The organism is Acinetobacter calcoaceticus (assembly GCF_051947995.1).
GTDB lineage: Bacteria > Pseudomonadota > Gammaproteobacteria > Pseudomonadales > Moraxellaceae > Acinetobacter.
The window spans coordinates 345,231-460,573 of record NZ_JBLVVH010000003.1 but is presented as its reverse complement, the minus strand read 5'-3'; the positions used below and the strand labels follow the sequence as shown (position 1 = coordinate 460,573).

The following is a 115,343-nucleotide window of genomic DNA, read 5'->3' as shown; positions in this document are numbered from 1 at the left end:
AATGACAGGTAGGTCAGGGTGAGTATTTTTAACCTTCGATAAGAAGGTTAGACCATCAATCCCTGGCATACGAATATCGGTCAAAATCACATCTGGTGCATCGTCATGCAAGCGTTCAAGTGCAGTTTGGGCTTCTTCAAAGTTGGTGACATCGAAACCTTCTTCTTTAAAGGTTTTCTCCAGTACCCAACGCATGGCACGATCGTCATCTATTACCCAAATTTTATTTCGTGACATGGTTTAACTCCCAAGGTAGATATAAGCTGAAAACTGTTTTTCCAGGGACTGATTGACATTCAATCATTCCGTTGTGTTGATGCATAATATTTTGAGCAATACTGAGTCCGAGTCCTGTCCCTTTAGCACGCCCTGTTACTAATGGATAGAAAACTGATTCCAGAATGCTTTCTGGAACGCCAGGGCCATTGTCCTCAATATCAATACGTACGGTTGAGCGATTGAGTACACCATTAATGGTGACAAGGCGCTGGATGCGGGTTCTCAGCACCAGTTCCGGTTCTGAGTCGATAAAAAAGTCTTTATTTTCAGTCATGGCTTGTACGGCATTGACACTGATGTTGAGCATGACCTGAATCAGTTGATCACGATCTGCCATCACATCGGGCAAAGACAGGTCATAATCCCGGGTAATCTTGATTTTCTTTTTAGTCTGGTTGGCAATCAGCGAGCGAACCCGTTCCAGTGGTTCATGTACATTGACATGTTCATAGCTCGGTAATTGACGTGAGCCGAGCATGGTATCCGCCAGATTGGTCAAACGATCGACTTCACTAATAATAATGTCAGTAAATTCGCCGTAACGGTCATCATTTAAACTGCGTGCCAGTAACTGGGTTGCACCACGGATGCCCGCTAACGGATTTTTGATTTCGTGCGCCACGCCACGGACCAGTTGACGAGCGACTTGATGCTGTTGCACCAGATTTTCTTCTTTGGAAATCTTTAACATGCGGTCAATCGGGTTTAGCTCAATCAATAAAAGCGGGTGGTAGCTTTTGCCTGCATTCAGCTGAGAAGCCGTATAATCCACATGAATCGCTTTAAAGTTAACATTGATGACGGCTTCACGTCGGGTGTAGTGTTGGCCGCTTTCTAAAGTGTTTAATAAGGCTTCATGTGTGTTGAATGTATCGTCGTGTGCATGTAATAAGTTAAGAACAGGTTGACCTGATGCGCGCAGCAGACTGATATCAAATAATGCTTCACAAGCAGAATTTAAATAAAAAATATTAAGCTGACTATCGACCAGTAAAATGGCAGTGCTTAAATTATCTACTAAGAGCCGATAGTCGATAATGTTCTGTTGATCCATTTGTGAATCATCCTGTTTTAAAATGGCGCAATAAATATAAATTTTAATGAATAGCCATTAACTTCTAAAATGTACTTTATGCAAAATACAAGCCAACTTTGTATTAATGAGATTTCAATAACTTAATGCCGGAAAAATGCTTTTATGCGGTATTTTTCACATACATGCAGTGATTTCAATAAATTATTATGTTCCAAAATGGTGCGCTTGTGGATTTTATTTAAAATTTCGGTCGTATTTTGGTGCATTACACAAAGAGATGGCTTTGCAGCTATGCGTAAGCCAAGAAAAGTCATACAATACGCCGATTCAAGTGGAGCGCAGATTCATGAAGACCCCCAAAGTCGGTTTTGTATCTTTAGGTTGTCCTAAGGCATTGGTAGATTCTGAACGAATTTTAACTCAGTTAAAGACTGAAGGTTATCAAGTTGCATCAGATTATGATGGTGCGGATCTGGTAGTTGTAAATACCTGTGGTTTTATTGAATCTGCAGTACAAGAGTCTTTAGATGCGATTGGCGAAGCCATGAGCGAAAATGGCCGAGTTATCGTTACAGGCTGTTTAGGTAAAGACGAAGACAAAATTCGCCAGATGCACCCAAATGTTCTTAAAGTGACAGGTGCAGCAGCCTATCAGGATGTAATGGAAGCAGTACATGAATATGTACCAGCACCGCCAAAACACAACCCATTTATTGATTTAGTCCCTGAGCAAGGTGTTCGTTTAACACCGAAGCATTATGCTTATTTGAAAATCTCGGAAGGCTGTAATCACCGTTGTACATTCTGCATTATCCCGAGTATGCGTGGCGATCTTGTGTCTCGTCCCGTCGGGAAAGTGCTGGATGAAGCTGCTGCACTGAAGCGTGCAGGTGTAAAAGAAATTCTGGTGATTTCTCAAGATACCTCAGCTTATGGTGTGGACACCAAATATAAGCTGGATTTCTGGAATGGCCAGCCGGTTAAGACCAAATTCTATGACATGTGTGAAGCGCTGGGCCAGTTAGGCATCTGGGTACGTTTGCATTATGTTTATCCATATCCACACGTGGATGCTGCCATTGACTTGATGGCGCAAGGTAAAATCCTGCCTTATTTGGATATTCCTTTCCAGCATGCCAGTCCACGCATCTTAAAATTGATGAAACGACCGGCGCATAGTGAAAATACGTTGGAGCGCCTTAAATTGTGGCGTGAAAAATGCCCTGAATTGGTGATTCGTTCAACATTCGTGGTGGGTTTCCCTGGGGAAACTGAAGAAGATTTCCAAATCTTGCTGGAATGGTTAAAAGAAGCGCAGTTGGATCGTGTCGGCTGCTTTACCTATTCACCAGTTGAAGGTGCAACCGCAAACGATCTTCCTGATCATGTGCCAGAAGAGATCAAGCAAGAGCGTTATGAACGCTTCATGGAAGTGCAGCAAGCAATTTCAGCAGCAAAACTGCAAAAACGTATTGGTCAGAAAATGACAGTGCTGGTGGATAGTCTGGAAGATGAGTTTCCAGTTGCAGTTGCCCGTTCTTATGCAGATGCGCCAGAAATTGATGGCAACGTTTTTGTTGAAGATATTGATAAGAGTGTGATTAAAGCAGGAGATCTGCTTGAAGTCGAAATTACCGATGCAGATGAATACGATTTATTTGCAAAGTTAATCCAGATTAAATCTGCTTGATGTTGAATTAATTTTAGAAAATTTTGAGATTGGTCGGTTTGGAGTAAAAGTATGTCAGCTTCTAAAAATCCACGTTATGCACGAATCTTGCTCAAGCTTTCTGGTGAAGCTTTGGCAGGCAATAAAGATATGGGTATTGATGCCCAAGTATTAGATCAAATGTCACTTTCAATTGCACACTTGGTTGGTTTGGGTGTGCAGGTTGGTATCGTTGTCGGTGGCGGTAACTTATACCGTGGTAGCCAGCTTCAAAAAGATGGTCTGGTTGGCCGTGTAACTGGTGACCAGATGGGTATGTTGGCGACTGTGATGAACGGTTTGGCAATGCGTGATGCATTGGTGCGTCGCAATATCAAAACCCGTTTAATGTCAGCGTTATCGATTGGTACAGTGGTTGAGCCATACTCAAGCCGTGACGCAATTCGTCATTTAAGCCAGGGTGAAGTGTGTGTGTTTGTTGCTGGTACAGGCAACCCATTCTTTACCACAGATACTGCAGCATGTTTACGTGGTATCGAGATTGAAGCGAACCTGATCTTGAAAGCGACTAAAGTTGATGGCGTTTATAACAAAGATCCAAGCAAATACGATGATGCAGTTAAATATGACAATTTAACTTTCGACCAGGTGCTTGATGAAAAGCTTGGTGTGATGGATCTTACGGCAATTTGTTTGTGCCGTGACCACAATGTGCCATTACAAGTTTTTGATATGAACAAATCTGGCGCATTACTTTCTGTCGTCATGGGCGAAAAAGAGGGTACTCACGTAACGAATTAATGTACGTGAGCCAGAAAGCTCTTTATACTATTGTTTAAATATTTTGTAATACCTAATGAATAAGTAAGGAAGATCATATGATTAACGATCTCAAAAAAGATAGCGAACAGCGCATGCAGAAAACACTTGACTCTTTAGAGTTAGGTTTTGCCAAAGTTCGTACTGGACGTGCTCATCCATCAATTTTAAATGGTGTGGTAGTTCCTTACTATGGCTCAGATGTTCCATTAAACCAAGTGGCGAACGTTGGTGTTGAAGACTCTCGCACACTTATCGTACAACCGTTTGAACGTACCATGGTTTCTGCAATTGATAAGGCCATTCGTGAAAGCGACCTTGGCTTAAACCCGATTACATCTGATTCAATTCGTGTGCCACTTCCTGCGTTGACAGAAGAAACACGTCGTGACATGCAGAAGGTTGCACGTTCAGAAGCTGAAAATGCAAAAGTTGCAATCCGTAATATTCGTCGTGATGTTTTGGGTGATATCAAGGCATTATTGAAAGAAAAAGAAATTTCTGAAGATGATGATCGCCGTGCTGGTGAAGAGATCCAGAAAATCACCGATAAATATGTTGCAGAAGTTGATAAGCGTCTTGCAGCAAAAGAAGCAGAATTGATGAAGGTCTGATTTTTATGACCTCGCAAGAAGAACAGCTTCTTCCTCAACATGTTGCCATCATCATGGATGGCAACAATCGTTTTGCCAAAAAAAATCAAATGCAAAAAGGCGATGGGCATCGTGAAGGCAAGAATGTCTTGGATCCGATTGTCGAGCATTGCAAGAAAGTTGGCATTCGTGCTTTAACCGTTTTTGCATTTTCAAGCGAAAACTGGAACCGCCCTCAGTACGAAGTGGACTTGTTAATGAAATTGTTGGAAGAAACAATTCATGAACAACTGCCGCGTATGGAAAAGTTCAATATTGCACTGCGCTTTATTGGTGACCGTTCTCGGTTGTCCGGCCAACTGCGCGATCTGATGCAATACGCCGAACAAAAAACAGCAGCTTATAGCTCTATGACCCTGACCATTGCGATTAGTTATGGTGGAATGTGGGATATGGCGCAAGCTGCAAAAATGATTGCGCGCGATACGCTGGCAGGAAAGCTTCAAGCAGATCAGATAAATGTTGATTTATTTGATAAATATGTCAGTCTAAATGATCTTCCAGCTGTTGATTTATTGATCCGTACAGGTGGGGATTATCGTTTGTCTAACTTCTTACTCTGGCAAGCTGCCTATGCAGAACTGTATTTTACCGATACTTTATGGCCAGAATTTACCATAGAAGAGCTAGATCATGCCTTTCGTGTTTTTTCAGGACGTGAACGACGCTTTGGCAAGACATCAGAACAGATTCAACAAGCGAAAATAGAGAATTAATAATGTTAGAGCGGATTATTACCGCATTGGTGTTAGTTGCTGTTGTTTTAAGTTGCATGTTTGCAACGCAATCACATTATCCAATGTTTATGCTTATGATTTTAGCTGCAGGGGTTGCTGGCTACGAATGGTTTAAGCTTATGCCTCGTAGTGTAACCGCTGTTTCAAAGCCGAAGGCTTGGGTATATGGTGGCTGTGTCGCGGCAGTATCTACACTGGCATTATTTTTTGATGATGTTGCGCTTTTACTTTGGGCAGCATCGATTCTCACATGGCTGGGAAGCATTTATTGGGTCAAAAACTATCCGGAATCTGATAACTGGTACAACCCATCACTTTATCTGATCGGCTTTATCCTGATTTCTGCTGCAGTCACTGCGCTTTATGCGGTCTGGCATAGTTCGCCTTGGTGGCTCATGTATCTGTTCCTGCTGGTCTGGGGCGCGGACAGTGGCGCTTATTTTGTCGGACGTAAGTTTGGCAAGAAAAAACTTGCACCCTCTGTGAGTCCGAATAAATCGGTTGAGGGTTTATATGGCGGTATTGCGACAACGGTCATTATTATGCTGGTTGTGCAATATTTCTATTTAAACTTAACCACAATACAGCTAATCTTATTCTTAATTCTTTCGATCATTACTGTGTTTGCATCTGTGCTGGGCGATTTGTTTGAATCCATGATTAAGCGCCGCGCTGGAATTAAAGATTCTGGTCGCGTACTTCCAGGACACGGTGGTGTGCTTGATCGTATTGATTCTTTACTTGCTGCTGCACCGATCTTTGCAACAGGTATGTATATATTAAAACTTATTGGTGTAGATCTTTAAATGACTCAAGCTGTTTGTATATTGGGTGTTACTGGTTCAATTGGTCAAAGTACTTTAAAAGTACTGGAACAGCACCCAGACCAATACACCGTATTTGCAGTCTCTGCATATAGTCGTTTAGATGAACTTTTAGAAATTTGTAAAAAATATCATCCAAAAATTGTTGTTGTCCCCAATGAAAAAGCACTGGAGTTACAACAACGTTTAATCCAAGAAAATTTAAAAAATATTGATATCCTGACAGACGAAGCCGGCTTGATTACCATTGCTGAACATGCTGATGTCGATGTGGTGATGGCAGCCATTGTTGGAGCCGCTGGCTTGTTGCCTACACTGGCGGCAGTAAAAGCAGGTAAGCGTGTTCTGTTAGCCAACAAAGAATCACTGGTGATGTCGGGTGATATCATGATGCAGGCGGCACGTGAGCATAATGCTCTATTGCTACCGGTTGATTCTGAACATAATGCGATTTTCCAGTCTCTACCACATGATTACCTTGATGCAGAAAGAACAGGTCAACCCCAATTAGGGGTCTCCCGTATTTTATTGACGGCATCAGGTGGGCCTTTTCTCAATCATTCTTTGGCACAATTGCATGAGGTTACACCCCAACAGGCATGCAAGCACCCAAACTGGTCAATGGGACAAAAAATCTCGGTTGATTCGGCGACGTTGATGAACAAAGGTCTGGAACTGATCGAAGCATGTCATTTGTTTTCAATATCAGAACATTTTGTTACAGTTGTTGTTCACCCACAAAGTATTATTCATTCCATGGTGCAATATGTGGATGGATCAACTTTGGCACAAATGGGTAACCCAGATATGTGTACGCCAATTGCACATGCATTAGCTTGGCCTAAACGGCTGGCAACAGATGTGCCTGCGCTCAATTTATTTGAGACGGCTCAACTGAATTTTCAGCAACCGGATATTATCAGGTTCCCGGCATTGGACTTGGCACGTCAGGCCATGCGGGCAGGCGGTTTGGCGCCTACAGTATTAAATGCAGCCAATGAAATTGCAGTTGCTGCATTCTTGCAACAACAGATCCGATTTACCGAGATTCCTCAAGTGGTGGATCATACTTTGCAAGCTGTACAAAATGCTAAAGCAGAAAACATAGACATCATTTTACAGACTGATATGATCGCTAGACAGATTGCAGAAAAGTATATTGTGAATAAGAGAGGCTAAATCGTATGAATGCACTATTTATGATTGTTGCAGCGATTCTATTGCTTGGTCCTTTAATCGCAATTCACGAATTTGGTCATTATTGGGTGGCACGTAAACTTGGTGTCAAGGTTCTGGTCTATTCAATTGGTTTTGGTCCAACTTTATTAAAATGGCAGTCTAAAAAATCAGGGATTCAATACCAGCTTTCTGCTTTGCCACTTGGTGGCTATGTCAAGATGCTGGATGAGCGTGAAGGTAATGTTGCTGAGCAAGATTTACCGTATGCCTTTAACCGGCAGTCTCCATGGAAACGTATCGCTATTGTTGCTGCGGGCCCATTGATTAATCTGTTTTTTGCAGTATTTCTATTCTGGATTTTGTTCCTGCCGGCACAAGAGCAGTTGAATACACGTATCGGTAAAATTATCCCGAACACACCTGCCGCTCAAGTTGATCTGAAGGTGGGTGACAAGATTGTCAATGTTGATGGGCAGACAACGCCAACATGGGAAAAACTGAATTATGCACTTGTAAACCGTGTCGGTGAAACCGGGCGAGTTTCGATCATCGTTGACCGTGCGGGTACTGAAAAGCAGGTGAGTCTACCGATTAAAGATTTCCTGAAAGACCAAAGTCAGTCTCCTTTGGATGTGCTAGGTTTCTTGCCTTACCGTCCGGTTATCCCAGCTAAAGTGAAAGAACTGAGTGCAGATGGTGCAGCCGTTCGTCAAGGGATGAAGGTGGGTGATCAGATTGTTGCAATCGATAATGTTGCCATGAAAGATTGGTTTGATGTAGTTGATATCGTTCAAAGTTCACCGGAAAAATTGCTGAATATTGATGTGTTGCGCCAAGGGCAGATTGTGCATTTGCAGGTCATGCCGCAAGGTCAGCGTGACAATATGGGCAATACCACGGGTGTACTGGGTGTGAAAAGTGATGCAGGCAAGATCACGATTCCAGCTGAATATAAACAAACCATTCAATACTCACCGGTTGAAGCTTTAGGTGTTGCCGTCGATAAGACCACTCAGCTCTCGGGCATGATTTTTAATTCAATTATCAAGATGGTACGTGGCTTAATTGGTCTGGATAATCTGTCTGGCCCAATCACCATTGCCAAAGTGGCTGGTCAAAGTGCGGAAATGGGGTGGCAAACCTTTATTTCGTTTATGGCTTTGATGAGCGTCAGCTTGGGGATCTTGAATTTATTACCGATCCCCATGCTCGATGGCGGTCATTTGGTGTATTACTTTATCGAAGCAATTCGTGGTAAACCTGTTTCTGAACAAATACAGATGTTTGGTCTAAAAGTTGGTATGGTACTGCTCGGTAGCATGATGCTTTTGGCTTTATTTAACGACTTCATGCGTTTATAACAACGCAAATGGAATTTAACTTACTGGAAAATATATGGGCATGCGTCACACACATTTATTAATGCCTTTGGCACTGGTTAGTGCGATGGCAGTGGTACAACAAGCATACGCTGCAGATGAATTTCTTGCACAAGATATACGAATTGATGGCTTAGTGCGTTTAACACCTGCAAGTATCTATTCTATGTTACCAATAAATAGTGGCGATAGAGTAAGTGATCCTATGATTGCTGAGGCAATTCGCACTTTGTATGCTTCTGGTTTATTTGATGACATTAAAACTTATAAAGAAAATAATGTTTTAGTCTTTAAAGTTGTTGAACGTCCAGTGATTTCAAAACTGGAGTTCAAAGGCAATAAACTGATTCCAAAAGAAGCCTTAGAGCAAGGTTTGAAGAAAATGGGAATCGCTGAAGGTGAAGTTTTCAAAAAATCGGCCTTGCAGATCATTGAAACTGAGCTAGAGCAGCAATATACCCAGCAAGGTCGTTATGATGCTGACGTCACCGTTGAAACCGTTGCACGTCCAAATAACCGTGTTGAGTTGAAGTTAAACTTTAACGAAGGTACTGCGGCAAAAGTTTTTGATATTAACATCATCGGTAATACTGTCTTTAGTGATAGCGATATCAAACAGGCTTTCGCGGTGAAAGAAAGCGGCTGGGCTTCTGTGGTAACCCGTAATGACCGTTATGCACGTGAGAAAATGGCGGCCAGTCTGGAAGCTTTACGTGCTTTATACCTAAACAAAGGTTATATCAACTTTAATATTATCAATTCGCAACTCAACATTAGTGAAGATAAAAAACATATCTTTATTGAAGTGTCTGTTGATGAAGGTAGTCAGTTCAAGTTTGGTGAAACCAAATTCTTAGGTGATGCACTTTATAAACCAGAAGAGCTCACGGCACTTAAACTTTATAAAGATGGCGAAACCTATTCACAAGAAAAAGTAAATGCGGTTAAGCAACTTCTACTTCGCAAATATGGTAATGCGGGTTATTACTATGCAGAAGTCAATGTTGTACCTGAAATCAATAATGAAACAGGTATTGTTAACCTGAATTATTATATCAACCCAGGTCAGCAAGTGACGGTACGTCGTATCAACTTCACAGGTAACAGTAAAACTGCAGATGAAGTGTTGCGTCGTGAAATGCGACAAATGGAAGGTGCGTTGGCGAGCAATGAGAAAATTGATCTTTCTAAAGTCCGTTTAGAACGTACCGGTTTCTTTAAAACAGTTGATGTCAAACCTGTTCGTGTACCAAACTCTCCTGATGAAGTTGACTTAAACGTCAATGTTGAGGAGCAGCATTCAGGTACCACTACACTGGCTGTTGGTTACTCACAGAATGGTGGTGTAACCTTCCAGGCGGGTTTAAGCCAAACCAACTTTATGGGTACCGGTAACCGGGTTTCAGTCGATTTGTCTCGTTCAGAGACTCAGGATTACTATAACTTAAGTGTGACTGATCCGTATTTCACCATTGATGGCGTAAGTCGTGGTTATAACGTCTACTATCGTAAAACCAAGTTAAATGAAGACTATAACGTTAATAACTATGTGACTGATAGTATTGGTGGTAGTTTAAGTTTCGGTTACCCGATTGATGAAAATCAAAGCCTAAGCGCATCTTTAGGGGTTGACCAGACTAAGGTGCGTACAGGTCCAAGTGTTTCGACTTATATTCGTGATTATTTGCTGGCTAATGGCGGTAAAGCAACGGGCTCTGGTACATGGTGTCCATCAGGGGTAAATGAAAAAGATCCAGATCAGAAAGACATACCGGGTACGTGTCAGGATGGATTTAAGCCATACGACAATGCATTTGAAGGCACATTCTTAACGTATATGTTAAACCTTGGATGGTCTTATAATACCCTCAATCGACCAATTTTCCCGACATCAGGTATGTCGCATCGTGTAGGGTTGGAAGTTGGTCTGCCAGGTAGTGATGTTGACTATCAAAAAATAACTTATGATGCGCAAGCATTCAAATCATTAGGCGCAGGCTTCGTACTTCGTGGTTATGGTAAACTTGGCTATGGTAATGACCTGCCGTTCTATAAAAACTTCTATGCGGGTGGCTATGGCTCGGTCCGTGGTTATGACAATAGTACGTTAGGTCCAAAATATCCAAGCGTTATTTTCCAGGAAACTGATAAAAACGATCCTGATCCAGAAGAAGTCGGTGGTAATGCACTGGTTCAATTCGGTACTGAACTTGCTCTACCTTTACCATTTAAAGGAGATTGGGCACGTCAGGTCCGTCCGGTATTGTTTGCTGAAGGTGCACAGGTGTTTGATACTAAATGTGACATCGCAACTGGAACAATGAAGATGAATGGAAGCAATATTGATATCAAACAATATTGTAAAGATAACTATAATTTTGATTTCAGCAATATGCGATACAGTGTCGGTGTCGGTTTTACCTGGATTACCATGATTGGCCCATTATCACTTAGCTACGCATATCCGTTAAATGATAAACCTGGCGATGATACTAAATCGATCCAATTTGAAATCGGTCGTACTTTCTAAGTACGGCCTCGCTTAGCGCTGTAAAAGAGATAAAGGAAGCAATAATGAAAACATTAACAAAGCTGATCTTAGGTTTAGGATTAACAGTTTCTGCAACGGTCAATGCTGCGGGACTGGCTGTGGTTGATTTGGCTAAGGTTGTAGAAAGTAGTACTTATCTTAAGCAACAAAATGCAAGTTTGAGCCAGTCGGTAAAACCGACTTCAACCCGTCTTGAGCAATTGGGTAAAGAACTGGAGTCTTTACAACAAAAAGCACAGACTGAAGGCCAAAAAATGAATCAGGCTGATATTCAAAAACTAACCGCTCAATATCAGTCAAAATTAAGTGAATTCAACTCAACTCAGCAAGGTTTACAAACCAAAGTTCAGTCGAGTTTGCAGGCAATGAATACAACTTTTGAAACACGTGTGAAGCAAGCTGCTGAACAATTGCGTAAAGAGAACAACTTAGACTTTATTTTGAATAAAAATTCTACGATTGCCTCTGACGCTCAGTATGATTTAACTGATAAAATGATTCAAAAGGTTAATTCAATTAAATAATCAATGAATAGACGTAGTTATCGTTTAGAAGAAATTGCTCACCTTGTCAAAGGTGAGTATTTCGGTGCACAAGATTTTCAGATCTCGGGCTTGGCAAGTTTAGAACAGGCACAAGAAAATCAGATCAGTTTTGTGAATGGTGAAAAATATCTCGCACAGGCAGAAGCAAGTCATGCAGGTGCCTATATCGTCACAGCTCCGCTTAAATCACTACTAACAAGTAAACAAAACTTTATTGTTGTTGATAATCCTTATTTAGCGTTTGCAACTTTAACGCATAGATTTGAAAAAAAGATTAGCCAACGCGGTATTGAAAGCACCGCCAAAATTCATCCTTCTGCGATGATTGCCGATGATGTATATATTGGACACTATGTTGTAATCGGTGAAAACTGTGTGGTTGGTAACAATACAATTATTCAGGCACATGCTTTTGTTGATGATGAAGTCGAGATTGGTAAGGACTGTTTCATTGATGCACATGTGACGATTACAGGTGGCGCAAAACTGAAAGATCGTGTGCGTATCCATGCCAATACTGTTATCGGTACAGAAGGTTTTGGATTTGCACCGTATCAAGGGAAGTGGCATCGTATTGCTCAACTGGGTTCGGTTCGGATTGGAAATGATGTACGAATCGGTTCAAATTGCAGTATTGATCGTGGTGCACTGGACGATACAGTTCTGGAAGATGGTGTCATTATTGATAACCTTGTGCAAGTTGCTCACAATGTGCATATTGGTGAAAATACAGCGATCGCAGCCAACTGTGGAATCGCAGGCAGTGCACGCATTGGCAAAAACTGTATCATGGGCGGCGCCTCAGGGGTGGTTGGACACCTTACAATTGCAGATAATGTGACACTTACGGCAATGTCAATGGTCACAAGAAATATTTCTGAGGCTGGAACATATTCTTCTGGCATGGGACTTTTTGAAAATAGTCACTGGAAAAAGACGATTGTGCGTCTCAGACAATTAGCAGATGTGCCATTGACCCAAATCACTAAAAGGCTTGATCATATGCAAGCTCAATTAGAGTCCCTTGAATCAACCTTTAAGTTACGTAAATAATTTATTATGACTGAGTCTACATCTCCAGCATTTACGATGCCTGAATTACCCATGGATATTCTTACCATTCGTGAATATTTACCCCATCGTTATCCATTTTTATTAGTTGATCGCGTTACGGAAATAACTGAGAACAGTATTGTCGGTTATAAGAACGTCTCGATTAATGAAGAGTTTTTCCAAGGGCATTTCCCGACTTACCCAATTATGCCTGGCGTACTGATGATTGAAGCATTAGCACAGGTGTCTGGAATTCTGGGTTTTGTCTTAACTAATCAAAAGCCGAAAGCAGGTTCGCTGTTTTTATTTGCAGGTGCAGAGAAAATCAGATTTAAAAAACAGGTTGTTGCAGGTGACCAGCTTGTCTTAAAATCTGAACTTGTGATGCAAAAACGTGGCATTTACAAGTACAATTGTACTGCTAGCGTTGATGGCATTGTTGCTGCAACGGCAGAGATTATTATTTCACACCAGAAAATTGAGCAGACATGAGTAGTCAAAATTTAATACATCCCACAGCAATTATTGACCCGTCTGCAGAAATCGCATCTGATGTACAAATTGGTCCGTATTGTATTGTGGGTCCAAATGTAAGTATTGACTCTGGTACAAAATTACATTCACACGTTGTTATTGGCGGTTTTACGAAAATTGGTAAAAATAACGATATTTTCCAGTTTTCGAGTATTGGGGAAATTTGTCAGGATTTAAAATATCAGGGCGAAGAAACCTGGTTAGAAATCGGTGACCACAACTCGATTCGCGAACATTGTACTTTGCATCGTGGTACGGTTCAGGATCACAGCCTGACCAAAATTGGTAGCCATAACCTGTTGATGGTGAATACGCATATTGCCCATGACTGTGTGATTGGGAACCATAATATTTTTGCCAATAATGTCGGTGTTGCCGGGCATGTTCATGTCGGTGATCACGTGATTGTTGGCGGGAATGCGGGCATTCACCAATTCTGCAGAATCGATTCATATAGTATGATCGGTGGTGCAGCGCTTATCCTTAAGGATGTACCTGCTTATATCATGGCCTCTGGTAATCCTGCACGCGCTTTCGGTATGAATATTGAGGGAATGCGTCGTAAAGGATGGTCTCGTGACACCATTCAGGGTTTACGAGAAGCTTATAAGCTGATTTATAAATCTGGTTTAACCACTGAACAGGCGATTGAACAGATTCGTAATGAAATTCTGGTGAAAACACCCGAAGCCCAACTGTTCATTGACTCATTAGAGCAATCCACACGTGGTATCGTGCGTTAATCCATGATGAAAAGCAAAAAAGACACGTGAGTGTCTTTTTTTATGCCTAATTTTCTTCTTCGACAAATAGCTGCCGATACTGTTTTGGTGAATGTTCAAATGTGCGTTTAAAGGCCTGGCTAAAAGCAGTTTCTGAGGAATATCCGACTTTATTGGCAATTTGTTGTACTGAGTAATTACTTTTACGTAGATACTGGCTGGCTAGGCGCATGCGATGTTGTTGCAAATAGGCGAGAGGAGACTCACCGATTACTTCGTGGAATAGACTGGCAAACTTTGAGCGTGACATACAGCATTGTTCTGCTAGTGATTCAACCGTCCAGGCATCTTCAGGGTGGTTATGGATTGCCGCCAGGCTATTACTGAGTTCTGGGTGGTTTAATGCGCTAAGCCAGCCATGCTGGCTTGAGATTTGCTGGATATGATCACGGATACATTTAATGAGCAGGATATTCACTAGGTGATCAATGATAATATCGCGACCGGCCTGAATATTTTGAGTTTCTAAAGCCAGGAAATGTAAGCCGATTTGCAACCATTCGGGCGCATTGGTATCGCCATGCTGTAGATGGATCATCGGCGGCAAGGCCTGAATAAAAGGACGTGCCATAATGGTATCAATTTGGCAGCGTACGGTCAGAATCAGATTCTTTTCGGATGAATGTGTACCGAACTCGATGGCTTCTTCTTGATGCCCATCAAACAATCTTGAAATATCTACTGCATCGACCAGTTTGGTAATCGCATTGTCTGCACCGGTATGGGCTTTTCCGGATGGAATAACCACAATTTCGCCTGCATGTGCAGTTAAACTATTTTGTGCGTCAATTTGAATAAAAACAGAACCCACTAACACAATATGAACAATCAAGGCGGTTTGATCTTGGCAGATAAAACTCCATTCTCCTTGAGTTTTCAAGTAGATATATTCAGTGTGGTTTAAATGAATATCCGCGAATATTTTACTTAAAGCATCCATATGATTTTTTAACGATGTATTCATTTAAATTATAGAGAGCTGCGCTAATAACTCAATATGTGTTTATAGGACAAAAACAGGGTGGATGATGCCAAAGACTTTGACATAGCTTTTTTGGACGCTTGCAACTGTCATGAATTCCATAATTCATCAAAATATACTTATATATACAAAGACATGGATAAGATGATGAATGCGCCAGTAAATGTTGAGCAAGAACTTACGCCAGTAAGCATTCCAAAGTCAAAAACTCAGTTGGATCGTAAACGTTATTTATGGGCAATTAGCCCAGCCTTACCTGCCATTGGAATCGGTATTTTAGCAGGTTATCAATTTGCGCCCCGTCCATTGAAAAAAATCTTTGCTTTAGGTGGTCCAATTGTTCTACACATTGTAATTCCAACGATTGATACGATTATTGGGAAAGATGCCAATAATCCGACAGATGAAGACATTAAACTGCTGGAAAAAGACCCTTATTATTCACGTTTGGTAAAAAGTTTTATCCCCTTGCAATATGCTGCCAATGTCTATGCATGTTATTTAACCAGTCGTAAAGAAACTTCCTTCTTGGACAAAATCTTATTGGGTATCTCAATGGGTGCAGTCAACGGGATTGCGATTAATACTGCACATGAATTGAGCCACAAACATGATCGTATTGATCATATCTTGTCACATCTTGCCTTGGTGCCAACGGGTTACAACCATTTCCGTATTGAACATCCTTATGGTCACCATAAGCGTGCGGCTACACCTGAAGATCCAGCATCTTCACAAATGGGCGAAACATTTTATGAGTTTTGGCCGCGTACAGTGATTGGATCATTCAAATCGGCAATCGAGATTGAAACCACACGTTTAAAACGTAAAGGCAAAGAGTTCTGGTCAACTGAAAATGAATTGCTCCAAGGCTGGGGCATGAGTGCTGCATTTCATGCTTCAATGATTGGTTTGTTTGGTAAGGGGGTAATTCCTTATTTGGCCACTCAAGCGTTCTATGGCATTAGTTTATTTGAAATTATTAACTATATTGAACACTACGGCCTAAAACGTCAAAAAGACAAGAATGGTAAATATGAACGTACCATGCCTGAGCATAGCTGGAACAATAATAATATTGTGACCAACCTGTTCCTGTATCAATTGCAGCGTCATTCAGATCATCATGCTTATCCAACCCGTCCATTCCAAGCGTTACGTCATTTTGATGAAGCCCCAGAGTTGCCAAGTGGATATGCGAGTATGCTACTGCCTGCCTTGATTCCACCGCTATGGTCAAAAATGATGGATAAGCGGGTATTTGATCATTATAAAGGTGATTTGAATAAAGCGAATATTTATCCAAAGCGTCGTGCCAAACTGTTTAAAAAATTTGGTGTAGTGGATCAATCTTTACAACAAACTCCGGTTGTGACCGAAACGACTGAATAATTCATAAAAGCGTGTTCAAAGCAGGGCACTGATGAGTCATCATCAGTGCCTTTTTACTTTCTTGTATTAAAACTTTAACCAAGTACGGATTTTGCATATTCTTGCTGTATATCTATGTATAACTTAAAAATAATCTTATCAGCGATGTATGAGGCAAAGATGACAAAACATTATGATTATATTGCGATTGGTGCTGGAAGTGGCGGAATTGCCTCGGTAAATCGTGCCGCCATGTACGGAAAAAAATGTGCCTTAATTGAAAAAGCCGAGCTTGGTGGAACCTGTGTCAATGTGGGCTGTGTGCCTAAAAAAGTGATGTGGTATGCAGCTCACATTGCTGAGGCTATTCATAAATATGGGCCGGATTATGGCTTTAATAGCAAGGTTGAATCTTTCGACTGGCACACCTTAATTAAAAATAGACAGGCATATATCGATCGTATTCATCAATCCTATCAAAATAGCCTAAGTAAGAATAAGGTTGATCTTATTCATGGCGCGGCTCATTTTATTGATAAAAATACCATTGAAGTCAACGGTGAGCGATTTACTGCAGATCATATCCTGATTGCAACAGGAACACAGCCATCATTACCCAATATTGAAGGGTTTGAGTATGGTATTGATTCAAATGGATTCTTTGAACTGACCGCTTTACCAAAGACTACTGCAGTGATTGGTTCGGGCTATATTGCGGTTGAGCTGGCAGGTGTACTCAATGCTTTGGGCTCACAAGTCGGATTATTTATTCGTAAGGATTTACCGGTAAGACGCTTCGATGCATTTGTGAGTGAAACCCTGATAGAAGTTATGCAAACAGATGGCATTGCAGTCCATACTCAAGCTGTGCCAAAGAAAATCATAAAAAATGACGATGAATCCGTTACTTTACATTTAGAAAATGGTGAAAGTTATACAGTGGATTGCTTGATCTGGGCAACTGGACGGGAACCGAATACCACAAGTTTGAATCTGGAGAATGCCAATGTGCTGCTGGATGATCGCGGCTATATTCAAGTCGACAAATATCAGAATACCTCACAGCAAGGAATTTATGCAGTGGGCGATATTACCGGGAAAATGGAGCTGACTCCGGTTGCTGTGGCTGCGGGGCGTAGACTGTCTGAACGTTTATTTAACCATAAACCGGATGAGCATCTGGACTACGACAATATTCCGACCGTGGTGTTTAGCCATCCTCCGATTGGAACAGTGGGGATTACGGAAAAAGAGGCGATTGAACAATACGGCCAACAAGCGGTTAAAGTGTATAACTCATCCTTTACTGCGATGTATAGTGCTATTACCCAGCATCGTCAGCCAACCAAAATGAAACTGGTTTGTGTCGGTGAAAATGAAAAAATTGTCGGTATTCATGGGATCGGCTTTGGCATGGATGAGATTTTGCAAGGGTTTGCTGTTGCCTTGAAAATGGGAGCCACCAAGCAAGACTTTGATAATACGGTTGCGATTCATCCTACCTCTGCCGAAGAGTTTGTGACGATGCGATAAATGGCCGTAATCAAATATCATGCTTGAGATCGGAATCTGGTTTAGCTCATGCTTAAACTGGATTTCGAATTTAGGATTTATTTGGTTAATGTCATTTCTATAAATAACAGTTTTTCTTGGCTATTAAGTCTGATATCCACCTCATTAAAATGAATATTATGGGGTTGATTAAACGATTCCAGCGTCCTGAGTAATTGTTGCTGGTCTTGATAGATATATAAGCTTTGGGGCTTTGCACATATTGTTTCTATTTGCCTGATATATTTATTTGTCCCATACACGATAAAGGAATCATGCACTTTGTAATCATAGTGGTGCTTAAACATCTCAGGTGGGTGAACATAGTGAAAAGTCAGATAAGGAAAACGCCATCTGGTTTTAATCGTCGGGTTTATACAGTTAAACATTTTATTTTCAAAAAATAGGCTGGGTTTTGTTAGAAATTGAGCCTTAATTTGGCTGGTTGTCGATGTATCGAGTCGATAGATGGTAATAAATTTTCGAATACTGACATCTTCTTGCGTATATTGGATAACCGGATCATTCAATTTGATAGGCAGAAAAATATATTGATTGATTGAGGTCATTTGCCTAAATGCTGCCTTAATATAGTCAGCTTGCTGATAGCGATAAGACATATATAGGCTTAAACAGGCAAAAAAAATCAAAGAACAAATAACCAAGATAATAATCAATATATTTTTTATGATTGGAATTAAGGGGTGTTCAAATCTTTGCAGTTTCGGCATAGGAAGATATTTTTATTATACAAGTTAAAAGCTGGAAAAGACTTTAACGCCTTTTCCAGCTCAAGCAAAGTTATTTCAATTCACTTGATGATTTACCTAATTCACGGCGGGCAATGATCAATTGCTGGATTTGTTGCGTGCCTTCAAAAATATCCAGAATTTTTGAGTCACGCGCCCATTTTTCCAGTAATTCATCTTCGCCATAACCGACACTGGCAGCCAACTCGACACATTTCAGCGTAATTTCATTGCCTATACGACCTGCTTTGGCTTTGGCAATGGATGCTTCTTTGGAATTTGGCTTTTTATTATCTGCCATCCAGGTTGCCTTGATCATCAATAAGCGCGCAGCTTCCCATTCGGCTTCCATACGATAGATTTGTGCAGCTAGGTTTGAGGTCTGTAAGTAGGGTGTTGCATAGTCAGGATCAAGCTGATCTTTAAAAATTTCCTTGATACGCTCTAAAGAGGCTTTGGCACATCCTATTGCCATTGCAGCGACCAGTGGACGGGTGTTATCAAAGGTTTCCATGACGCCTGCAAAACCTTTTGCCACGTCAATTTCAGGATTCCCTAATAAATTGGCAGCAGGAACACGGCAGTCAATAAAGCTGATTACCGCAGTATCAGAGGCTTTAATGCCCAGTTTATGTTCCAGACGCTCGACCTTCATGCCTGGTGTGCCTTTAGCAACGACAAAAGACTTGATCGCAGCACGACCTAATTTTTTATCCAGCGTGGCCCAGACCACCACCGAGTCGGCACGTTCACCTGAGGTGACAAAGATTTTTTCACCATTCAGGATATAGTCATCGCCATCTTTGGTCGCCGTGGTGCGGATCGCAGCAGAGTCAGAACCACAACCCGGTTCTGTGATCGCCATCGCTGCCCAGGTTCCTTTGAAGCGTTCAAGTTGCTCATCATTGGCGACTGCTGCGATAGCAGAGTTTCCCAAGCCTTGACGCGGCATACTCAGTAACAGGCCCGTATCGCCATAGCACATTTCAATAATGCCGAGCGCTGCTGACATATTGCCACCATTCACCACCGTATCCGGGTTGACCGTACCACGTTTGCTGGCATTGGCTGCACCGACACCTTCACCACTTTCATTCATACCATCCAGTAAAGCAGCCAGCATATCCAGTTCTTTAGGGTAGGCATGTTCAGCTTTGTCATATTTACGTGAAATAGGACGTAAAACATTCAGCGCAGTTTCGTGTGCCTGATCCACCAGCATTTTGAATTTTTTCGGATTTTGTAAATTCATTATTGTTCTCCAAAATTAAGCATGTAGGCCAGAATGCAGGATTGCAGTCGCACGCAGGTCACGGTACCAACGCTCAACAGGATGTTCTTTGGTAAAGCCATGACCACCTAGAATCTGAACGCCATCCGTTCCGATTTTCATCGATTTTTCAGCACAGAGCAGACGTGCTAGATAGGCTTCACGATGGAAGGGCTGTCCGGCTTCTGCCAAGCTTGCAGCATTGAGCACCAGCATGCGCATGGCATCAATTTCAATCGCCATGTCCGCAATCATAAAGGCCACACTTTGACGATGAGAAATAGGTTCGCCAAAAGCTGTACGCTCATTGGCATATTTAATACAGTACGCTTTAATCGCTTCGCATGTGCCAATCGCCATGGCACACCACATCAGGTTACCCAAATCGACAAAAGCAGTGTAATCAAAATCAGCATCGCCTAAGCGTAATGCCGGGGTTTGATTAAATTGCAGCGTCGCCGTTTCAGCAGCTTTTAGGCCCATCGCAGGATTGGCTTTGATTGCGATTGTTTCATTGGATTGCACTACAAAAATATCAGGCTGGCCGTTGAACTCCGCACTGACCAAGAACACATCAGCAATGTCACCTAAAATGACCAAGCTTTTTTCACCGGTGATATAGAACTGCCCATTGTCTTCAGTGGCCGTGGTTTTTAACTGGTAGGGATTAAAAGCAGGAGTTGCCTCCTGAAATGCGAAAGTCGCCGTAACATCAGTATCTTCTGCAAAGACCGGTAAATACATCGATTGCACTTGGGTTGAGCCCCAGCGTGTGATCGCATTGATGACACTAAAGGTACTGAGCAAACCTGCGGTTAAACTGAAATCACCTTTAGCCAGATTTTCTGCAATCAGGATATTGCTGACAATGTTTTGTTCTGCTGCCACACCGCCCAATGCCTCTGGCAAAGCGTAATAGTTAAGTCCCAAATCAACCAGATGTTGCCACAACTGCTCAGGGAACTGGGCATGATGATCTGCCTCATGCGCCAAGCTGTATAGGACTTCTTCAGCAAATTGTGACATCGCGTCAACCGTCATTTGCTGTTCTTCAGTCAGGCTCAGATCAAACAGATTCTTGTTGGTCTGATTTGGGAGACGCTGTTTGTCGAGTGGTTGCGGCTTAAATGCTTTTTGTGTTTTATTCAGTACTTTAAAGCCTGTTTTTGAACCCTGATATAATGATTTTTCTACAAATTTTCTTAATTTGAGTTGATCAAGCATTTCGCTTCCTGCGAGTTTGGTGATCAAAGATAGCCCAAGCCCTTGAGCCTTATTCATCATGTTTGACATGGTTATATCCTGGAGGATGGTTGTAAATTAATGCTGACATGCTCAAGCTTAAAAGACTATGTCTTGTGTGACGGGGGAAGTGGAGAAAGATAAAGGGTAAAATGAGACTTTAATGTTTTTTATGTAGTTGTTTTTTATTATTTTAAAAAAACAGGAAGAAAATATTTTTTTATAAAATTGACTTAAATGACAGGGGATTGAGTCAGTCTGAATCGCTTTATTGTTCAGTCGATTCAATCCGTTATTGCTTGGTTAGGGTTTAATCCAGACCTTCGGTTAATATGACGATATATTCGCCTGCCAAATCTCGGTGTTTTTTGGCCTGTTGATAGGCATCGCTGTGATACCAGTCCTGTGCTTCCTGCATCGTGCTAAATTTAATGATGGCAACGCCATCACTTTCAATATTTTCCAGCGCAATCGATTGTCCATAAAAAACAATCGGTTCAGCTGAAAAACCTTGACTCGCCTGGCGTGCCAAAGTGGTGTAGGTTTTCATTTCATCTTTATTTTTTAATTCTTTACGAATCAGAATGATATAAGCGCTCATGGATTTTCCTGAATTAAACTGTGGGTAAACACAGCCTATTTTGAATGGGCTTGATGGATCGTTAAGGGGATCCACCAAGCACTAATTTTAAGCTGCGCGGGCAACCAAAGTTAAAATATCATAGGTTGCCACCAATTCATCCCGCTGGTTTTTCACCTTGATATCCCAGACCACGACGCCGTGTTCAGGTTGAGATGGATCTTTTTGCGGTTTAGGTGTTTTCTGCTTACAGGTCAGTTCAACCCGAATCGAATCACCAATTTTAACCGGCTCCACAAAACGCAAGTTGTCCATACCATAATTGGCAATCACAGGGCCTTGGGCTGCATCGACAAATAATCCCGCCGCTGCCGAGACAATGAAATAACCATGGGCGACACGCTCACCAAAGAACGAATCAGCCGCAGCAATTTTATCGGTATGCGCATAAAAATAGTCACCACTAAGGCAGGCGAAATTGACAATATCTGCTTCGGTCACGGTACGGCGTGCAGTCAGTAAACGCTCGCCAATCACCAGCTCATCAAATGATTTTTTGAATGGATGGACTCGGTCTTCATTGATATTTGCACCTGCAGTCCATGAATGGGTGACCTGAGTCAGGCTATTCGGCGAACCTTGAATTGCGGTACGTTGCATATAGTGTTTGACTGCACGGATGCCGCCCAGTTCTTCACCACCACCGGCACGACCAGGCCCGCCGTGAACGAGATGCGGCAGTGGAGAACCATGTCCGGTACTTTCTTTGGCTGATTCTTCATCCAGAATATGGACACGCCCGTGCCATGGCGCAATTTTCTGGATGATCTGTTCAATATTTTCATCCACATTTTTCACCACGGAGGCCACCAGACTGCCTTCACCACGTGCCACCAGATCAGCCAGTTCATCGATGGATTGATAAGGCATCAAGGTGCATACCGGGCCGAATGCTTCCGTGGTATGCACTGAGACGGCTTTTAATGGTTTTTCGCATCGTAAAAGTGTTGGTGGAAAGAAGGCCCCTTTTTCTGGATGGTCCGCATTAAATTTGAATGCGCTATCTCCACCAAATACAATTTGGGCTTCTTTTGCCAGTTCAGCTACTTTGGCGGCCACATCCAGCTTTTGTTTTGGGCTGGCCAATGCGCCCATCGTCGTATCCGGTTTTTGTGGATCACCCACCACGACTTTTGCCAGTTTAGTGCTCAGTTTTTGCTGGACCTGTTCAATCAACGCTTGAGGTACAAAGGCACGGCGAATGGCAGTACATTTTTGTCCTGCTTTGGTGGTCATTTCACGAAACACTTCGCGTACAAACAGATCCAGCGTCGCTTCATTTGCTTCTGGACTGAGAATTGCGCTATTGACTGAATCCGCTTCCATACTGAATGGAATTGAATATTTGTTTAAATGCGGATGATTACGCAGCTTTTGCCCGGTATAGGCCGAGCCGGTAAAGGTCACACAGTCCTGCGGGCCTAAATAATCAAACAGGTCAGCAATTTGACCACAGATCAGTTGTAGTGAACCTTTCGGTAAGATGCCTGTTGCAATAATCGCCTCAACAACCGCTTGGGTCAGTTGGGCACCTTCAGTCGCGGGTTTGACAATACATGGCACGCCCGCCAATAAGGTTGGTGCAATTTTTTCCAGCATGCCCCAAATCGGGAAGTTAAATGCATTGATATGAACAGCAACACCGGCTTTAGGGCTCAAAATATGCTTGGCACCAAAAGTGCCGTTTTTAGAGAGCTGAATCCAGCTATCTTCAGTAATCATTTTTTCATCATTGAGTTCACGGCGCACCAGACTTGAATAGGCGAACAATGTTTGAATCCCGCCTTCGATATCAATCCAGGCATCTTTACGGGTTGCACCAGTGGCATGCGCCAAGCTGTAAAACTGTTCTTTTTGTTCAAGTAAATGCTGGGCAATTTGTTTTAAGGCATGGGCACGTTGATGAAAAGTCCAGTTGGCCAGTTCAGTACCATTTTGCTTGGCATACTTGACCACTTGCTGCATATCGATGCCATGACTACTGACGGTATAGATTGGCGCACCCGTAATCGCATGGACAACAGTACGCGTGTCTTCATGGCTAGAATGCCAGGTTCCATAGACATAAGACGCCAGTTTGGTTAATGGCTGGCTTGAGCTTTGTTCATCAATATCCTTGGCTGTTTCTTCTTGGTGTGCTTGTTCAAGCATGATCAAACTCCATTTTTATGTGATACATCAATTTTAGAAATATTAAAAATATGATTCATAATTTCATATTGAACGCGTTAAAAGTCAACCTTATTTTGTTTTAAAGTCGAAATAAAATTTTTAATAATTTAATTAAAATGAAATAAATCAATTATTTATATCTTTTTTTGTGGTTGGTTTTAATTTGATACAAAAATATTGATTGACTTTGTTTTATGTGTATCGAAAAATAGAATCATGGATGAAATCCTCAAGGAATTGACACATGGAAAATAACTATCAGAAATTTGAGCACAATATTGCCAATGACATCACCATCGAAGCCAAGGATGAAATGCCTGAGGCCTATCGTAAAACCTTGATTCGCCAGATTGGACAACACGGTCATTCGGAAATTGTCGGCATGCTGCCAGAAGGTAACTGGATTACCCGTGCACCAACCTTAAAACGTAAAGCGGTATTACTGGCGAAAGTTCAGGATGAGGCAGGACATGGTCTCTATCTTTACAGTGCGGCTGAAACCCTAGGGGCAGACCGTGATGAGATGATGGAAAAACTGATTGATGGGAAAATGAAATATTCATCGATCTTTAATTATCCAACGGTGAGTTGGGCTGATGTCGCGGCGATTGGCTGGTTGGTCGATGGTGCTGCAATTGTCAATCAGGTGGCCTTGTGTCGTACTTCTTACGGGCCGTATGCGCGTGCCATGGTCAGGATATGTAAAGAAGAAAGTTTCCATCAACGTCAGGGTTTTGAAGCCATGATGGCATTGGCCGCTGGTTCACCAGAACAGAAACAAATGGCGCAAGATGCGGTGAACCGTTTCTGGTGGCCGGCTTTAATGATGTTTGGTCCAAGTGACGAGCATTCCCCAAACAGTGCGCAAAGCATGGCATGGGGAATCAAGCGTTTTAGTAATGATGAATTGCGCCAGAAGTTTGTCGATAACACCGTGCCACAAGTATTACAGCTTGGCCTAACGGTGCCTGATCCTGACTTGAAATGGAATGAAGCAACGGATCATTACAACTATGGCGAGATTGACTGGCAAGAGTTTAATGAGGTGATTGCAGGTCGTGGACCTTGCAATCATGAACGGATCGAGGCGCGCCGCAAGGCTTGGGAGAATGGCAAGTGGGTGCGTGATGCAGCCGTGGTCTACGCCAAAAAACAGCACAGCCAAGTCGGTAAAGTCGCTTAAAACAGTATTGATGGAAAAATTTAAGGATATCGCAATGGAAAATAAGAACAACTGGTCACTTTATGAAGTGTTCGTGCGCAGTAAACAGGGTTTAAGCCACCGTCATGTTGGTAGTTTAAGAGCGCCTGATGACGAGATTGCACTGCAACATGCACGTGACGTGTATACCCGTCGCAATGAAGGCATCAGTATCTGGGTCGTTCGTTCAGAACTGATCAAATCATCGCAACCGGATGAAAAAGCCGAGTTTTTTGAACCGGCACTGGATAAAGTCTATCGTCATCCGACGTTCTACCATATCCCTGATGGCATTGAGCACATGTAAGGGAGTATGCATATGAATAACCCGATTTTATCGAAGTTTTTATTACATATTGGCGACAGTCAACTGGTGTTGGCACAACGTCTGGCCGAGTGGTGTGGTCATGCGCCAGAGCTGGAGATTGATATTGCATTGGCCAATATCGGTCTGGATTTGCTCGGTCAATCCCGAAATTTCCTGACCTTGGCTGGGCAATATGAAGCCGAAAAGCGTGATGAAGACCAGTTGGCCTATTTTCGTAATGAACGTGAGTTTCTGAACCTACTATTATGCGAACAACCGAATGGTGATTTTGCGCAAACCATCGTGCGTCAATGGTTAATGGATCATTACCATGTGCTGTTATTAACCGCTTTAGCTGAATCGGCAACGCCAGAAGTCGCGGCATTGGCGGTGAAATCCTTAAAAGAAGCCAAGTATCACATTCGTTTCTCTACCAGCTGGATGGAGCGTTTAAGTCTCAGCACAGCAGAAGCACATCAACGTGTACAACAGGCATTAGACAACTTGTGGCGCTTTAGCGCTGAACTGTTCGAACTCACGGCGGAAGAACAGCTACTGGTTGAGCAAGACATCATTGCTGATGTATCCAGTGAAAAAGCGCAATGGGACCAGGTCGTAGCTGCTGAGCTGAAGCGTTTTGAATTGAGCATTCCTATAAATGGTGCCTACCGCCGTGGTGCTAAACAAGGTTTGCATACCGAACATCTGGGTTATCTGCTGGCTGAAATGCAATCCATTCAACGCAGTTATCCTGAAATGACTTGGTAAGGCAAGGAGTGTCGCCATGCATATGATTCGTCATTGTATTGACCAATGTTGGGATGTTTTACACAAGGTCAGCGACCCAGAGATCCCAGTGCTGTCGGTGGTGGATTTGGGCATGATCCGTGGGGTGGAGTTGAATGAACAACAAGAAATTATTGTTCGATTGACACCAACTTATAGCGGTTGTCCAGCTACTGACCTGTTAAAAGCACAGATTGTCGAAGCACTGACAGCAGAAGATTTGATCCCTGCAAAAGTCATCATTGATCTATCAGAAGCATGGACCACGGACTGGATGTCGGACGCAGGTAAACAGAAACTGCAAGCCTATGGCATTGCGCCACCAGAAGGTACGGCACAGCAATGCGGAACGCATGTACATCTGAGCGATGGTGTGGTTTGTCCCCATTGCAAAAGTCGTAAAACCCGACTGTTAACCGAGTTCGGCTCCACCGCTTGCAAAGCCTTGTACAAATGTCAGGACTGCCTTGAACCCTTTGATTATTTTAAATGTATTTAAAGTCTTGGATAAGGAAATCAGCCATGAGCCAATTTATTCCATTAAAAGTAAAAACAATTACACCACAGACCGATCAGGCGATTTGCATTGCCTTTGATCTGGCCGTAGAACAACAGGAACAGTTTCAATTTCAGCCAGGGCAGCATCTCACCATTCGCCATTTAACCGAAGCTGGGGAAATTCGCCGATGCTATTCAATCTGTAGTTATGCGCCAAAAGAAGACATCAGCATTGCGGTGAAAAAGATTGAGCAGGGCCAATTTTCCAACTGGGCCAATGAACATTTAAAAGTAGGTGATGTGCTGGAAGTCATGCCACCGCAAGGGGTGTTTTTTCAGAAAGCGGCGCGAACTGGCGGTCAGGCGTATTTAGGTATTGCTGCGGGCAGTGGTATTACACCGATTCTGTCAATTATCAAACAGGTGCTGTTCGAGCAAGACTCGGCGAATTTTACCTTGTTATATGGCAACCGTTCATGGAAACAGACCATGTTTTCCGAGCAGATCATGGACCTGAAAGACCAGTTTAAAGAACGTTTTCAGCTCATCAATATTTTCTCTCGGGAATTTAATGACAGCGAGTTGCTGAATGGCCGGATTGATGAAGACAAGCTCAAGCAGTTATTTGAACATGATGTGTTAGAACCAGACTTTGATCATGTATTCGCCTGTGGTCCCGATGACATGATGGACACGGTTGAACGCCTGTTACCGGATTACGGGGTGGCTAAAGAGCGCATTCATACCGAACGTTTTAATACCGGGCATGTCCGTAAACGGTCAGCGGAAGCTGATGCCAATCGTAAGGAAGAAAAAGTCAATATCGTACTCGATGGACGAGAGTTGATTGTTGCCGTCGGGCAAGAAGATGAAAGTATTCTGGATGCTGCCTTACGTGCAGGTGCAGATTTGCCTTATGCCTGCAAAGGTGGCGTCTGCGCAACCTGTCGCTGCAAGGTACTGTCAGGTGAAGTAGATATGTTCTTGAATTATAGCCTTGAACAGGATGAGGTGGAAAAAGGCTATGTGCTGAGCTGCCAGACCTTACCCAAAGGCGCGAATGTGCGTTTGAGCTTTGATGAGTAGAGAAACAGCGATGCAAACATTGATTCAGGTTGAAACGCCGCTTGAGGGTGTCATGCTGTTGAGCCTAAACCGTCCAGAAAAACGTAATGCCTTGAATAATGCCACCTTACAGCATCTATGTGATTTGCTGGAACAGGCTGAACACGATGCTCAAGTGAAAGTGGTTGTGTTAACCGGCAATAGCAGTTGCTTTGCGGCTGGAGCAGACCTGAGCGAGTTGGCGGCAATGGATGCGGTGTCTTTACAACTCGATATTCGTCCAAAGCTGTGGCAAAAAATTGACAGTTTTAGCAAACCTATCATTGCGGCAGTGAATGGTTATGCCTTGGGTGCAGGTTTTGAACTGGTTCTACATTCGGACATGGTGATTTGTGGAGATAATGCCAAATTTGCCTTGCCGGAAATTGGTTTAGGCATGTTACCCGGTGCGGGCGGAACACAGCGTTTAGCCCGTCTGGTGGGACAGCAACTGACCATGCGCTGGGCCATGACGGGTGAAATGATCCCAGCTCAGCAGGCACAGCAACATGGCATCTGTAGTGAAGTGGTCCCGGCTGCGCTCACCGTGGAATATGCCATTCAACTGGCAAGCAAGATTGCCAAACAGGCGCCTTTGGCAATTCGGGTGATCAAGCAATCGATCAAAAGTATCCATGAAACCACATTAAGTCAGGGCCTGAAATCCGAACGGCAAAACTTTGTCTGGTTGGCAGCCACCAAAGATCGAAATGAAGGCATTAATGCATTTTTTGAAAAAAGAAAACCAGTGTTTAGAGGTGAGTGATGGACTATAACAATATTATCGTGGAAGAAAAAAATGCGGTGGGTTACTTAACCTTTAACCGTCCACAGGCCTTGAATAGCTTTAATGTAGACATGCATCGAGAAGTCGCAGAAGTTTTGAATCTCTGGGCTAAAAAACCGGAGGTTCGCTGTATTGTGATCAGCGGTGAAGGCCGTGGTTTCTGCGCAGGACAGGATTTGGGTGATCGTGTGGTTGATCCAAATGCTGCGGCACCCGATCTGGGATATTCAATTGAAACTTACTATAACCCGCTGATTCGAACCCTTGTGAATATGCCGAAGCCGGTGATCTGCGCCGTAAATGGTGTAGCGGCGGGTGCCGGTGCAAATATCGCCTTGGCCTGTGACCTGGTGATTGCCGCCAAATCTGCCAACTTTGTGCAAGCCTTTTGCCGTTTAGGACTGGTACCTGATTCGGGTGGAACCTGGTTCCTGCCTCGCGCAGTCGGTCATGCACGTGCCATGGGACTGGCGTTGCTGGGTGATAAATTGCCTGCTGAAACCGCCAAAGAATGGGGCATGATCTGGGATGTCGCTGAAGATAGCGAATTAAAAAGCAAGGTCACAGTGCTGGCGGAACGTCTTGCCAAGCAACCGACTTTTGGTCTGTCACTGATTAAAAAAGCGCTGCATCAATCCAGTAACCATAGTTTTGATGAACAGATGCATTTAGAACGCGATTTTCAGCGTATTGCTGGGCGTTCGGAAGATTATCGTGAAGGGGTTCAAGCCTTTATGAATAAGCGCGAGCCAAATTTTCAGGGGCGTTAAGCATGATGAGTTTCGATTTATCCCATGCCAAAATCGCCGTGATTGGCTCGGGGACCATGGGGATTGGTATTGCCCAGTTGGCGATGATCAATGGTCACGCTACGACTCTTTATGATCTTGATCGTGAAAAGGCTCAGCAGGCGGTTGATGGATTACATCAGACTTTTGCCAAACTGGTTGAAAAAGGCAAGATAACGCATGAGCAGGTTCAGCAAGCATGTTCCCGTCTAAGCATTGCCAACGGTATAGACGATTTAGCAGATGTGGATTTAGTGATTGAGGCCGTGGTTGAAAAACTGGATGTCAAGCAGGCATTGTTTCAACAGCTTGCAAGCATTTGTAGTGAACAGACTGTTTTTGCCACTAATACCTCTTCAATTTCAGTCACTGCGATTGCAGCAGGAATTCCAAAGCCTGAACGTGTGGTGGGTTTACATTTCTTCAATCCTGCACCAGTAATGAAGTTGGTCGAAATTGTCCAAGGTTTAAAAACGCCAGTTGCCTTATGTCAGGCCTTAAAAGCCTTGATGCTGGTTTGGAAAAAAATCCCGGTGCTGACCAAATCGACACCTGGTTTTATTGTGAACCGGATTGCCCGTCCATTTTATGCAGAAGCGTTTCGTGCCTTGCAAGAACAGGTCACCAGCTATGATCAACTGGACTATGCCTTAAAGCAGTGTGGTGGCTTTGCCATGGGGCCATGTGAGCTGACTGATCTGATTGGACAGGATGTAAATTTTTCTGTGACCCAAAGTGTTTATGAAGCATTCTTTTATGAGCCACGTTACCGCCCAAGCTTGATTCAGAAAGAACTGGTCGATGCGGGTGCATGGGGACGCAAGTCAAAACAAGGTTTTTATCACTATGATACAAGAAACCAGTATTCGACATTTCAACCTCAAGCCCTGAGTACCACACCTTTTCAAGCTCAGATACAGGTTAAAGGTACATGGTCTCAGTTACCCGAGCTACTCACACGTCTAGCGTTGAACAGTGGGATTGAGAGCGAAGAAGATGTCATCCAAATTGATGATATTGATCTACGTTTAAGTCAGGGTGAATCTGCCAACCTGAACTATCTAAGCCGTAAAACGGTATTGATGGACTGGCATCATGATTTTGTGCAGGCGCAAGCGGTGGTACTGAGTCATAACCCGTTGTGCCAAGCCGATGATCTGGCAAAAGTTGAGGCATTTTTTGCCCAATATCAGATTCATGTGATCTGGATTACAGACCATCCAGCATTATTAACTTTACGTACCCTTGTCTTGCTGATCAATGAAGCCTGTGAGGCCAGCCTGCACGGGATTGCCAGTATGGAAGATATTGATAATGCGATGCGATATGGTGTCAATTATCCTAAGGGACCGTATCAATGGATGATGCAATTGGGCGCGCAGTATGTGCTACAAACCCTCAATAATTTATATGACATCTATGGCGAAGAAAAATATCGTGCAAGTCTTTATCTCAAGCAATACGTGGCAAAGCAACAAAGCCTGGCGCTCGATGATTCAAAAGATTTAACCGCATGTGCATAAAGAGGAGTGATCATGGAAGACGTGTTAATTTGTGATTTTATTCGCACCCCGATTGGCCGCTATGCTGGTGCGCTCAGCTCGGTACGTACGGATGATCTTGCGGCATTGCCTATCAAACATTTAAAAGAAAAACATGCGCATCTGCCGTGGCAAGATTTAGATGAAGTCTATTTGGGCTGTGCCAATCAGGCGGGTGAAGATAACCGTAATGTGGCACGTATGGCAACCTTGTTGGCGGGATTACCAGAAGCGGTTCCTGCCATGACCGTGAATCGTCTTTGTGCTTCAGGGCTGGATGCCGTAGGTTTGGCGGCACGTTCGATTAAGGCTGGCGAATCACAATTTGTACTGGCGGGTGGGGTCGAGTCGATGAGTCGGGCACCTTTTGTGCAAGCCAAGCCAACCGAGGCTTTTGGTCGTAGCCCTGAAATCTTTGATACCACCATTGGCTGGCGTTTTATCAATAAAAAGATGAAAGCTGACTATGGGACGGACAGCATGCCTGAAACCGCTGAGCATGTGGCTGAAAAATACCAGATTAGTCGTCAGGATCAGGATGCATTTGCGCTTCGGAGTCAACAAAAAGTGGCTGCGGCACAACAAGCCGGCTTTTTTGAGGGTGAAATACTACCTGTTGAACTGGCCGATCGTAAAAAGAATATGACTGTCTTTTCACAGGATGAGCATCCCCGTGCCGATACCAGTCTGGAGAGCTTGGCAAAACTAAAAGCTCCATTCCGTAAAGAAGGTGGTTCGGTGACGGCGGGTAATGCATCGGGTGTCAACGATGGCTCGGCGTGTGTGTTGCTGACCAATCGTCAGTTTGCCGATACACATGGCTTAAAGCCGTTGGCACGTGTGGTGGCGATGAGCAGTGCCGGGGTTGAACCGAAATATATGGGTATTGGACCAGTGCCTGCAGTACAAAAATTGTTGAAACAAACGGGGCTCAGTCTGGACCAAATGGATGTGATTGAGCTGAACGAGGCTTTTGCCGCGCAATCTTTGGCCTGTATGCGTGAGTTAGGTCTTCAGGATGATGATACGCGTGTTAATCCGAATGGTGGGGCGATTGCACTCGGCCATCCGCTTGGGATGAGTGGCACGCGTTTGGTGATGACCGCCACCAGAGAACTGAAAAGACGCCAAGGTAAATACGCGCTTTGTACGATGTGTGTCGGTGTTGGGCAAGGTGTCGCCTTGATTTTAGAAAATATAGCTTAATTCAATTGAAACAAAACGGTTCGAATAATATAACGAAATAGGAGAGACGGCAGTGGATAGCCTCATCACAGAAGACGTAGAAAAAATGACGCTTGCGGAGTTGCGAGCGCTTCAAACCCAACGCTTAAAACAGACATTGACTTATGTTTATGCCAATAGTCCGGTCTATAAGAAAAAGTTTGATGATGCAGGCGTGCATCCAGATGATTTCGTGACACTGGATGATCTGGCCAAGTTTCCATTTACCACCAAACAGGATTTACGTGACAACTATCCCTTTGGCATGTTTGCAGTTCCGCAAGAGCAGATTGTTCGTTTACACGCATCTTCAGGCACGACAGGAAAGCCAACTGTAGTAGGGTATACCCAAAAGGATATCAATACCTGGTCGGATGTTGTGGCGCGTTGTTTGCGTATGGCGGGCTTGAGTGCCAAGGACATGATTCAGGTGGCGTATGGTTATGGCCTGTTTACGGGTGGTTTAGGTGCACATTATGGTGCTGAACGCTTGGGTGCCACCGTGATTCCAATGTCAGGCGGGCAGACCGAGAAACAGGTACAACTGATTCAGGACTTTAAACCCACGGCAATTATGGTCACGCCATCGTATTGCGTCAGCATTATTGAAAAGCTCGAGCAACAGTTAGGCAGTGCACGTAATACCTCGTTGAAGGTGGGCATTTTTGGGGCAGAACCCTGGTCGAAAGAGTTACGCCGAGAGATCGAAGAACGCCTGAATATCAAGGCACTGGATATTTATGGCCTGTCAGAAATTATGGGGCCAGGTGTCGCCATGCAATGCCTGGATGAAGGCGAAGGGCTGACCATATGGGAAGATCATTTTTATCCTGAAATCATCAATCCTGAAACTGGTGAAGTGTGTAAGGATGGCGAACTGGGTGAACTGGTATTTACCACCATTACCAAAGAAGGTTTGCCGATTATCCGTTACCGTACCCGTGATTTGACCCGTTTGCTGGCAGGCCAAAATCTGGCGATGCGCCGTATGGACAAGATCGTAGGACGTAGCGATGACATGCTGATTATTCGTGGTGTAAATGTATTCCCGACCCAGATTGAAGAACAGATTCTACAGGTTCCAAGTCTGGTACCAAACTACGAAATCCTGGTGGCAAAGAAAGGTCATATGGATACCTTGCACATTCGTACCGAGATGTGCCATAACTGCGACATGCAGGCGCAACAACTGGCTCAGCAACTGATGCAGCGGATTAAAACCATGATTGGTATTTCCGTGACAGTCGAAGTGGTGAATGAACTGACTTTGCCGCGCTCGGAAGGGAAGGCAAAACGGGTCATTGATATGCGTCAGATTGCTTAACATTATGATCATTCAGGGTATAGTATCGTCTATATCCTGAATCTAAACGCCAAGATAAACCTATGAGTGTAAAGTTACAGCAAATTATTGATTCGATCATCCAGAATGAAACCTTAAGTGGCACGTCTCTGATTACAACCATTTTTGGGGATTCAATCCTCCATCGTGGCGGTAATATCAGTCTTGCCAGCTTGATCCAGTTGATGGAGCTGTTCAACTTTAATGATCGTGCTGTCCGGACTTCGGTTTTTCGTCTGGTCAAAAATGAATGGTTGGGTTCGGATAAAATTGGTAGAACCAGTTTTTACCGGATTACAGATGCCAGCCGTTTCAAATACTTACAGGCTGAGCAACGGATTTATAATGACCAGATGAAAGAATGGGATCATGCTTGGGATCTGATCCTGATGTCGAGTCTGGATACCGACAATAAGGCTTTTCTCAAGAAAGAACTGGAATGGCTGGGCTTTGCCAATATTTCGACCAACCTGATGGCATACCCGGGTTCGAATCGACTGCAATTGCAAAAACTGCTGGTTGATCTCAACATGAGCGAGCAGGTGGTGGTGTTTAAGGCTGAGACCTTACAGTTGTTTAATAACTCGACTGACACCATCAGCCGGATGTTAGAGACCAACTGGCCGATTGATGAGCTGCGTCAACGTTATTTACAATTTCTGGATATGTTTCGGGAGATTGGCGCAATTTTGATGCAAGAGGATGAACGCATTGAACCAATTCAAGCCTTCCAGATACGGACCTTGCTGATTCATTATTATCGCCGGATTTTACTCAAAGATCCTGCTTTGCCGTTAGAGCTGTTATCGACAGACTGGCCTGCGGTCAAGGCACGAACTTTATCCATGAATATTTATAAAAAAGTCTTTGAAGCCGCAGATGAGTATTTCCTGTCGGTTGCGGCAACCTCGGAAGGGCCTATGCCCAATGCGACTGCACATTTTTGGCGGCGTTTTGGTGGCTTGAGCCAAAATAATGAGAGAGTGGCTGATGCCTTGTTACAGTATTGATGGAGTGATTCCTGTCGTTCATCCTGATGCATTTGTACATCCAACCGCTGTTTTAATTGGTGATGTCATCATTGAAGCCGGTGTCTATATTGGTCCTTTTGCTTCATTACGCGCTGATTTTGGCCGCATCCATATCAAGCAGAATGCCAATATCCAGGACAATTGTATCATTCATGGTTTTCCGCAAAGCGTCACCCTGATTGAAGAAATGGGACATATTGGTCATGCTACGACCTTGCATGGCTGCCGTATCGGCAAGAATGCCTTGATCGGCATGAACAGTGTGATACTGGATTATGCCGAGATTGGTGAAAACAGCATTATCGGTGCAAATAGTCTGGTAAAAACCAAGGATCACATTCCAGCCAATGTACTGGCCATGGGAAGTCCTGCCAAGGTTGTGCGTGATTTATCAGAACAGGAATGCGCATGGAAAATCAAAGGTACGCAAGAATATATCCAGCTGACACAGCGCTGTTTAGACAGCATGACCGAGGTTAAGCCTTTAACAGCCGATTCATCTGAACGTAAAACCTATCAGGATTTTCAGTCGGAGCATCAGATTAAACCCGGTACCTAATTGGCTTGAGTTTAAGGTATTCAGACATGGTTATTATCGGTGTCAGGGGATAGACTATGGGGTCGCATTCTAATTCAAATTATCTAAGCAGCTAGATGGAAATAGCCAGCCGAACATTTCTTTTAAATCACATTGCGTAACTCATTGGCAGTATTGCGCAGTAAAGGCAGAATTTGCTGAACCAGATACTCCTCTTGCACCCGATTGGTCTGCGACATGCAGTTAAGTGCCGCAATAGCTTGACCTTGAGCATTCAGTACTGGTACTGCAATTGCAATCACACCCAGCTCATGCTCTTCTTTCGATAAACAATAGTCCGAAAATGAGATGCTTTTCAGCACGTCTATAAACTTTGCTTCATCGATAATGGTGAAAGGTGTTAAACGCTTTAAGCTATAGCTTTTGACCCAATCGCGCTGAGCCTGCTCAGATAATGCTGCCAATAACACCTTTCCTGTCGAGGTTGCATGTGCAGGTAGGCGGTTGCCTAGATGCATGCCATAAGGACTGACCCGCAGGTTGTCATGTTGGGGAAGATAGCTACGGGCGATGGGCACCACTTCATTATCATCCAAAACGACCAAAGAAAAAGTCAAAGAAGTCTGGGCACATAAAAGATTGAGAAAAGACTGGGCAATTTTGGGTAGATGGGCAGAACTCAGATAAGAGCTGGAAAAACGTAATACCCGATGGGTCAACCAGAAATAATGCTCGTCGGTATCTAAATAGCCTAAGTATTTTAAGGTCTTTAAATGTCTACGTGCGGCTGTGCGGCTAATACCTGTCCGTTCTGCGACCTGTGTAACATTCAAACGTTGGCGATCAATACCAAAGGCTTCAAGCAAAGCCAGACCTTTGGCCAAACCCGCAATATAGTCTTCCTGACGAATACGTTCATGAGAACTCGGGTGCTCTAAAAAATCATCGGTAGAGGACATCCTTTCTTCCTTGTTATTTTGTATGTTTTGTCCGCTAATCGGACAAGTTGAATGATATACGGCTCTTTTCAATTTGCATACATCGTATCCCTCATTGAAAAGCAGTAGTTTAAAAGTCAGGAGATAACAAGGAAGATGTAATGGATATTTTAAAGACGCAAGTTGCAATTATCGGTTCTGGCCCAGCGGGTTTGTTACTGGGACAACTGTTATATAAGGCTGGGATTGAACATATCATTGTTGAGCAACGTAGTGCTGAATATGTCGCTTCACGCATACGTGCTGGCATTTTAGAGCAGGTATCGGTTGACTTACTGAAACAGGCAGGTGTCGATCAACATTTAAAAGAGAAAGGATTACCGCATTCAGGGATTGAGATCCTCACCAATGGGCAGAAACATCGTGTTGATTTGTCTGCACTGACAGGCGGTAAACAAGTCACGGTTTATGGACAGACCGAAGTTACCAAAGACCTGATGGCTGCGCGTGAAGCTGCACAGCTGACCTCATTTTATGAAGCGCAAAATGTGCAGGTGCACGGTTTTTATGATGCGCCAGACGTTCATTTTGACTATCAGGGCAAAGCTTTTCAAATTCAGTGTGATTTTATAGCCGGTTGCGATGGCTATCACGGTATTTGTCGAGCCAGTGTGCCTGAGGACAAGATCAAAACTTTTGAAAAAGTTTACCCATTTGGCTGGTTAGGTGTATTGGCCGATGTACCGCCAGTAGCAGATGAATTGATCTATGTACAGTCTGAACGTGGTTTCGCGTTATGTAGTATGCGTTCAGAAACCCGTAGCCGTTATTATTTACAGGTACCATTGACGGATCATGTCGAAGACTGGTCAGATGAGCGATTCTGGGAAGAATTGAAATGTCGTTTAGATCCTGAAAGCCGTCAACATTTAGTCACTGGTGCATCGATCGAAAAGAGTATTGCACCGTTGCGTAGTTTTGTGACCGAGCCGATGCGGTTTGGTAAAATGTTCTTAGCAGGAGATGCGGCGCATATTGTTCCGCCAACCGGGGCCAAGGGGCTTAATCTGGCGGCTTCGGATATTGCTTATCTATCGAGCGCGTTGATCGAGTATTACACGGAGGATTCGAGTCAGGGCATTGATGAATATTCGGAAAAATGTTTACAACGGGTCTGGAAGGCTGAGCGTTTTTCCTGGTGGATGACGCATTTGCTGCATCGTTTTGAAACCGAAAGCGAGTTTGACCATAAAATCAAGCAGGCTGAACTTAGTTATATTTTAGGCTCGACAGCGGGCAGAACCACTTTGGCAGAGAACTATGTAGGACTGCCATATGAAATTCAAAAAATGCCAGAAACCTGTGCTTAACAGCATAACTTTCTGATCAATAGAGATTAAAAAAGCCTGTGCATAAGAATGGACAGGCTTTCTATCATGTCACTGGAAATGATCGATCACGTAAATTGACGAATCATTTTACGGACATTGGTTTTTGCATCAATCACAGTCATAAAGGTGTAGGCACCAATGAATTTACGGCTAATGAACATAAACTCTTTCGGTGGAACCGAGAAATAGCGGGAGGCCATCGATTGCCCAGCCTGTTGCATCACACGACTATGCAACTGACTTTTTTTCCAGTCATAACGGTCCTGATCATCCATTATCCCCGCAGGCATATCTGGATTATTTTCTGGACAGCTAAAGGCTTCCGTGGCAATCAGGAACACATCTGCCATACCCGGTTTGACGCTTTCTGGCATACCATCAAAGAATTCATAACCCTTCATGGCTTTGACCATCGCGGTCTTGTCATGATCATAGCCAGCTTGAATCAGGTTGCGCGCCACAGTCAATAAATTATTGTCAAACTGACGAATTGCACCGAAGTCGAGTAAAACGATTTTATCGTTAACTTCATTGCCATCACCCAAACGAACCAGATAATTACCAAAGTTCGGATCGGTTTGCATTTCACCCCATTCAAATAATTCACGCACTGCAATTTCAAGAGAGGCTTCACCCAACTGGTTGCGGCGTTCTTGTGGAAGAGAAAGCATGACAGGACTATTTACCGGAACACCACGTTCAAAGGTCATGCAAAGTACTTTTTCAGCGCAGAATTCGTCCACAATTTGTGGAACGATATAACGCGGATCATCTTTCAAACGTTCAGCGAAACGACGTGTGGTTGCAGCTTCAATCGCATAATCCACTTCACGATGCATCATGTCACGGACTTCATCAAACCATTGATCAAACTCACGGGTTTGCGGGACCATCCGAGTCAGTTTCAGCATATTCTTAAACAGATTCATATCTGAGTCGATTGCTTCAGCCACACCCGGATACTGGATTTTAAGCACCAGTTCCTGCCCATCTGACTTTCGGGTCGCGCGATGAACCTGAGCCAGTGAAGCTGTGCCAATCGGTTCATGATCGATAGTTAAGTCGTCAAGTTTTGAACCTAACTGATCTTGCAAGTGTGCCTTGATTGCAGGCCAGGCAAGGGCTACGGTCTGATTATTCAGGGTATTTAATGCCTGGGTAATTTCTTCAGGCAAGAAATGCTCGCCATATAAGGCCATCATCTGGCCAATCTTGACGATTGAACCTTTAAGTTTGCCAATTTCAGAAACCAAATAATGCGCCTGTTCAGCCATGGCTTTTTTACGTTTCTTCTCTTTTTCTTCTTCACTGGAGAAAAGAGAAGTTGCACTTGCAGTTGCCCAACGTGTTCCAGCAAGTAAAGACGCTTTTGCGATAGATAAGCGACGATCCACCGAGGAGGTTTTTAGATTCTTAAGCTTATCGTTCTGATCTGACATGAAAGAAAAATCCTATGCTGAAATCGGAGGGTTGAAAGCCGAGTGATAAATTGTAGCGGATATTACCGCTTTTGAACGTATTAAAATAGTTCAATCTCTTGAATTATCAGTCTAAATTTGTGCAATAGGGTAATTGTCCATAAATAGCCTAAGTAGAATCTAGATTCATCTTTTGGCTTTCGTATACATATGTCCTAAATTTTAAACTGAATTTTTAAAGTTGCCCGTTTCATCAGTGCGGCTCGATGGGTATGAATATGTTTAACCAGCATCCGTTTAACCTGACTATGATGAAAACCGAGTGCGTAGGCTTTTACGATAATAATACTGGGTAGGGTAAAGAAAAAATACTTGGTGTCGTCTAAAGTTGCTTCTTTAAAAACATCTTCTTCAACGAGAAGATCTTTTAAAAACTGCTTTTCTGCTTGGACAGTAGAAGAGCTTTCATCGTCCCAATAATTCTGGCGCATTGCCATCAAATTATTATGCTTATAACTCATGAATTGTTTAAGCCTGTTCATTTCATCTTTAGCCAATATATGAGGTTGTTTCAAGATTTATCAAGAAGAGATTTATATCCAAAATAGCCTAAGCAAATTTAAACTTTTATTTTTAAAGTGCTACACTTATCCTACTTTTATTCCGAAAGCAAAAATACTGAATAGATATGACACCCGCTTGTAAATTACTGGAAAAAAATAAAATACCATTCTCAATTCATGAATATGAACATGATGTCAATGCAAAAAGTTTTGGACTGGAAGCCGCAGAAAAATTGAATCTCAAGGTTGAAGAAGTATTCAAAACCTTAATGGTGACAGATGAAAAAAATTATTTCATCGCCATTTTACCGGTCCATCATCAACTTAATCTGAAAAAAGTAGCAGCAGCAGTCGGTTGTAAGAAACTGCAAATGGCAAATCCAAAAGATGCTGAACGTTTAACCGGCTATCTGGTCGGCGGAATTAGTCCTCTCGGACAAAAGAAACGTCTTAAAACCGTGATCGATGCCACGGCGCAAAGTTTGGCGAAAATTTATGTCAGTGGGGGCAAAAGAGGACTGGATATTGGATTAAATCCTCAGGATCTAGCTCAATTACTGGGTGCTAAATTTGCTGATGTGCTTGATTTATAAAATATTAATATTTGGTGTCAAGGTTCTTTTTAATTTAAAAGCGATAGTTAAAAGCTAAAGATTGAAACAACGATAGATATCAGCAGATATCTATCGTATTTGATGTTGGAAATTACCATTTATGCGTATAAGAGACTTTCGCGGTTAGGCCACTCGCTAATAGGTGACTGGTGTTGTTGCTATTGCGCATCAGCTGGCTATAAAGCGGATAGTATTCACGATTGAACATATTCTCGATACCAATCGTCATCGTATCCTGTTTATTGATCGCAAAACTGCTGATTAAATCCGCTGTGGTATAGGATTTGATATCATAGCGTCCAAAGCCATTGTTACCATTGAGACGGTAGTCTTCTGCACCGAAATACGTCGCCTGAATACGGTTGGTCCAGGTATCGGTCGGGCTATAGGAAATATAGGCGGTCACTTTTAACGGCGGAATACGGAAACCTGTCATATCCTGTTCAGTATGACTATTTTGCGGTGTCTCACGTCCTTTCATCCAGGTCACACTCCCGCCAGCACCCCAGACTTTGGCATCTTCAAGATAATCCAGCGTCGCTTCTACACCAGTCACTTTTTCCTTGGTTCGGGTCAGAATTAACCCGTTGCCAAAGGATTGCACGCCACCCAGATCAGACGTGGAGTGGAATACGGCTAAGCTTGAGCTAAAATTATTGAAATTGCCATTCCAGCCGAGTTCATAATTATCCACTTTGATTGGTTTTAAAAATGACGAGCTTAAGTCAAAATTTTTTCCTGCGTTACGAATAACCACACCCACATCAGGTAACTGGAAACCTTGGTTAAATGAGGCATAAATTGAATGTTCGTCATTTGGTGAGAAAGTAAGATTGGCATTGTACAACCATGCATCCGCCTTTACTTTACCACCTTGGACGGTATAGGGAACGGATTCTTTGAGCTGGGATAACGGCACAAAGCTGTTAATTTTGGCAAAACTGTTCTCATAGCGTGTGCCAACTTCAGCCGACCATTGATCGTTAAAACGATGCTTCAACTGCACAAATCCACCTAGGCTCTGGGTAGTAAGTTCAGGTAAATAAATCAGCTTTCCAGTTTTGACGAATTCCAGCCCACCAGATTGATCATAGATATCTTGATCGAAAGTATCTAGCGGCATTTCACTCTTTTCACGGCTAAAATCACCACCCCAGACCAGTGAACTGTCACCCAGAAACTCAAGCGGCGTCGTGACGGTTAAGCGACTCCCGAGCACATTATTGTTTTGGTAGACCTGATCGACCTGTCCTCCGCGTGTGGGTACTTTACGCGCATCAAAGGGGGCAAAGCGGGTGAAAAAGTCGCGGTAATAAATCTGGGCATCGAGTTTATTGCCAAATAAATCTTTATGGCTATAGGTCAGATTATAAATCTGGTTTTCATTTTTATTCTGTTCTTTTAATTTCAATCCTTTGATTGCCTTGGCAGGAACACTGCCTGGGGGGAGTTGGGCAACGCTTGGATCAGAAGCATAGTCGGAATCCTGTTCGGCATTATAATAGTTTGCAGCCAGTTGTAGATACTGATTATCGTCCAAGTGATAGCCGAGTTTAGTACCGATACTATAGGCATCGGCATCAAACAGATCGCCCTGACTCGGTTCGGGTGCAATCCGTTTTCCTCTTGCATCATAGGGACTGCCAATTCTTTGATAGCCAAAATCCAGTGCATAATCGAAGTCATTCAGACTGCCTGAAAAATATTGATGAATATCGCCACTGAAGGCATCGGAACGGATATTGGTGAGCGGACTCTGTAAGCCGATCACGGTTTTAGCAGCAGGTTCACCGCCAGCCGCTTTAGTGGTAATTGAAATGGTACCACCCGCTGCGCCGCTGCCATAAATTGCATTACTGCCACGTATGACTTCAATGCTACTGATACTTTGCGGATCAATCGCAGAAAGTCCTCTGGATGTGTCCCGCGTTAAATTCATCGGCACGCCATCGACCAGAATCAGTGCATTACGTCCACGTAAGGTTTGCCCGAAATCGGTAATGGTGCGGCTTGAATCGGATAAGCCGGGGACTGCTTTAGCCAGCACAGTCGCGAGATTGCCTGATGAAGCATTTTTTAAAAGTTCAATTTGCTGTTCATCGAGTCGCGTGACTTGCTTGGCAGAAGAGGAGAGCTCATCGGAACGTGAGGCTTGCACGGTAATGGTCGGTAGTTGCTCTGGTTTTTCGCCAGAGAGAGTTGCTTCAGTGGAAGCCGCTGCAAAAGATGTATTGGAAAATAAAATGAATCCCCCGATCGACAAAAAGGGAATAATACGTTTCACATCTGCGTTTTTATCTAAGCTTTTATGGCGCTTCATCATCGTTCCTATGATCTCAGCCTGAGATTGTTTTTAAATTTTCGGCATTATAGGGGAGAGAATAGTGAACAGTGCAATAGGCGAAATCATCATTTTATTCTTTATCTTCATCAGGAAAAGCAAAGGGATCTGTGGAAGAGGTTTTTTGATAATACAGGCACATAAATGCATCATTTTGGGATGTATTTATCTAATTTGCTGTAATTTAAGGAATTTTAAAATCATAAAAAGCTATCAATATTGAGTGAATCATCATTTTATTAAATAAAAACGATTATTATCTTTTTGTATCTGATTTCGCATAAAGCAAATAAAAAGCAAATCATTTCAATGCATTGAATTGTTTTATAGCAGCAAAATGTAGAATTGAAAATATAAATGATAATAATTATCATTAGCTACATCTTAAATGGACCTAAGTTCCGTTCAGGATATGTTTATGGCCTAAAACATTTCGAAAAATAAATCAGATCTCTGGATAGAGGAAACAATCGGATGCAATCACTTGCCAATCGGTTGGCGATACAACATTTCGTCAACGCCTACACGCAAGAAACAGGCAAAGGTCACTTGCTTAATAAGAATCAGCAGAGTCCACATCAGCAAGCGTTTAGCCAAGGTTTGACGCTGTTAACCATTCCGATCCACTCCATTCAAGCACAATGCTATTTCCCGTTGGCCTATGTCAGTCGAGTCGGGCGACATCGCTTGGCCGATTTTCCGCAAATTATTGTTCATGGACAAAGTAGAACCTTCAGTCCCGTTGCCATTGTTGGCCTGTTACTGGAAGAACTGGTTTTTGAGTCCGAGCTTGCATTAGATGCCGCTTCTCTAATGGAAAAATGGATTCAGAGCCGTGATGCTTTACAGCAGTTTTTAGTCCAGCGTGAACATGACTTTGATGATCTGATCAAAGCAGGACAGAATTTCATTGAATCTGAACAGGCTTTAGTCCTTGGGCATAGCATGCATCCTGCACCAAAGAGCCGGACGGGTTTTGTACATGAGGACTGGTACAAGTTTTCTCCGGAAAATAAGGGACAAACTCAACTGCATTACTGGTTTGTGCATCAGGATTATATTGCTGAGGGTAGCGCGACTGATGAGGCTATTTCAGCCCAGCTTAAAAGCGCGTTGCAATGGTATTTATCTGAACAGGATCTTAAGCTGCTCAACACTCATACCGAGTATAAGTTACTGCCTTTACATCCTTGGCAGGCACGTTATCTGCAAAGCAAGCCGTGGTTTGAGCGTTTGAAACAAACCGGACAGCTGATTGATCTGGGTTTACGTGGCTGGCAATTTGCACCGACCACTTCCATTCGAACACTGGCAAGTTTTAATGCGCCGTGGATGGTGAAACCGTCACTGTCGGTGATGATTACCAATTCAATCCGTGTCAATCTGGCAAAAGAATGTCACCGTGGTGAACTGACCCATCGTTTATGGCACAGTGAGTTTGGGCAGAATATCTTAAAAAACTGCCCAACTCTGAAAGCGGTCAATGATCCTGCATGGATGGCTTTGCAAATTGATGGTGAAGTGGTCAATGAAAGTATCTGTATTTTCCGTGATCAGCCTTTTAGTCCACAACAGCAAGTCACCTGTATTGCCTCATTGTGTCAGGACCATCCGGGCAAGGCTTTAAATCGTTTTAATGCGCTTTTCGCAAATATTGCCAAAGCACATCCTGAAATGGATCTTTCAGAGATTGCTCTGGACTGGTTTAACCGCTTCCTTGAGGTAAGTTTGCAGCCGTTGATGTATCTCTATCATCGTTACGGAATGGCATTCGAATCGCATCAGCAAAATGTGCTGCTGGAAATGGAGAATTATTTTCCCAAAACCTTATGGTTACGTGACAATCAGGGCTTCTACTATATTGAAGAGTTTGCCACTGAAATTTTAAAGGCCTTACCTGAGCTAAAAGAAAAGGCATTTGCAGTGGGGCCGAAAGATTTCGTTGATGAGCGTTTCAGCTATTATTTCTTTGGCAATACCTTATTCGGCATTATTAATGCGATTGGTGCAACGGGTCATATAAGCGAAGATGTGCTGCTTGAGCATTTAAAAGTGTTCTTGCAGGATTTATTGCAGCAGTATCCTGACAGCACCTTGTTACAAGGCTTGTTGTTTAATGAAACCTTGCCATATAAAGGTAATTTGCTGACACGCTTGCATGAGCTGGATGAATTGATTGCGCCTGTTGAGCATCAATCTGTGTATGTGCAATTGCAAAATCCGCTGTTTATTGAGCAGAAGGATGTGAGCTATGCTTGATTTTATCGGCATTGGCTTGGGGCCTTTTAATTTAAGTCTGGCCAGTTTGCTGCAAAACAAAAGTGACCTTCAATATCGCTTTTTTGAGCAGAAAGATGGCTTTGACTGGCATGCGGGCATGCAGCTACCCCATGCTTTACTACAAGTTCCGTTTATGGCGGATCTGGTCAGTCTGGTTGAGCCGACCAGTCCTTATAGTTTTCTTAACTATTTAAAACATCAGCAACGTTTATATAAGTTTTACTTCCGTGAAAACTTATATATTCCACGTCAGGAATATAACCATTATTGTCAGTGGGTGGTGCAGCAGCTCGAGCATATCCGCTTCAACAGCCGTGTTCTGGATGTGCAACCGATCAAGGGCGGTTTTGAGGTCGAAGTTCTGGCGAATGGTGAACAGCAGCGCTACCAGACACGTCAATTGGTACTGGGAATCGGTACAGTTCCGCATTTACCTGAAAGTTTGCAGCAGGCCTATCCAAAAACAAAGCAATGCTTACATTCGGCTGAATATTTAAAGCAATGTCCTGCGCAGTTAAAAGGCAATGTGGTGTTGATTGGTTCAGGCCAGTCCGCGGCAGAAATTTTTATTGACCTGTTTGATCGTCAATATGCGCAAGGCAAAGCCACGCCTGATTTCCATTTGCATTGGCTGACACGCTCTGCGGGTTTTTTCCCGATGGAGAATACGCCATTAGGACTAGAGCATTTTAGTCCTGACTATATGCAGTATTTCTATCATTTACCTGCAGGATTAAAGGCTACATTACCTGCGCAGCAAGCCAATCTGTATAAAGGCATCAGCAGTAAAACGATTCGTGATATTTACGAACGGCTGTATCACCGGAGTATCGGTGGTCAGCAGACTGATGTGACCTTGGCTGGACATCACCAGTTGCAACATGCGGAAGTGCTGGAAAACCAGAAAATTCGTTTGCGTTTCGAGCACCAGCAGCAGGGCGAGCATTATGTACTGGATGCAGATAGTGTCATCGCGGCCACAGGTTATCGTTATCCTAAACCTGCTTTCTTGGAAAACCTGCAAAATTTGATTCGCTTGGATCAAACCGGGCGTTGGCAAGTTAGTGCCGATTTTGAGGTGAACTATCAGGGCGATGGACGGATTTTCCTGCAAAATATGGAAGTTTTCCATCATGGTGTCGGGACACCAGATCTGGGTTTGGGCGCGCATCGGGCTGCTACCATTGCCAATCAGTTATTAGGTGAAGAGCTGTTTAAGCTGGATCAGGCCCAGTCTTATCAGCAATTTGGTGTGGCACCTGCTGCACAGTCAGATCAACCTGTGCGAAATCCTGTACAACTGGCCGATTCAGGCTTAACCCGTGTTATGCATAAATCCGGTCAGCTTCGGCATACTTCTCCCGCTTTTTATGCACAAGTAAAGTTGTCAGAGCACATTGACTAAGGTCAACAGAGGAATCGCACATATGGAACGGTCTTCTGTACCCATCAATCAGGCGGCACACGTGGGCTTGCAGCGTTATGTTTTACTCACAGTCATGCTAGGTACCGGTACCGTCAGTTTAAACAACAGTAGTTTTAATCCCGCCATACCTCAACTGATGCAGTATTTCCAGATTGGTGAAGTCTGGGCAAGTTGGGTGGTGGTCGCATTTTTACTGGCGATGAGTATCAGCTTGCCACTGGCGGGGTATTTCAGCCAGCGTTTTGGCAAAAGAAAAACTTATCTAACGGCGTTGTTATGTTTTGCCTTGGCATCAACACTCGGCGGCTTATTCAACCAGTTTGAGTCAGTCCTGATTGCAAGAGCGCTGCAAGGTTTTTGTAGTGGCCTGATGATCCCATTGTCACTCGGTCTGATTTTTTCAGTCACGCCGAGTGAACAACGGGGTGGGACCACAGGGCTATGGGGCGCCATGATCATGCTGACTTTGGCGATTGGGCCGATGTTAGGCGCACTGATTCTGGTCTGGCTCGACTGGCAGGCTTTATTCTTTATTAACCTGCCTGTTGCCTGTATCGCATTATGGTTGGGATATCTGTACCTGCCTAAAGAACAAGGCGATATCAACCAGTCTTTTGACTGGATCGGTTTTGGTTGCCTCAGTCTGAGCATTATTTTGTTATTAGGTACTTTGAGTCAGATTCATCGACTTGAAGATGTCGCACAGCCAGTCTATGGGTTATTACTTGCATTGAGCGTTTTAACATTCTGGCTATTCGCCAGAAGGCAGAAAAATCAGACCAGTCCATTGATTGAGCCGGCATTGTTTGCGGCAACAGGTTTTCGATTCAGTTTGATGATCTGTGTGGCGCAAACGGTGGGCCTGTTTATTGGCATGTTGCTGGTGCCGTTGTGGATTCAGCAGAGTTTGCAACTTAGCCCACTCTGGACAGGGTTTGCCTTGATGAGTAGTGCCTTGGTGACTGGTTTATGCAGCCAGCCTGCAGGTAAATATCTCGATCGTTACGGCGCCGCAAAAATTATGAGTCTGGGCTTACTCATTACCGCATTGGCTTTTGCCTTGCTGGCATGGGCACCGGTCAAAAATGTCTGGTTCATTATCTTCTGCATGATGTTGCATGGTCTGGGTATGGGACTGTCCTATATGCCATCGACCACGGCAGGGCTCAACAGCTTACGTCAGCAACAACAGCATCTGGTTACTCAGGCGGCGGCCTTAAACAATCTGTTCCGTCGGATCTTTGCCGCAGTTGCCGTGGTACTGGCTGCCTTGTATCTGCAATTACATCAGGATCTTTTGCACACCACTCCTGATACCGCACTGGATTCATTTAAGGGCATTCAGGACATCTTTATTTTTTGTACGGTCCTGATCCTGTGCGCTTTGCCCTATGCATGGCGCTTTCCAGATCAACACAAAATCAATGAATTCAATAATTAGGAAGACAAATATGGGACAATTACATCCAGTTTTATCAAATACACATATGCTTCAAAATACCTTTCAAGCCTGGCAACAACCACAACCGGAGCAGGCCAAACAGGTTGAACAACGGGTGATCAAGCAACTGTTACAAGCTTTGATTTTTGAAGAAATTATTTGCGCTGAGCATGATGGTGAAAATTTTGTGATTCAGGTACAGGATCGCCAACAGCAAGCGGTTCAGTATATTGCCAAAGGGCAACGCCAATACAGCTATAAGCTGGTGCGACTGGCGCGTGATCAGGAGGTACTTCGTCAGGATGCTCAGGGCAATACACAACCAGCACGTCTAAATCAGGTCATTGATGAGATCCTGCGCTCGATTGCTGACGCTGCCAAAGTCGAAGATTTTATTTTTGAATTAAAGCGTACCTATATTCATGACCTGCAATCACAGGTCTGTTTTGAAAACTACAGCTTGCCTGCAATTCAGTATCCATACGATATTCTGGAATCTTATTTGATGGATGGGCATCCCTATCATCCATGTTACAAATCCCGGGTTGGTTTTAGTCTGCAAGACAATGTCCGTTATGGGGTGGAGTTTGCCCAGCCGATGGCATTGGTCTGGTTAGCCGTACACCGGAAGCTGGTTGCGCAAAACCATTCCAGTCACCTTGAAACAGAGGCATTTTTTAAAGAACAATTGAATGAAGCTGACTTTATCCAGTTTCAGCAACAACTGGACAAGCAAACTCAAAACGCCGCTGAATATGTCTGGATTCCCGTCCATCCTTGGCAATGGGAAAATCACTTGATTTCAATTTTTGCACAAGAAATTGCCGATCAGGACATCATTTATTTAGGGCATAGTCATGACCGTTATCTGGCCCAGCAGTCATTGCGAACCGTCACCAATTTACAGCATCCGGAAAAACCGTATATCAAGCTTTCCATGAGCTTGACCAATACTTCAAGTTCACGTGTGCTGGCAAAACATACCGTGATGAACGGGCCCATCATTACCGACTGGCTGCAACGCCTGATTGATCACAGTGAAACGGCGCAACAGCTGGATTTTGCGGTATTGCGTGAGGTTTACGGTCTGAGTGTAGATTTTACCCGTTTACCGGCTTCGCATGCCCAACAGGCCTATGGCACCATTGGTTGTTTATGGCGTGAAAGCGTGCATCAATATTTACGTGAAGGGGAAGATGCGATTCCACTGAATGGGGTGAGCCATATTCAAAAAGATGGACAGGCCCTGATTGCACCGTGGTTAAAACACTACGGAGTTGAGCAATGGACACGTCAATTGTTGAAAGTGGTCATTACGCCATTGATCCATTTGCTATTTGCCGAAGGGATTGCGACGGAATCGCATGGGCAAAATATTATTCTGGTGCATCAACAAGGTTGGCCAACCCGTGTATTGCTCAAGGATTTCCATGATGGCGTACGTTATAGCCCGTCACATCTGGCTCATCCGGAACTGGCACCTGAACTGGATCAGTTGCCGCCTGAACATGCCAAAACCAATAGCATGTCCTTTATCTTGACGGATGATCTGGACGGGATTCGTGACTTTAGTTGCGCCTGCCTGTTCTTTGTGGCCTTGACTGATATTGCGATTTTCCTCAATCAGACTTATTCAGTTGCAGAACAGGATTTCTGGCAGTGGGCTGCCGAAGTCATTCTGGACTATCAACAACAACATCCTGAACATCATCAACGCTATCAAATCTTTGATGTCTTTGCCGAAAAGTTACGGATTGAATCATTAACCAAACGCCGTTTGTTTGGTGATGGTCGTATGCAGATCAAGTTTGTTGATAACCCATTGGCGCCGTTTAAAGCGCAGGCGAAGTGAGGTTATTGATGAATGCACTTCAACCTGTCTATCAATTGACTGACAGAACCATTTTACAAGACTTTGTAAATGCTTTACTGGTGGAAGCCCTGATTCCTGAACAGTATATTGTGGATGATTCAACCGCACAGTCCAAACTGGATGTATTCGATTTTGACTTAAAACAGCAGTTTAATCATAGGCCTGAGCAGCAGTACGTGGTACTGTTGCCTGAGCAAACATCACACTATTGTGTTGTTTTCGCTGTACAGTCAGGCATTACCCAAGCGTGGTCTTTTGCGGCCGAGTCGGAAATTTTACGAATTACAGCAGGCAATCAGCACACGCAAGTTCACCCGATTGAATTCTTTGAGCTGTTTGAATGTCTGCAACAGATCGGACTGTTTCAACATTGTCAGGCCGACAAGCTGCAGGTCTTTTCTGAGCAAATCCAGAAATGTTTAACACAATATCGTTTGTTGCAACAGCATCAAGTCGATGCCCATGATCTGATTCATCAAAGCCCGGCGCAGGTATTTCGTATTTTAGAGCAATATGCGGGCTATCGGGATCGGCCATATCATCCTTTATCTAAGTTAAAGGAAGGGCTGAGCCAACAGGAGTATCTGCAATATTGTCCTGAATTTGCACAGGAACTGAGGATTCATTGGGTAGCAGTGCATAAAGACAAAATGATGTTTGGTGCGGGTGTCGAGGATATTTTTACCCAGCAGCCGAGCCAGATTTTCATTAACCGTGCCGAACGCTATCAACTGAAACAGGAAATGTTCCAGCGTGGTTTAAGTGAAACGCATATCGCCATGCCTGTGCATCCGTGGCAATTCCAGCATTTATTTCAGCAATTCTTTGCTGAGGATATAGCGTCAGGCATCTGTCAGCCTTTGAATTTTGTCTCAACAGGCATGTATGCCAGCGCTTCGATGCGTAGTCTTTTGTCTGAGGATATTCCACAGCAAAGCCTGAAACTTCCGATTGGCATCAAGGCATTGGGATCTCTGCGTTTTCTGCCGATTGTAAAAATGATTAATGGCGAAAAAAACCAGAAATTATTGCAGCAGGCACAGCAAAAAGATCCAGTTCTGCAGCAAAAATTATGGCTGTGTGAGGAGACGCAATGGTGGTCTTATTTGCCGGAACAACAAGATGATCGAAGTGCGGATAATGAATGGCTATTTGTAGAGAAGCCGACTCATCTGGCCGCTCAACGCCGTTATATTCCAGCTGAACTGTTGCAACAGCCTTATCAACTGATTCCGATGGCCAGTCTAGGACATATTATTCCAGGGCAACCTGCGGTTTTTGATTATATTTTACAGCTGCAGCAGCTGGAAAATCATCCGGAACATGTGCTTGAGCAATTTGCCCAATTATGTGCCTGCTTCTTTGAGGTGAATTTACGCCTGTTCCGTCTCGGCTTGATGGGCGAAATTCATGGTCAGAACCTGTGTCTGGTGCTTAAACATGGTCAATTTGAAGGCCTGATGTTCAGAGATCACGATTCATTGCGTATTTATCTGCCGTGGCTGCTGCACAATGGTCTGGATGACCCGGACTACTTAAGCCCGCATGATTTCAGGAATACGCTTTATCACGACTCGGTTGAAGCCTTGCTGTTTTATATCCAGACGCTGGGTATTCAAATCAATTTAGGCTGCATAGTCGAGGCACTGGCAAAATATTATCAGATTGCAGCAGATCAACTCTGGCATGTCTTGGCTGAACAGTTACAGCAGGTACTAAACAGTCTGGATATTGAACCTGAAATTCTAAGTCAGTTACAGGCCTTACTGTTTGAGTCACCAAACTGGCCTTATAAACAGTTGATCCGGCCTTTGCTTGAGCAGGATACCCGTATTGGTAGTATGCCGTCAGGAATCGGAGAGACCCGAAACCCGCTTTGGCATGTTTTAGCTCGATCCGCATAAACTGCAATGAAGATGTGTCGCCATTTTCAAGCAGAGTTGGAAACTTCTTTTTCAGTGCTGCAACAGCATCTGAAGCTGGAAATACACTGTTCCAACCAGCAGGCCATCACACTTGCTGACCTGTTCGACGACTCGATCTGTCAGCAGGTGCTGCAGGATTTTGCGACACGTATTCATGCCACGAACCAGAGATGTGCCACCTCATTATTTATCAAATACTGGGCCACGCTGTGGGTGTTGCCTTTTATGTACTGTCAGGCTGCATCGCTTCCTTTTGTGAAATGGCAACCTTCGATCTTTATCGTAGAGCTACCTGAAAAATGGAACTGGGAGCGACGAATCCAACTGACTGATTCAGCGAGTTACGCCTGCCATAGCATGTCTCTGCCGGAGCTTGATGCCATGTTGCTACAGTTCAATGGCCTGTTACAGCAGTTTGCCCGCGTAGGGCGTGTGTCGTATGCCTTGCTCTGGGAAAATGTTACTGTGCGCATGCTGCAGTTTTATCGTTCCTTAGCGCAGCAAGATTTAGACAATGACATGCGTATCCGGTTGCAACAGCAACAACAGCTGTTAAAAGCAAAATCGGCACAAAGTTTTAACCTGCCGGAAAATCCCTTTCTCAAGTTATGCAATAACTGGCATCCCGAATACAACACCTATATGCGACAAAAGTGCTGCTTCTATTTTCAACTAGAGGAAGCCAGTGGGGAGTTATGCCGAAATTGCCCCTTGCAGCTGAAAAAAACAACAGAGATGAAATCATGAATCAAGTTATCCAGCCCGAATTGCTGGTTCAAGCCTATAAAAACATTGCCACCTCGACCATCGGGCATGTGCTGGATCTGGGACATGTCCCACAGATTTTTCCGATGTCCCCACAACAGCATCTGGTGGGTCTGGTCAGGACCGTGCGCTTGCAATCCAAGAATGCCAGTCAGTTGCGACAGGTATTGCTGAGCTGCCGGCCCAATGAAGTACTGCTCATCGACGCCAGATATGATTTGCAACGGGCATGCTGGGGAGAGCAGAGAAGTGTCGCCGCGATTCATTGCGGTTTGGCTGGTGTGGTGGTGTTGGGCGCGGTCACGGACCGTCAGGCATTACTGCAGCTCAAATTGCCGGTTTTCGCTCAATCCGTGAGTTGTCTCACCACACGAAATGAAGGAGAAAGTCTGGTCGAAATGGATATCGGCATCGAGCTCAATCAGTTTACGGTGCAATCCGGTGATTTGCTGATTGGTGATGCAGATGGAATTTTTATCTTAAAACCAGACATGGCGGAAGCCTATCTGGAACAGTTCCAGCAGCTGGAGCAGGCAGAAAAAGACAGGAAAAACAATTTTTTTAAACAAGAGAGGAAAGAAGATTATTATTTTTAATAAAAATCATTCTCATTAAAAATTAAATTTAGTATGATGGCGTGCCTTTTGGATATTTTTTGAGTGATAGAAGGGCTCTGGAGAAAAGAGAAAATGAAAGTCAATAATGAGTTTAGGGCAAAACAAGTACTGTTTAAAATGACACCATGTTGCCTTGCTGTTCTGGCCATGTTTGCACAGCATGTCCATGCTGAAACTGCTGTATCGGGGGATATTGCAGTAAGCGCAGCGCCCACACAGAAGCCTGTTGCACAATTAGAAAAGATTGTCGTCACGGCAACGCGTACACCAAAAAATATTGCAGAAATTGCCGGTACGGTTCAGACCATTGACCGTCAGCAGATTACACAACAGGCAACCGCGGGACGTAAGGTTGCCGATGTTCTGGCACAGCTGGTACCGTCTTTGGCACCCAGCAGTGGGACCACCAGTAATTATGGTCAAACCATGCGTGGCCGCAATGTACTGGTCATGATTGATGGGGTATCACAAACCGGTTCACGTGATGTCTCCCGTCAGTTGAACAGTATTAGCCCAAGCATGATTGAGCGGATTGAAGTAATCTCTGGTGCAACCAGTATCTATGGTTCTGGCGCAACGGGCGGCATTATCAATATTATTACCAAACGTGCAGATACTTCAAAGCCACTCAGCTTTGAAAGTAAAGTGGGCATTACCTCTTCAGATACTTTCCGTGGGGATGGATTGGCGTATGAAGTTGGACAATCGGTATCGTTTAAACAGGGCAATGTTGATGGTTTCCTCGGGGCAAACTTTACCAGTCGTGGTTCTCAGTTTGATGGCGATGGTGACCGCATTTCTCTGAGTCCTTGGCAAGGCAGTACCATGGACAGCGATACGATTGATGTCAATGGACGTTTGAATGTTAATCTGACAGATCAGCAAAGCCTGAGCTTTGGTGCACAATACTATAAAGATAAGCAAGATACAGATTACGGCCCGGACTATTCATATTTGCCGACCACGGGTACAAGTAATGATATGGGGACACCAAGCTATAAAGCTATTAAAGGTTTGAAGCTGAGTAATCCGCTATTTACTGAACGCTATGCAGTAAATTCACAATATCAGAATCAAGATTTCCTAGGTCAGGTATTGAATGTGGAAGCCTACTATCGAAATGAAAAATCAAGATTTTTCCCGTATGGCTTAACCACTAAATCAGTTAAGACGGTAAACCAGTCGCAATCTGAAATCGAAGTTGCAGGCCTGCGTTCGACCATGCAAACAGACTTTAATATTGCTGATCGAGCGCTGAAATTAACCTATGGTATTGATTATGATTGGGAAAAAGACAAGCAATATATTGATATTCTGGCAACCGAATATCCTTATTTAGTCTATACCCCCACAGGTCAGCGTAAAGGTTATGGGCCAAACACCGAGATCCAGAATATTGGTGCTTTTGCCCAAGGTGACTATGCTATTAATGATCAGTTGAATATTCAGGCCGGTGTTCGCTATCAATATATTCAAGCAGATACTGACGCATATATTCCAAGCCGTGAGTCGAACATGGTGCCAGCAGGTTCGACCCATGATGATAAACCGCTATTTAATTTAGGTGCGGTGTATAAACTGAATGATGCACAGCAAGTCTATGCAAACTTCTCACAAGGTTTTAGCTTCCCGGATGTGCAACGCATGCTGCGTGATGTGTCGACCTTTACGGTTTCAACTTCGAACTTGCAACCCATTACGGTGAACAGTTATGAGTTGGGATGGCGTTTAAATCAGGATGATGGTTTAAATCTGGGTTTAACAGGATTCTATAATAGCTCTGATAAAACTGTTCAGTTTAATAACCGGGCAGCTAAAATTGTCGATACGGACCAGCGTGTTTATGGAGCGGAGGCCACTGTAAGTTATCCATTCATGGATAATTACAAAGTGGGCGGAACACTGGGCTATACCCGTGGTCAATATAAAGATGCTGCAAACCAGTGGCATGAACTTAATTCATTTGCTGTCGCGCCAGTAAAAGGGACTTTATTTGCTGAATGGGACAACGATGAAGGTTATGGATTGCGTGTACAGATGCAGGCCATTAAAGGCAGCAACAAGGCTTATAATGATGATCGTGACTTAGCTGCGCGTGCTAATGCCAGTCAAGACGATGCATTTAAAGCGGCTGTGAAGGCTGATGCCAATACCGCTGCAAAAATTAAGGGCTACGCCACTATGGATGTATTGGGACATGTGCCTGCCGGAAAAGGTCGTGTAGATTTTGGTGTATATAATGTTTGGGGACTTCAATACGAGACAGTATTTGCTCAGCAAGCAGCTGTTTCAAACGGGAATCCATTATTGGCGATCCCAGCGGAAGGCCGGACCTATGGTTTAAGTTATACCATCAGCTATTAATTGGAACATCGGAAGAAATATCTGTGCATATGCAGATATTTCTTCATTTTATTTTGGCTTTTACAGATCAAGGCAATACCGATGCGCCGTACAGAACAACAAGAACCTTTTAACTTAACTTATCGCAGCGTTTTTTTCATCTGCCTGGCTGCCTATTGTTATAGTTCCTGGCTCAGTCTGGTTTTAACGGATTGGCTTCCTTTTGCCAAAGCTGAAAATGTCTATTTTGCAGTTTTTCTCAGTTTCATCTTTTTTATCTTTTACGTGATATTGACCAGTGCAATCGTGTCTAGACGCTGGTTCTGGATCATCAATAGCTCAGGCATCTTATTACTGGCAAGCTACTGGCTCATGCGCAAGTGGGGAATCGGTTAAGATGAATTTTCGTCAAATACAGGCCATTCTGCATCGCTGGTTTGGCATTATGGTGTTATGGGTCATCTTTTTTATTTTCTTAACCGGGTCGATTGCCTATTTTCGTACAGAAATTAATGTCTGGGCACAACCTGAGGCGCTCAGCCAGATTCAGAGCCTACCGACTCCCCAGACTTCGGCACAAACGGCATTTAACTATCTCAAACAGCACGCCGCTGATGCAAAAAGATGGCGTGTGACCGTTGCTAGTGAACGTATGCCGGTCAATTTACTGCAATGGCAGGATCAGACAGGCAAACACCAACAATTACAAAATCCCGTGACAGGAGAATTACTCCATCCCGTACGTCAGACCTTGGCGGGCGATTTCTTTTTTAAATTGCATTACACCCTATATCCATTGCCGAGCAAGATCGGCAGTTTCATCGTGGCAATTGTCGCCCTGATCTTATTAATCAGTTTAATTACCGGGGTGATCACGCATAAAAAGATCGTTAAAGAATTTTTTGCGTTTCGTGCTTTTAAAGGCCAGCGTTCCTTGCTTGATCTGCATCATATAACGGGAGTGATTACCTTTCCTTTTTATCTGGTGATGGCATTTACCGGGCTACTGATTTTATTTTATCTGGTGTTACCGTGGGGACTATCCAAACATTATGCGCAAGACGGTATACCCCAGTTCTATAATGAGATGCAGTTTATAAAGTTGGCAAAACCGCAACCATATTCATCTCAGGGCAACATGCAGCCATTTGAACGCTTTATTCAACAATTGCCCGCGCAGGCACAAACAGGCGCAATACTCGATAAATTTGAAGTACAGAAACCCAATACGCCAGAGGCGATGATCACCTTTGATTATAATTATAAAAATATTATTACCTTAAATACGCCACAATATATTTTTGCAGCCCATACTGCCGAGCCACTGGCTCAACCCAGAAACTTATCTGCCATTGCTCAACTGGCTTCATCTTCTTACGGAATTCATCTGGGTTATTTCGCCTCGTACTGGATGCGTTTGATCCTGTCGGTGATGGGGATTATGGGATGTGTAATGTTGGCCGCAGGTGCCTTGCTGTGGCAGAAAAAACGCATGAAAGAAGCGCATGCTTTTAGCTATAAGCTGGTCCAGCATCTCAACTTTTTTACTTTCCTTGGGCTGCCGCTGGCCTGTGCCAGTTATCTATTGGCAGGACGACTGTTACCTGTCGCATTTGAACCGCGGGGGAGTTATGAAGTTTCTTCCTTTTATCTCACTTGGCTGTTGAGTTTGCTTATCAGTCTGCTGCTGCGTACCCGAATGGCTATGTTACTGGTATTGGCAATGACAGCGGCGGTTCTGTTCTTGATTCCTCTCAGTAGTTTTGTGATGGTACCAGAGGCTGCTTTATGGCAGAGTCTCAAGCATTCGCGTTGGTCACTGGCTGGGGTAGATTTGGTGTTGCTCGTGATGGGTGGCCTTTATCTCGGTGCAATTCATTTTTATCTGTCCAGATTTAAACCTGCAGGAGTCTCAACATGAGTTTTGCAGCACTTTGCTGGGCCTTGGTTGCTTTTATACAAGGTTGCATGCTGAGTCAGTATGGACAGAAGCAACTGCAATATGCCTGGTTGAATGCAACCAGGAGAAAGTTGTTGGGTTTTTCGGCCATTATTTTTCTAGCATGCTCTTTGGGACTGAACTGTTGGTCTGAAGGCAGCTCGGTTGGGCCACTCAGCTGGGTATTTGTGATCTTACCCGCAGCCTTCTTTTTGCAGGTGCTGGGTTTTTATCTGTTTAGAAAATACTTTGTACAGATCTGGTGCTGTGCAATGCTGGCTGCGCTTATTTTTACTTTAACTGGCAATTAAAGGTGTGGCGTATTGAATGGCTGAGGGCTATTTAACGATTTTTTACTGGGTTCAGTTCATTAACAAAAAACAAGAAAAACAATGGTTGTTGTCTTAATAAAATTGATTATCATTATCATCTAATATTAAAGGCAAGGAATATCTGCATGCTTACATTGTCACAAAAACTTCCTGATTATTTTGAGTATTATGAAGACGGGACACAATATTACCTACGCCAGGTTCAATATCCGCAGGATATTCCTTTATTGCACCAATGGATGCATGAACCACATGTGATTCCACAGTGGCAACTGAACAAGACTGAACTTGAGCTGCAGGTCTACTTTGACAAAATGCTGGCCGATGACCATCAACGCTTACTGATTGTCGGCGTCGATGGGAAGGATGTGGGTTATACCGAAATTTATGAAGGGAAGCGTGATCGTTTAGGTCGTTACTATGAAGGTGATGATAATGATCTGGGCTGGCATTTACTGTTCGGAGATAAGTCGGTTTTTGGTAAAGGCTTTTTAAGACCAACTATCCGTCTATTGAGTTTCTATATTTTTGAAAATTCGCCTGCACACAAAATTGTAGGGGAGCCAGACCACACGGTAAAACCTTATGCAGCGGTTGTTGCTGATCTTTGTTATGAAAGTCAGCGCCTCATCCCGATGCCTGAAAAAACAGCCATGCTCTATTACTGTTTTAGAGAAACGTTTTATGATAAGTTTGGCGAGTATTATACCGCCTCAAAACAACAGCATAGCCTGCAGCAGTCTCAAGATTTAAGCCTGACTTAAACTGAATTTAAGCGTTAAATTGAAAATAAGCCTCAACGGATGTTGAGGTTTTTTTATGTGGAAAACATCATTTCAAAAATAAATAATATATTGATATATAAAATTAAAGAGTGTTTTTGATGAATAAAACAACATATTGTTATTTGCTGAATTTACGAATATCATAACTAAATTACGAATAAAGTAATAATGGGTTGAAAAATTATAGTTAAAGCAACATGGAGAAGGAATCACCATGAAAGAAGTTGCATTAAATGATTTGATTGACCAGCAACGTGTCGGACCTTATCAAAAATTTATTCTATTTACCTGCTTATTGTTGCTGATCATGGATGGCTATGACATTCAGGCCATGGCCTATGCCGCGCCGATGATTATCGAGGCGTGGGGTGTCGAAAAAACCATGTTGGGTGTGGTGTTTAGCGCCAGTTTGTTTGGATTGTTTGTGGGTTCATTTGTTTTAAGTTCGCTATCGGACCGGTTTGGCCGCCGTCCGGTCTTGTTGATCTCAACGTTAGTATTCTCTGTACTGATGTTATGGACACCCCATGTTGCCAATATTGAACAACTTGCGGTCATACGGTTTATTACGGGCATTTTCTTAGGCGGCATCATGCCGAATGCCATGGCCTATAGCTCTGAAATTGTGCCCAATAAATATCGTATTTTGACCATGATGGTGATTTCTTGTGGTTATACCGTCGGTGCCATGCTGGGAGGAGGGATTTCCGCTTTACTTACGCCCATAGGCGGATGGCAGGCCATTTTCTATTTTGGCGGTATTATTCCGCTGGTCATCTTCTTTATCATGCTATTTAAGTTACCAGAATCATTGTATTTCTTAGGCGAAAATAAAAAGAATGAGCAAACGATTCTATTCTGGCTTAAGAAGTTTTATCCGGCATTGGAACTCAATACAGCAACTCAAATAATTGGCAATATCGGCCCTAAAATCAAAAAATCACCTTTGGAATTATTTAAAAATAAGCGTGCTTTTTTTACCTACTCGATCTGGGTGATCAGTATCTTGAATATGATCAGTCTGTATTTCCTTGCCAACTGGTTACCGACCTTATCCAAAGAGTCAGGACTCTCCTTGAATCATGCCCTGATGATTGGTTCAACCTTGCAACTGGGCGGGACCATTGGCAGTATTGTGATGGGCTTAAAAATTGACAAGATCGGTTTCTATAAGGTTTTAGTTCCAGCCTTTCTGGTCGCTGCTGTCAGTGTGGCCTTGATTGGTTATTCGGTTACTCATATTGCCTTGCTCTATGTGGTTATTTTCATTGCCGGCTTTGCGATTGTCGGCGGACAACCCGCCATTAATGCCTTGTCTGCCAGCTATTATCCAGTTTCATTGCGCACTACAGGTGTGGGCTGGAGTATTGGTATTGCCCGTTTAGGCTCAGTGATCGGGCCTTTATTCGGTGGATATCTGGCTAAATCACTGATCATTACTCATTTATTTGTCATTGCAGCCGTTCCATCTGTCTGTGTGATTGTGATGTTACTGGTTCAAGCCAAATATCGGGTAGAGGGCTGAATTTTGAGGCCGCCAGGTGCGGCTTTTTATTTCCCCAACTGAATCCAGTTGTCTAGAACAGAGGTAAATCTTTATCATTTATAAGCAATATTCAACGTTCTGTATCTCATGGTTGAGTGGTGATTGTTTTGATGGATGTCATCTTATAAAACAAGGTGAGTAAAAAACGATCATCATTTTGTAGCGGATGCAAGTAATCTTTACAAATTTAGTCAACAATACGCCGAAAAAAATAACTTTAGGTTGATTTTTGATCAAATTTATTTCATTTGTTTACCATCGCCAATTTGTCATGTTTTTTTGGTTAACCTAAGGAACGCAAGAACAAAACAAAGGAGTAAAGATGCTGATTTTTCACGATTATCCTGTTCAGGGAGCACTTTTTGATATGGATGGCACAATGTTTGATACTGAGCGATTACGCTTTCAGACATTGAAACAGGCCTCTCAAGAGCTCATTGGACAGGAATTTTCCGATGAATATTTAATGCAGTGTCTTGGACTCAGTGCACAAACAGCCGAACAACTTGCCCAAAGTTTTTATGGTGAAGATGTTCCGTATAAAGCCATCCGAAAACGAGCAGATGAACTCGAACTGGAATCGGTTCGCCATAATGGTGTACCTATTAAGAAAGGTCTGATTCAGGTACTGGAACGACTACGCAAATCTGGCCTGCGTATGGCTGTAGCGACATCTAGTCGCCGGGCAATTGCCGAAGAATACCTGATCAATGCCAATGTTTATAAATTTTTTGATTTGTTGGTTTGTGGTGATGAAGTCGAAAAAGGCAAACCGCATCCTGAGATTTTTATCAAAGCCGCACAAAAATTAAATTTGCAGCCGCAACAATGTCTGATGTTTGAGGATTCGGAAAACGGGATCTGTTCAGCCTGTGATGCGGGCGGCATCACGATTTTATTTAAAGACATCAAAGAACCGAATGACAGCATGCTGGCCAAGGCAAATTTCTATTATCAGGATATGTATGAATGCCTGAATGCGCTGGACCAGTATATTCCTGAAATGGGCATGCCGCAGTTGCAAGAACCCTTTCCGCAAAGTATCAATCAACTCACTGTCGGGATTCATGGTTTTGGTGCCATTGGTGGCGGTTATATCGCACAGGTGCTGTCACATTGGGATGGGTTTACCCGACCCCAGCGTATTCTCGCTTCGACCAGAAACCGCCTATATCTGGAATCGGTCAACAGTTTCGGCAGTTACAGTATTCGTTATGGACAATCCTCTTATGATGAACGGATTGAAAACCTGACGGTGATTGATGCTGACAATGAACAGCACATGCTGGAGATGTATATGCATTCTAGCCTGATCGCGCTGTGTTTGCCTGAACAGGCCATTGCATCTGAAGCCAGAACAATTGCGAGGGGGTTGTTGGCACGCTTCATGTCGCAAGATACGCAGCAGCATGAGCCGATTACCTTTTTGATTATTCTGAATAAAGTCTGTGCAAAATATCTGGTCCTGAAAAATATCCGTGAAGCTTTGCTTGAAATTACCGATGAGGATATCGCAGAGCACATCCTCAGTGAGCACTATTTTTGCGATACCGTGGTCAACCGAATGGTTGCCAAGCTTTCCGATCAAGCCCTGTATCGTCAGCTGAATATCAAGCATCGTTTATTCAAACAATACCAATCTGACCTGAATGAAGAAGCCATCGAGCTTTCAGATGAAACTGCACTAACCGAGAAACAGGAACAGCAAATGACTGACTGTTTATCGGATATGCGTGGACAGTTTCAGGCGGGGCAGTTTTTGCAGAATATGGATCTGATCCTGTTCCATAGCGAAACCGATATGCCGATTTATGTGGAAAACCGTAGTCCGATCTTGAGTAAAATGCGGCAAATGATTCTGGTAGAGCAAATTTCTGATATCCAGATCATTAAAAACCGCTTATGGAACGGCTGCCATGCCATGACCGCCTGGTATGCCAGCATGCATGGTCATGACATGATCGGGATTGCACTGGCAGATGCCAAGATCAAGAAATATGTAGAACAGCTGGTTGAGGAAGTCAAACTCGGTTTAGCCAATATTGTGCCCAATCAGGCCAAAGAGCTGGACCGGATGGCGGAAAGTTTTCTGCATTCTTGCCGCTCCGCCTATAAAGATACCTGTGAACGGGTGGCACGTGATCCGCTCAGAAAACTAAGCTTTAATGAGCGCGTATTCGGTAGTCTCGAAAATCATATCCAGCAGCAATTGCCTTATCAAAAGATTGTGCAAGGTGCAATCTATGGATATGTCTATGCCTTAAAACAGCTAGAAATTGAGGAGTTGGAGATTGTGCAGCATATTGGTAAAAATATTGAAATGATGGATATTAATACCAGTCAAAAGAAAGCAGTATTAGATATGCTGTATCAAGGTATTCAGGCAGAATTGCATGACTATACCTTTAGCTATGATCTAAATGAAAACCAAGCCAAGTCTGCGCTGGTTTAGCATTGCAATCCATAGACAAGCCAAGATCGTGAGCGCTAACACAGCTTTAAACCTATAAAGTTGTGTTAGCTTTACGGCGCTAGCTTTGTCAAGTTGAACGTTGGGCCAGATCATTTAACTGACCGCGTATGCAGATATGCTTGATTGACGTTATTCCTAATAAAAACTGTGACAATATTGAAAGAGATGCACAAGTATTCCATTTTTTCCTAAGCTTATGTTTTAATCCTAAAATCTATATTCTTGACTGCATATTGTTGTGTTATTGCAATCCGCTACCCAAATGTGTCCGACCATAGTTCGGGATTATCCTGAATGGCATCTGGGACGTTCAGACTATGCACTTTGGTATATTGAAGTTGATCAGCCCGAGCTGATTCAATATTTAGATGAAATTCAAACCCGATTTTCAGACCTGCTTCTGCCAAAACAACAACGTCAATATCATATTACCTTATTCGTCTGCGGTTTCTTGCAGCCTGCTGTTAAACAATACGATGACGATTTTCAGATACAACAATTACAACAGCAGATTAAACTGCTTGAAGGATTACCGCTCACAGCTTTTGAGCTAGAAATCACACGGACCGATAGCTTTAGCAGTGCTTTGTTCTCACAGATCCAAGATCAGCAGGGCGTACTGGGCCAAATTCGTCAACAATTTGCTCAAGTCTCCGCAGAGATCGCAGCACCTGAATATTGTCCGCATATTACTTTAGGTTTGTATCGTGAAGCATGGCCGAGTGATAGGGTATTGCAGCGGATACTACAACTTCCGCTCAAAAGCATCAAGATTCAGGTCAAAAAACTGACTTTCGGCTATTATAAGGCACAGATTTTACAAGGATTACTGTATCCTTATCAGCAAATTGAACTAGGTTAGATATGTTGCAACTGATTTTAGGTGGGGCACGCTCAGGTAAAAGTCGTTTGGCAGAACAAATCGCCAAAGATTCGGGGTTAACCGTCATTTATATGGCGACGGCGCAAGCCTTCGATGAAGAAATGCAGCAGCGGATTGCCCATCATCAACAACAACGTCCTTATCATTGGCAAGTGCTTGAAGAACCGATTTATCTGGCAGATCGACTCTTGCAATGCGATCAAGCCAATCAGCTGATTTTGGTCGATTGCTTGACTTTGTGGCTCAGTAATCTGTTATTGGCTGAAGACCCAGCCTTGCAGCAACAACAGATGCAAAAACTATTCGAGGTCTTACCGCAACTCCACTCGCAAATTATTCTGGTCAGTAATGAAACCGGGCTTGGGGTCGTACCGATGGGAGAAATCAGCCGCCGTTTTGTCGATGAAGCAGGGCGTCTGCATCAGACCTTGGGGCAACTTGCCAATAAAGTCATGTTTTGTGTGGCAGGCTTTCCAATGATTTTAAAAGATGAGAAATAACATGACTGAACAAGCACAATGGTTTTTAGCTGCAGTACAACAACCAGATTTAGATGCCAAACAACGAGCTGAACAACGTCAACTGCAATTGACCAAACCTACCGGGGCGCTAGGGCAACTTGAGCAGCTTGCCATTCAATTGGCAAGCTTACAGGGCACAGTATATCCACAGATTCAACAGCCTTGGATTACGATTTTTGCAGGCGATCATGGGGTTGTTGCTGAAAATATTTCGGCTTATCCGCAAGCGGTAACCCGTCAGATGCTGCAAAATTTTGCTTCCGGCGGTGCAGCCATCAATGTCATTGCCAAGCACCATCATGCACATTTACAAGTGGTGGATTGTGGTACGGTGGGTGAGGTCTATGATTATGTCGGTGTTGAGCGCCATTGTATTCGTGCAGGCACTGCCAATTTTGCCCAGCAGGCTGCAATGACGGAACAAGAATGCTTAGCAGCGTTGCAACTGGGCAAAGATAGCGTTGACCGCGCCAAAGCACAAGCTGCCGATATTTTTATTGCAGGTGAAATGGGGATTGGTAATACCTGTTCAGCTTCAGCACTGGCCTGTTTATTGTTGAATGAAGATGCTGCTCAATTGACGGGTGTGGGTACAGGCATTACGAATCAACAGTTGCAACATAAAATCTCGGTCATTGACCAGGCGGTGAAGCGGCATCAAGTAAATGTTGCCGATGATGCTTTAAAAATCTTGGCTGTAGTTGGTGGTCTGGAAATTGCTGCAATGACGGGGGCTTATATCCGTTGTGCACAACTTGGTTTGCCAATCGTGGTGGATGGTTTCATCAGCTCGGTTGCCGCTTTATGCGCGGTACGCATCCAACCGCAAAGTCACGCATGGATGTTATTTGGACATCAATCGGCTGAATATGGTCATCAGCGTGTGCTAAAAGCCTTAGAGGCTCAGCCTATTTTAAATATGAATTTGCGTCTTGGCGAAGGTAGCGGTGCAGGAGCTGCATTGTCGATGCTGCAACTGGCTTGCGTATTGCATAACCAAATGGCAACTTTTGCTGAAGCTGCTGTAACAGGTGATAAAGTTGCACCTTGATTTACTGCGGCATGGTGAAACCACACTGAGCCATACCTTGCGAGGGCATCTCGATGATGCCTTGACCGAACATGGTTGGTTGCAAATGCAATCCACCATTCAGCAGTATCTCGATGCTCAGATACACTGGGATGTAATTATCAGCTCGCCCTTGCAACGCTGCCAAAACTTTGCGGCAGCATTCGCCCAAAAACTCGAATTGCCCTTATTACTCAATGCTGAAATCAAGGAAATGTATTTTGGTGATTGGGAAGGCAGGTCCACTCAAACCATTTATGAAAATGAGCCTGAGTTATTGGCTAATTTCTGGCAATTTCCAACGCAATATCATGCCCCGAATGGGGAGTCGTTGCATCAATTCCAGCAACGTGTCTTGCATGGTTTTAATAAAATTTATGTTCAAATGCAGCAACACAACTGGAACAAGGCATTGATTGTGACACATGGCGGGGTGATTAAGTTGCTGACTTGTCTGGCCCGTGAGCAAAAGCTGGATGACCTATTAACCATGCCCGCAGAGTTAGGCAAACTGTATGCTTTAAATCTAACTCAGGTTGACGCTCAACTTCATTTTTGTGAACGTACAGCAATTTAGCAGCGATTCCTTCTTATTGCATTTCCAAGATCTGCCTGGATGATGTAATCGAACTGTCATTGCCACTGCCTATGATACAGGACAATTTCTTGAGCAATAAACCGATCATCCATGAAGATATTATTAAAAAGCAGTATGTTATGCGTGAGCATTTTATTGGCAGCCTGCAATAACGATGACCAGCAACACAACCCGACATTCCCTGAAACCAGTATCCCATCAAAATATTATCAAACTAAAACCCCTTATCAGCCTCAGCAAGACCTAAACAAATACGAAGCGATTCCACCAGGCTTTCAGCCGGTATTTACAGAACTGGTGGCTCGTCATGGTTCACGCGGTTTATCCAGCATGAAATATGATTTAGCACTCTATAACCTGTGGAAACAGGCCAAAGCTGAACAGGCACTCACGCCTTTGGGCGAAAAGCTGGGCGCAGATTTGGAAAGCATGATGAAAGCCAATATTTTGCTGGGTTATGGGGTAGAGGGCATTCGTCAGTTTGGCTATGGTAACGAATCCATGACCGGTATTCAGGAGCATCGTGGAATTGCAGATCGTTTATTAAAACGCTTACCCGATCTATTTAAAGCTGCCTCGACCCAACCTGCTTCAATTTTAGTGCAAAGTTCAGGTGTAGACCGTGCGGTGGACAGTGCAAAGTTCTTTACCGCTGAACTGATTCAACAGCAACCACAATTAAAGACCCACATCACCCCAATTTCATACACCAGTTTAGCCAGTAGCAACGTGCCATCGATTGAAGATGGTGGCGTGGACCGTTTTAAACTTTATTTTCATAGTTTGAATAAAGATCAAGATTTAGCACATCCTTTATCAGCACAACAACAGGCCATTTACGATGCCAGTCAGGCGTATCAGCATTTTGAAGAAGAGGATGCAGATCTGGTCAATAAGTTAAATGAACTTGCGAAAAATAGTCGTGCTGAACAAGTGGCAAAGAGCGTATTGAATCCATTGTTCAAAGCAGAATTTATTCAAAAACTGGGAAGCACAGGCTATGTGTTTAGTAATACTGGTTCATATAGCGTCACTTCGCCTAAAGGTGAAATCATCACTGAAAAAGGTAAGGGCAAAAACAGTATTGCCAGTGCCGTGGATGCAGCTGCTTACCTGTATGAGTTATATTCAATATCAGGTGGCATGAAAACCGAATTGAAAGGTGTAGATTTTGATCGGTATATGCCTGTAGATGCAGCAAAATTTTATGCTGAATTTAACGATGCCAATGATTTTTATAGCAAAGGGCCAAGTTTTACCGAATCGAAGAATGTCACCAGTGCAATTGCGCAAGGCCTAAAGCAGGACTTATTTAAACAAGTCGATGCGATTGTGGATCAGCAGAAAGCACATCGTGCGGTATTACGTTTTGCCCATGCCGAAATTATCATTCCATTGGCGACCAGTTTAGAGTTGCACAATATGATGCAACCTTTGCCTTTACGTCAAACCTATAGCTACCACAGCAGTACTTGGCGAGGTGAGGTGGTGTCACCCATGGCAGCGAATCTACAATGGGATATTTATCAAGACAAGCAAGGCACAACCTTGGTGAAAATGTTCTATAACGAGAAAGAAACCTTGTTTAAGTCGAGTTGTAACTATGCACGTTATAGCAACAACAGTTTTTATTATGATTATTTGAAGCTCAAACAATGTTATCAAATTCAATAATCTAAGATATTCGGTCTTTTCATTTGGGAATCGCTTGCTATTCCCAATTTTATTTCTTCATAATTCAGGCATGATAAACCCGTTGTCATTGAGAGGTTGCATGACGCCTTTTTGGATTGCCTTGCAGTTTTTGACTGTTTTACCCATTGAACTCAAAACGATGCCAAGCGCAAAGCAGAATGCTCAGGCCATGCTGTTTTATCCTTTGGTGGGTGTATTACTTGGACTCATTTTGTTTGCATCTGCCATGTTACTGGCAAAGCTTCCCATCATCTTGAGTGCAGCACTGATTCTCGTACTCTGGATTTGGCTGACAGGGGGCTTACATCTGGATGGTTTAGCGGATACGGCAGATGCATGGGTGGGTGGATTTGGTGATCCTAAACGAACCTTGAACATCATGAAAGACCCTGCATGCGGCCCAATCGGGGTGCTGAGTTTAGTTGTGGTCTGCTTGCTAAAATTTGTGGCCTTATACGTTTTGCTTGAACAACAACTGGCTGCTTTTTTAATTGTCTTGCCCATGCTTGGGCGCAGTGTGCCGCTGTTTTTATTCCTCACCACACCTTATGTCCGTGCTCAAGGCTTAGGCCGTTCAATGACAGATTTCATGCCAAAAAAGCGACTTTGGATGGTTTTTGTCATTACAATTGCATTGCTTTGTATGTTTAAATGGCTTGGGTTAATTGCCTTGCTGGTTTTTTTAGTGATGCTCTTTTATATGCGATCATTATTTATTAAACGAATCGGCGGGATTACAGGGGATACTGTAGGCGCTGCAATTGAGCTGGCTGAAACGGGCGTGCTCCTCAGTACTGTGATAGCCTCGTTCTATATCATTTAAAAAATTACTTGCCTGAGATGGCGTGATCCTGCCTAAAAAAGAAGGATCACTTGAGTAATATTAGCTTTTACGCAATTGAACCCGGAAACCCAACACAGCGAGTAAGGCAACCAGTGCCGCGATCGTGCCCAAGATGATATCCCGAAGCGTCTTATCTATCGGCAACCATGTCCATTTATGCAAATAAGCAAAACTAAAGCCTTCCAAAGCATCCTGTTGCGTGACCTGAGCTGCAATCACACCGCTGCTCGGTTCAATATACAGTCTGAGTTGATTCTCTAACCGAGTTTCAACCTTGATCACGGGCAAGCGTTTGTTGATAAACCCATATTCTCCACCAAAACTTGTCACCCATGAGGCCTGTTGAACCTGTTCTGGTTGTAAAGCTAAATAGCTAGCAGCTAATTGTTTAGTTTGTTTAAGAATATCAATTGGTTTGCCATTACCTACATCGACAAACTGAATCGCGGGAGCTGCTGTATGAGATGCGTGATGATCATGCACTTTGCTTGCCGCCGTCATGCTGCCTTGTAAAGGGCTTGGTCCAATGGCTTGAATCATCCATGCAGCACGAGTATGTGTCTGGCTAAAGGTGATTGGAACCAGATCCAGACGTTGAATAGGCTGCTGAGTGACCTGTTGCCATGCTTCGGTACTTAGATCAGCTGTATGAAAAACAGGTTGAATGTTTTTAATATCGGGCTTTTTTTGCCAGATATGATAGAAACCACTGAGCACCCAAAGCAGAATAAAGACACTTAAACTGATACCTAAATAGCGATGTAGGAAGCGGACCGGTTTTTGCCCTAGACGGTGATTGTGCCGATTATGAATCTTAAAGAATAGGCCAATGCCCATAAAAATCATGCACAGTATGCCAATCAAGGCGATCTGCATGAGAATAGCTTGGCCTGTCCAGGCCTGATCACCCCAAGTCCAGGTATGACCTAAGCGGAAGATTTTTGCCATCCACATCTTTTGATCATTAGACAGCGTAGCCAGTCGTGCTTGTGAAGGGTCTACATAGGCACGTAAACCATTTTGAAAATCAACACGCCAAACAGGTAGTAATCGATTCACGCTCGGATAATCATCACTAAATCCAGTGATCAGCTGACTGGATACAATTTCCTGTTGAGAGAGACCTGTATACCAGCGTGCCAAACGCTTGGCATCTTGTTGTTCCGCATCACTCAGCAATTGGCCGGTCTGACTATCATAGTATTCCGCCATCTTTCGATTGGGCTGTAATATGCGATAGGCAATCTGCTGAGCTTCTAATTCAATCACCTGTAAGGCTGAAAATTGCGATATGTGATGTTGCTTCAGAACATCAGTTGCTGCTAGGGCGTGTGTTAAATCCAGTTGTTGAGGTGGCGGCATTCGTTTTACAGGCTGGGGTTGTGTGGCACTCATGATTGGATGCAACACACCTGTTAAAGACCAGAGTAAAACGAGAATGCCCAACACCATCCCAAAACTACGGTGCAATGACAGTAGTTTTTTCAGTTGTTTGGCATTCATTGCTTATTTCCCAAAATGGTAACTAAAACCTAATAAATAGGTGCGTGGTGCAGCCGGGGTATAACTGACCTGGTTATTACTAAATGAGGTACTTTCCGCATAATGCTGATCTGTGGTATTCAGGATTTGCCCATAGATTTCATAAGCATTTTTACGGTAGTTAGCACGTAGATTCAGCAAAGTATGGCCATCATACCTTTCCGTGTTGGCATCATTGATCCAGTAAGCGCCGACATAAACCGCTTCTGCAGAAAGTAATAGCTCAGGTATGGGCTTGATCTGGTATTCAAGCGTACCAAATGTTTTCGGCGCACTTGGCATGGTGTTGCCGCTATAATCTAAAACACTCGACGGTTGAAACTGCTGATACTCATGTTTGGCCACACTGCCTGAGAGCTTTAAGCGCTGATCATATAAATCACTGAGCTTCCAGGTTCCTCCAATTTCAATTCCCTGATGTAAGGTTTTACCTGTGTTGCGTGGCTCGCGTGTGTTATCTGGCTTGGTATAGCTCATCACTTCATCTTTGCCTTCTAAGCGATATAAGGTGATTTCACCGTCTAAGCGATCATCCAGTAATTTAAAGCGCAGACCTGCATCAATATTATTAAATGTGGCTTCTTTCAGGTCCGGTGTGACCAGATTCGCCCCGTATAAACTGCTGACTTCGGGTGGTACAAAACCTTGTGACCAATTGCTATAAAGGTCAATCGCAGGCGTCAGGTTCCAGACAAAACCGAGTTGAGGACTGGCCTTATGAAAATTGCGTTTTTCATTCGGTGCGCCCGTGGTTTTTGACGGAGTTAATTTGTTTTCATAGTCATAACTGATCCAGTCATAGCGTGCACCACCGACGAGATTTAAAGTCGGTAAAACTTGCCAATTGGCTTGTGCATAGACCGCCTGATTATTGACGTCTACATTAAAGTCACGTAAGCGCTGGCGTTGTTGATAACCGGTATAGACCAAGCTATTCGGATCACGAAATACTTGGATATCATTGGTTCTGGCTTGGTTGGGTGAATGGTCAGCCATCACCCCAACAATCTGTTTGACCTGATCAAATGTCGCTGAATGCTGCGCATTTAAACCATAAGACTGAAAGGCGTTATAGGTGGTTTGTCCGCTATAAGTACCCGTCGGTTTGCCATTTTTAACATCGGTACGGATGTTATAACTTGGATTCTGTTCGGTAGTATTGTCTCGATAATACAAGGTGACTTGGCTTTGTTGCTGATCATTCCATTGATGGTTAATTTGAGAAGAAAGCCGCGTAGCATCCACTTCACGATAGGTAAAGGTTTGGTAGCTGTATCCTGGGCGTTTGCGATAATCATCCAGATTTAAGCTACCGGTCATATCCGCTTTTAAATGGTTATAGCTGAAGATATTTTTGATTTGGGTGGCATCTGAGATGCGCCAGTCATGTCTGAGCGTCACACTCTGTTTATTGCTTTCAGCATGGTCTTGCCAGCTATCGCCACGATCACTGGCATAGGCTGAAACTCTTAAACCATGCTCACCCCAGTCGCTATCAAAGGTATTGGATGCACCGACATCGACACGGCGATATCCCTCAGAACTGGCGCTGATACCAAAATCGGCCGTGGGCGTAGCACTTGGAGCTTTGGTGAGAAAATTAAGGGTTCCGCCAATCGCATTGCTGCCATATAAGCTACTGGCCGGGCCGCGTAAAATTTCGATGCTATCAATGCCCGCCAGATTCACTTCATATAAGGCATTGTGGTTAAACACACCCACGGGGCGAATCGAGACACCATCTTCTAGATATTGATAAACGGCTGCTGTGGTTATCGGTTGGCGAATGGACATCATATGCTGTTCATTGCCCAAGTCGTTCATTAACACACCTGGAGTTTGATTCAGCACCTGTCCAATAAAGGTTGCATGTTTATCTTCGATGTTCTTGCTGTTCATTTTACTAATCGCAGCCGGGGTATTATTAATCGATTCACCTTCACGACTTGCGGTCACCACAATGGTGGCTAAGGTTTCGGGTGTATCAGACGGTGCAGTTTCAGCAAAAACCGCGGAACTATAGCCAACAGACAGGCACGCAGCCGCTAATACAGACAAACGGAATTGAGTATTCATGTTGAACTCTATAAAAAGCAATAACTAAGGACGTACACCCGTTTATTGGCGGGGCACGAAGTAAAATTTGCGATTTATAAAGCCAGTGGTGGGGCTTGTTTGATTGGAAAAATATAGAAGATACGGGCAATGTGCAGATCTTCTGTCCAAGAATGGCACAGGCAGCGAACGCGACTGAACCAAGCCAGTAGAAATATAATAATGAATGCAATCAGCGGGACGATCGCAGCGGCATCGAGGCCATGGGAACATAAAGGACAATGCTTCATGATCTGGCTTGCCAGTGCAAAAACTTGCTGTGCATATTCACTCAGTTGGGCATGTTTGGCATGCTGGAGCTGCGGTCCATGATGCATGTCGTGCATGCTCTGTTGATGATGACCGGAATGGGTTTGAGAGATCAACGAGACATTTTGTATTTCTGTGACCTGACAATGGCTTGGCATTGCATAAAGTGCAGGTACGACGCCTGTATGGACCATCGTTGGTAAGAAGATATGCCAGAGTAAACATAGCAAAGTGACCGCGCCAAAATAGGCACGCCACTTAAGCAAATGTTGACGAAAACTGGACTTCATATCAGCGATACGTCGTAGGAGAAATGTGGCTGCAGTATAATGAAAATAAGAGCTTAGTTCAAAACATATCCGTGTAGTTCAAAACAAAAAACAGGCTCATAAGAGCCTGTTTTACATCTATTTAAACATTAACGATTAGGTAAAACATCTTTTAATGCTTCATGCATTTCGAGTAGGGCTTTTTCTGTAGTTTCCCAGTCAATACAGCCATCAGTCACTGATTTACCGTATTCAAGGTCAGATAGGTTTTCAGGAATATCCTGACGCCCACCTTTTAAGTGACTTTCAACCATAATGCCAACAATGGATTTGTTACCATCCAGAATTTGCTCTGTAATGTTTTTCAACACCAACGGCTGTAAGTACGGGTCTTTATTTGAATTGGCATGGCTGGTATCAATCATGATCTTGTTGCTGACTTTGGCTTTTGCCAACGCTGCTTCAGCTTCTGCAACTGAAGTGGCATCATAGTTCGGCTTGCCGTTACCACCACGTAATACCACGTGTGCATAAGGGTTACCTTTGGTATTGATAATCGCAACCTGACCATTTTCATTCAGGCCCAAGAAGCTGTGACCATGTTTAACTGACTGCATCGCATTGGTTGCAACGGTTAAGCCGCCATCAGTACCATTTTTGAAGCCGACAGGAGATGAAAGACCTGAAGACATTTCACGGTGAGTCTGGCTTTCAGTGGTACGTGCGCCAATCGCAGACCATGAAATCAAGTCTTGATAATATTGCGGTGAGTTCGGATCAAGTGCTTCAGTGGCACATGGCAGACCTTTTTCATTCAAATCAATCAATAATCCACGACCAATATGCAAGCCTTTTTCAATATTGAAAGAGTCATTCATGTCAGGGTCATTAATTAAACCCTTCCAGCCCACAGTAGTACGCGGTTTTTCAAAATAAACACGCATCACTAGATATAAAGTGTCTTTTACTTTTTCGCTAAGAACCTTAAGGCGATCAGCATATTCATGTGCAGCTTTAGGATCGTGGATTGAGCATGGGCCAATCACGACAAACAAACGTTTGTCATTGCCATCTAAAATGTTGCGTACAGTTGCACGTCCTTGTAACACAGTTTGAGACGCAGCCTCAGATAATGGAAGATCAGCTTTCAATTCTGCGGGTGTAATCAGCGTTTGAATGCTTTTAATATTTACATCATCGATATCGGGCTGAGAAACTGGATTTGACTGTAGAGTATTCATTGCTGTCACAAATTCAATCGAAAAAAGAGGTTATTTTGTCTGCGAATATAGCATGAAATGCCGACCGGTTAACTAGCAATAACGATAATTTATGCAGAAAGCAGAGGCATTTGTTCGCTTAAACAATTGTTGTTGAATGACTTGTCTGCTGTACAACGACAGCCTGATGCGTCTCAACTGGCTTCGGTTTGGCTTTTACCGGGTTCACAATAAAGTTCACGCCCAAAGCAAATAAGGTAATCCCTAAAATTTTACGAATCAGTCTTTCTGGCATACGTGAGCTGATGAGTGTACCGACAATAATGGCAGGGATAGAACCGACCAATAACCACATCAACAAGCTAAAGTCGACATTACCGGATGACATGTGGCTAAGGCCTGCAACAGCGGTCAGTAATACCGCATGAACCACGTCTGAACCAATGATACGGATCATGGGTAAATTCGGGAACATCAGGACCAATGCCATGATACCAAAGGCGCCTGCGCCCACAGATGACAGGGTAACAAAAATACCCAACACGATTCCCATGATGACAATGTAATGACGTTTGTGTTGCAAAGCATGTTGCTCGCTTTCCATATTTGCTTGCTCACGGTTACGGAAACGGTCAAACAGCTTTTCAATTTGTGCCCGGAAAACAATAGAAATACCTGTCAGGGTCAACATAAAACCCAAGACCATGGTCAGCACAGCTTTATAATGCGTTGATTGGCTTAAGTAATGTTCGAGTACCCAAGACGTCGCAAATGATGCAGGAATACTGCCTAAGGCAAGCCAGAGGACAATAGGCCAGACAATATTCAGTTTTTTGGCATGAACGACTGAACCGCAGAATTTAGAGATTGAGGCATAAAGTAGATCGGTACCAATGGCAATATGAGGTTCGATCTTAAACAGGCTAATCAGGATAGGGGTCATGAGTGAACCACCACCGACACCCGTAATACCGACACAGAAGCCAACCAATACCCCAGCCATAATAAATTCTATAGGACCAAACATCGACAATATGCCTAATTATGCAAAAATCAGCATATCTTATGCTTTTTTGAGATAACTCGTTGTGATGAATAATGATTTGCTTATGCAAAAAAAAGCTAAAGAAACCTAATTTTCTGGTTTTTTAAGCCATCTTTATGCTGATCAGCTTGCAATCTGAACTGCGAGTGGTTTATTTTGAGACTTATACACGGATTGTATATTTGATCATTTCGCTTATGTCTATTTTCATTCGAAGTCTCATTTCATTGCTGCTTGCTATGGGTTTGATCACCAATAGCTATGCAATGGTTGTGTCTATGAATGAAGTAAATCAACCTGTCGTAGAACACGTCATTTCAAATCACGATGCAATGTCAGATTGTGAAATGTCTAGGATGACGAAGCATGACCGTATGGACAGTGGCAAAATGGATACATCACACTGTCAAAAGAGTCTGTGCTGTGTTGCTGCAACATTTGAATACAGTCATCATTCCATTGAACGAAGCATACAATCCATTAAAACAGCAAATTCAGCCTATGTAGATCAATTGACTTTAGGCATTTATCAGTTACCTTATCGTCCTCCAAATCATGTCCTGTTTGTATAAATTCAAATTTCTTATTTTTATTTCAAGGACATGACCATGTTTAATATTAAAACCGTATTGCTTTCAACACTATTATTGGCCACGACTGTACCTGCTTTTGCTGCAAGTGATTGCTGTAAAGAAAAACAGGCCACCACAAAAAAAGAGTGCTGTGAAAAAAAGATGAAATGTTGTGGTGACAAAGACAAAACGGCTGCTCAGGAAGAGCATAGCCATCACGGGCATTAATTTTTAGCCATAACGCTATCCTTGGCAAAAGTTAAGGATAGCTGTTGTATCAAGATTATTTGAATTTTTTAGTCGGTTTAAGCTCATTAACCCACAACACCAGTAAAAAAGTGACGGGGGTCGCGAAGATCCACCAACTGATAAAGCCAATTGAACTGCCATAGGTAAAGCAGAGCAAACTACCTGCAGTCAAGAAGCAGGCATAAGCTAAAGTTTTCAACTGTGTTTTAAAGCGTATGAAAGCTTGTTGTTTGGCTTTAGTGATTTGCTTGGCGCTACATTTATACAGCAACAACATCCCGATGAGGGTCAATACAAGGCTCAACAGAATCATGCGTTGACCTCTTGCTGCTTCGCCAACTTGGTCTTGATTTTCTGGGCAGATTTGGCTTGAATCGGCTGAATATTTCTAAAAATAAACATGGCAAATAGGGCACAGACCAGTAGGAATAAGTCAATCCGTAGAAATAGCCAGTAACTTGGCCAATCCGTAATGAGCTGGTGATTGATTAGATAAATCAGGTTATAGATTGGTAGAAGCAAGGCCACTAATCCAAACATGAAAATCTGTGATTTCCATAAATATTGCTTTTGGGTGAATAAGGCGATGATAAAGCTTAATACCCACACGCTAAAAAACGTATAAATTTCATAATTGGGGGTGGTTTCGCTCACCTGTAAAAAGCGATTGGCAAATAGATAGCCCAGCATTGCAGTTGGAAGACCGACAAAAGCTGCAATATTTAAGCGGTCCACCAGATAGTAGCCAACATGGAATTGATCCGATTTATTTTGAATCTGACGTTTTAAGCTCCATAACAATAGGCCAGACGCAATCATCAAACAGCCCAAAATACCTGAACAGAAGAAAGCAAAGCGTAATAACGGTTGTGCAAACGTCGCCATATGCAGGCCATAAACACCCGCGCTTAAGGTCGCAACTGCACTTTCATTTCGGGTATTGGCCAATATCTTACCCTGTCCATCAAAGGTAATTTGTGCCTGATTCAAGGTAATCGAACGATCTTCCAATTGTTTAAAGGTAATGATGGCCTGGTCTGTATTTGGATTTTTGACCTCGATGGATGCTAAGGCTTGATCTCCCCATTGTTGTTTTACTTGTTTTAATAAAGTGCCAATCGGCAACATCTCCGCCTTTTGCGGTTCAGCTTGATGAGGCGTGCTTTTTTCCGTGGTTCGAATCTCGGTAAAGTATTGAAAAGGATTGTCTGGATAAAGTTTCTGCATGCCCCACGGCAGATACAGATAAAAGAAAATCGCCAATCCGGTAAAGGTAATGGTCAGGAAAAAGGGCAGTGCCAGTACCGAACACACATTGTGAAAGTCCAGCCAGGAACGTTGCGATTTAAAGGTTCTGAGGGTAAAGAAATCGGTAAAGATTTTTTTATGGGTAATGATGCCAGAGACCAAAGCGATCAGCATAATAAAGGCAGCAAGACAGGCAATCAGCCGTCCAGCCATGATAGGAACGCCATACAGTTGAAAATGGAAGTTATAAAAGAAATCGCCGCCTTGGGTAGCCGACAATTTTAACTCTTGCCCGGTATTGGCATCCAGACTACGGCTTTCGTAAGCCCCACTGGCTTGTTGCCAGTACATTTTATTGACCGGTTCTTCGTGATTGGCCACCTTGAGATACCATGATTTGGCATCTCCCGCATGCGTTTGCAGATAATTGGCTGCTGTAGTGATGGCGGTATCCTGATTGACTTGAACCTGCGCCAGTTGCGGTTGCATCCATAAATTAATCTGGTGACGATAGTACGAACTTGTTCCCATTAAAAAAATAGCAAACAAAAGCCAGCCAAAAATCAGACCCGTCCACGCATGTAACCATGCCATTGATTGGCGAACACCTTTATTTTGCATTTTTAATTTAAACCCACAGATAAGCCAAACATGGCGCCGGTCAACACCAGACTGGTCAAGCTGAGTTTCAACAGCGAATGTGCGCAAAAACTCAGAATGATAAAGGCCAGATAAAACAGAATCGAAATAAATGCGGCTAGATAGATTGCTTCTGCCTTGTCTAATATGTGGCTCAATAATGAGCCGAGTCCAAGGCTTAAATACATCATGCACAGATAACCCACTACAAAGCTCAGTACAAAGCGATAAAAAATGCCCAGTCGGTAGACAAGTGAAACAGATGCAGATTTAGCCATAACGGGTCTTGAAGCAAAAGGAGAGAGAAATAAATCACATATGGAAATGATTCTTGTTTATATTAAGTCTTCGTTCAATCTCAATCAATTCTTCATTCATCGTAAATCTAGATTGTGTTTTTAATAATAAATGCCATCTTAGATCAGAATTGATTTTCACCAATCATGAACAATTTGCATGGTTTGGGGTGATTCGATGTAAAATCATTCTGTTAGAATCATTTAAACATTTCTGTGGGGCGTGGGTCTTGTTAAAGCAAAAACTAAAAATTGGTATCGTGGTGGGGGAAGTTTCTGGAGATACTCTAGGCGTGAAACTCATGCGCAGTTTTCGCGAACAAGGCATCGATGTCGAATTTGAAGGAATTGGCGGCCCACAAATGATTGCAGAGGGTTTCCATAGTTATTATCCCATGGAAATCCTGTCAGTCATGGGAATTGTGGAAGTTCTCAAAGACCTGAAAAAATTATTTGCTGTGCGTGATGGTCTGGTCGAACGCTGGAGCGAGCATCCGGTTGATATATTTATTGGTATCGATGCCCCAGATTTTAATTTGCGTTTATCCAAAACCATTAAAGAAAAGAATTTACCGATAAAAACCGTGCAATATGTCAGTCCATCGGTGTGGGCATGGCGTCAAGGCCGTGTACATGGCATTAAACGCAGTGTTGATCTGGTCCTATGTTTATTTCCATTTGAAAAAACCTTTTATGAAAATTATGAGGTTGCCGCTGCGTTCGTCGGGCATCCTTTGGCGAAACAATTACCGTTAAAAAATCCGATTACAGAAGCCAAACATCAACTGGGATTATCGGCCCATAGCACCCATATTGCATTATTACCCGGTAGCCGCCGTGGTGAGATTGAACGATTACTGCCGCTACTGACGGGTGCTGCGGAAATCCTGCACCGAAAGCATCCTGAGCTCGAGTTTTTAATTCCTGCAATTAATGATGCGCGCAAGCATCAGATTGAACAGGGCATTCAAAATCTGGATGCGAGCCTGAAAGCTAAAATTCATGTGCTGGAAAATAGCGACGCAGAATCCAAGATTGGCCGTATGGTCATGAATGCCAGTGATATCGTGGCATTGGCTTCTGGGACGGCAACACTTGAAGCAATGCTATTGCACCGTCCAATGGTGACTTTTTATAAGTTAAATTGGCTGACCTATATCATTGCCAAATTCCTGGTCAAGATTCCCTATTATTCTTTGCCCAACATTATTGCCGGCAAAAAAGTGATTGAGGAGCTAATTCAGGCCGACGCAACACCTCAGCATTTAGCCACTGAAATTGAACGTCTTATGGATCATGAAACGGCGCATATTCAGATGATGCAACATTTAAGCATGCATAAGCAGTTGATCTCGGGTAATACCGAGGATCCGGTACAGGCAATTTTGAACTGTTTAAAAACTGGATAAAGAAAAAAGGTGGCTATTAAGCCACCTTTTTATGATTCGGATTATGCGCGAAGAATCAGCTCATAGCCTGTATACTTACGGATATTGATCACTCCAATATCCATTAATAAATACTGGCCTTTAATGCCTTGCAACACACCACGAATTTTAGGCGTTTTATCCAGATTCAGCGATTTAATCTTTTCAGGATAAGCTTCGACTGGATAAATAAATTCCTGCTGTTTTTCGTTTTCCAAAAATTCCAGATTTTCATTGAATTCAAGATTCTGGTTAAACTCTTCACGAATGCTCTGAATCTTTGGTGCAAACTCTTCCAGAATCTGATCACGTTTTTCAATCAGGTTTAAGGGTTCAGCTTCACCTTTCAGTAGTTTACGCCAGTCGGTTTTATCTGCAATCTGGGTACCAAACAAGGTTTCCAGATGACCAGACAGGCGGCGCGATCCGACTTTTAAAATCGGTAGCGCCTGAGTTGCACCCTGATCCAGCCAGCGAGTCGGCATGTTGACGATACGGGTGATACCGATTTTCAAGGCGCTAGAGTTGGCCAAATAGACAATATGCGGCTGAAAGCAAACGCTATGGGCAAATTCATCTTCACGGCAGGTGCCTAAATGATAATGGCAGGTTTCTGGCTTCATAATGCACAGGTCGCATTCGGCCTTGGTTTTAAAACATTTAAAACAATGTCCTTGTGAATAAGACTTCGGTGTTTTTGAGCCGCACGAGGTACAAAAGATATTTCCGGTCCATTCGATCTCGATTTCCTGTCCTAACACAAATGGCAGGTCAGTTTCTGTACGATCTAATATAAATTTATATTCAACATTTGCCTTGCTTGTTGATTGATCAGTTACACTATGCGTTTTGAGCGCTGCATGCATTTTATGACAAATGCCTTGTAGTTCCATGAATAAACTCTCATCTTTCTCAATCAAGGGTTGCAGTTATGGCTGAACAAAATGTCATCACTTCTATGCTAGACGATTTATCTCAAGAACAGCCCATTCATACTGCACTTTGTATCGGTCAACAGATTGACCAAAATGCTTCAATTCAATGGCATTATTTTAACGTAACTGACTTTTTAAGTCTGCCATTTACGCAACGTTATGATTTAGGTTTTGTATTATTTGATACAGAAGAAATGCAATATCTGACTGAAACGCAAAAAGTACAGCTGTTGGTGAAATTACGTGACCTGATGGCAAAGCGAATCGTGGTGGTGAGCAAGCGTGAAGATGAAAAGCTGTTACGTTCGCTCGGGTTTACCCAGCTGATTGATAAGACGACGCATGATAGTGACTTTGCACTGTGGCAGTTTAATATTTTGACTTATAAACATGTGCCGGACTGGTTCAATTCCAAATTCTGGGCCAATCCGGAAAACTGGGATAAATTCCGCTGGTAAATGACCAAAGCTGAACTTTCAATCCGATTGATATTTCAGACCAAAGATCAGCGGCAAAGCCTTGCAAAATTTAACAATTTATCTTTGTGCTGTATTTTCAAAGCAGCGTATGCTTTTGGGATAAATAATTCCAAAAGGAACGTTTAGGTTATGACAGATTTAACCAATATTGTTGAAATTTTAGCGAAACAAGCTTTAGGCGGTGGTCAGCAACAGTCAGGTCAGGCTGGTGGTTTAGGTGGAATTTTAGGTTCGGTACTCGGTCAACTGGGTGGACAACAGCAGAATACGCAAAATCAGCAAGGGGGCCTAGGCGGTATTTTAGGTTCGGTGCTGGGGCAACTGGGCGGTGCGTCAGGTTCAACCCAAAGCAATGCAAATGCGGGTGGTAATACCGCACAAACTTTATTGATTGCCGTATTACCTCTGGTTTTAGCCTGGATTCAAAAACAAGGTGGCTTACAAGGTGCCCTGGATAAGTTGAAAAATGCCGGTCTAAGCAATCAGGTACAAAGCTGGGTCGATCCACAACAGCAAAATGCCGAAGATGTTCCTGCGCAGAATATTCAAAGCTTATTTGATGATCAGGATGTCGAGCAGGTTGCTCAGCAAACCCAAGCGCCTAAACAGGCAATTTACGGTGCGATCGCTTCGGTTCTACCACAAGTGATTGATTCATTGACGCCTCAAGGCAGCAATACCAACCCTCAAGAAGCCAATCAGGATATTCAGCAAGTGCTGAATCTGGTCAGTGGTTTTTTAAAGAAATAATTTTTCCTTCAAAAAAGCCTGCTTGATCTAAGCAGGCTTTTTTCTGGCTCAATGTTGATGAGTCCAGCTTCTATATCCAGTCAAAAATGGCTTAGTTTGAAATAAATGATGAATGACATTGCTGCTCTGAACTTCCAGTCGCGAATGTGGGGCCATATACTGAGCTTGGTTCAGGGAACAGTTTGAGCAGTAAAGTATAAAGGAGTGCTGCCAGTACAATACTAATGGGTAGACTGAGATCCAGACCATTGAATAAATGCCCCCAGATCCCAATAAACTGATCCGGTAAATGCACAAAGCATAAGCCAATCAGGGCACTTGGAATCCATGCAATGATGCCACGCCAGTTCCAGCCATGATGAAACCAATAGGCACCGCCTTTTATACCAGTTGCAAATACATGTAAATCATCATTTTTATAATAACCTCGACGCGATATAAATCCGATAATCATAATGATGATCCATGGACTGGTACACACCACAATCAGCGTGGCAAAAGTCATGACGCTTTGAGTCAGATTCGCTGCAAAACGGCCTATAAAAATAAACAGGATCGAGAGTAAGCCAACACAGATGGTCGCTTTAACACGGCTCAGTGTTTTTGGAAAAATACTCGACATATCCAAACCTGTACCATAGAGCGCTGTGGTGCCTGTAGATAAGCCGCCAATCAGTGCAATCAGACATAAGGGGATAAAATACCAGGCCGGTGCAATCTGAATCAGCCCGCCAATGTAATTATTCTGCTGCATAAACATCGGTGCATGAGTTGCGACAATGGTGGCTGTCATAAGACCAAATAAAAAGGGAATAAGGGTTGCAAGCTGAGAAGCAAAAACTGCGACCATGATTTTGTGTGACGGAGTCTCTTGAGGGATATAACGTGACCAGCCACCCAAAAAAGTTCCAAAGGAAATGGGATTGCTAAATGCAATCAATGATGCACCAATAAAGGCAGCCCAAAATCCAGCTTGTCCCAATTGGATTTTTCCTGCATAGGCTGAATCGAATTGTTGAGAAAAAGCAAAAATACCTAAAAAGAACAGTAAGCTTGAGGCAATCACCGCAATTCGGTTTACCAGTAGCATGAAGCGAAAACCATAGATACAGATTACCAGGACCAGTAAGGCAAAACCACTATAGACCAGCGCATAAAGCCAGTTACTTTGAGAAGAACGATCCAACAAGCGTTGGGTGGCTCCAATCAGCGCGTCACCAGAGCTCCAGACCGACAGTGAAAAAAATGCAATCGCGGTAAGTAAGGACAGGAATGAACCGACAATTCTACCATGCACACCAAAATGGGCAGCTGAGGCTACGGCATTATTGGTTCCGGTACGCGCACCAAAAATTCCCATGGGTGCTAAGATACATGCGCCCAATACAACGCCACATAAAATTGCGAATAAACCGGCCTGAAATGAAAGACCCAGCATAATCGGGAAACTTCCTAACACACAGGTCGAGAAGGTATTGGCACCGCCAAAACTCAGGCGGAACAGGTCGAATGGTGTCGCCGTACGGGCATATGCGGGTATTTCTTCGATACCAAAGCTTTCAATGTGTGTAACTGATTTAGAATTCTGTTTATGCATATTGTTTTTCCTGCTTTATCTAAGGAACTTCCTTGTTCCTAAAATTTATTATTTAGGCGGCATCTCTTGAAACCTGCTGTTCCTGAGTCGATAAAGAGCTACGCAATTGCTTCTTCCTGAGATGTGTAATGCCACAAATACCTATCAGAGAAAGCAAGGATAAAAAACTGAACAAAAGTGCCAAGGGTAACCATTCACCGGCATAACATTGTGCCAGCAAAGTTCCGATCAGGGGCGTTGTCCCGCTGGTAAGTGCAGCAATCATTTGATAAGAAATGGAAATACCGGAATAGCGTACCTGTGCAGGAAAAGCTTCAGCCATAAAACCTGCTACAACGGAATAGAGCGAAGACAACGTAATCACGGCCAGGGTAATCCCTAAAACGATCAGGTAAATATTTTTGGTACTGACCAGCATGAACATGGGATAAGGAACGGCGATACATAAAATGGCCGCCCAGAACAAAAAACGATGCGAACCAATTTTGCTGGCATACCAGGCAGCGATAGGCATGGCCATAAATTCAAATACAGTTACCCAAAATAAGGCATCCAGAATGGTTGGGCGACTGATACCGATGTATTGAGTGACATAGGTAATCATAAAGGTATTGGTAAAAAAGAAACCTGCTGTGCCGATCGTAATCGAGAGCCCTGCAAAAAGTACCTGAGGCCAGTAATGTTTGAGCAACTCCTTGATGGGAAATTTTACAACTTCCTGTTTTTCCTGCATTTGCTTAAATTCAGGAGATTCTTCAACACCTAAACGTATTGCAAGGCCGATCAACATAAAAACGAAACTGAGCAGAAACGGAATTCGCCATCCCCAGGCGAATAAATCCTTTTCATCTAACGAAGTAATGGCCCGAAAAACCAGAAGGCAAAGAATCAGGCCCGCAGGGCTGCCCATTTGAGCAAAAGAAGCAAAAAAGGTTTTCTTGTGTGCAGGTGCATGCTCACTGGCCATTAATACTGCGCCGCCCCATTCACCACCGACGGATAAACCTTGCAGAAACCGGAGCACAATCAACAGTATCGGTGCCCAGATGCCAATACTGTTATAACTCGGTATGAGACCAATTCCTGTCGTGGCCAATCCCATTAAGAGCATTGTAAATAACAACATTTTTTTACGACCAAACTTATCGCCTAAATGCCCAAAAATGAGTGCTGCAACAGGCCGTGCAACAAACCCTACGGCAAAAGTTGCAAAAGCAGCCAATGTACCAGTCACAGGATCAGTTTGAGGAAAAAATACGATACCGAGTACCAGTGCTGCAGCAGTGGCATATACATAGAAATCATAAAACTCGACAGTTGTACCGATGAAAGCTGCCGCTGCAGCCCGTCTTGATTGTTCTACCTTCATCCGTTCAGATCCTTGAATATTCCTTTACTTTGTTCTTACCTTTTGAGAAACAGTTATTTATGTGTTTTTACTCCCGGTAAAACACATAACATTTCATAGAGTAGATTGGCGCCTAATAGAGAGGTATTGCCCGTCGTGTCATAAGGTGGAGAGACTTCAACCAGGTCACAACCCACCAGGTCTAAACCTTGGCAACCGCGCACAATTTCCATGGCTTGGATGGTGGTCAAGCCGCCAATTTCAGGTGTGCCTGTACCAGGTGCCCATGCAGGATCAATCCCGTCAATATCAAAGGAGAGATAGACCGGCCCGCCATCGACTTGCTGTCTGACTTCTTCCATCAACGGTGCAAGTGATTTGTGCCAGCATTCTTCGGCCTGTACCACGCGAAAACCTTGACGTCTGCTCCAGTTAAAATCATCTGCACTATAGCCTTGAGCACGTAAACCAATCTGGACAACGCGCTGGCAATCGAGTAAGCCTTCTTCGGCTGCACGGCGGAAGGTGGTGCCATGCGCGACTTTTTCGCCAAACATTTCATCATTGACATCGGCATGCGCATCAATATGAACGAGGCCAACAGGGCCATGCTTTTTATAGATAGATCTGAGAATCGGTAAGGTCAGGGTATGATCGCCGCCAAGTGTCAGCGGGATAATCGGATGCGCCAGAATACGATCATAATGTTCTTCAATAATGCGTACGGCTTCAGCCAGATTAAAGGTATTAATCGCAACATCCCCCAGATCGGCGACATTTAACGACTCAAAGGGGGCTGCACCTGTCGCCATGTTATATGGACGAATCATGACGGACTCAGCACGGATTTGACGTGGGCCAAAACGGGTACCTGACCGTAATGAGGTCCCGATATCGAGAGGAATGCCGATAAAAGCTGCATCGAGGTCTGCAAGACCTGCATCATTGTCTACCACGGGCAGACGGAGCATTGAGGCAATCCCCCCGAAACGAGGCATTTCATTTCCACCGAGCGGTTGATTTAACGTCTTGTTCATATATTTCTCCTTTTTCTTATTTATTCACCACCCGCAAACCGGGTTAAATCGTATTTTTAAAAAACTTAGTTCAGATTTTTCTAAACTAATCTGATCATGGATGTTTTAAAATAAGGCGAGGAAATAAGGAAAAATATGATGGAAGACGTGGCCTATTCTGATATTAAATTAATTCGGATTTTTGTCAGTGTGGTAAGGAATAAAGGCTTTGCAAATGCCCAGCAGGAGCTGAATCTATCTACCTCTGCGATTAGTACTTATATGACCCAGCTCGAACAGATGGTGGGTTTTAAATTATGTGAACGGGGACGAGGCGGCTTTTCATTAACACAAAAAGGAGAGATGTTTTTACAGGAGGCTAAACGTATCCTGCATGAACTGGAGAACTTTTCCCGACACACGGCGCAGATTAAAGGAGAGTTAACCGGAACGCTGCGAATCGGCATGTTGGATTCTATGGTAACCGATCAGAATATTCCTCTGGATCAGATGATTAGCCAGTTTTCAAAGCAATATCCGCAGATCTATATCAAAATCCAGGTGCAGTCGCCGTATGAGTTGCAAATGGGGATTCTGGAAAACCGTTTTGATGTTGCAATTGGTTCTTTTTTTATGAAAATGAATGGGGTCATGTATCAGCCTCTACATAAAGAGCAACAATGGTTATTTTGCAGTGATCAACATCCCATGTTCGGACAACAGAACCTGACTGCGGATGTCATTCGACAAGGAAAAATGGTCAGCCGGGGCTATTGGAGCCATACAGAGTTAGCAAAACAGGGATTTAAGCATTCATTTGCGACGGTTGACTCAATGGAAGCTCAACTTATTTTAATTTTATCCGGACAATATATCGGTTACTTACCTGAACATTTTGCCCAGCACTGGGTGGAACAAAAACGTTTAAAAGTTTTACTACCCGCAACGTTTGGTTATAGCGCGCCATTCTCGCTTATTTTTAGACGGGGTAGAACACAGGAGCAAGTGATTCAGAATTTTCGTAAAGTAGTAAAAAACTTTTTTAATGAACAGCCTGTCCGGTCCAAAAAATAAAAGGGCAGATCATTTGATTGCCCTTTTATTCAAGATGAAGGAATTAACTTCAGATTAGAAGTTATATTCCATACCTAAACCGATGGTTGTCTTCTTATCATCTTTCACTAACCAATCACGTTTTTGCTGGCCAACAACACCGTAGAAACGAGCTTGTTTGTTGATTTGATAGTCTGCACCGATACCATAAAGATCTTGTTTACGATCATCACGGCCATCAACCTCTGTTTTAGCAGAGATGTATTCTGCTTTTAACTTAACAGGTGTAGAAGGAATGACATAAGCTGCAGTTACGCCAAATGCATTTTCTTTTAAGCCTTTGTATGAAGCAGCAGGTGTGCCTGCAACAACAGTATCATCGGTCGGTTTGGCAGTTTGCCACAAGCCCCCGAATACCAGACCTTCAACACCCGCTGGCGCTAAGTCAACTGAACCTGTTACGCGGATTGCATCAGAGTAAACACTATTGTCACCGCTTAGATCGCTATATGCATTATATTTAGAAGCAACACCAAAGTTACCTGCAACAGCTGCCGCTAGACCATAGTCTTTGTTTTCATAGGTAAGAGATGTTGAAACACCATCGCCAAATCCATCACGGCTGCCTTTCTGGCCTTTCGCATCATTTTTAACTGCTGAAGATTCTTCACCTTGCTGGAACATGATGTTGAATGCCAGGCCAGCCAGTAATTTCTTGTCAGTTTCAAAACCGATTACGTTCTTTAAACGATCTTCACCAGCAAGAACTTTGGTCATATCAAGTTCAGTGTGATCGTTAAAAATGTCTTGGTTATTGCCTGCAGCAGTTTTCAGGTAAGAGTCGAATTGACCTACTTTTAAGGTACCAATACCATCAGCCTTAAGACCTAGAAAACGGTTACGCATACCCCAATCTGCATCCGAACCAGAACCGTCAGCTGAAACACCCCATTCTGCCAAATAAACTGCTGATAATTTCTCAGTCAGTTTTTCTTCACCTTTTACACCGATACGAGAAGCATTTGAGTTTACTTTAGTAACGCTTTCGTCTTTAAAGCCATTTTTATCAATTTGATCCAAAGTCACATTGAGCTTACCATACAATGTTGGTGCTGCTTGCGCTGCATTCATGGCTAAAGTTGCTACAGTAGCAGCAAGAAGCAATTTTTTCATTGAGATTTCTCCAAAACACTTTTTTGTAAATGGCCGATGCCTTAGTTACTGTTATAAGCTTGCTTGTGTACATAAAGTTACACAGCTCACTGACTTGTATGCAGTATCGGTAAACTTTGTGACAGAGAAGTGAAAGAAAAATGACAGTTTGATGACGATTCATATTTGGTAATAATTATATTTCTTATTTATTTTTAAAGAGTTAGAAAATAAAAAAACGGAGTAACAACTCCGTTTTAGGCAAAACAGTCGCTTAAAGAGCAGCTTTGATCTTTTCAGCGAATGCTTTAATTTTTTCCTGATCACCCATTTGTGCAGCATGGCGACCCAGCTCATGCACAGAACTTGGAATCAGGTGAAAATGAACGTGAGGCACGGTTTGACCCGCTGCAGCGCCAGAAAGTTGCATCAGGACAATACCTTCAACATCCAATGCTTTTTCGATCGCGCGTGCAACTTTTTGTACAACTTGAATCGTATAAGCGGCTGCTTCTGCAGGCAAGTCGAGTAGAGTGACAGCAGGTGTTTTTGGAATAACTAAAGCATGACCATCAGCTTGAGGCATGATATCCATGAATGCGAGTACCTGATCATCTTCATAGATTTTGATTGCAGGCAATTCACCACGCAAGATACGTGCGAAAATATTTTGGTCATCGTATGCCATGATTCATCCTTAAATAGGGAGTATATGCTTTAACAGTAAAAATTCGGTCTGTTTGAATTGATCAAGCGTAAAGCGGAGCGCTGAGCACTCCGCAACAATCTGCTTATTTACAGTTGAGCTCTTTTTGGCGAGCCTTGATATCATCTAGACGTTGTTGCTCTTTATCAGAGAACTTTGGCTTAGTGGTATGACAGTTTTCGTTACCATATTTTGCCTTGGCATCAGCATCTTTAAAACAGAATCCTTTAGATGCATAGATGAGGTTATAGTCATCTTGTAACTTTTTACATTCTTGTTCTGGGGTTGCAGCGTGTACACTAACACCTGTAAGGGTCATTAGGCCTGCAAAAACTGCAACTGTTAACTTATTCATGAGGTGTTCCTCTAATCAAAAAGGTATAAACCAGTGCTGTATGAAGATAGATCCATACAGCTATTGGTCGCTACGTATATACCAATATAAGGTTTCTTAATAAAATTTCAATAAAACTCTATTATTTGAGTGTAATTTTACTCCACAATTTATCCTTATATTTTCAAAAATCATTTTACATCAATAACTTATGTATAATTTCATATAAAACAAATGATTATATAGACTTCTATTGTATACTATCCAGCTTAATTAACTCCTATGTCATTCTTTTTATACCACTATTTATAAAATTTCTCTGCTTTTAGATATTAACAATTCTCCTCCTAAACATTGGAAAGATGATTTATTCTGAACCGTGTTTACAGGACAAAATCAAAAAATTGTACTTTTTCCAAATACTAAAACTATCTGCTTATATAGATAAAATAGAATTGATTTACCCTTACTCAAGAATCTAAAACATAAGCTGGAAAAAGAATAATAAATTTTAAAAAAAGGCCCGATCTATTCATAAAAGTTGAGTTTTATAACAAATGAATATTGAGAAGAGGGGGTATTAAATATGCAATATTTTTAAACGACATTTATCTGACATGATTTCTCTACTCAAAGGCTGGGAGACCACAGCCCTTGAATGAATAAATCGTAAATAAAGGTGTGACACTGCCAGATGGATATGGCTTAAACACCATTATATTGAGCATTATGAAAATCGATACATTGTTCTTTGCTATAGCGCATCGTTTGGCTATTGGCATTTCGCTTTATGGCACGTTGATAATTAATAATTTTCTTCAAATTACCTTTAAGCCATTTGATTGCTAGTTCATCGGGGGTAATCGGACGAGGGTCACTGACAGATGTATCCTTGACCAGAACGGAATGCCAATCAAAAGGAGCGGCTTGCATGCCACCAAAAAATTCAGTATCAAATTCAGGTGTGTAATTTAATGAAACTTTAAGCAGATAGATTTTAGGACCTAAACGGACATTGTAAAACCCATTTATATCTTTGCCCATATATTGGGCGAAAGGGGTTGTATAGCGTTGTTTTTGCATCACATCATGCTCCACAAAATATGTTTTTTGCGCGGTATGAGTTCTGGAAGTGGTGCTTTACTAAAAGATCAATTCGGGAGAGAGCAACATATTGGGGGAACTCACCCTATTTATATGGTGACAAGCTGATCATATTTACAGCATTTTAAAGTGTTAATACGTCATAACTTGTCGGGTAGATGTGATTTAATTTATAGAAAATTGCCGGAACAATGCATTCACGTTGTAGAGATAAATAAAAAAAGAATCTGTTTTATCTGATTGAAATAAAATAAAAAAAATTTAATTTTTAGGATTAAATAAATCTTATGTATCTATTCATAGGAGATAATGATGGCATAATCATTAAAATTAAAACGCGACTAAACCCTCAATTTCATCAAGAAATTAAAAAATGCTGACATATATTAGAAATAACTTTCCTATTTTTATACTGCTCGTCATTGTTGCTGCTGGAATGGGTTCTTCTTTTTTCACCGGTCGATGGATTCTGGCCCCCACATTAGGAGAAGTGGATAGTAAGTGCTATGGTGTAGATGTTCCGCAAACGATTGAGTATTCTAAAGTACTTTATTTCTGTTCATGTATTCATACCATTGCCATTGAAAATAAAGCAGAAAAGTATCGATACTGCACGGATCACATAGAAAAATAATGCAATAGCGCTTAGGCCATGAAATGATTGGCTGGATAGCGAAGAGGGGAATAAAAAAATAAAGCGGTCCTGTCACTCGACTAGAGAGTCAAGTTTTATATTATGTAGTTAAACTTTAAAATAATTGGCTTACTTCCATATTTTTGTTGATATACGTCACACTTTGTTCTATATTCGCGTTGTTGTTTCATTATAACTAAACAACAATAACCCTCATTCAGCGCAAAAGAATAAAGGGCAAGCTCACTCCCCAGGAGTGGGCTTTTTTATTGATCAAAATAGACTAGAATAGTGGGATGAAAAGATCCCGCCCTAAGCCTGAACTTGCTACTCCAGCCTGGAGCACAGAACAAGATTGTTTTCTGATTGAGAACAGCACTTTGCCTATTGAGTTGTTAATGTTAAATCTACCTTTTTCGGAAGACGAGATTCGGGTACGTAAAACTGTGCTTGGACTGGTTCGCAGACAAAGACAGATGCATCGACTGTGAAATAAATATTTAATTTATCAGTAATTTTTATTCTTTTGTGATATAAAAGGTCTTTATCAGGGGATTGATATGGCAATTATCACATTAAGAGATATCGAGGCAAATAAGAACATCAGGGTCAAAGCGATTGTTGATCCAAGTGTAAAACTTGATGCCGATGGTAAATTTGAAATTATTAAAAATATCAAATGGATATTTGAAGAGACGGAGCGCGAAGTTCCGGTAGAATTTCATGACACCTTGAAGAATGCCAAACTTGATCAATATGTCGGTTTGCAATATGTGATAATCAAGATTGAATGATTACACATTTCCTTAGGTGTGTTAATGAAGAAATAGGCAGATAAAAAAACCGAAGTTATTTGTCAGGATAAAGGTTTTACTGAACTGCACAGCTCAGGCTCATAGTGAGCAGACTTATATAGCAGATATAGTGACTATAGGTTTATATAAGAACTCAATAAAACCATGCAAGATCAACAGGCACAATAGCTTTCGATTCATCAGGCGCTTAGGCGTCTTTTTTATTGCTCATCAATACATTTTGAAGCATTGGTTACACAAATCGTGCTTGTTCACTGTTGAATATCACTATCAATTATTCAAGCATAAAACGGTCTATTTAAATAAAGGATACAGGTCATGATCGATGAAAATAAGCCTTTAAATTTTGATGATGATAATCAAGCGCTAGATTTTGAAGATGAAGAATTCATTGATGATAAAAAAGAGGATGAGTTATACAACAGTATTACCAAAGATGGTTCGAGTGTAGATCCTGCAGATGATGGTGAAAAGCATATTCGACCTGAAGATGGTGACCCGATTGAAGTTGAAGAATGAATAAGCCCGCTTCAGCGGGTTTTTCATTGAGTAAGTAACATAAATAAAGCAGGCTCTGGATGTTATCAATGATAGGGTGAGTTGTGAGTACATCATTGAAATGGTTGAAGGATAGCGATAGAGCGCAGCATGAAGACGTTTTTTAATTTTTTACATAGGATGATCGGCGCTAGAACAGTTCCACCTCGGCAGCATGCAGCAACTAACCATTCAAATATTGCTACGGCTGTTGATGTAGATGAATTAATCGCAGTGGCGGTCGATCAGGATCATTCGGTGAAAAGCATAAGCCCGCTGGGAATTAATTTAATCACTAGTTTCGAAGACTTGAAACTAGCAGCTTATGATGATGGAACAGGGACATGGACCATTGGTTTTGGTACAACGGTTTATCCTGATGGTATTCGGGTAAAACAAGGCGATCACTGTACTGTAGAGCAGGCAAAATCTTTTTTTCAACATGATTTAAAGCGTTTTCAGGCCGGTGTAAATAATGCGGTGCGGGTAGTGCTATCTCAAAATCAATTTGATGCTTTGGTTTCCCTAAGTTATAATATCGGTCAAAATGCATTTAACAACTCCACACTGCTCAAGTGTTTAAATGCTGGAAACTACCAAGCCGCAGCAGACCAGTTTCTGGTATGGAATAAAGGGGGAGGTCAAATTCTCAAAGGATTGGTTCGCCGCCGTGAAGTGGAAAGAGCACTCTTCCTTAAGCGGTAAAATCAATTTTTACAGCATCGGAGTTAAATAATGCGGGTGAATCTATAATTTCTCCCAAAACATGACATATTCTTTGCAATTGGTAGCTGTATCTATCGCTTCATTTAAAATTTTAAAGCCATTGGATTGATAAAACTTCACACTGTTTTGATTTTCTTGATATACGTTTAATTGTAGACGGTTTCTCATTTCTTGAGCGTAAGTTACCAGTTGTCTGCCGATGCCTTTGTCCTGATGGCCAGGTGATACAAAAATTGCTGCAATGGCATCGTCTAGCAATGCAATAAATCCATAAATATTATTTTCATCTTCAGCGAGATAAACCTCAGACATCGGCAAATAGATGTCTTGCATTTTGTCTATATTCCTTTGCCAATAGCTCGCAGGAATAAAGTGATGCGCTTTTATTGAAGCTTCCAGCCATATTTTTGTTAATTCATTAAAATCATTGGAGCTTGCTTTTCGAATACGGTACAACGGATTACCTCTGCTAAAAGATATAAAAGGCTTTTTAGCATAACATAGCTTGAGAAAATGCAATTTAATGTCGTTAAAAAAGCCCTCAATAGGGCTTTATAGAATAAGTATTAATGGGTGGTGATTTTCATCAATACAACACCAAACACGATTGAAGCTGCAGCCAAAAGACGTAACAAGCCCATCGGTTCATTTAAAAAGAATATCCCAATCAGGAATGCGCCGACGGCACCAATTCCCACCCATACTGTATAGGCAGTACCCAATGGCAGTGATTTCATGGCTACGGCGAGCAGACCAAAACTGAGAATCATAAAAACAATGGTGATGATGCTTGGTGTCAGTTTCGTAAAACCTTCAGACATTTTCATGGAATATGCCCAAACGATTTCGAAAATACCAGCTAAAATTAGATAAGCCCAAGCCATTGCAGACACCTCTTTATTAATGTTTTTTAGGTCGTCCTAAAGCTTAAAAAAATGAAAAAGAGGTCGTCCCCTTTGCTTTATATAAACATTTCTAACCGAATGCTTCAATTCATGTTAAGTAAAAAATTGTTTTTATTAGTTAAATGGCATCCTTGATTAGGGATACCATCTAACTGGAAAAATTAGATTTATTTAAGAGACATAAGCCTGTACATCGTACTCAGGTTCACCTGCCAGAACAGCTACAAATTTCTCTACGGTTTCAGCAGTTAACAGATAAGGGTTAAATTCTTCTAAATGATATTTCATGAAGAAATCAGTAATGTTTTGATTGATTGGTGAAAATTTCATAGACCATTGAGAGAATAATTTATCTTTACATTCAATATAATAGAGAATTTCACAATTGATATGGCGCTCATCTTTGACAATCTTACTGTAAAAAAGGTCATCAATGATGGCTTTCGGACCTTCCAGACATTGCACAAAATAGCCATGACCATAATATAAAACACCTGTAATATCATGGCGATAATTAAAATCTATCGCTTCATCAAGGATTTCAATCAAATTCATTTTTAAGTTTGAGTCAATGTTCTTAATTTTACTCACGTATAAAAGTCTGACAGACTCCATGATTGATATGCTCATTTTTGAATGGATGAATATTTCTTATATAGAAAAAACAAAGGTTTGTATAGTTTGTTATGTAATAGGGCGCATTCTTTTGTAATCGGAAATTAACAAGCAAAATCTGGTCTACGGCATATGAAATGATGAGATCTGTTAGACCATGGAATTATGAGTCCGCTGCTGTAAGTTGCCTGCGATTATAGACTGTGCTCATAACTTTATTTTAACCAGACGGTGAATTGTGAGTGTTGGTAAGAAGGATTGAATGATTAAAAATAATACGTGGAATAACTTTAATGTCGAAGCACTAATTATCGTCGATGTGCAACATGCTTTTGTATCAGGTGCAGAAGCCGTACCAGCATCTGAGCGATTGATTGCTTCAATTGGTATTTTAATTGCTAAAGCTAGAGCTGCAAATGCTCCCTTGATCTTCTTGCAAAATGACGGAGAAGTTGAGGCTGTAGATGAGCCTTATCAAGCGGGTTGGGAGTTATTTTTTGCTCCTCAGCCTCATGAGTTCGTGGTACGAAAAAGTGAGGATAATGGTTTTGATGGAACATCACTCCAGCATATTCTAGATAAGCTTAAAGTTCAGTCTTTCGCCATATGTGGTGTTTTATCAGAAATGTGTGTGGCTGCAACAGCACGTGCTGCTTTAGCACGAGGTTATGCAGTATTGTTACCCCATGATGCCCATGCCACCTATGATGTTCCCGCAGGCCCAGGATCGGAAGCTGTACCAGCTGCTATGGCAGCCAGGGCAGCAGAATGGTCGCTGGGTGATGAGATTGTGATTTGTGCATCAGTGGATGAGGTCGGTTTTATCAAAAGCAACGATTATTAAACATAAGCAGATGAAAAAATTAAAATTTACAGATTATCATTCGTCCACTTATTGACTCTTTAAAGTCAATATCACTCAATAGCTTACACATTCTTATTTTGCATATGCTTTTTTTATGACTACTGTACCTGCCATAAAGTCATGAATAGCCCGTTTTCTTTTATTAAAAAGTAAAACAATAAATTCACTCCACCACCAAATTTGGCTTAGGGTACTCACCAAGCTATACCAAGCTGGATATAAAAGAAGAATGTATTTAGCTCGATCAGTAAAACCTGCATTTAAGTATATTTCTGGATCAGCATATTTCAATGCAATAAGTTGAGCTATAACTGCGATCAAAGAAAGACAGATCTCGACGGAAGATCTTAATAAAGCTTGTCTAAGGTTAATCTGAGTTCCATCAGGACATGTGATTTTTATACCAACCGCCATTTTTCCGAGAGTAGCTCCAAATCGGTAATGGAAGTAAATGACATAAGCAGAAAATAATAAGCTTGAAACAACTAATGTGATCATTGAGCTGGTTATCGATATACTTTGAATAAGGTGGACGATAAACATTAGAGGAATCATTAATAGTGAGTCCATAATAGCAGCGGCTAGACGTTTCCAAAATCCTGCATAGACTTTGTGATTGTCTATTTCAATTGGTAAAAAAACCATTTTCCCCTCAAAAGAATATTATAAGTTAATATGAGAAATTATAATTAAATCAATATTTTTTAATAGACTTGCTTTGATATTAAGCAATACGTTTATCTAAAAAACCGCTCTTTCGAGCGGTTCTAAAGATTCTCTTATTTCAGCGTAATTTTACTCCATGATTCATACAGTTTTGCTGCTGCGGAGAAGTCACTATTTGGCTCCGCAGTTAAATTTGCTGTTTGAATCAGGCTCTGTGTTAAAGCGAGTAGAGGGGCTGGTAATTTGGCATCCTTAACCAGATCCAGTGCAATTCCTGTATCTTTCGCCAGTAAGGGTAGACCAAACGTCACTGGGAATTCACGGCTCAGTACGCGTTGCGGGAAAATATTTTCGGTCACAAAGCTTTTGCCACTCGATGCATTTACACAATTCAATGCCGCATCCAGATTCACGCCATGCGCTTTTAAGGTACTGAAACCTTCGGTCACTGACCATAAATTTACGGCAAGCAGCATATTATTAATGGCTTTTACCGCAAACCCGGCGCCAGGTTCACCGACGTGCTGAATCAATTTACCTAATGCTGCCATTGCAGGATAAGCACGTTCAAAAGCCTCCACATCGCCACCGACCATAAAGGTCAAGGTTGCATTTTCAGCACCGACTGTTTGACCACTGACAGGTGCATCCAGAAAATCAACATTTTGTGCTTTTAACTTTTCCACCAGACGGCGGGCTGAATCCGGTACACCGCTGGTACAATCAATCCAGATTGAACCTGATTTAATCGCAACGCCTTCAATTAACTGTTCAACGTCATCGCTGGTGGGTAAACAGGAAAAGATAATATCGGCCTGTACTGCCTGAGCAAGTTCTACTGCCGTGGTGCCATACTCTGCTGCATGTTGTTCTGCCTTGCTAAAATTTCGGTTCCAGACCAGAACTTTCTCAAAATATTTAGGAAGATGCGCTGCCATGCGATATCCCATAGCGCCTAAACCGATGAATGCAACAGATTGAGTCATACTTTACCTTTTTATTTGCGTCGATCGTTCGGCTAACCATGTGGTTAAAGTTGGCCAGAACTCAATAGAACTGTTTTGACTGGACATTAAACCTAAGTGCCCACCAGGGATAAGAGTAAACGTGACATCTTGACTGCTTGTCAACTGGGTTAGAGGAAATGCAGACTCGGAAGTCACCAGTTGATCGCCTTTGCCTGCACCGACAAGAAGTGAACAATCAATGTTTTTAAGTTCAATGGTTTTGTTCTTGAGGCGAATTGCACCATGCTTCAAAGGATTCTGTAGCCACACATTGAACAGCATGTCCTGATTCACACCACCTGGATAATCAATCATATTATTTAAGAAGTGGCTGAGGGTGGCATCTTCCTGTACCAGTTTCAAATTATCCAGATTTTTCAATAACTGGATATTGCCATCAATCCAGCCTTTAGGATCAAGCAGTTTGAAGCCAAGTGAGTTAAGGAAGCCCGGTGAGTGGATCATCAGTTTGGGTAAGCGATTATAGATATAGTCTTTAATGGTTGGATTGCGGTTAGTGAGATATGCCAGTGTCTTGTAGAGCTTGCCGATATAGCCTGATGCATAGCTATCGATCGGGCTGCCTAAAACCACAAGATTTTTCACTGCACTCGGTTGATGACGTGCGGTGTAAAGCGTGACAAAAATGCCTGCCATACTCCAGCCGTGTAACGAAATTTTTTCAGATTGTGCATGTTGTTGAATGGCTTCAATACATTTTGGAATAAACTTATCAATAAAAGATAGAAAGTTAATCTGATAGTTTTTATAAGTAAGTTTGCCCCAATCAATCAGATAAACATCAAAACCGCTATCCTGAAAATGTTTGACCAAAGAACGGTAAGGATACAGGTCATAGATATCCATATTAATCGCTAAGGGTGCAACAAAAACCAGCGGTTCCTTATAACGCTTATTCTCTGAAGCGTAGAAACGGACACGGGTTTGTTTGAATTGGGCAATCACTTGATAGGGCGTTGATTGGGACAAAACCAGTTTGTCTGCATCGAATACACGCATAGCCAGATGTTTAAAATTTATTTTTTGCTGTTCCACAAGCGATTTCATCTTAGAAAGTCTCGTCATGAGTCAAGATTGCACGAAGTCTAAGCGATAATTTCATCTTACGCCTTGACCTTAAATACCTTAGGCGATCAAAATATTGGCACATTTCGACATTATGATCATAAGGCATACAAAACGATGAATCCAAGCGATGATTTAGAATACCAACTAGAAACACTGGCAATTCGCACAGGGCATGATCGTACCTCTGAAGGTGAACATAGTGAGCCAATCTTTCTGACCTCATCATTTGTGTGCGACAGTGCGGCTGATGCTGCTGCAAAATTTTCTGGACAAATCGAAGGGAATACCTATTCACGTTATACCAATCCTACGGTTCAGGCCTTTGAAAAGCGTCTAGCAGTTTTGGATGGTGCAGAACGTGCGGTTGCGACCAGTTCCGGTATGGCAGCAGTCCATGCAATGTGTATGGCCTATTTAAAGGCGGGTGATCATGTCATCTGTTCTCGTGCCGTGTTTGGTTCAATCATTGCCTTATTTGAAAAATATGTCGCGAAATTTGCGGTTGAAGTGACTTTTGTTGATCTGGGTGATCTTGAGGGCTGGAAACAGGCGATTCGTCCAAATACCCGTATCCTGTTTATCGAAACGCCGTCGAACCCATTGGCACAAGTGGGCGATATGCAGGCGATTGCTGATATTGCCCATGCCAATGGTGCTTTATTTGCCGTCGATAACTGTTTCTGTACCCCAGTTTTACAGCAGCCCATCAAGTTTGGTGCGGATTTAGTGCTTTACTCAGCAACCAAATATATCGATGGTCAGGGCCGTGCGCTGGGTGGTGCAGTGGTCGGTAAGCATGACTTGCTTGAAGAAGTAAACGGTGTGATCCGTACTTTGGGTAATTCTATGAGTCCATTTAATGCATGGATCTTCTTGAAAGGCCTTGAAACACTGAGCATCCGTATGAAAGCCCATTGTGAGAGTGCGCAGAAACTGGCTGAATGGTTACATCAGCACGAAAAAGTGGAAAAAGTCTATTACGCAGGCTTACCTGATCATCCGGGACATGAACTCGCGAAAAAACAACAAAAAGGTTTTGGCGGTGTCGTATCCTTTGTGGTGAAAGGTGAACGTGAAGGCGCATGGACGGTGATCGATAAAACGCGCTTCTTGTCGATTACCAGTAATCTGGGTGACGTTAAGTCAACAATTACACATCCAGCAACCACCTCACATGGTAGAATGTCGGCAGAAGCTAAACAAGCTGCAGGAATTGAAGAAGGTTTAATTCGTGTGTCTGTTGGTTTAGAAGACATTGATGATATTATTCGCGACTTATCACGCGGTTTAGATTTAATTTAACGAGAGAAACTTATGAACATTAATATGCTCATGCAGCAAGCTCAGCGCATGCAAAAAGATATGGAAACTAATCTTAAAAAAGCCAAAGAAGAGCTTGCAAATACTGAAGTTCATGCGGAAGCAGGCGGTGGTTTAGTTAAAGTAACCATGACGTGCCGTAATGTCGTTAAGCGTATCGAAATTAGTCCTGACCTGTTACAAGACGAAGCAGACATGATTGAAGATTTGATTGCTGCGGCAATGAATGATGCTGCACGTCAGGCAGAAGCAATTTCAGAAGAAAAACTTCAAGGTGCCAACTCAGGTATGGGCTTACCACCAGGTTTATCTGGCTTATTCTAATTGAGTATTCCTCAAGCACTCGATCCGGGTGCTTGGGGAATCTTTTTTTCTACAAATAATCGAGTTAATTAGTGTTTAGTGAACGATTTGAACAACTGGTTCAAGCATTACGTATTCTGCCGAGTGTTGGTCCAAAATCAGCACAGCGTATGGCATTGCATTTATTAATGAAAAATCGCGAAGGTGCTTTTGCACTGTCTTATGCTTTACATGAAGCTTCCAGCCATATTCATGAATGTCGTATCTGTCACTCTTTAACAGAACATGATGTCTGTGATATTTGTGCTTCGGTAGAACGTGATGAGCAATTGCTTTGTGTAGTTGAATCACCAGCAGATGTTATGGCGATTGAGCAAAGTGGCAGTTTCCGCGGTAAATATCATGTTCTAGGCGGACATTTGTCACCTTTAGATGGAATTGGTCCGGAAGAAATCGGGATTCCTTACCTGATTCAGCGTTTGAGCGAAGGACAGATTCAGGAAGTCATTCTGGCGACCAATGCGACAGTAGAAGGGCAAGCAACTGCACATTATCTGGTTGAAGCGACCAAGCATTTACCGATTCATATGACCCGAATTGCACAAGGCGTACCTCAAGGTGGTGAGCTGGAATATGTCGATAGCCATACCTTAAGTCAGGCTGTGCATAACCGTATGCGCATGAAATAACAGTCTCATTGGGCATTTTCTTATATTTATTTTAAATTCATGCTGTTAATTTAAACAAATAATTAAATTTTACATTTTGTCTAACATTATCGTAGATCTATTTGCGATGATTTGTGGCACTATGAGCTGGCGAAAAGGATTTTCGTTTTTTGATGAAAGGGAGAGAGGAGTAATTTCATGTTTTATATGTGGAATACCAATTAAATTTTTTTGTATTTTGTTTTAGTTAAGCAATGGCTGATCCTAGACAGCTCTATTGCGTATGGTTCTATATTATTTTACTTGAGCACACATGTTTCAGTTTATCCAGCAGCAACAAGATTTAGCTGTTCTCCTAAGCCAGATGGAACAGTGTTCTGTCTATGCACTTGATACCGAATTTATCAAGGTCGATACCTTATATCCCAAACTTGGTGTTTGCCAAATTAATTTAAATGGCCAGATTCTGTTACTTGATGGCGCTGCGCTGGATCTGACCTATTTCTGGCCAAAGATTTTTGCTGCACAACAAAATATCTTTCATGCCTGCGGTGAAGACATTGACCTGATTTATCATTATGCAGATCAGAAGCCATTAAATAATGTGTTTGATACCCAGATTGCAATGGCTTTTCTGGGGCATGGTCTACAAGTCAGTTATCAGAATGCATTAAAAACCTGTCTCAATATCGATATTGAAAAAGACCAGACCCGTTCTGACTGGTTGGCAAGACCGCTGTCACAAGAGCAAATGAGTTACGCGGCAAATGATGTTCTTTATCTGACCAAGCTGGCGGATACGTTGAAAAATGACCTGAAAGTGAAAGGGCTGTATCAATACGTACTGGAAGACTGTCAGAATCTCACCAAAGAGATTGCAACGGAAACACCACTGCCAGAACTTTATACCGACATTGGTAACTACCGTCATTCACGCCGTGAGTTAATGCAATTGCAGCAGTTGAGCATCTGGCGAGAACAGATTACCAAGGCATTGAATCAGCCCCGTAGCTTTATTCTTCGCAACGGTACCATGATTGATCTGGTGGAAAAGAACCCGCGGAATACCTTCCAACTTGCCAAGATTAAAGATATACGTCCGAATGTGGTACGTGAGCATGGTAAAACCATTCTGGACTTGCTGAAATTTTTGCCGCCTGAACATGAATGGCCTTTACGTATGGCTCGGCCGATCAAGAATAATTCAAAAGAAGTTGCGCCGAAGATAGATGCTTTAATTGCTAATGTCGTGCTTCAGACCGGAATCCCGAAAGAAGTATTACTGCGTAAGAAATGGATGAATGCCATCTATGAGCATGTGGTATTCCATCGGGATGAGCAAAGCTTGCCGAGTTATTTAACGGGCTGGCGTTATGAGCTGCTGACTCAACCCTTGATTGCCTTACTCCGGGAAGATATTGATTATCTGGCAGCACAAATGAAAATTGCCCGTTAGAATTATGAGAAAGAGCTAAGTCATTAGCTCTTTTTTTTGGCCTTGATGATCAGCATCATGGGCCGTCTTCGTTCATCTTGCCAGCCCATCTTTTCCATCATTGCATCGCTAGGCAGTGGTTCAATCAGGGCGGTGATTTCAAAACCTGCTTTGAGTAAAGCCATGACATGGGTTTCGATAGTGCGGTGATATTTCACCACATGGGTACCCAGGAACTGTGTTTCTCTTTGACCTTCTTCAAAATAATGGTCCACAGGCCAATATAGTGGCTGTTTCTCATGACTATAAATCCAGTCTTGCTGTGCACGTGAGGTGAAAACCGGGTGTTCGACGGAATAATAGAGTTTACCGTGTGGGACGAGCAGTTGAGCAGCTTTTTCGAATACAGCATCCAGATCTTGAACGTAATGCAAGGCCAGTGAACTGATGATCAGGTCAAATGATGCTGCTTCAGCGCTAAAATTTTCAATCGAACTATGTTGGTAAACCACATTTTTTGCTGTATTTAACTGACGTGCTTTTTCTAGCATTTTAGTGGATAAATCAATCCCAGTCACAGAACTTGCACCTTGTTCGGCAGCATATTGACAATGCCAGCCATAGCCGCAGCCCAAGTCCAAAACGGTTTTATTGTTTAACTCTGGTAGGTGTGCTTTAAATGCGGACCATTCACCAGCAGCGTGCAAGCCATATACCGAACGAGGCATTTTTGAATATTCAGTAAAAAATACAGGATCATCATATTTGTTTTGTTGCATGGCTGTTCCACCCAAAAATCAGTGTTTGATTATGGCATTCTAAGACACGGCATGGAAATAAAGGCTAAGGTGGCGAAAGAAAAAAGTCGACTCTGGCGTTAACAATCCTTAATGTATCCATTTTTATTTTCATGTATGCTGTCTTTGATTGTTAATAGATGTGAGTAAACATGCACTGCGATATTTATAGATCGAGCAAAAAAGATGAAATGTATATGTACATTGCTCGTCCAAATTATCCTGATGACAAGGAACAAGAGAACCCGTTTGAAGGTGTTCCAGAAAGCGTTTTACAGGCCTTCGGCAAAGCCACCTTTGTGATGCATTTAGAACTTCATAATGAGCGAAAACTTGCACGTGCCAACGTTTTACATGTTTTAGATTCATTGAATACCAAAGGCTTTTTTATTCAAATGCCGCCTGAAGGACTCATCAATCCAAATGCGGTAGAACCAGAGGGCTTACGCGGTGCTTGAAACTTTAACAGCAATCTGGTCGAACATTCTCTCGGTACTGGATCAGTTTCCTGAAGAAAATGTCGCGATCATTGTTTATGTTACAGGGACGCTCATTGCATTGTGGTGCTGGTATCGTTTGATGTCACGTCTGCCCAATCCAGTCGGTGGAATCCTGTGGATCGTGGCTTTTGCTGTTCTTGCAACGCCAACGATTTCAGAAGGTCCGAATTCAGCCCTTGCCCCTGCAATTTTTGGTCTGATCTTTGGTGTGCTGACGAAAGAGCATGTCTTGATCTGGTCGAATCTATCATTGATTTTATTCGTCATTGGTACAGGGTTACTGATTGGCTTCTGCTGGTCAAAATACACGGCAAATAAAACTGCACGTTCAGTTTAGATACTAAGTTAAATATAGAAAAATAAGGTTTTTAAATGTCTGCTGATACACAACACTTCGCGGGTACAGATCAATATATCGCGACCGATAGCTTAAAACTTGCGGTGAAAGCTGCACGTGCCCTACAAAAACCATTGCTGGTCAAAGGTGAGCCGGGTACAGGTAAAACCTTGCTTGCAGAACAAGTGGCTGCCAGTCTGGGTTTAAAGCTGATTACCTGGCATATCAAATCGACCACCAAAGCCCAGCAAGGTTTGTATGAGTATGATGCGGTGTCGCGATTACGTGATAGCCAGTTAGGTGATGATCGTGTCTATGACATTAAAAACTATATCAAGCCGGGTAAATTGTGGGAAGCATTTACTAGCGAAGAGCGTTGTGTATTGTTAATTGATGAAATTGACAAGGCAGATATTGAGTTCCCGAATGACTTGTTGCATGAACTCGACAAAATGTCGTTTTATGTCTATGAGACAGGCGAAACCATTACTGCCACACAACGCCCGATTGTCATTATTACCTCGAATAATGAGAAGGAATTGCCAGATGCTTTCTTGCGTCGTTGTTTCTTCCATTATATCGAATTCCCTGATGAAGCGACCATGCGCGACATCATTGCAGTCCATTTTCCGAATATCTCCAATACACTGGTCAGTGAAGCATTGCAGGTGTTCTTTAAATTACGTGAAATCCCGAATTTGAAGAAGCCACCATCAACTTCAGAGCTGATTGACTGGTTAAGCTTGTTGATGGCGGATGATATGCCGGAAGATGTATTGCGTAATCATGACAAATCGAAAGCGATTCCACCATTATATGGTGCCTTGATCAAGAATGAACAAGATGTGCAATTACTTGAACGTTTAGCCTTTATGTCACGTCGTTAAGAGTACTGAGCAATGTTTGTGCGACTGTTTTACACCTTACGCAAATATGGCGTACCGGTCACGACACGTGAGCTCATTGATCTCAATCAGGCAGTAGCTTCAGGTCTTGTGTTTGCAGATCAGGACGAGTTCTATCAGTTAGCGAAAACGGTTTTAGTCAAAGATGAACGCTTCTTTGACAAGTTCGATCGAGCCATGAAAGATTACTTTGATGGGATCGAAACCTTTGATCTGGATGAATTGCTGAAACAGGTTCACAAGTTACCGAAAGACTGGTTTGATCTTGAACTGCTGGAAAAGCATCTGACGCCTGAACAACGTGCGGAATTACAAAAAGCCGGTTCTCTGGAAGAACTGATGAAAATGCTGGAAGAGCGTTTGCGTGAACAGCATAAGAAACATCAGGGCGGCAACCGTATGGTTGGCACAGGTGGTACTTCACCTTTTGGCGCCTTTGGTGATCATCCTGAAGGTGTTCGCATCGGTGGGCCTGGGCGTAAACGTTCGGCGGTGAAAGTGTGGGAACAGCGTAAATACCAGAATCTGGATGATGATCAGGTGCTGGGAACCCGCCAGATGCAAATAGCCTTGCGTCGCTTACGCAAGTTTGCCCGTCAAGGGGCTGCTGAAGAGCTAGATGTGGATGGCACCATCCGTGAAACCGCCAAACAGGGCATTCTGGATGTACAACTGGTGCCTGAGCGTCGTAACCGCATTAAAGTGTTAATGCTGTTTGATGTTGGCGGTTCGATGGATGCTTATATTGCTGAATGTGAAAAGCTGTTCAGTGCGGCCAAATCCGAGTTTAAAACCCTCGAATACTTCTATTTCCATAACTGCCTGTATGACTATGTCTGGAAAGACAACCATCGCCGTAGCGCAACCCGTATGAATACCTGGGATCTGTTCCATACCTATGGCCGTGATTATCGTGTGATTGTGGTGGGTGATGCCAGTATGGCGCCGTATGAGTTAAAGTCGGTCGGTGGCTCGGTTGAGTATATGAATGATGAAGCCGGTGAAGTCTGGCTAAGACGTTTACGTCAGCATTTCGATAAAACTGCATGGTTGAATCCCGAAGTGGAAGGCTATTGGCATTACACCCAGACCATTCACTGGATTAAAGATATTTTTGAAAATCATATGTTTCCAATGACCCTGAAAGGCATTGAAGACATGACACGCTATTTATCGCGTTAAAATTTTTATATCAAAACTTTATAAGAACAGGAAAATACATGGAACATCAAATAAATGGCGTTGCATTGCCTAATGAGGCGGGTTTCTTTGGAAATTTTGGCGGTCAGTTCATTCCACCTCACTTAAAAGAGGCGATGGACGAGATCAATGCGGCTTATGAAGAGATTCGCCATACGGCCGAGTTTCAGGATGGTCTGGATACCGATAAGCACTCTGCAACGCTGACCTTGGGTAAGCCGGGGCAGATTCATGGTATGGCGTGTTATGTACTGGAAGATGCCAACGGCGAGCCATTGCCAGTACATTCGATTGCATCAGGTCTGGATTATCCAGGTGTCGGTCCACAACATAGTTACCTGAAAGAGCTGGGCCGTGTGCAATATGAAACGGCGACGGATCAAGAATGTCTTGATGCATTTATGACACTTTCACGTGTGGAAGGGATTGTACCGGCACTGGAAAGTTCACATGCCGTGGCATGGGCTTTACGTGAAGCACCTAAAATGGATAAGAACATCAAGATTGTGGTCAACCTTTCGGGTCGTGGCGATAAAGACTCGGACTATGTGGCAGAAAAGCTAGGCCTATAAGTTCTGACTGAATATCTCATGTTAATAGACCGCTTCTTGTAGAGAGGCGGTTTTTTTATTGTTAAATCAATCTTAATCCCGTTAGAATAAAGCGTTTTGCAATTAGCACTTTTGGAGACGCCTAAGTGGAGCGACCGACAATCAGCCCTGAACATTTACAAGAAGCGGCTGAAAACCTAGTAACCATTCGAGATTTTATCCGTTTTGGGGTAACCGCAATGCGTCAATATGACGCACACTTAGGTCAAGGGACTCAGGACTATTTTGCCGAGAGTGCTGCATTGGTACTACAAACATTGTCACTTGAGTGGAAAGCGGATGCTGAGATTCTTGATGCGAAGTTACTGCCAAGTGAAAAAGCGGAATTCCTGAGCTTATTGGAACGTCGTATCAATGACCGTATTCCAACCTCATATTTATTAAATCTGGCGTATTTCTTCAATAAGCCATTTTATGTCGATGAACGCGTGCTGATTCCACGTTCACCAATTGCCGAGTTGATTGAACAGCGTTTTGCACCATACTGCCTCGATGAGAATGGTCGTATGCTGGAAGCGTTAAACAACTTACCAGAAAGTAAAAATCCAAAAACACCGCAACGTATTCTGGATATGTGTACGGGTTCAGGTTGTATCGCGATTGCCTTGGCTTATGCTTATCCGGATGCCGAAGTTGATGCAACGGATATCTCCAAAGAAGCGTTGGAAGTGGCTTCAATTAATACAGAGCATCATGATAAGCAATATCAGGTGGCTTTGCTTGAATCAGATTTATTCTCGAAAATTCCTGCTGAAAATCAATACGACCTGATCGTGAGCAATCCTCCATATGTCGATGCCGAAGATATGGCGGATTTGCCGGAAGAGTTCTTGCATGAGCCTGAACTCGCGCTTGCTGCGGGTCAGGATGGTCTGGATCTGGTTCGTAAAATGCTTGCTCAGGCGGCTGATTATCTAACGGAAGATGGCTTGATTGTGATTGAAGTGGGTAATTCTGAATGGGCAATGCGCCAGAACTTCAACACCGTTGACTTCCATTGGCTGACTTTCCAGAAAGGTGGTTCTGGTATTTTTGCTTTAACTGCTGAACAATGCCGTCGTTATAAAGAATTATTTCAGCAATCCATTCAAAATTAAGAGGCGATAAAACATGGCAGGGAATAGTATTGGGCAACTGTTTCGAGTAACAACCTGTGGTGAGTCACATGGTGTTGGCTTGATGGCAATTGTCGATGGGGTGCCACCTGGTCTTGAGCTTTGTGAAGCCGATTTGCAAAAAGATCTTGATCGCCGTAAACCGGGAACATCAAAGTTTGCGACGCAACGAAAAGAACCGGATCAGGTTGAGATTATCTCGGGTGTGTTTGAAGGTAAAACCACAGGCACATCGATCGGTTTGTTGATCCGGAACACCGATCAGAAATCCAAAGACTACGGCAATATTGCCCAAACATTCCGTCCGGGCCATGCGGACTATACCTATACGCAAAAATACGGCTTCCGTGACTATCGTGGCGGTGGTCGTTCAAGTGCGCGTGAAACTGCAATGCGTGTTGCTGCGGGTGCGATTGCCAAGAAATATCTTGCTGAAAAGTTTGGTATTGATATTCGTGGACATGTCACACAAATTGGTAATGAAGTTGCAGAAAAACTGGATTGGGCAGAAGTTCCGAATAATCCGTTCTTCTGTGGTGATGTAGATGCCGTTCCGCGTTTTGAACAGCTGGTAACCGCTTTACGTGAGCAAGGCACCAGTTGTGGTGCCAAACTTGAAATCGTGGCTGAAAAAGTACCTGTGGGTTGGGGCGAACCTGTATTTGATCGTTTAGATGCAGATATTGCCCATGCCATGATGAGTATCAATGCGGTTAAAGGCGTTGAGATTGGCGACGGCTTTGCAGTTGCCGGGCAGTTTGGTCATGAAACCCGTGATGAGCTGACGACAGACGGTTTCCTTGCCAATCATGCTGGCGGTATCTTGGGGGGAATTTCCAGTGGACAGACTATCCGTGTTGCGATTGCATTAAAACCGACTGCAAGTATTACCACGCCAGGAAAGACCATTACCATTGATCGTGAAAATACGGATGTATTGACCAAAGGTCGTCATGATCCGTGTGTGGGTGTACGTGCAACGCCGATTGCTGAAGCGATGCTGGCGATTGTATTAATGGATCATTTTTTAAGACATCGAGCTCAAAATGCCGATGTAGTTGCTCCATTTAAACCAATCGAACCCTAATATAAAAAGATTAAGCCACACAAATAATTTATTATATGTGTGGCTTAAGTCTCATTATCATTCAGTTTAAAATTAAAGTAATTTAACCTGTATTTAATAATATATATCCATTATAAAGTTTCAGAAATTATATTATTTGTTGACGCAATATGATATTGATTGCGACCATTACTTTTCGCGATATATAACGCATGATCCGCTTGTGCAATAAATTCTGACAGACTATCTCCAATTTTCGGCATCATGGTGGCAACACCAACACTGATGGTCACATATTTGGAAACCTGACTTTTGGGATGGGCAATCCCGATATTATTGATGATTTCCATCAACCGCTTAACCTGTACCAGTGCCTGCTCGCGATCAGTCATGGCAAAGAGTAGCAGGAACTCTTCTCCACCATAACGCGCTGCCAGATCACCACTGCGTGAGGCGATAGAGCCGAGCATGATTGCAATGCGCCGTAAACACTGATCACCTTGGATATGCCCCAGAGTATCGTTATAGAGCTTAAAGAAATCGATATCGATCATCATGATGGTGATTGGCATGCTGTGGCGCGTGGCACGTTTCCATTCATTCTCCAGCACCTCATCAAGATAGCGGCGATTGGCCAGACCAGTTAAGGCATCCTGTTGAGACAGAATCGAAAGCTGCTGCGCCTGTCGCATCAGTTCTAAACGGTTGAGTTCGATCATGCAGTTTTGCAGATAGTTTTCACGGTGTTGCCGATCAGTTGCATAGGCAAGCGCCATACCCAGAAAACTACTGAAGGTATAGGTACGGTTCAGGAAGGTCCAGTCGATGGCACCACTGAGCCATGTACTAGCAATAATCCCGATCAAACCGCCGACCCAGCCCGCAATAATTGCCGTATAGAAACGCATTCCGACGAAACCGTAGATGATCACCACGGCATACATCATGGCGGCATGGAACAGAACGTTGTTTTGCCCTTGCTCGAGTACGTTAATGATCGTAAATGAAATAGCCACGGCGCCCATGGAACCGATACAGACATAGTGATCAAACCATTTATTCATCATGGGCAGGAAAGACAGCATCCATGCCAAGGTAATAATGATCCCAACCCAGCCATAGGTTGCCATCCAGGTGATCCGCAGGTCTGTCGGTAGTACCTGATAGATACCGAAGCTTAGAAACAGATATAAACCTAAAATAATAGGGGCGCGATAACGGAACTCATGCGCAGCCTCATTTCTGTACTGATCACGATAGATCACTTCTAATTCTTTAGGAAACCAAACTAAATTTAGCCCGCGAGAAATTAACAAGTCGATTTGTTCTTGTCCCAATATATTGGAAGCTTTCAACTTCATCTTATCTCTCACCACTCCCAAAAATGTTCTTATAAATGTCAAAATAGGGATTATTTTTTTACTACGTTACACTGATTTAAAAGGAATGTGTATTAGATTATAAAAAAATATTAATTTTTAAATAATAAGCATTGCCTAATATAATGATTCAAGTTTAAATTAGATTCAAGAAATAAAAAGCTGTTACAAATTAAACGGCAATCGATTGTATCTTGCGGGTATTGAGCTACAATTTATAAAAAAGCATCGATCATGGTCAATGATTGAATTAAGTCATACGAAATAGGATGCATCGCAATGACTGCTATGAATCAATATGGAACAAAACTAGAAATCACACCTCACTCCGAATGGGCGCAACAGTTCTGGGATGACCTGTTACCTTCAAAAGAAAGAGTGAGCAAACATCCACTATTCAGGGATATGGCCAATGGTTCATTAAGTCTGGAATGTTTTCGTTCGGCCTTATTGAATTTCTATCCTTTGGTGGCCCATTTTCCGTCCTATATGGCCGGATCATTGGCAAAAGCGACGTCATTTGAACTGGATGGCGTGACTGAAACCAGAGACTGGCTGATCCAGAATATCAAGGTGGAAGAACGGCATTTAAACTGGTATCAGGACTGGGCGGGGGGCTTTGGTCTGACAGTTGAGATGTTGAATCAAGTAAAGCCACCTGTGGCCATGAACGCAGTCAATCACTTTTTGTGGGATGTTAACTTCCGGGGAACACTGGCCGAAAGTATTGCAGCAACCAATCTTGCGATTGAATGGGCAACAGGCGACTGGACCATTCAGGTGTATAAGGGGATTCAGGCATACACTCAACATCCGGAAGTCAATATCAACAAGCATTCTTTAGCGTGGTTAAGAGCGCATGCCCATTATGATGATTTGCATCCCTATGAAGCGATGGAGCTGATTAAACGGCTATGCGATAAAGACCCTGTACTACAGCAAAAGGCTTTTCTGGCTGCTCAGGAAGGTCTGGCCTATTATGAGTTGGCTTTGGATGAGTGCTATAAGTTACAGCATAAGAATTAAAGGCTGTTGAGTATTCAGTTTTTATAAATGATGGATATCCAGAAGTGGAACCTCCTCGGTTTTGCCTACAACCGAGGAGATAAAAGTCATGCTTCGAGGGGAAGTCTTAAACCATTGCGGGGTCACTGACCGAATCTTCACCTGTTTCGACTCGACCCGCAAAGCGGCGATAGAACTTGACTTCCTGTGTGCAGGTTACAGCGAAGTCGTACCAGTGTCCGGTATCAGCCAAGTCCCAGTGTTGAGTTGAGCTCTGTCCTGCTTTTAAGACGATTTTGAGTGCAGGGTCAGTGCGATATGCCACAGGGCTAATCACTAGTTCAATATCCTGCGCTCCCGAGTTGTTCAGGTCGACATAGACATTGCCATTGGCAATATCATAGCAAACTCGAATTTCGGGATTGATGCGTAAATCCTGATTACGATTCAGGTCGCCTTTGAAATGTCGATGAAAGCCATTGGGTCCCAGCACCCACAAATCATATCGACCTTGATTGTCTTTTTGTGCATTCCAAACATCATCCAGACTTTTGCCTGCTTCTACAATATAACGGCGTGGAACCCGATTTAAATTTAATGTGTCGTAGACATGAAAGACCGCACCTTGGCTGCCTGTATTTGAAAATAGCAGCTTGACCGTTCCATCATTCAGGCAACGTGCACTGGTATGTAATTCATAAGGCAGTGCTTTAGAACGACGAATACCGCTGGCCTGAATCGGCAATTGCAAATTGCTCGGAATAGGTACATTAGGTAGTTTCTGTTGTGCATCACGGAGTTGATCGGCTTGCTCTCTGGTTTGTTTGCCGTTGAGTTGGGGTAACACATCTTCATTCGGCGTTTTAAAGTTAAATGCGGAACTGAGATCACCACACATGGCTCGGCGATACGGACTGATATTGGTTTCTTTAACACCAAAACGTTTTTCCAGAAACATCAATACCGAGGTATGGTCAAATACTTGAGAGTTCACAATTCCCCCACGACTCCAGGGTGAAATCACAAACAGGGGAACACGAGGACCCGGCCCATACACCCCTTTGTCTTTTTCAGGCTGGCTAGTACTGCCCAGTGGAGCATCATGCACATAGTATTCATGACGCATATCGGCGTGGCTTAGCGTTGATTTACCAGCATACGTGTTATCCGCTTGCAATGTCGGTGCGGATGGAGAGGGAACGTGGTCAAAATAACCATCATTTTCATCAAAATTGATCAGGAATACGGTTTTACTCCACACTTCAGGCACGGCGGTTAACGCATCTAAGATTTCCTGAATAAACCAGGAGCCTTGTACTGGGCTTGAAGGTCCTGGATGTTCACAATAAATGGACGGGGCATTGATCCAAGACACCTGCGGCAAATTGCCAGTTTTAATATCATTTTTAAATGCATTCAGGAACTCTTCAGGCGTATTACCCGGCAAGGTATTGGCAATGCCTTTATACAGTGGATTTTTGGCATTATCCGTGTTTGCATCATAGGCTTTGTACGGCAATTTTTGTGCGGCCTTGTTATAAGGACGATTGGGTGCGCCACCACTGGAAACCGGATAGCCAGAATCAATATTGGCTTTTCTAAAGGTGCGGAATGCACCTAACATGTTATCGCCCCATTCATCGGGCATATTTTGATAACAAATCCAGTTGATGCCCGCTTCTTCTAAACGTTCCGCATAGGTTTTCCATGTGTAACCGACATCAACCGTTTTGGGATCACCATCAATCCAGTCCCATTCATTATTCACAAATGCGGTACTGGTTGGCACTGCACCATTGGTTCCGGTCAAATGGAACGAACGATTGGCATCTGTGCCGGTATGCATGGAACAATGATAAGCATCACAAATCGTAAACGCATTGGCCAAGGCAAATTGGTAAGGAATTTCCTGTTCCTTAAAATAACCCATGGCATAGTCCGTTTTATAGCTTGGCCAGTTGGTCATACGACCATTGTCCCATGCTTTCTGGCTATCCACCCAAGTATGGTGGGTGCCGGGTGCACGTTGGGCATTATTGCTGGAGCCATCTAAATGGAATGGAGTTAACAGTGCACCATTACTACGTTGTTGCTGCCAAACTGTACGACCATTCGGCAAAGGAATGGTGAGGCGATCAGCAAAGCCCCGAACCCCTTTCAGTGTGCCAAAATAATGGTCGAATGAGCGATTTTCCTGCATCAGGATCACCACATGCTCAACGTCCTGAATCGTTCCAGTTTTATTGTTGGCCGGAATCGCTAGCGCTTTTTGAATACTTGCCGGAAAAGTGGTTAAAGCGGCAGCACCAAAACCTGTTTTAAGTGTGTTTGCTAAAAATTGACGGCGGTTAATCACGCGATTTCCTCTTATTGTTTTTATGGTTATGGTGCACAGCGCATCACAGGTTTTTTGGTATTATCAGGTTTCACTGCAACCTGATCGTCATTTGAATCATTACAGGCGGTGAGTGCCAATAGCACGGGAACAATAGCGAGGTAGGAGAGCCATCGTTTCATTTTTTTTAACATCTGCTTCATCCAGAATAAAGATGTCAACACTCTAGGCAGTGCTGATGACAGCATGGTGTCATCTAGATGAAGATTCCTTGACGTTTCATCGTTATATGAATGAGGAAAAGAAGATGGAGCATGTGAATTTAGGTGGGGAAAATTACTCCCCCATCTAAAGCGATAGGGTTTTGATCAATGCCAGCCAGATTGATGGACAGGAACTGGCTTTGACTGTTCATGGAGAGCTGAATTTTTGAATTAAAGCGGATGCATCTTGTCATCAAAATTTTCGAGTATTGGAAATTCAAGCGGCTGTAGCGTATCGAGATGAGACACATAGTGCTCAAAATCGATTAGCAATTTTTGTCGGGCTTCGTTGCTGATATAGGATACGTGATAAGCGATAAAGGGCGGTAACACTTCAAACCCGGCATAAGCCAATGTCCCACGCTGGATCGGTGCCAGATAATGTTCAATCGGCCCATGAATGGCGTTTTCACCAAACATATGCTCACGACCACCCAGCGTTAAGCACAGCATGGCTTTTTTCCCACGCATGCCGCCGTGGTTGTAAAAACGTTTTCCGCCATAAAATAGTCCTGATACAAATACACGATCAATCCAGCCCTTTAAGATGGCGGGAACGGAAGTCCAGTACAAAGGAAAGCTCAATATTAGCAGGTCTGCACGTTGTACTTTTTCAAGTTCGGTCTGGATATCCGGTGAAAATTGCTGATGCTTGAAGGCATGACGCTGTTCCAAGGCATAATTTAGGTAATCAGGCTGGTTTAAGCTTTCAAAATCATCTTGAGAAGCCACAGGGTTAAAATTCATGGCATACAGGTCAGAAAGTTCAACGCGATGGCCGAGTTTTTCAAATGTTTCCTGTGCTTTATTCTTTAAGGCTGAGGTAAACGATAAGTTTTCTGGATGGGCATGAACAATCAGTATATTCATTGGTAAGTCACATTCATAAACACATTTTAGATAAATGAACTATGCCGAAAAGCTTAAAACTGGCATAGTTCATAAGCTGCCAATATTTACCATTTCACGCCAATTTATCCCTAAGTCACGGAACAAGAATGAATCCAGAATTACCCGGAAGCTACGTCAACTTATTGGTTGATGTCGTAGGAAAATGGAATGTTTCACCTCAGCAAATGCTGGCTGGTACTGGCATTCAGGTCCAAAAACTGGATGCGCCATTTTGGTATGTTGACCTGAATATCTTTAATTACTTACTAGAGAAAGCAGCGACATTAACTAGGGAACCTGCAATCAGTTTATATCTTGCCCGAGACATGCGGGTGTCTTGCTATGGCAATGTAGGAATAGCGGCGACCACAGCACATACCTTAGGAGATGCGATCGAGATTTTAGAGCAATTTATTGGTTTACATTGTGCCGTTTTTAAACCTCGGCTTAGGATTGACGGTGAGAGGGTGCATTTATATTTTGCTCAGCCTTTATCTCAGGAGCGATTAAATCAACATGCCACTTGTTTTCTGATATTTGGATTTGGACAAATTCTGCAAAATCTGGCTCAAGTTAATCTGGAAATTGATTATAAATTTCAGCAAGACCAGCCTGATTTTTATAAAAGAATCCATCCGGACAAGAACTTAAACGTGGCGTTCTCTGCTGAAGCGGATTGCCTGACTTTTAAGCAAGAATACTTATATTTACCCCTCAAAAATGCAGATGCCATGCTTGCACGTTTAAGCAGACAACAGTGCCTGCAGGATGCACAGAAACTGGCACAAAATAGGATGGATAAGGATCGTCTGGATGCTGTCATTAAAGCCATGATTTATGATGAACATGAGGGCTTTTTATCGATCAAACAAGTTGCAGGGAAACTGCATATCTCAGAAAGATCATTACAACGGCAATTGGGGCAGCAGCAAACAACGTTTCAGATGCTATTGGCTGAAGTGCGTAGAGAGCATGCCGAGTATTTACTAAAACACTCAAAGCTTTCCATTCAAGAGGTGGCAGATCGTTTGGGCTATGCTGATATTTCTCATTTTTCACGTGCATTTAAACGCTGGACCAATGTGACGCCTAGGTTCTATCGGGAAGTAAATAAAGTGCTTTAACTTCCATTTAGGTTATAACAAGTGGTTAAGATCGTATAGAGATGGCTAAGCCACCTCTCTTATCAACCTTAGTTTATAAATTTGTCGGGTAGAAGGTAGAGGATTTTTCTATACGAAGACTATGAGATTACAAGAAGGGGATCACCACTTTTATTGGAGTTATAACGAAGGAATTAAGAACTCTCTTGTTTGTTAAAAATAATTTAATGGCTTGTATAGGATGAGCTAAAAAATTAAAGTGTAGAAAAACTACTTTCTTATGTATTTATGGTATCTCGTCGAAAACTTCCATCTTTAAATGCCTTACGTGCGTTTGAAACAGCGGGGAGAAAGTTAAGTTTTCGCGCTGCTGCTGATGAATTGGGGGTTACTCAAGGTGCGATTGCTCAGCAAGTTCGAGCATTGGAAGATCATCTAAAGGTTACTCTATTTCAGCGACTTCCTCGGGGACTGTCTTTGACTCCGGAAGGAACAAAGTATCTGGTCGATATAACTCGAGCCTTCGATATTCTTACTGAATCAACAGAATCATTATTAGACCAGCCTGATCGTGTCACTATAAGTGTGACACCAACGTTTGCGACTAAAATATTGATTCCTCGATTAGGTGATTTACATGATGTACTACCGGATATCAATTTATGTACACTTGCAACCGAGGCTGTATCCGACTTTGATCGTGATCAAGTTGATATCGCGATAAGGCTCACCCAAAAATCATTTCCAGAACATCTCGAAACACAATTATTGTTTCATCAAGAGCTTATTGCTGTAGCCAGTCCTGATTTTGTTAGGGATGTAACGCTTCCTCTGAAACTTGAACAGTTGATAAGCATGCCATTGCTACACGATGCCCATGATCATTGGCCGAATTTTCTGAATACTCATGTGAAGTTATCTGGAGCTGTATTTAATCAAACCACGCTAGCATTAGATGCAGCTTTGACAGGGCAAGGTGTTGCTTTAGCATGTCGAGCATTTGTGGATGCTGATATTAAGTCAGGAAAACTCGTACAAGTAATTTCAGAAATAAAAACAGTCGAGCCCAGTTATTATCTGGTCAGAAAAAAAATCTCACATTCGAATAGCACAGTCGATAAA

Annotated in this window: 112 protein-coding genes and 1 pseudogene (2 of these 113 cut by a window edge); 74 read left to right on the top strand and 39 right to left on the bottom strand. The window is 42.9% G+C overall.

Annotated features, from left to right (window positions below):
* A protein-coding gene (glnG, locus tag ACNQO6_RS08085; protein WP_440208622.1) for a nitrogen regulation protein NR(I) crosses the window boundary here: on the bottom strand, positions 1-237 show its 5' end (the start). 1,257 nt of this gene lie to the left of the window's left edge; the window shows 237 of its 1,494 coding nt (coding positions 1-237); its start codon is at positions 235-237; the stop codon falls past the left edge of the window.
* A complete protein-coding gene (gene glnL / locus ACNQO6_RS08080) occupies positions 224-1,333 on the bottom strand; it encodes a nitrogen regulation protein NR(II) (RefSeq protein ID WP_440208621.1) in 1,110 nt (369 codons plus the stop codon). The genes glnG and glnL overlap by 14 nt, the downstream gene beginning before the upstream one ends.
* Positions 1,334-1,661: 328 nt before the next feature.
* On the opposite strand from glnL, the gene rimO reads away from it, so the two are divergent.
* The 12 genes from rimO (at position 1,662) to lpxA (ending at position 14,001) form a co-directional block, all read left to right on the top strand.
* Positions 1,662-3,005: a 30S ribosomal protein S12 methylthiotransferase RimO gene (gene rimO, locus ACNQO6_RS08075; RefSeq protein WP_005230215.1), complete on the top strand. Its 1,344-nt coding sequence runs from the start codon at positions 1,662-1,664 to the stop codon at positions 3,003-3,005.
* 51 nt (positions 3,006-3,056) lie between these two features.
* Positions 3,057-3,785, top strand: a complete 729-nt coding sequence (gene pyrH / locus ACNQO6_RS08070; protein WP_004772000.1) for a UMP kinase — start codon at positions 3,057-3,059, stop codon at positions 3,783-3,785.
* Positions 3,786-3,862: 77 nt separating this feature from the next.
* Positions 3,863-4,417 carry a ribosome recycling factor gene (frr, locus tag ACNQO6_RS08065; RefSeq protein WP_343581163.1) on the top strand — a complete coding sequence of 185 codons (555 nt, stop codon included), beginning with the start codon at positions 3,863-3,865 and terminating at the stop codon, positions 4,415-4,417.
* 5 nt (positions 4,418-4,422) lie between these two features.
* Positions 4,423-5,172: a polyprenyl diphosphate synthase gene (uppS, locus tag ACNQO6_RS08060; protein WP_440208620.1), complete on the top strand. Its 750-nt coding sequence runs from the start codon at positions 4,423-4,425 to the stop codon at positions 5,170-5,172.
* A gap of 2 nt (positions 5,173-5,174) precedes the next feature.
* Positions 5,175-5,999: a phosphatidate cytidylyltransferase gene (locus ACNQO6_RS08055; RefSeq protein WP_343581160.1), complete on the top strand. Its 825-nt coding sequence runs from the start codon at positions 5,175-5,177 to the stop codon at positions 5,997-5,999.
* Complete coding sequence (gene ispC / locus ACNQO6_RS08050; protein ID WP_440208619.1) at positions 6,000-7,196, top strand: 1-deoxy-D-xylulose-5-phosphate reductoisomerase; 1,197 nt, start codon at positions 6,000-6,002, stop codon at positions 7,194-7,196.
* 5 nt (positions 7,197-7,201) lie between these two features.
* The gene (rseP, locus tag ACNQO6_RS08045) at positions 7,202-8,557 is read left to right on the top strand and encodes an RIP metalloprotease RseP (RefSeq protein ID WP_343581156.1); all 1,356 of its coding nucleotides are present in this window, start codon (positions 7,202-7,204) and stop codon (positions 8,555-8,557) included.
* 34 nt (positions 8,558-8,591) lie between these two features.
* Positions 8,592-11,105, top strand: a complete 2,514-nt coding sequence (gene bamA / locus ACNQO6_RS08040; protein ID WP_440208618.1) for an outer membrane protein assembly factor BamA — start codon at positions 8,592-8,594, stop codon at positions 11,103-11,105.
* 44 nt (positions 11,106-11,149) lie between these two features.
* On the top strand, positions 11,150-11,650 hold the full coding sequence (locus ACNQO6_RS08035; RefSeq protein ID WP_324620982.1) for an OmpH family outer membrane protein: 501 nt from the start codon (positions 11,150-11,152) through the stop codon (positions 11,648-11,650).
* Between the two features lie 3 nt (positions 11,651-11,653).
* Complete coding sequence (gene lpxD, locus ACNQO6_RS08030) at positions 11,654-12,724, top strand: UDP-3-O-(3-hydroxymyristoyl)glucosamine N-acyltransferase (RefSeq protein ID WP_440208617.1); 1,071 nt, start codon at positions 11,654-11,656, stop codon at positions 12,722-12,724.
* Between the two features lie 6 nt (positions 12,725-12,730).
* The gene (fabZ, locus tag ACNQO6_RS08025; RefSeq protein WP_004772011.1) at positions 12,731-13,216 is read left to right on the top strand and encodes a 3-hydroxyacyl-ACP dehydratase FabZ; all 486 of its coding nucleotides are present in this window, start codon (positions 12,731-12,733) and stop codon (positions 13,214-13,216) included.
* The gene (lpxA, locus tag ACNQO6_RS08020) at positions 13,213-14,001 is read left to right on the top strand and encodes an acyl-ACP--UDP-N-acetylglucosamine O-acyltransferase (protein WP_440208616.1); all 789 of its coding nucleotides are present in this window, start codon (positions 13,213-13,215) and stop codon (positions 13,999-14,001) included. Before fabZ ends, lpxA begins: the two co-directional genes overlap by 4 nt.
* Positions 14,002-14,047: 46 nt before the next feature.
* On the opposite strand, the gene ACNQO6_RS08015 is transcribed toward lpxA, so the two are convergent.
* Complete coding sequence (locus ACNQO6_RS08015) at positions 14,048-14,980, bottom strand: AraC family transcriptional regulator (protein WP_440208727.1); 933 nt, start codon at positions 14,978-14,980, stop codon at positions 14,048-14,050.
* A gap of 189 nt (positions 14,981-15,169) precedes the next feature.
* On the opposite strand from ACNQO6_RS08015, the gene ACNQO6_RS08010 reads away from it, so the two are divergent.
* Both ACNQO6_RS08010 and gorA read left to right on the top strand, forming a co-directional pair.
* On the top strand, positions 15,170-16,414 hold the full coding sequence (locus ACNQO6_RS08010; protein WP_440208615.1) for an alkane 1-monooxygenase: 1,245 nt from the start codon (positions 15,170-15,172) through the stop codon (positions 16,412-16,414).
* 159 nt (positions 16,415-16,573) lie between these two features.
* The gene (gene gorA, locus ACNQO6_RS08005) at positions 16,574-17,926 is read left to right on the top strand and encodes a glutathione-disulfide reductase (protein WP_440208614.1); all 1,353 of its coding nucleotides are present in this window, start codon (positions 16,574-16,576) and stop codon (positions 17,924-17,926) included.
* Positions 17,927-18,003: 77 nt separating this feature from the next.
* Here the strand turns inward: gorA and ACNQO6_RS08000 are convergent, their stop codons facing one another.
* From ACNQO6_RS08000 to paaZ, 5 genes are all read right to left on the bottom strand, one after another.
* A complete protein-coding gene (locus ACNQO6_RS08000; protein ID WP_440208613.1) occupies positions 18,004-18,675 on the bottom strand; it encodes a hypothetical protein in 672 nt (223 codons plus the stop codon).
* Between the two features lie 70 nt (positions 18,676-18,745).
* A complete protein-coding gene (locus ACNQO6_RS07995; protein WP_440208612.1) occupies positions 18,746-19,945 on the bottom strand; it encodes an acyl-CoA dehydrogenase family protein in 1,200 nt (399 codons plus the stop codon).
* Positions 19,946-19,960: 15 nt separating this feature from the next.
* Entirely contained in the window at positions 19,961-21,247 is a 1,287-nt protein-coding gene (locus ACNQO6_RS07990) for an acyl-CoA dehydrogenase family protein (RefSeq protein WP_440208726.1), read from the bottom strand.
* Positions 21,248-21,515: 268 nt separating this feature from the next.
* Positions 21,516-21,806, bottom strand: coding sequence for a DUF1330 domain-containing protein (locus tag ACNQO6_RS07985; protein ID WP_440208611.1), 291 nt, complete (start codon positions 21,804-21,806; stop codon positions 21,516-21,518).
* Between the two features lie 87 nt (positions 21,807-21,893).
* The gene (gene paaZ, locus ACNQO6_RS07980) at positions 21,894-23,996 is read right to left on the bottom strand and encodes a phenylacetic acid degradation bifunctional protein PaaZ (protein ID WP_440208610.1); all 2,103 of its coding nucleotides are present in this window, start codon (positions 23,994-23,996) and stop codon (positions 21,894-21,896) included.
* Between the two features lie 265 nt (positions 23,997-24,261).
* On the opposite strand from paaZ, the gene paaA reads away from it, so the two are divergent.
* The 12 genes from paaA to ACNQO6_RS07920 all read left to right on the top strand — a co-directional run bounded on the left by paaA (position 24,262) and on the right by ACNQO6_RS07920 (position 35,185).
* Positions 24,262-25,200, top strand: a complete 939-nt coding sequence (paaA, locus tag ACNQO6_RS07975) for a 1,2-phenylacetyl-CoA epoxidase subunit PaaA (RefSeq protein WP_440208609.1) — start codon at positions 24,262-24,264, stop codon at positions 25,198-25,200.
* A 34-nt stretch (positions 25,201-25,234) separates the two neighbouring features.
* Positions 25,235-25,525, top strand: coding sequence for a 1,2-phenylacetyl-CoA epoxidase subunit PaaB (paaB, locus tag ACNQO6_RS07970; RefSeq protein ID WP_005230234.1), 291 nt, complete (start codon positions 25,235-25,237; stop codon positions 25,523-25,525).
* Positions 25,526-25,537: 12 nt separating this feature from the next.
* Entirely contained in the window at positions 25,538-26,293 is a 756-nt protein-coding gene (gene paaC / locus ACNQO6_RS07965; RefSeq protein ID WP_440208608.1) for a 1,2-phenylacetyl-CoA epoxidase subunit PaaC, read from the top strand.
* A gap of 16 nt (positions 26,294-26,309) precedes the next feature.
* Positions 26,310-26,810, top strand: coding sequence for a 1,2-phenylacetyl-CoA epoxidase subunit PaaD (gene paaD / locus ACNQO6_RS07960; RefSeq protein ID WP_009515472.1), 501 nt, complete (start codon positions 26,310-26,312; stop codon positions 26,808-26,810).
* Positions 26,811-26,833: 23 nt separating this feature from the next.
* Positions 26,834-27,895 (top strand): 1,2-phenylacetyl-CoA epoxidase subunit PaaE, encoded by a 1,062-nt coding sequence (gene paaE, locus ACNQO6_RS07955; protein ID WP_440208607.1) that lies wholly within the window; start codon positions 26,834-26,836, stop codon positions 27,893-27,895.
* Between the two features lie 10 nt (positions 27,896-27,905).
* The gene (locus tag ACNQO6_RS07950) at positions 27,906-28,679 is read left to right on the top strand and encodes an enoyl-CoA hydratase-related protein (protein WP_440208725.1); all 774 of its coding nucleotides are present in this window, start codon (positions 27,906-27,908) and stop codon (positions 28,677-28,679) included.
* The gene (gene paaG, locus ACNQO6_RS07945; protein ID WP_440208606.1) at positions 28,679-29,470 is read left to right on the top strand and encodes a 2-(1,2-epoxy-1,2-dihydrophenyl)acetyl-CoA isomerase PaaG; all 792 of its coding nucleotides are present in this window, start codon (positions 28,679-28,681) and stop codon (positions 29,468-29,470) included. Before ACNQO6_RS07950 ends, paaG begins: the two co-directional genes overlap by 1 nt.
* Positions 29,471-29,472: 2 nt before the next feature.
* A complete protein-coding gene (locus tag ACNQO6_RS07940) occupies positions 29,473-31,011 on the top strand; it encodes a 3-hydroxyacyl-CoA dehydrogenase (protein ID WP_440208605.1) in 1,539 nt (512 codons plus the stop codon).
* A 12-nt stretch (positions 31,012-31,023) separates the two neighbouring features.
* Positions 31,024-32,235, top strand: coding sequence for a 3-oxoadipyl-CoA thiolase (gene pcaF / locus ACNQO6_RS07935; RefSeq protein ID WP_440208604.1), 1,212 nt, complete (start codon positions 31,024-31,026; stop codon positions 32,233-32,235).
* Positions 32,236-32,287: 52 nt separating this feature from the next.
* Positions 32,288-33,577 carry a phenylacetate--CoA ligase PaaK gene (gene paaK, locus ACNQO6_RS07930; protein ID WP_343580395.1) on the top strand — a complete coding sequence of 430 codons (1,290 nt, stop codon included), beginning with the start codon at positions 32,288-32,290 and terminating at the stop codon, positions 33,575-33,577.
* A gap of 62 nt (positions 33,578-33,639) precedes the next feature.
* On the top strand, positions 33,640-34,605 hold the full coding sequence (locus ACNQO6_RS07925) for a PaaX family transcriptional regulator (RefSeq protein ID WP_440208603.1): 966 nt from the start codon (positions 33,640-33,642) through the stop codon (positions 34,603-34,605).
* Positions 34,586-35,185, top strand: coding sequence for a gamma carbonic anhydrase family protein (locus ACNQO6_RS07920; protein WP_440208602.1), 600 nt, complete (start codon positions 34,586-34,588; stop codon positions 35,183-35,185). The genes ACNQO6_RS07925 and ACNQO6_RS07920 overlap by 20 nt, the downstream gene beginning before the upstream one ends.
* A gap of 122 nt (positions 35,186-35,307) precedes the next feature.
* Here ACNQO6_RS07920 and pobR read toward each other — a convergent pair whose 3' ends face one another.
* The gene (pobR, locus tag ACNQO6_RS07915) at positions 35,308-36,123 is read right to left on the bottom strand and encodes an IclR family transcriptional regulator PobR (protein ID WP_440208601.1); all 816 of its coding nucleotides are present in this window, start codon (positions 36,121-36,123) and stop codon (positions 35,308-35,310) included.
* A gap of 140 nt (positions 36,124-36,263) precedes the next feature.
* On the opposite strand from pobR, the gene pobA reads away from it, so the two are divergent.
* Positions 36,264-37,472 (top strand): 4-hydroxybenzoate 3-monooxygenase, encoded by a 1,209-nt coding sequence (gene pobA / locus ACNQO6_RS07910; protein WP_440208600.1) that lies wholly within the window; start codon positions 36,264-36,266, stop codon positions 37,470-37,472.
* An 86-nt stretch (positions 37,473-37,558) separates the two neighbouring features.
* Here the strand turns inward: pobA and ACNQO6_RS07905 are convergent, their stop codons facing one another.
* Positions 37,559-38,932 carry an ABC1 kinase family protein gene (locus tag ACNQO6_RS07905; RefSeq protein WP_032869113.1) on the bottom strand — a complete coding sequence of 458 codons (1,374 nt, stop codon included), beginning with the start codon at positions 38,930-38,932 and terminating at the stop codon, positions 37,559-37,561.
* 194 nt (positions 38,933-39,126) lie between these two features.
* Positions 39,127-39,432: a hypothetical protein gene (locus ACNQO6_RS07900; protein WP_343579276.1), complete on the bottom strand. Its 306-nt coding sequence runs from the start codon at positions 39,430-39,432 to the stop codon at positions 39,127-39,129.
* A 167-nt stretch (positions 39,433-39,599) separates the two neighbouring features.
* Here ACNQO6_RS07900 and ybaK point away from each other — a divergent pair, with 167 nt between their 5' ends.
* The gene (ybaK, locus tag ACNQO6_RS07895) at positions 39,600-40,067 is read left to right on the top strand and encodes a Cys-tRNA(Pro) deacylase (protein WP_440208599.1); all 468 of its coding nucleotides are present in this window, start codon (positions 39,600-39,602) and stop codon (positions 40,065-40,067) included.
* Between the two features lie 112 nt (positions 40,068-40,179).
* Here the strand turns inward: ybaK and ACNQO6_RS07890 are convergent, their stop codons facing one another.
* Complete coding sequence (locus ACNQO6_RS07890) at positions 40,180-42,408, bottom strand: TonB-dependent receptor (RefSeq protein ID WP_440208598.1); 2,229 nt, start codon at positions 42,406-42,408, stop codon at positions 40,180-40,182.
* Between the two features lie 495 nt (positions 42,409-42,903).
* Here ACNQO6_RS07890 and ACNQO6_RS07885 point away from each other — a divergent pair, with 495 nt between their 5' ends.
* The 20 genes from ACNQO6_RS07885 to ACNQO6_RS07790 all read left to right on the top strand — a co-directional run bounded on the left by ACNQO6_RS07885 (position 42,904) and on the right by ACNQO6_RS07790 (position 67,763).
* Positions 42,904-44,688 (top strand): IucA/IucC family protein, encoded by a 1,785-nt coding sequence (locus ACNQO6_RS07885; protein ID WP_440208597.1) that lies wholly within the window; start codon positions 42,904-42,906, stop codon positions 44,686-44,688.
* Entirely contained in the window at positions 44,681-46,114 is a 1,434-nt protein-coding gene (locus ACNQO6_RS07880; RefSeq protein WP_440208596.1) for a lysine N(6)-hydroxylase/L-ornithine N(5)-oxygenase family protein, read from the top strand. Before ACNQO6_RS07885 ends, ACNQO6_RS07880 begins: the two co-directional genes overlap by 8 nt.
* Positions 46,115-46,136: 22 nt before the next feature.
* Positions 46,137-47,576: an MFS transporter gene (locus ACNQO6_RS07875; protein WP_440208595.1), complete on the top strand. Its 1,440-nt coding sequence runs from the start codon at positions 46,137-46,139 to the stop codon at positions 47,574-47,576.
* Positions 47,577-47,586: 10 nt separating this feature from the next.
* Entirely contained in the window at positions 47,587-49,428 is a 1,842-nt protein-coding gene (locus tag ACNQO6_RS07870; RefSeq protein ID WP_440208594.1) for an IucA/IucC family protein, read from the top strand.
* An 8-nt stretch (positions 49,429-49,436) separates the two neighbouring features.
* A complete protein-coding gene (locus ACNQO6_RS07865; protein ID WP_440208593.1) occupies positions 49,437-51,353 on the top strand; it encodes an IucA/IucC family protein in 1,917 nt (638 codons plus the stop codon).
* Between the two features lie 6 nt (positions 51,354-51,359).
* On the top strand, positions 51,360-52,121 hold the full coding sequence (locus tag ACNQO6_RS07860) for a (2Fe-2S)-binding protein (protein WP_440208592.1): 762 nt from the start codon (positions 51,360-51,362) through the stop codon (positions 52,119-52,121).
* Positions 52,118-52,735, top strand: a complete 618-nt coding sequence (locus ACNQO6_RS07855; protein ID WP_440208591.1) for an RraA family protein — start codon at positions 52,118-52,120, stop codon at positions 52,733-52,735. The genes ACNQO6_RS07860 and ACNQO6_RS07855 overlap by 4 nt, the downstream gene beginning before the upstream one ends.
* 93 nt (positions 52,736-52,828) lie before the next feature.
* Positions 52,829-55,120: a TonB-dependent receptor gene (locus ACNQO6_RS07850; RefSeq protein WP_440208590.1), complete on the top strand. Its 2,292-nt coding sequence runs from the start codon at positions 52,829-52,831 to the stop codon at positions 55,118-55,120.
* An 81-nt stretch (positions 55,121-55,201) separates the two neighbouring features.
* Positions 55,202-55,495 carry a hypothetical protein gene (locus tag ACNQO6_RS07845; RefSeq protein ID WP_032869123.1) on the top strand — a complete coding sequence of 98 codons (294 nt, stop codon included), beginning with the start codon at positions 55,202-55,204 and terminating at the stop codon, positions 55,493-55,495.
* A 1-nt stretch (position 55,496) separates the two neighbouring features.
* Positions 55,497-57,020, top strand: a complete 1,524-nt coding sequence (locus ACNQO6_RS07840) for a PepSY-associated TM helix domain-containing protein (RefSeq protein ID WP_440208589.1) — start codon at positions 55,497-55,499, stop codon at positions 57,018-57,020.
* Positions 57,017-57,349 carry a hypothetical protein gene (locus ACNQO6_RS07835; RefSeq protein WP_440208588.1) on the top strand — a complete coding sequence of 111 codons (333 nt, stop codon included), beginning with the start codon at positions 57,017-57,019 and terminating at the stop codon, positions 57,347-57,349. Before ACNQO6_RS07840 ends, ACNQO6_RS07835 begins: the two co-directional genes overlap by 4 nt.
* A gap of 146 nt (positions 57,350-57,495) precedes the next feature.
* The gene (locus ACNQO6_RS07830; protein WP_440208587.1) at positions 57,496-58,134 is read left to right on the top strand and encodes a GNAT family N-acetyltransferase; all 639 of its coding nucleotides are present in this window, start codon (positions 57,496-57,498) and stop codon (positions 58,132-58,134) included.
* Between the two features lie 235 nt (positions 58,135-58,369).
* Complete coding sequence (locus tag ACNQO6_RS07825; protein WP_440208586.1) at positions 58,370-59,680, top strand: MFS transporter; 1,311 nt, start codon at positions 58,370-58,372, stop codon at positions 59,678-59,680.
* Between the two features lie 343 nt (positions 59,681-60,023).
* On the top strand, positions 60,024-62,153 hold the full coding sequence (mtlD, locus tag ACNQO6_RS07820) for a bifunctional mannitol-1-phosphate dehydrogenase/phosphatase (RefSeq protein WP_440208585.1): 2,130 nt from the start codon (positions 60,024-60,026) through the stop codon (positions 62,151-62,153).
* Positions 62,154-62,412: 259 nt separating this feature from the next.
* Positions 62,413-63,036, top strand: a complete 624-nt coding sequence (locus ACNQO6_RS07815; RefSeq protein WP_440208584.1) for a 2'-5' RNA ligase family protein — start codon at positions 62,413-62,415, stop codon at positions 63,034-63,036.
* 2 nt (positions 63,037-63,038) lie between these two features.
* The gene (cobU, locus tag ACNQO6_RS07810) at positions 63,039-63,557 is read left to right on the top strand and encodes a bifunctional adenosylcobinamide kinase/adenosylcobinamide-phosphate guanylyltransferase (RefSeq protein WP_440208583.1); all 519 of its coding nucleotides are present in this window, start codon (positions 63,039-63,041) and stop codon (positions 63,555-63,557) included.
* 1 nt (position 63,558) lies between these two features.
* Entirely contained in the window at positions 63,559-64,629 is a 1,071-nt protein-coding gene (cobT, locus tag ACNQO6_RS07805; RefSeq protein ID WP_440208582.1) for a nicotinate-nucleotide--dimethylbenzimidazole phosphoribosyltransferase, read from the top strand.
* Complete coding sequence (locus ACNQO6_RS07800; RefSeq protein WP_343579256.1) at positions 64,619-65,224, top strand: histidine phosphatase family protein; 606 nt, start codon at positions 64,619-64,621, stop codon at positions 65,222-65,224. Before cobT ends, ACNQO6_RS07800 begins: the two co-directional genes overlap by 11 nt.
* 111 nt (positions 65,225-65,335) lie before the next feature.
* Positions 65,336-66,919, top strand: coding sequence for a histidine-type phosphatase (locus ACNQO6_RS07795; RefSeq protein ID WP_440208581.1), 1,584 nt, complete (start codon positions 65,336-65,338; stop codon positions 66,917-66,919).
* Between the two features lie 100 nt (positions 66,920-67,019).
* Positions 67,020-67,763 (top strand): adenosylcobinamide-GDP ribazoletransferase, encoded by a 744-nt coding sequence (locus tag ACNQO6_RS07790; protein ID WP_440208580.1) that lies wholly within the window; start codon positions 67,020-67,022, stop codon positions 67,761-67,763.
* 60 nt (positions 67,764-67,823) lie between these two features.
* On the opposite strand, the gene ACNQO6_RS07785 is transcribed toward ACNQO6_RS07790, so the two are convergent.
* The 5 genes from ACNQO6_RS07785 to ACNQO6_RS07765 all read right to left on the bottom strand — a co-directional run bounded on the left by ACNQO6_RS07785 (position 67,824) and on the right by ACNQO6_RS07765 (position 74,206).
* Positions 67,824-69,287 carry a PepSY domain-containing protein gene (locus tag ACNQO6_RS07785; RefSeq protein WP_440208579.1) on the bottom strand — a complete coding sequence of 488 codons (1,464 nt, stop codon included), beginning with the start codon at positions 69,285-69,287 and terminating at the stop codon, positions 67,824-67,826.
* A gap of 3 nt (positions 69,288-69,290) precedes the next feature.
* The gene (locus ACNQO6_RS07780; protein ID WP_440208578.1) at positions 69,291-71,402 is read right to left on the bottom strand and encodes a TonB-dependent receptor; all 2,112 of its coding nucleotides are present in this window, start codon (positions 71,400-71,402) and stop codon (positions 69,291-69,293) included.
* A 74-nt stretch (positions 71,403-71,476) separates the two neighbouring features.
* Entirely contained in the window at positions 71,477-71,980 is a 504-nt protein-coding gene (locus tag ACNQO6_RS07775) for a hypothetical protein (protein ID WP_440208577.1), read from the bottom strand.
* A 128-nt stretch (positions 71,981-72,108) separates the two neighbouring features.
* The gene (locus ACNQO6_RS07770) at positions 72,109-73,200 is read right to left on the bottom strand and encodes a 3-deoxy-7-phosphoheptulonate synthase (protein WP_005285707.1); all 1,092 of its coding nucleotides are present in this window, start codon (positions 73,198-73,200) and stop codon (positions 72,109-72,111) included.
* Between the two features lie 118 nt (positions 73,201-73,318).
* Entirely contained in the window at positions 73,319-74,206 is an 888-nt protein-coding gene (locus ACNQO6_RS07765; RefSeq protein ID WP_440208576.1) for a sulfite exporter TauE/SafE family protein, read from the bottom strand.
* A 215-nt stretch (positions 74,207-74,421) separates the two neighbouring features.
* On the opposite strand from ACNQO6_RS07765, the gene ACNQO6_RS07760 reads away from it, so the two are divergent.
* Positions 74,422-74,796 carry a hypothetical protein gene (locus ACNQO6_RS07760; RefSeq protein WP_440208575.1) on the top strand — a complete coding sequence of 125 codons (375 nt, stop codon included), beginning with the start codon at positions 74,422-74,424 and terminating at the stop codon, positions 74,794-74,796.
* Positions 74,797-74,832: 36 nt separating this feature from the next.
* Positions 74,833-75,024, top strand: a complete 192-nt coding sequence (locus ACNQO6_RS07755) for a hypothetical protein (RefSeq protein ID WP_440208574.1) — start codon at positions 74,833-74,835, stop codon at positions 75,022-75,024.
* Positions 75,025-75,079: 55 nt separating this feature from the next.
* On the opposite strand, the gene ACNQO6_RS07750 is transcribed toward ACNQO6_RS07755, so the two are convergent.
* The 3 genes from ACNQO6_RS07750 to ACNQO6_RS07740 are packed head-to-tail and all read right to left on the bottom strand — an operon-like array spanning position 75,080 to position 77,210.
* Positions 75,080-75,358 carry a DUF1634 domain-containing protein gene (locus ACNQO6_RS07750; protein ID WP_440208573.1) on the bottom strand — a complete coding sequence of 93 codons (279 nt, stop codon included), beginning with the start codon at positions 75,356-75,358 and terminating at the stop codon, positions 75,080-75,082.
* A complete protein-coding gene (locus ACNQO6_RS07745; RefSeq protein ID WP_440208572.1) occupies positions 75,355-76,914 on the bottom strand; it encodes a PepSY-associated TM helix domain-containing protein in 1,560 nt (519 codons plus the stop codon). The genes ACNQO6_RS07750 and ACNQO6_RS07745 overlap by 4 nt, the downstream gene beginning before the upstream one ends.
* 2 nt (positions 76,915-76,916) lie before the next feature.
* Positions 76,917-77,210, bottom strand: a complete 294-nt coding sequence (locus ACNQO6_RS07740) for a hypothetical protein (protein WP_440208571.1) — start codon at positions 77,208-77,210, stop codon at positions 76,917-76,919.
* 248 nt (positions 77,211-77,458) lie between these two features.
* Here ACNQO6_RS07740 and lpxB point away from each other — a divergent pair, with 248 nt between their 5' ends.
* The gene (lpxB, locus tag ACNQO6_RS07735) at positions 77,459-78,637 is read left to right on the top strand and encodes a lipid-A-disaccharide synthase (protein ID WP_440208570.1); all 1,179 of its coding nucleotides are present in this window, start codon (positions 77,459-77,461) and stop codon (positions 78,635-78,637) included.
* A 41-nt stretch (positions 78,638-78,678) separates the two neighbouring features.
* On the opposite strand, the gene ACNQO6_RS07730 is transcribed toward lpxB, so the two are convergent.
* The gene (locus ACNQO6_RS07730) at positions 78,679-79,548 is read right to left on the bottom strand and encodes a DUF2797 domain-containing protein (RefSeq protein ID WP_005230343.1); all 870 of its coding nucleotides are present in this window, start codon (positions 79,546-79,548) and stop codon (positions 78,679-78,681) included.
* A gap of 38 nt (positions 79,549-79,586) precedes the next feature.
* Here ACNQO6_RS07730 and ACNQO6_RS07725 point away from each other — a divergent pair, with 38 nt between their 5' ends.
* A complete protein-coding gene (locus ACNQO6_RS07725) occupies positions 79,587-80,048 on the top strand; it encodes a DUF6231 family protein (protein ID WP_440208569.1) in 462 nt (153 codons plus the stop codon).
* Between the two features lie 150 nt (positions 80,049-80,198).
* Entirely contained in the window at positions 80,199-80,819 is a 621-nt protein-coding gene (locus ACNQO6_RS07720) for a YidB family protein (protein ID WP_343579242.1), read from the top strand.
* 91 nt (positions 80,820-80,910) lie between these two features.
* Here ACNQO6_RS07720 and ACNQO6_RS07715 read toward each other — a convergent pair whose 3' ends face one another.
* From ACNQO6_RS07715 to speB, 3 genes are read right to left on the bottom strand one after another with little or no spacing between them, the layout of a single operon-like run.
* The gene (locus ACNQO6_RS07715) at positions 80,911-82,416 is read right to left on the bottom strand and encodes a purine-cytosine permease family protein (RefSeq protein WP_440208568.1); all 1,506 of its coding nucleotides are present in this window, start codon (positions 82,414-82,416) and stop codon (positions 80,911-80,913) included.
* Positions 82,417-82,468: 52 nt separating this feature from the next.
* Positions 82,469-83,785, bottom strand: coding sequence for an MFS transporter (locus ACNQO6_RS07710; RefSeq protein WP_440208567.1), 1,317 nt, complete (start codon positions 83,783-83,785; stop codon positions 82,469-82,471).
* Between the two features lie 53 nt (positions 83,786-83,838).
* A complete protein-coding gene (speB, locus tag ACNQO6_RS07705; protein WP_440208566.1) occupies positions 83,839-84,801 on the bottom strand; it encodes an agmatinase in 963 nt (320 codons plus the stop codon).
* Positions 84,802-84,936: 135 nt separating this feature from the next.
* On the opposite strand from speB, the gene ACNQO6_RS07700 reads away from it, so the two are divergent.
* Positions 84,937-85,854 (top strand): LysR family transcriptional regulator, encoded by a 918-nt coding sequence (locus ACNQO6_RS07700; protein WP_440208565.1) that lies wholly within the window; start codon positions 84,937-84,939, stop codon positions 85,852-85,854.
* Positions 85,855-85,908: 54 nt separating this feature from the next.
* On the opposite strand, the gene ACNQO6_RS07695 is transcribed toward ACNQO6_RS07700, so the two are convergent.
* The 4 genes from ACNQO6_RS07695 to ACNQO6_RS07680 form a co-directional block, all read right to left on the bottom strand.
* Positions 85,909-87,006 (bottom strand): porin, encoded by a 1,098-nt coding sequence (locus tag ACNQO6_RS07695; RefSeq protein WP_343581560.1) that lies wholly within the window; start codon positions 87,004-87,006, stop codon positions 85,909-85,911.
* Positions 87,007-87,259: 253 nt separating this feature from the next.
* Positions 87,260-87,673, bottom strand: coding sequence for an HIT family protein (locus ACNQO6_RS07690; RefSeq protein ID WP_343581561.1), 414 nt, complete (start codon positions 87,671-87,673; stop codon positions 87,260-87,262).
* Between the two features lie 103 nt (positions 87,674-87,776).
* Positions 87,777-88,046 (bottom strand): YARHG domain-containing protein, encoded by a 270-nt coding sequence (locus ACNQO6_RS07685; RefSeq protein ID WP_343581562.1) that lies wholly within the window; start codon positions 88,044-88,046, stop codon positions 87,777-87,779.
* A 684-nt stretch (positions 88,047-88,730) separates the two neighbouring features.
* Positions 88,731-89,108 (bottom strand): hypothetical protein, encoded by a 378-nt coding sequence (locus ACNQO6_RS07680; RefSeq protein ID WP_440208564.1) that lies wholly within the window; start codon positions 89,106-89,108, stop codon positions 88,731-88,733.
* Positions 89,109-89,502: 394 nt separating this feature from the next.
* On the opposite strand from ACNQO6_RS07680, the gene ACNQO6_RS07675 reads away from it, so the two are divergent.
* The 5 genes from ACNQO6_RS07675 to ACNQO6_RS07655 all read left to right on the top strand — a co-directional run bounded on the left by ACNQO6_RS07675 (position 89,503) and on the right by ACNQO6_RS07655 (position 91,820).
* Positions 89,503-89,763: a hypothetical protein gene (locus ACNQO6_RS07675; protein ID WP_440208563.1), complete on the top strand. Its 261-nt coding sequence runs from the start codon at positions 89,503-89,505 to the stop codon at positions 89,761-89,763.
* A 296-nt stretch (positions 89,764-90,059) separates the two neighbouring features.
* The gene (locus ACNQO6_RS07670; RefSeq protein ID WP_343581565.1) at positions 90,060-90,254 is read left to right on the top strand and encodes a hypothetical protein; all 195 of its coding nucleotides are present in this window, start codon (positions 90,060-90,062) and stop codon (positions 90,252-90,254) included.
* Between the two features lie 69 nt (positions 90,255-90,323).
* The gene (locus tag ACNQO6_RS07665; protein WP_343581566.1) at positions 90,324-90,557 is read left to right on the top strand and encodes a hypothetical protein; all 234 of its coding nucleotides are present in this window, start codon (positions 90,324-90,326) and stop codon (positions 90,555-90,557) included.
* A 339-nt stretch (positions 90,558-90,896) separates the two neighbouring features.
* Positions 90,897-91,097 carry a hypothetical protein gene (locus tag ACNQO6_RS07660; RefSeq protein WP_343581567.1) on the top strand — a complete coding sequence of 67 codons (201 nt, stop codon included), beginning with the start codon at positions 90,897-90,899 and terminating at the stop codon, positions 91,095-91,097.
* A gap of 129 nt (positions 91,098-91,226) precedes the next feature.
* Positions 91,227-91,820 carry a lysozyme gene (locus tag ACNQO6_RS07655; protein WP_440208562.1) on the top strand — a complete coding sequence of 198 codons (594 nt, stop codon included), beginning with the start codon at positions 91,227-91,229 and terminating at the stop codon, positions 91,818-91,820.
* 42 nt (positions 91,821-91,862) lie between these two features.
* On the opposite strand, the gene ACNQO6_RS07650 is transcribed toward ACNQO6_RS07655, so the two are convergent.
* From ACNQO6_RS07650 to ACNQO6_RS07640, 3 genes are all read right to left on the bottom strand, one after another.
* Positions 91,863-92,297 carry an N-acetyltransferase gene (locus tag ACNQO6_RS07650; RefSeq protein WP_440208561.1) on the bottom strand — a complete coding sequence of 145 codons (435 nt, stop codon included), beginning with the start codon at positions 92,295-92,297 and terminating at the stop codon, positions 91,863-91,865.
* Between the two features lie 110 nt (positions 92,298-92,407).
* Complete coding sequence (locus ACNQO6_RS07645) at positions 92,408-92,725, bottom strand: DMT family transporter (protein ID WP_343581571.1); 318 nt, start codon at positions 92,723-92,725, stop codon at positions 92,408-92,410.
* Between the two features lie 192 nt (positions 92,726-92,917).
* Positions 92,918-93,361, bottom strand: coding sequence for a BLUF domain-containing protein (locus ACNQO6_RS07640; RefSeq protein WP_440208560.1), 444 nt, complete (start codon positions 93,359-93,361; stop codon positions 92,918-92,920).
* Positions 93,362-93,623: 262 nt separating this feature from the next.
* Between ACNQO6_RS07640 and ACNQO6_RS07635 the strand changes: the two genes are divergently transcribed.
* On the top strand, positions 93,624-94,205 hold the full coding sequence (locus ACNQO6_RS07635; RefSeq protein WP_440208559.1) for an isochorismatase family protein: 582 nt from the start codon (positions 93,624-93,626) through the stop codon (positions 94,203-94,205).
* 93 nt (positions 94,206-94,298) lie between these two features.
* Here the strand turns inward: ACNQO6_RS07635 and ACNQO6_RS07630 are convergent, their stop codons facing one another.
* The 3 genes from ACNQO6_RS07630 to ACNQO6_RS07620 form a co-directional block, all read right to left on the bottom strand.
* Positions 94,299-94,871, bottom strand: a complete 573-nt coding sequence (locus tag ACNQO6_RS07630; protein ID WP_440208558.1) for an RDD family protein — start codon at positions 94,869-94,871, stop codon at positions 94,299-94,301.
* A 134-nt stretch (positions 94,872-95,005) separates the two neighbouring features.
* Positions 95,006-95,878 carry an NAD(P)-dependent oxidoreductase gene (locus tag ACNQO6_RS07625; protein WP_324620909.1) on the bottom strand — a complete coding sequence of 291 codons (873 nt, stop codon included), beginning with the start codon at positions 95,876-95,878 and terminating at the stop codon, positions 95,006-95,008.
* A gap of 3 nt (positions 95,879-95,881) precedes the next feature.
* The gene (locus ACNQO6_RS07620; protein WP_343578388.1) at positions 95,882-96,967 is read right to left on the bottom strand and encodes an alpha/beta fold hydrolase; all 1,086 of its coding nucleotides are present in this window, start codon (positions 96,965-96,967) and stop codon (positions 95,882-95,884) included.
* Positions 96,968-97,102: 135 nt separating this feature from the next.
* Here ACNQO6_RS07620 and ACNQO6_RS07615 point away from each other — a divergent pair, with 135 nt between their 5' ends.
* The 4 genes from ACNQO6_RS07615 to ACNQO6_RS07600 all read left to right on the top strand — a co-directional run bounded on the left by ACNQO6_RS07615 (position 97,103) and on the right by ACNQO6_RS07600 (position 100,735).
* Positions 97,103-98,290 carry an O-succinylhomoserine sulfhydrylase gene (locus ACNQO6_RS07615; protein WP_440208557.1) on the top strand — a complete coding sequence of 396 codons (1,188 nt, stop codon included), beginning with the start codon at positions 97,103-97,105 and terminating at the stop codon, positions 98,288-98,290.
* A gap of 12 nt (positions 98,291-98,302) precedes the next feature.
* Entirely contained in the window at positions 98,303-98,632 is a 330-nt protein-coding gene (locus tag ACNQO6_RS07610; RefSeq protein WP_004772118.1) for a YbaB/EbfC family nucleoid-associated protein, read from the top strand.
* 71 nt (positions 98,633-98,703) lie between these two features.
* Positions 98,704-99,300, top strand: a complete 597-nt coding sequence (recR, locus tag ACNQO6_RS07605) for a recombination mediator RecR (RefSeq protein WP_343578385.1) — start codon at positions 98,704-98,706, stop codon at positions 99,298-99,300.
* A 292-nt stretch (positions 99,301-99,592) separates the two neighbouring features.
* Complete coding sequence (locus tag ACNQO6_RS07600; protein ID WP_440208556.1) at positions 99,593-100,735, top strand: ribonuclease D; 1,143 nt, start codon at positions 99,593-99,595, stop codon at positions 100,733-100,735.
* Positions 100,736-100,758: 23 nt separating this feature from the next.
* On the opposite strand, the gene ACNQO6_RS07595 is transcribed toward ACNQO6_RS07600, so the two are convergent.
* Complete coding sequence (locus ACNQO6_RS07595; RefSeq protein WP_343578383.1) at positions 100,759-101,493, bottom strand: class I SAM-dependent methyltransferase; 735 nt, start codon at positions 101,491-101,493, stop codon at positions 100,759-100,761.
* A 170-nt stretch (positions 101,494-101,663) separates the two neighbouring features.
* Here ACNQO6_RS07595 and ACNQO6_RS07590 point away from each other — a divergent pair, with 170 nt between their 5' ends.
* The 7 genes and pseudogenes from ACNQO6_RS07590 (at position 101,664) to aroC (ending at position 107,266) form a co-directional block, all read left to right on the top strand.
* Positions 101,664-101,969 carry a YcgL domain-containing protein gene (locus tag ACNQO6_RS07590; RefSeq protein WP_005230383.1) on the top strand — a complete coding sequence of 102 codons (306 nt, stop codon included), beginning with the start codon at positions 101,664-101,666 and terminating at the stop codon, positions 101,967-101,969.
* The gene (locus ACNQO6_RS07585) at positions 101,962-102,348 is read left to right on the top strand and encodes a hypothetical protein (RefSeq protein ID WP_343578382.1); all 387 of its coding nucleotides are present in this window, start codon (positions 101,962-101,964) and stop codon (positions 102,346-102,348) included. The genes ACNQO6_RS07590 and ACNQO6_RS07585 overlap by 8 nt, the downstream gene beginning before the upstream one ends.
* A gap of 35 nt (positions 102,349-102,383) precedes the next feature.
* Positions 102,384-103,235: an AAA family ATPase gene (locus tag ACNQO6_RS07580; RefSeq protein ID WP_005230387.1), complete on the top strand. Its 852-nt coding sequence runs from the start codon at positions 102,384-102,386 to the stop codon at positions 103,233-103,235.
* Positions 103,236-103,247: 12 nt separating this feature from the next.
* Positions 103,248-104,435 carry a vWA domain-containing protein gene (locus ACNQO6_RS07575; RefSeq protein WP_440208555.1) on the top strand — a complete coding sequence of 396 codons (1,188 nt, stop codon included), beginning with the start codon at positions 103,248-103,250 and terminating at the stop codon, positions 104,433-104,435.
* Between the two features lie 191 nt (positions 104,436-104,626).
* Positions 104,627-105,025, top strand: a pseudogene (locus ACNQO6_RS07570) (tryptophan synthase subunit beta); the annotation flags it as partial.
* 125 nt (positions 105,026-105,150) lie between these two features.
* Positions 105,151-106,161, top strand: a complete 1,011-nt coding sequence (gene prmB / locus ACNQO6_RS07565; RefSeq protein WP_343578379.1) for a 50S ribosomal protein L3 N(5)-glutamine methyltransferase — start codon at positions 105,151-105,153, stop codon at positions 106,159-106,161.
* A 13-nt stretch (positions 106,162-106,174) separates the two neighbouring features.
* Entirely contained in the window at positions 106,175-107,266 is a 1,092-nt protein-coding gene (gene aroC / locus ACNQO6_RS07560; protein ID WP_005230392.1) for a chorismate synthase, read from the top strand.
* A 110-nt stretch (positions 107,267-107,376) separates the two neighbouring features.
* Here aroC and ACNQO6_RS07555 read toward each other — a convergent pair whose 3' ends face one another.
* Complete coding sequence (locus ACNQO6_RS07555; protein ID WP_343578377.1) at positions 107,377-108,606, bottom strand: GGDEF domain-containing protein; 1,230 nt, start codon at positions 108,604-108,606, stop codon at positions 107,377-107,379.
* A 297-nt stretch (positions 108,607-108,903) separates the two neighbouring features.
* Between ACNQO6_RS07555 and ACNQO6_RS07550 the strand changes: the two genes are divergently transcribed.
* Positions 108,904-109,650: a TenA family transcriptional regulator gene (locus ACNQO6_RS07550; protein WP_440208554.1), complete on the top strand. Its 747-nt coding sequence runs from the start codon at positions 108,904-108,906 to the stop codon at positions 109,648-109,650.
* Positions 109,651-109,756: 106 nt separating this feature from the next.
* On the opposite strand, the gene ACNQO6_RS07545 is transcribed toward ACNQO6_RS07550, so the two are convergent.
* From ACNQO6_RS07545 to ACNQO6_RS07535, 3 genes are all read right to left on the bottom strand, one after another.
* Positions 109,757-111,985, bottom strand: a complete 2,229-nt coding sequence (locus ACNQO6_RS07545) for a phosphocholine-specific phospholipase C (protein ID WP_440208553.1) — start codon at positions 111,983-111,985, stop codon at positions 109,757-109,759.
* A 26-nt stretch (positions 111,986-112,011) separates the two neighbouring features.
* Complete coding sequence (locus ACNQO6_RS07540) at positions 112,012-112,158, bottom strand: hypothetical protein (RefSeq protein ID WP_343578374.1); 147 nt, start codon at positions 112,156-112,158, stop codon at positions 112,012-112,014.
* A 240-nt stretch (positions 112,159-112,398) separates the two neighbouring features.
* Positions 112,399-113,097, bottom strand: coding sequence for an NAD(P)H-dependent oxidoreductase (locus ACNQO6_RS07535; protein ID WP_440208552.1), 699 nt, complete (start codon positions 113,095-113,097; stop codon positions 112,399-112,401).
* 128 nt (positions 113,098-113,225) lie between these two features.
* Between ACNQO6_RS07535 and ACNQO6_RS07530 the strand changes: the two genes are divergently transcribed.
* Positions 113,226-114,242 carry a helix-turn-helix domain-containing protein gene (locus ACNQO6_RS07530; protein ID WP_440208551.1) on the top strand — a complete coding sequence of 339 codons (1,017 nt, stop codon included), beginning with the start codon at positions 113,226-113,228 and terminating at the stop codon, positions 114,240-114,242.
* Between the two features lie 267 nt (positions 114,243-114,509).
* Positions 114,510-115,343, top strand: partial view of a LysR substrate-binding domain-containing protein gene (locus ACNQO6_RS07525; RefSeq protein WP_440208550.1) — the 5' portion only. 45 nt of this gene lie beyond the right edge of the window; 834 of the gene's 879 nt are visible here — the first part of the coding sequence; the start codon lies at positions 114,510-114,512; the stop codon falls past the right edge of the window.

Coding starts and splice junctions, on each gene's coding strand:
- glnL (WP_440208621.1), bottom strand. CDS start 1,333: ATGGATCAACAGAACATTATCGACTATCGGCTCTTAGTAGATAATTTA.
- rimO (WP_005230215.1), top strand. CDS start 1,662: ATGAAGACCCCCAAAGTCGGTTTTGTATCTTTAGGTTGTCCTAAGGCA.
- pyrH (WP_004772000.1), top strand. CDS start 3,057: ATGTCAGCTTCTAAAAATCCACGTTATGCACGAATCTTGCTCAAGCTT.
- frr (WP_343581163.1), top strand. CDS start 3,863: ATGATTAACGATCTCAAAAAAGATAGCGAACAGCGCATGCAGAAAACA.
- uppS (WP_440208620.1), top strand. CDS start 4,423: ATGACCTCGCAAGAAGAACAGCTTCTTCCTCAACATGTTGCCATCATC.
- ACNQO6_RS08055 (WP_343581160.1), top strand. CDS start 5,175: ATGTTAGAGCGGATTATTACCGCATTGGTGTTAGTTGCTGTTGTTTTA.
- ispC (WP_440208619.1), top strand. CDS start 6,000: ATGACTCAAGCTGTTTGTATATTGGGTGTTACTGGTTCAATTGGTCAA.
- rseP (WP_343581156.1), top strand. CDS start 7,202: ATGAATGCACTATTTATGATTGTTGCAGCGATTCTATTGCTTGGTCCT.
- bamA (WP_440208618.1), top strand. CDS start 8,592: ATGGGCATGCGTCACACACATTTATTAATGCCTTTGGCACTGGTTAGT.
- ACNQO6_RS08035 (WP_324620982.1), top strand. CDS start 11,150: ATGAAAACATTAACAAAGCTGATCTTAGGTTTAGGATTAACAGTTTCT.
- lpxD (WP_440208617.1), top strand. CDS start 11,654: ATGAATAGACGTAGTTATCGTTTAGAAGAAATTGCTCACCTTGTCAAA.
- fabZ (WP_004772011.1), top strand. CDS start 12,731: ATGACTGAGTCTACATCTCCAGCATTTACGATGCCTGAATTACCCATG.
- lpxA (WP_440208616.1), top strand. CDS start 13,213: ATGAGTAGTCAAAATTTAATACATCCCACAGCAATTATTGACCCGTCT.
- ACNQO6_RS08015 (WP_440208727.1), bottom strand. CDS start 14,980: ATGGATGCTTTAAGTAAAATATTCGCGGATATTCATTTAAACCACACT.
- ACNQO6_RS08010 (WP_440208615.1), top strand. CDS start 15,170: ATGAATGCGCCAGTAAATGTTGAGCAAGAACTTACGCCAGTAAGCATT.
- gorA (WP_440208614.1), top strand. CDS start 16,574: ATGACAAAACATTATGATTATATTGCGATTGGTGCTGGAAGTGGCGGA.
- ACNQO6_RS08000 (WP_440208613.1), bottom strand. CDS start 18,675: ATGCCGAAACTGCAAAGATTTGAACACCCCTTAATTCCAATCATAAAA.
- ACNQO6_RS07995 (WP_440208612.1), bottom strand. CDS start 19,945: ATGAATTTACAAAATCCGAAAAAATTCAAAATGCTGGTGGATCAGGCA.
- ACNQO6_RS07990 (WP_440208726.1), bottom strand. CDS start 21,247: ATGATGAATAAGGCTCAAGGGCTTGGGCTATCTTTGATCACCAAACTC.
- ACNQO6_RS07985 (WP_440208611.1), bottom strand. CDS start 21,806: ATGAGCGCTTATATCATTCTGATTCGTAAAGAATTAAAAAATAAAGAT.
- paaZ (WP_440208610.1), bottom strand. CDS start 23,996: ATGCTTGAACAAGCACACCAAGAAGAAACAGCCAAGGATATTGATGAA.
- paaA (WP_440208609.1), top strand. CDS start 24,262: ATGGAAAATAACTATCAGAAATTTGAGCACAATATTGCCAATGACATC.
- paaB (WP_005230234.1), top strand. CDS start 25,235: ATGGAAAATAAGAACAACTGGTCACTTTATGAAGTGTTCGTGCGCAGT.
- paaC (WP_440208608.1), top strand. CDS start 25,538: ATGAATAACCCGATTTTATCGAAGTTTTTATTACATATTGGCGACAGT.
- paaD (WP_009515472.1), top strand. CDS start 26,310: ATGCATATGATTCGTCATTGTATTGACCAATGTTGGGATGTTTTACAC.
- paaE (WP_440208607.1), top strand. CDS start 26,834: ATGAGCCAATTTATTCCATTAAAAGTAAAAACAATTACACCACAGACC.
- ACNQO6_RS07950 (WP_440208725.1), top strand. CDS start 27,906: ATGCAAACATTGATTCAGGTTGAAACGCCGCTTGAGGGTGTCATGCTG.
- paaG (WP_440208606.1), top strand. CDS start 28,679: ATGGACTATAACAATATTATCGTGGAAGAAAAAAATGCGGTGGGTTAC.
- ACNQO6_RS07940 (WP_440208605.1), top strand. CDS start 29,473: ATGATGAGTTTCGATTTATCCCATGCCAAAATCGCCGTGATTGGCTCG.
- pcaF (WP_440208604.1), top strand. CDS start 31,024: ATGGAAGACGTGTTAATTTGTGATTTTATTCGCACCCCGATTGGCCGC.
- ACNQO6_RS07925 (WP_440208603.1), top strand. CDS start 33,640: ATGAGTGTAAAGTTACAGCAAATTATTGATTCGATCATCCAGAATGAA.
- ACNQO6_RS07920 (WP_440208602.1), top strand. CDS start 34,586: ATGCCTTGTTACAGTATTGATGGAGTGATTCCTGTCGTTCATCCTGAT.
- pobR (WP_440208601.1), bottom strand. CDS start 36,123: ATGTCCTCTACCGATGATTTTTTAGAGCACCCGAGTTCTCATGAACGT.
- pobA (WP_440208600.1), top strand. CDS start 36,264: ATGGATATTTTAAAGACGCAAGTTGCAATTATCGGTTCTGGCCCAGCG.
- ACNQO6_RS07905 (WP_032869113.1), bottom strand. CDS start 38,932: ATGTCAGATCAGAACGATAAGCTTAAGAATCTAAAAACCTCCTCGGTG.
- ACNQO6_RS07900 (WP_343579276.1), bottom strand. CDS start 39,432: ATGAGTTATAAGCATAATAATTTGATGGCAATGCGCCAGAATTATTGG.
- ybaK (WP_440208599.1), top strand. CDS start 39,600: ATGACACCCGCTTGTAAATTACTGGAAAAAAATAAAATACCATTCTCA.
- ACNQO6_RS07890 (WP_440208598.1), bottom strand. CDS start 42,408: ATGAAGCGCCATAAAAGCTTAGATAAAAACGCAGATGTGAAACGTATT.
- ACNQO6_RS07885 (WP_440208597.1), top strand. CDS start 42,904: ATGCAATCACTTGCCAATCGGTTGGCGATACAACATTTCGTCAACGCC.
- ACNQO6_RS07880 (WP_440208596.1), top strand. CDS start 44,681: ATGCTTGATTTTATCGGCATTGGCTTGGGGCCTTTTAATTTAAGTCTG.
- ACNQO6_RS07875 (WP_440208595.1), top strand. CDS start 46,137: ATGGAACGGTCTTCTGTACCCATCAATCAGGCGGCACACGTGGGCTTG.
- ACNQO6_RS07870 (WP_440208594.1), top strand. CDS start 47,587: ATGGGACAATTACATCCAGTTTTATCAAATACACATATGCTTCAAAAT.
- ACNQO6_RS07865 (WP_440208593.1), top strand. CDS start 49,437: ATGAATGCACTTCAACCTGTCTATCAATTGACTGACAGAACCATTTTA.
- ACNQO6_RS07860 (WP_440208592.1), top strand. CDS start 51,360: ATGAAGATGTGTCGCCATTTTCAAGCAGAGTTGGAAACTTCTTTTTCA.
- ACNQO6_RS07855 (WP_440208591.1), top strand. CDS start 52,118: ATGAATCAAGTTATCCAGCCCGAATTGCTGGTTCAAGCCTATAAAAAC.
- ACNQO6_RS07850 (WP_440208590.1), top strand. CDS start 52,829: ATGAAAGTCAATAATGAGTTTAGGGCAAAACAAGTACTGTTTAAAATG.
- ACNQO6_RS07845 (WP_032869123.1), top strand. CDS start 55,202: ATGCGCCGTACAGAACAACAAGAACCTTTTAACTTAACTTATCGCAGC.
- ACNQO6_RS07840 (WP_440208589.1), top strand. CDS start 55,497: ATGAATTTTCGTCAAATACAGGCCATTCTGCATCGCTGGTTTGGCATT.
- ACNQO6_RS07835 (WP_440208588.1), top strand. CDS start 57,017: ATGAGTTTTGCAGCACTTTGCTGGGCCTTGGTTGCTTTTATACAAGGT.
- ACNQO6_RS07830 (WP_440208587.1), top strand. CDS start 57,496: ATGCTTACATTGTCACAAAAACTTCCTGATTATTTTGAGTATTATGAA.
- ACNQO6_RS07825 (WP_440208586.1), top strand. CDS start 58,370: ATGAAAGAAGTTGCATTAAATGATTTGATTGACCAGCAACGTGTCGGA.
- mtlD (WP_440208585.1), top strand. CDS start 60,024: ATGCTGATTTTTCACGATTATCCTGTTCAGGGAGCACTTTTTGATATG.
- cobU (WP_440208583.1), top strand. CDS start 63,039: ATGTTGCAACTGATTTTAGGTGGGGCACGCTCAGGTAAAAGTCGTTTG.
- cobT (WP_440208582.1), top strand. CDS start 63,559: ATGACTGAACAAGCACAATGGTTTTTAGCTGCAGTACAACAACCAGAT.
- ACNQO6_RS07795 (WP_440208581.1), top strand. CDS start 65,336: ATGAAGATATTATTAAAAAGCAGTATGTTATGCGTGAGCATTTTATTG.
- ACNQO6_RS07790 (WP_440208580.1), top strand. CDS start 67,020: ATGACGCCTTTTTGGATTGCCTTGCAGTTTTTGACTGTTTTACCCATT.
- ACNQO6_RS07785 (WP_440208579.1), bottom strand. CDS start 69,287: ATGAATGCCAAACAACTGAAAAAACTACTGTCATTGCACCGTAGTTTT.
- ACNQO6_RS07780 (WP_440208578.1), bottom strand. CDS start 71,402: ATGAATACTCAATTCCGTTTGTCTGTATTAGCGGCTGCGTGCCTGTCT.
- ACNQO6_RS07775 (WP_440208577.1), bottom strand. CDS start 71,980: ATGAAGTCCAGTTTTCGTCAACATTTGCTTAAGTGGCGTGCCTATTTT.
- ACNQO6_RS07770 (WP_005285707.1), bottom strand. CDS start 73,200: ATGAATACTCTACAGTCAAATCCAGTTTCTCAGCCCGATATCGATGAT.
- ACNQO6_RS07765 (WP_440208576.1), bottom strand. CDS start 74,206: ATGTTTGGTCCTATAGAATTTATTATGGCTGGGGTATTGGTTGGCTTC.
- ACNQO6_RS07760 (WP_440208575.1), top strand. CDS start 74,422: ATGTCTATTTTCATTCGAAGTCTCATTTCATTGCTGCTTGCTATGGGT.
- ACNQO6_RS07755 (WP_440208574.1), top strand. CDS start 74,833: ATGTTTAATATTAAAACCGTATTGCTTTCAACACTATTATTGGCCACG.
- ACNQO6_RS07750 (WP_440208573.1), bottom strand. CDS start 75,358: ATGATTCTGTTGAGCCTTGTATTGACCCTCATCGGGATGTTGTTGCTG.
- ACNQO6_RS07745 (WP_440208572.1), bottom strand. CDS start 76,914: ATGCAAAATAAAGGTGTTCGCCAATCAATGGCATGGTTACATGCGTGG.
- ACNQO6_RS07740 (WP_440208571.1), bottom strand. CDS start 77,210: ATGGCTAAATCTGCATCTGTTTCACTTGTCTACCGACTGGGCATTTTT.
- ACNQO6_RS07730 (WP_005230343.1), bottom strand. CDS start 79,548: ATGGAACTACAAGGCATTTGTCATAAAATGCATGCAGCGCTCAAAACG.
- ACNQO6_RS07725 (WP_440208569.1), top strand. CDS start 79,587: ATGGCTGAACAAAATGTCATCACTTCTATGCTAGACGATTTATCTCAA.
- ACNQO6_RS07720 (WP_343579242.1), top strand. CDS start 80,199: ATGACAGATTTAACCAATATTGTTGAAATTTTAGCGAAACAAGCTTTA.
- ACNQO6_RS07715 (WP_440208568.1), bottom strand. CDS start 82,416: ATGCATAAACAGAATTCTAAATCAGTTACACACATTGAAAGCTTTGGT.
- ACNQO6_RS07710 (WP_440208567.1), bottom strand. CDS start 83,785: ATGAAGGTAGAACAATCAAGACGGGCTGCAGCGGCAGCTTTCATCGGT.
- speB (WP_440208566.1), bottom strand. CDS start 84,801: ATGAACAAGACGTTAAATCAACCGCTCGGTGGAAATGAAATGCCTCGT.
- ACNQO6_RS07700 (WP_440208565.1), top strand. CDS start 84,937: ATGATGGAAGACGTGGCCTATTCTGATATTAAATTAATTCGGATTTTT.
- ACNQO6_RS07695 (WP_343581560.1), bottom strand. CDS start 87,006: ATGAAAAAATTGCTTCTTGCTGCTACTGTAGCAACTTTAGCCATGAAT.
- ACNQO6_RS07690 (WP_343581561.1), bottom strand. CDS start 87,673: ATGGCATACGATGACCAAAATATTTTCGCACGTATCTTGCGTGGTGAA.
- ACNQO6_RS07685 (WP_343581562.1), bottom strand. CDS start 88,046: ATGAATAAGTTAACAGTTGCAGTTTTTGCAGGCCTAATGACCCTTACA.
- ACNQO6_RS07680 (WP_440208564.1), bottom strand. CDS start 89,108: ATGCAAAAACAACGCTATACAACCCCTTTCGCCCAATATATGGGCAAA.
- ACNQO6_RS07675 (WP_440208563.1), top strand. CDS start 89,503: ATGCTGACATATATTAGAAATAACTTTCCTATTTTTATACTGCTCGTC.
- ACNQO6_RS07670 (WP_343581565.1), top strand. CDS start 90,060: ATGAAAAGATCCCGCCCTAAGCCTGAACTTGCTACTCCAGCCTGGAGC.
- ACNQO6_RS07665 (WP_343581566.1), top strand. CDS start 90,324: ATGGCAATTATCACATTAAGAGATATCGAGGCAAATAAGAACATCAGG.
- ACNQO6_RS07660 (WP_343581567.1), top strand. CDS start 90,897: ATGATCGATGAAAATAAGCCTTTAAATTTTGATGATGATAATCAAGCG.
- ACNQO6_RS07655 (WP_440208562.1), top strand. CDS start 91,227: ATGAAGACGTTTTTTAATTTTTTACATAGGATGATCGGCGCTAGAACA.
- ACNQO6_RS07645 (WP_343581571.1), bottom strand. CDS start 92,725: ATGGCTTGGGCTTATCTAATTTTAGCTGGTATTTTCGAAATCGTTTGG.
- ACNQO6_RS07640 (WP_440208560.1), bottom strand. CDS start 93,361: ATGGAGTCTGTCAGACTTTTATACGTGAGTAAAATTAAGAACATTGAC.
- ACNQO6_RS07635 (WP_440208559.1), top strand. CDS start 93,624: ATGATTAAAAATAATACGTGGAATAACTTTAATGTCGAAGCACTAATT.
- ACNQO6_RS07630 (WP_440208558.1), bottom strand. CDS start 94,871: ATGGTTTTTTTACCAATTGAAATAGACAATCACAAAGTCTATGCAGGA.
- ACNQO6_RS07625 (WP_324620909.1), bottom strand. CDS start 95,878: ATGACTCAATCTGTTGCATTCATCGGTTTAGGCGCTATGGGATATCGC.
- ACNQO6_RS07620 (WP_343578388.1), bottom strand. CDS start 96,967: ATGAAATCGCTTGTGGAACAGCAAAAAATAAATTTTAAACATCTGGCT.
- ACNQO6_RS07615 (WP_440208557.1), top strand. CDS start 97,103: ATGAATCCAAGCGATGATTTAGAATACCAACTAGAAACACTGGCAATT.
- ACNQO6_RS07610 (WP_004772118.1), top strand. CDS start 98,303: ATGAACATTAATATGCTCATGCAGCAAGCTCAGCGCATGCAAAAAGAT.
- ACNQO6_RS07600 (WP_440208556.1), top strand. CDS start 99,593: ATGTTTCAGTTTATCCAGCAGCAACAAGATTTAGCTGTTCTCCTAAGC.
- ACNQO6_RS07595 (WP_343578383.1), bottom strand. CDS start 101,493: ATGCAACAAAACAAATATGATGATCCTGTATTTTTTACTGAATATTCA.
- ACNQO6_RS07590 (WP_005230383.1), top strand. CDS start 101,664: ATGCACTGCGATATTTATAGATCGAGCAAAAAAGATGAAATGTATATG.
- ACNQO6_RS07580 (WP_005230387.1), top strand. CDS start 102,384: ATGTCTGCTGATACACAACACTTCGCGGGTACAGATCAATATATCGCG.
- ACNQO6_RS07575 (WP_440208555.1), top strand. CDS start 103,248: ATGTTTGTGCGACTGTTTTACACCTTACGCAAATATGGCGTACCGGTC.
- aroC (WP_005230392.1), top strand. CDS start 106,175: ATGGCAGGGAATAGTATTGGGCAACTGTTTCGAGTAACAACCTGTGGT.
- ACNQO6_RS07555 (WP_343578377.1), bottom strand. CDS start 108,606: ATGAAGTTGAAAGCTTCCAATATATTGGGACAAGAACAAATCGACTTG.
- ACNQO6_RS07550 (WP_440208554.1), top strand. CDS start 108,904: ATGACTGCTATGAATCAATATGGAACAAAACTAGAAATCACACCTCAC.
- ACNQO6_RS07540 (WP_343578374.1), bottom strand. CDS start 112,158: ATGTTAAAAAAAATGAAACGATGGCTCTCCTACCTCGCTATTGTTCCC.
- ACNQO6_RS07535 (WP_440208552.1), bottom strand. CDS start 113,097: ATGAATATACTGATTGTTCATGCCCATCCAGAAAACTTATCGTTTACC.
- ACNQO6_RS07530 (WP_440208551.1), top strand. CDS start 113,226: ATGAATCCAGAATTACCCGGAAGCTACGTCAACTTATTGGTTGATGTC.